General features: G+C 71.1%; 101 protein-coding genes and 2 pseudogenes (1 of these 103 cut by a window edge). 52 read left to right on the top strand and 51 right to left on the bottom strand.

Going from position 1 to position 113,801, the window contains the following annotated elements; translation table 11 throughout:
* Positions 1-94 precede the first annotated feature (94 nt).
* On the top strand, positions 95-1,531 hold the full coding sequence (locus tag ACWY4P_RS18295; RefSeq protein ID WP_456211617.1) for a C40 family peptidase: 1,437 nt from the start codon (positions 95-97) through the stop codon (positions 1,529-1,531).
* 14 nt (positions 1,532-1,545) lie between these two features.
* Here the strand turns inward: ACWY4P_RS18295 and ACWY4P_RS18300 are convergent, their stop codons facing one another.
* The 5 genes from ACWY4P_RS18300 to ACWY4P_RS18320 are packed head-to-tail and all read right to left on the bottom strand — an operon-like array spanning position 1,546 to position 7,535.
* Positions 1,546-2,904: a styrene monooxygenase/indole monooxygenase family protein gene (locus tag ACWY4P_RS18300; RefSeq protein WP_456211618.1), complete on the bottom strand. Its 1,359-nt coding sequence runs from the start codon at positions 2,902-2,904 to the stop codon at positions 1,546-1,548.
* 12 nt (positions 2,905-2,916) lie between these two features.
* Positions 2,917-3,543 carry a GTP-binding protein gene (locus ACWY4P_RS18305; RefSeq protein ID WP_456212962.1) on the bottom strand — a complete coding sequence of 209 codons (627 nt, stop codon included), beginning with the start codon at positions 3,541-3,543 and terminating at the stop codon, positions 2,917-2,919.
* Between the two features lie 7 nt (positions 3,544-3,550).
* On the bottom strand, positions 3,551-3,928 hold the full coding sequence (locus ACWY4P_RS18310) for a DUF742 domain-containing protein (RefSeq protein WP_311728876.1): 378 nt from the start codon (positions 3,926-3,928) through the stop codon (positions 3,551-3,553).
* Complete coding sequence (locus ACWY4P_RS18315) at positions 3,925-4,410, bottom strand: roadblock/LC7 domain-containing protein (RefSeq protein ID WP_456211619.1); 486 nt, start codon at positions 4,408-4,410, stop codon at positions 3,925-3,927. Before ACWY4P_RS18315 ends, ACWY4P_RS18310 begins: the two co-directional genes overlap by 4 nt.
* Complete coding sequence (locus ACWY4P_RS18320; RefSeq protein WP_456211620.1) at positions 4,407-7,535, bottom strand: nitrate- and nitrite sensing domain-containing protein; 3,129 nt, start codon at positions 7,533-7,535, stop codon at positions 4,407-4,409. The genes ACWY4P_RS18315 and ACWY4P_RS18320 overlap by 4 nt, the downstream gene beginning before the upstream one ends.
* Positions 7,536-7,955: 420 nt before the next feature.
* Between ACWY4P_RS18320 and ACWY4P_RS18325 the strand changes: the two genes are divergently transcribed.
* A complete protein-coding gene (locus tag ACWY4P_RS18325) occupies positions 7,956-8,729 on the top strand; it encodes a hypothetical protein (RefSeq protein WP_456211621.1) in 774 nt (257 codons plus the stop codon).
* A gap of 427 nt (positions 8,730-9,156) precedes the next feature.
* On the opposite strand, the gene ACWY4P_RS18330 is transcribed toward ACWY4P_RS18325, so the two are convergent.
* On the bottom strand, positions 9,157-9,639 hold the full coding sequence (locus ACWY4P_RS18330) for a MarR family winged helix-turn-helix transcriptional regulator (protein WP_456211622.1): 483 nt from the start codon (positions 9,637-9,639) through the stop codon (positions 9,157-9,159).
* Between the two features lie 257 nt (positions 9,640-9,896).
* On the opposite strand from ACWY4P_RS18330, the gene ACWY4P_RS18335 reads away from it, so the two are divergent.
* On the top strand, positions 9,897-10,739 hold the full coding sequence (locus ACWY4P_RS18335; RefSeq protein ID WP_456211623.1) for a lysozyme: 843 nt from the start codon (positions 9,897-9,899) through the stop codon (positions 10,737-10,739).
* A gap of 96 nt (positions 10,740-10,835) precedes the next feature.
* On the opposite strand, the gene ACWY4P_RS18340 is transcribed toward ACWY4P_RS18335, so the two are convergent.
* Positions 10,836-11,426: a Uma2 family endonuclease gene (locus tag ACWY4P_RS18340; RefSeq protein ID WP_456211624.1), complete on the bottom strand. Its 591-nt coding sequence runs from the start codon at positions 11,424-11,426 to the stop codon at positions 10,836-10,838.
* Between the two features lie 134 nt (positions 11,427-11,560).
* The gene (gene lon, locus ACWY4P_RS18345) at positions 11,561-14,005 is read right to left on the bottom strand and encodes an endopeptidase La (RefSeq protein WP_456211625.1); all 2,445 of its coding nucleotides are present in this window, start codon (positions 14,003-14,005) and stop codon (positions 11,561-11,563) included.
* A gap of 172 nt (positions 14,006-14,177) precedes the next feature.
* Here lon and ACWY4P_RS18350 point away from each other — a divergent pair, with 172 nt between their 5' ends.
* The 5 genes from ACWY4P_RS18350 to ACWY4P_RS18370 are packed head-to-tail and all read left to right on the top strand — an operon-like array spanning position 14,178 to position 18,849.
* On the top strand, positions 14,178-14,777 hold the full coding sequence (locus ACWY4P_RS18350; protein WP_456211626.1) for an RNA polymerase sigma factor: 600 nt from the start codon (positions 14,178-14,180) through the stop codon (positions 14,775-14,777).
* Positions 14,774-16,117, top strand: coding sequence for a zf-HC2 domain-containing protein (locus tag ACWY4P_RS18355; RefSeq protein ID WP_456211627.1), 1,344 nt, complete (start codon positions 14,774-14,776; stop codon positions 16,115-16,117). Before ACWY4P_RS18350 ends, ACWY4P_RS18355 begins: the two co-directional genes overlap by 4 nt.
* Positions 16,114-16,932, top strand: a complete 819-nt coding sequence (locus ACWY4P_RS18360) for an ATP-binding cassette domain-containing protein (RefSeq protein WP_456211628.1) — start codon at positions 16,114-16,116, stop codon at positions 16,930-16,932. Before ACWY4P_RS18355 ends, ACWY4P_RS18360 begins: the two co-directional genes overlap by 4 nt.
* A gap of 4 nt (positions 16,933-16,936) precedes the next feature.
* On the top strand, positions 16,937-18,235 hold the full coding sequence (locus ACWY4P_RS18365; RefSeq protein WP_456211629.1) for a hypothetical protein: 1,299 nt from the start codon (positions 16,937-16,939) through the stop codon (positions 18,233-18,235).
* The gene (locus ACWY4P_RS18370) at positions 18,232-18,849 is read left to right on the top strand and encodes a hypothetical protein (RefSeq protein ID WP_456211630.1); all 618 of its coding nucleotides are present in this window, start codon (positions 18,232-18,234) and stop codon (positions 18,847-18,849) included. The genes ACWY4P_RS18365 and ACWY4P_RS18370 overlap by 4 nt, the downstream gene beginning before the upstream one ends.
* On the opposite strand, the gene ACWY4P_RS18375 is transcribed toward ACWY4P_RS18370, so the two are convergent.
* Positions 18,801-19,658 carry a rhomboid-like protein gene (locus ACWY4P_RS18375; RefSeq protein ID WP_456211631.1) on the bottom strand — a complete coding sequence of 286 codons (858 nt, stop codon included), beginning with the start codon at positions 19,656-19,658 and terminating at the stop codon, positions 18,801-18,803. The two genes, ACWY4P_RS18370 and ACWY4P_RS18375, sit on opposite strands and share 49 nt — an antisense overlap.
* A gap of 948 nt (positions 19,659-20,606) precedes the next feature.
* Here ACWY4P_RS18375 and ACWY4P_RS18380 point away from each other — a divergent pair.
* The 4 genes from ACWY4P_RS18380 (at position 20,607) to ACWY4P_RS18395 (ending at position 27,652) form a co-directional block, all read left to right on the top strand.
* Positions 20,607-21,377, top strand: coding sequence for a spermidine synthase (locus ACWY4P_RS18380; protein WP_456211632.1), 771 nt, complete (start codon positions 20,607-20,609; stop codon positions 21,375-21,377).
* Between the two features lie 102 nt (positions 21,378-21,479).
* A complete protein-coding gene (locus tag ACWY4P_RS18385) occupies positions 21,480-22,220 on the top strand; it encodes a response regulator transcription factor (protein WP_456211633.1) in 741 nt (246 codons plus the stop codon).
* A complete protein-coding gene (locus tag ACWY4P_RS18390; RefSeq protein ID WP_456211634.1) occupies positions 22,217-23,443 on the top strand; it encodes a sensor histidine kinase in 1,227 nt (408 codons plus the stop codon). The genes ACWY4P_RS18385 and ACWY4P_RS18390 overlap by 4 nt, the downstream gene beginning before the upstream one ends.
* A gap of 357 nt (positions 23,444-23,800) precedes the next feature.
* Positions 23,801-27,652: a multifunctional oxoglutarate decarboxylase/oxoglutarate dehydrogenase thiamine pyrophosphate-binding subunit/dihydrolipoyllysine-residue succinyltransferase subunit gene (locus ACWY4P_RS18395; RefSeq protein ID WP_456211635.1), complete on the top strand. Its 3,852-nt coding sequence runs from the start codon at positions 23,801-23,803 to the stop codon at positions 27,650-27,652.
* Positions 27,653-27,727: 75 nt separating this feature from the next.
* Here the strand turns inward: ACWY4P_RS18395 and fxsT are convergent, their stop codons facing one another.
* The 7 genes from fxsT to ACWY4P_RS18430 all read right to left on the bottom strand — a co-directional run bounded on the left by fxsT (position 27,728) and on the right by ACWY4P_RS18430 (position 37,269).
* Positions 27,728-31,609 carry an FxSxx-COOH system tetratricopeptide repeat protein gene (gene fxsT / locus ACWY4P_RS18400; protein ID WP_456211636.1) on the bottom strand — a complete coding sequence of 1,294 codons (3,882 nt, stop codon included), beginning with the start codon at positions 31,607-31,609 and terminating at the stop codon, positions 27,728-27,730.
* 273 nt (positions 31,610-31,882) lie between these two features.
* A complete protein-coding gene (locus tag ACWY4P_RS18405) occupies positions 31,883-32,020 on the bottom strand; it encodes a hypothetical protein (protein ID WP_456211637.1) in 138 nt (45 codons plus the stop codon).
* 52 nt (positions 32,021-32,072) lie between these two features.
* Complete coding sequence (locus tag ACWY4P_RS18410) at positions 32,073-33,824, bottom strand: ABC-three component system protein (protein WP_456211638.1); 1,752 nt, start codon at positions 33,822-33,824, stop codon at positions 32,073-32,075.
* A complete protein-coding gene (locus tag ACWY4P_RS18415) occupies positions 33,802-34,068 on the bottom strand; it encodes an ABC-three component system middle component 6 (protein WP_456211639.1) in 267 nt (88 codons plus the stop codon). The genes ACWY4P_RS18410 and ACWY4P_RS18415 overlap by 23 nt, the downstream gene beginning before the upstream one ends.
* A complete protein-coding gene (locus ACWY4P_RS18420) occupies positions 34,065-35,003 on the bottom strand; it encodes an ABC-three component system protein (RefSeq protein WP_456211640.1) in 939 nt (312 codons plus the stop codon). Before ACWY4P_RS18420 ends, ACWY4P_RS18415 begins: the two co-directional genes overlap by 4 nt.
* Positions 35,004-35,174: 171 nt before the next feature.
* Positions 35,175-36,662 (bottom strand): MFS transporter, encoded by a 1,488-nt coding sequence (locus ACWY4P_RS18425; RefSeq protein ID WP_456211641.1) that lies wholly within the window; start codon positions 36,660-36,662, stop codon positions 35,175-35,177.
* 76 nt (positions 36,663-36,738) lie between these two features.
* Positions 36,739-37,269: a cupin domain-containing protein gene (locus ACWY4P_RS18430; protein ID WP_456211642.1), complete on the bottom strand. Its 531-nt coding sequence runs from the start codon at positions 37,267-37,269 to the stop codon at positions 36,739-36,741.
* Between the two features lie 278 nt (positions 37,270-37,547).
* Between ACWY4P_RS18430 and ACWY4P_RS18435 the strand changes: the two genes are divergently transcribed.
* Positions 37,548-37,763 (top strand): DUF397 domain-containing protein, encoded by a 216-nt coding sequence (locus ACWY4P_RS18435; protein ID WP_456211643.1) that lies wholly within the window; start codon positions 37,548-37,550, stop codon positions 37,761-37,763.
* An 89-nt stretch (positions 37,764-37,852) separates the two neighbouring features.
* Here the strand turns inward: ACWY4P_RS18435 and ACWY4P_RS18440 are convergent, their stop codons facing one another.
* Positions 37,853-38,992, bottom strand: a complete 1,140-nt coding sequence (locus tag ACWY4P_RS18440) for a methyltransferase domain-containing protein (RefSeq protein ID WP_456211644.1) — start codon at positions 38,990-38,992, stop codon at positions 37,853-37,855.
* A gap of 438 nt (positions 38,993-39,430) precedes the next feature.
* Between ACWY4P_RS18440 and ACWY4P_RS18445 the strand changes: the two genes are divergently transcribed.
* The 5 genes from ACWY4P_RS18445 to ACWY4P_RS18465 all read left to right on the top strand — a co-directional run bounded on the left by ACWY4P_RS18445 (position 39,431) and on the right by ACWY4P_RS18465 (position 44,914).
* The gene (locus tag ACWY4P_RS18445; RefSeq protein WP_456211645.1) at positions 39,431-40,690 is read left to right on the top strand and encodes a helix-turn-helix domain-containing protein; all 1,260 of its coding nucleotides are present in this window, start codon (positions 39,431-39,433) and stop codon (positions 40,688-40,690) included.
* A gap of 90 nt (positions 40,691-40,780) precedes the next feature.
* The gene (locus ACWY4P_RS18450) at positions 40,781-41,191 is read left to right on the top strand and encodes a hypothetical protein (protein WP_456211646.1); all 411 of its coding nucleotides are present in this window, start codon (positions 40,781-40,783) and stop codon (positions 41,189-41,191) included.
* Complete coding sequence (locus ACWY4P_RS18455; protein ID WP_456211647.1) at positions 41,188-43,332, top strand: tetratricopeptide repeat protein; 2,145 nt, start codon at positions 41,188-41,190, stop codon at positions 43,330-43,332. Before ACWY4P_RS18450 ends, ACWY4P_RS18455 begins: the two co-directional genes overlap by 4 nt.
* Positions 43,333-43,705: 373 nt before the next feature.
* Positions 43,706-44,158 carry an Rrf2 family transcriptional regulator gene (locus ACWY4P_RS18460; protein ID WP_456211648.1) on the top strand — a complete coding sequence of 151 codons (453 nt, stop codon included), beginning with the start codon at positions 43,706-43,708 and terminating at the stop codon, positions 44,156-44,158.
* A 6-nt stretch (positions 44,159-44,164) separates the two neighbouring features.
* Positions 44,165-44,914: an SDR family NAD(P)-dependent oxidoreductase gene (locus ACWY4P_RS18465; protein ID WP_456211649.1), complete on the top strand. Its 750-nt coding sequence runs from the start codon at positions 44,165-44,167 to the stop codon at positions 44,912-44,914.
* Positions 44,915-44,983: 69 nt separating this feature from the next.
* On the opposite strand, the pseudogene ACWY4P_RS18470 reads toward ACWY4P_RS18465, so the two are convergent.
* A pseudogene (locus tag ACWY4P_RS18470) lies at positions 44,984-45,412 on the bottom strand (transposase family protein); the annotation flags it as partial.
* Positions 45,413-45,858: 446 nt separating this feature from the next.
* Here ACWY4P_RS18470 and ACWY4P_RS18475 point away from each other — a divergent pair.
* Complete coding sequence (locus tag ACWY4P_RS18475; protein ID WP_456211650.1) at positions 45,859-46,230, top strand: ClpX C4-type zinc finger protein; 372 nt, start codon at positions 45,859-45,861, stop codon at positions 46,228-46,230.
* Between the two features lie 373 nt (positions 46,231-46,603).
* On the opposite strand, the gene ACWY4P_RS18480 is transcribed toward ACWY4P_RS18475, so the two are convergent.
* The 3 genes from ACWY4P_RS18480 to ACWY4P_RS18490 all read right to left on the bottom strand — a co-directional run bounded on the left by ACWY4P_RS18480 (position 46,604) and on the right by ACWY4P_RS18490 (position 48,744).
* On the bottom strand, positions 46,604-47,014 hold the full coding sequence (locus ACWY4P_RS18480) for a RidA family protein (protein ID WP_398530354.1): 411 nt from the start codon (positions 47,012-47,014) through the stop codon (positions 46,604-46,606).
* Between the two features lie 99 nt (positions 47,015-47,113).
* Positions 47,114-47,830 (bottom strand): VOC family protein, encoded by a 717-nt coding sequence (locus ACWY4P_RS18485; protein ID WP_456211651.1) that lies wholly within the window; start codon positions 47,828-47,830, stop codon positions 47,114-47,116.
* Positions 47,831-47,928: 98 nt separating this feature from the next.
* Positions 47,929-48,744 carry a nucleotidyltransferase domain-containing protein gene (locus tag ACWY4P_RS18490; protein ID WP_456211652.1) on the bottom strand — a complete coding sequence of 272 codons (816 nt, stop codon included), beginning with the start codon at positions 48,742-48,744 and terminating at the stop codon, positions 47,929-47,931.
* A 76-nt stretch (positions 48,745-48,820) separates the two neighbouring features.
* On the opposite strand from ACWY4P_RS18490, the gene ACWY4P_RS18495 reads away from it, so the two are divergent.
* Genes ACWY4P_RS18495 through ACWY4P_RS18505 form a run of 3 tightly spaced genes read left to right on the top strand, consistent with a single transcriptional unit; the run spans position 48,821 to position 50,825 of the window.
* Positions 48,821-49,180, top strand: coding sequence for a DUF6204 family protein (locus ACWY4P_RS18495; protein WP_456211653.1), 360 nt, complete (start codon positions 48,821-48,823; stop codon positions 49,178-49,180).
* A complete protein-coding gene (locus ACWY4P_RS18500; protein WP_456211654.1) occupies positions 49,180-49,983 on the top strand; it encodes an NAD-dependent epimerase/dehydratase family protein in 804 nt (267 codons plus the stop codon). Before ACWY4P_RS18495 ends, ACWY4P_RS18500 begins: the two co-directional genes overlap by 1 nt.
* Positions 49,984-50,009: 26 nt before the next feature.
* A complete protein-coding gene (locus ACWY4P_RS18505; RefSeq protein ID WP_456211655.1) occupies positions 50,010-50,825 on the top strand; it encodes an SDR family oxidoreductase in 816 nt (271 codons plus the stop codon).
* A gap of 27 nt (positions 50,826-50,852) precedes the next feature.
* Here ACWY4P_RS18505 and ACWY4P_RS18510 read toward each other — a convergent pair whose 3' ends face one another.
* Entirely contained in the window at positions 50,853-51,320 is a 468-nt protein-coding gene (locus ACWY4P_RS18510; RefSeq protein ID WP_456211656.1) for a Pycsar system effector family protein, read from the bottom strand.
* Positions 51,321-51,553: 233 nt separating this feature from the next.
* Here ACWY4P_RS18510 and ACWY4P_RS18515 point away from each other — a divergent pair, with 233 nt between their 5' ends.
* Positions 51,554-52,165, top strand: a complete 612-nt coding sequence (locus ACWY4P_RS18515; protein WP_456211657.1) for a hypothetical protein — start codon at positions 51,554-51,556, stop codon at positions 52,163-52,165.
* Positions 52,166-52,194: 29 nt separating this feature from the next.
* Here the strand turns inward: ACWY4P_RS18515 and ACWY4P_RS18520 are convergent, their stop codons facing one another.
* Complete coding sequence (locus ACWY4P_RS18520; protein ID WP_456212963.1) at positions 52,195-53,256, bottom strand: methyltransferase domain-containing protein; 1,062 nt, start codon at positions 53,254-53,256, stop codon at positions 52,195-52,197.
* A 182-nt stretch (positions 53,257-53,438) separates the two neighbouring features.
* Here ACWY4P_RS18520 and ACWY4P_RS18525 point away from each other — a divergent pair, with 182 nt between their 5' ends.
* Positions 53,439-53,624, top strand: coding sequence for a DUF6104 family protein (locus ACWY4P_RS18525; protein ID WP_456211658.1), 186 nt, complete (start codon positions 53,439-53,441; stop codon positions 53,622-53,624).
* Between the two features lie 76 nt (positions 53,625-53,700).
* On the opposite strand, the gene ACWY4P_RS18530 is transcribed toward ACWY4P_RS18525, so the two are convergent.
* On the bottom strand, positions 53,701-54,486 hold the full coding sequence (locus ACWY4P_RS18530; protein WP_456211659.1) for a 3-oxoacyl-ACP reductase family protein: 786 nt from the start codon (positions 54,484-54,486) through the stop codon (positions 53,701-53,703).
* A gap of 108 nt (positions 54,487-54,594) precedes the next feature.
* On the opposite strand from ACWY4P_RS18530, the gene ACWY4P_RS18535 reads away from it, so the two are divergent.
* Complete coding sequence (locus ACWY4P_RS18535) at positions 54,595-55,242, top strand: TetR/AcrR family transcriptional regulator (protein ID WP_456211660.1); 648 nt, start codon at positions 54,595-54,597, stop codon at positions 55,240-55,242.
* On the opposite strand, the gene ACWY4P_RS18540 is transcribed toward ACWY4P_RS18535, so the two are convergent.
* The 4 genes from ACWY4P_RS18540 to ACWY4P_RS18555 all read right to left on the bottom strand — a co-directional run bounded on the left by ACWY4P_RS18540 (position 55,227) and on the right by ACWY4P_RS18555 (position 60,385).
* A complete protein-coding gene (locus ACWY4P_RS18540) occupies positions 55,227-57,389 on the bottom strand; it encodes a hypothetical protein (protein WP_456211661.1) in 2,163 nt (720 codons plus the stop codon). The genes ACWY4P_RS18535 and ACWY4P_RS18540 overlap by 16 nt on opposite strands.
* Positions 57,390-57,570: 181 nt before the next feature.
* Entirely contained in the window at positions 57,571-58,815 is a 1,245-nt protein-coding gene (locus ACWY4P_RS18545; RefSeq protein WP_456211662.1) for a hypothetical protein, read from the bottom strand.
* On the bottom strand, positions 58,812-59,627 hold the full coding sequence (locus ACWY4P_RS18550; RefSeq protein WP_456211663.1) for an AfsR/SARP family transcriptional regulator: 816 nt from the start codon (positions 59,625-59,627) through the stop codon (positions 58,812-58,814). The genes ACWY4P_RS18545 and ACWY4P_RS18550 overlap by 4 nt, the downstream gene beginning before the upstream one ends.
* A gap of 23 nt (positions 59,628-59,650) precedes the next feature.
* The gene (locus ACWY4P_RS18555; protein WP_456211664.1) at positions 59,651-60,385 is read right to left on the bottom strand and encodes a TetR/AcrR family transcriptional regulator; all 735 of its coding nucleotides are present in this window, start codon (positions 60,383-60,385) and stop codon (positions 59,651-59,653) included.
* A gap of 138 nt (positions 60,386-60,523) precedes the next feature.
* Between ACWY4P_RS18555 and ACWY4P_RS18560 the strand changes: the two genes are divergently transcribed.
* Positions 60,524-61,144: a malonic semialdehyde reductase gene (locus ACWY4P_RS18560; protein WP_456211665.1), complete on the top strand. Its 621-nt coding sequence runs from the start codon at positions 60,524-60,526 to the stop codon at positions 61,142-61,144.
* Positions 61,145-61,225: 81 nt separating this feature from the next.
* Here ACWY4P_RS18560 and ACWY4P_RS18565 read toward each other — a convergent pair whose 3' ends face one another.
* From ACWY4P_RS18565 to ACWY4P_RS18575, 3 genes are all read right to left on the bottom strand, one after another.
* Positions 61,226-61,624, bottom strand: coding sequence for a nuclear transport factor 2 family protein (locus tag ACWY4P_RS18565; protein WP_456211666.1), 399 nt, complete (start codon positions 61,622-61,624; stop codon positions 61,226-61,228).
* A gap of 88 nt (positions 61,625-61,712) precedes the next feature.
* Entirely contained in the window at positions 61,713-62,666 is a 954-nt protein-coding gene (locus ACWY4P_RS18570) for an NAD-dependent epimerase/dehydratase family protein (RefSeq protein WP_456212964.1), read from the bottom strand.
* Positions 62,667-62,706: 40 nt separating this feature from the next.
* On the bottom strand, positions 62,707-65,511 hold the full coding sequence (locus tag ACWY4P_RS18575; protein ID WP_456211667.1) for an AMP-binding protein: 2,805 nt from the start codon (positions 65,509-65,511) through the stop codon (positions 62,707-62,709).
* Positions 65,512-65,778: 267 nt separating this feature from the next.
* Here ACWY4P_RS18575 and ACWY4P_RS18580 point away from each other — a divergent pair, with 267 nt between their 5' ends.
* The 4 genes from ACWY4P_RS18580 to ACWY4P_RS18595 all read left to right on the top strand — a co-directional run bounded on the left by ACWY4P_RS18580 (position 65,779) and on the right by ACWY4P_RS18595 (position 69,624).
* Complete coding sequence (locus ACWY4P_RS18580) at positions 65,779-66,735, top strand: DUF4097 family beta strand repeat-containing protein (protein ID WP_456211668.1); 957 nt, start codon at positions 65,779-65,781, stop codon at positions 66,733-66,735.
* Positions 66,735-67,838 carry a helix-turn-helix transcriptional regulator gene (locus tag ACWY4P_RS18585; RefSeq protein WP_456211669.1) on the top strand — a complete coding sequence of 368 codons (1,104 nt, stop codon included), beginning with the start codon at positions 66,735-66,737 and terminating at the stop codon, positions 67,836-67,838. The genes ACWY4P_RS18580 and ACWY4P_RS18585 overlap by 1 nt, the downstream gene beginning before the upstream one ends.
* Before the next feature lie 129 nt (positions 67,839-67,967).
* Complete coding sequence (locus tag ACWY4P_RS18590; protein WP_456212965.1) at positions 67,968-68,819, top strand: SCO6745 family protein; 852 nt, start codon at positions 67,968-67,970, stop codon at positions 68,817-68,819.
* Positions 68,820-68,907: 88 nt separating this feature from the next.
* Positions 68,908-69,624 (top strand): antibiotic biosynthesis monooxygenase, encoded by a 717-nt coding sequence (locus tag ACWY4P_RS18595; protein WP_456211670.1) that lies wholly within the window; start codon positions 68,908-68,910, stop codon positions 69,622-69,624.
* Between the two features lie 9 nt (positions 69,625-69,633).
* Here ACWY4P_RS18595 and ACWY4P_RS18600 read toward each other — a convergent pair whose 3' ends face one another.
* Positions 69,634-70,596 carry a zinc-binding dehydrogenase gene (locus ACWY4P_RS18600; protein WP_456211671.1) on the bottom strand — a complete coding sequence of 321 codons (963 nt, stop codon included), beginning with the start codon at positions 70,594-70,596 and terminating at the stop codon, positions 69,634-69,636.
* A 487-nt stretch (positions 70,597-71,083) separates the two neighbouring features.
* Complete coding sequence (locus tag ACWY4P_RS18605; RefSeq protein WP_456211672.1) at positions 71,084-72,316, bottom strand: NAD(P)-dependent malic enzyme; 1,233 nt, start codon at positions 72,314-72,316, stop codon at positions 71,084-71,086.
* 533 nt (positions 72,317-72,849) lie between these two features.
* On the opposite strand from ACWY4P_RS18605, the gene ACWY4P_RS18610 reads away from it, so the two are divergent.
* From ACWY4P_RS18610 to ACWY4P_RS18620, 3 genes are read left to right on the top strand one after another with little or no spacing between them, the layout of a single operon-like run.
* The gene (locus tag ACWY4P_RS18610; RefSeq protein ID WP_456211673.1) at positions 72,850-73,812 is read left to right on the top strand and encodes an ABC transporter substrate-binding protein; all 963 of its coding nucleotides are present in this window, start codon (positions 72,850-72,852) and stop codon (positions 73,810-73,812) included.
* A gap of 45 nt (positions 73,813-73,857) precedes the next feature.
* Positions 73,858-74,808 (top strand): amino acid ABC transporter permease, encoded by a 951-nt coding sequence (locus tag ACWY4P_RS18615; protein WP_456211674.1) that lies wholly within the window; start codon positions 73,858-73,860, stop codon positions 74,806-74,808.
* Between the two features lie 5 nt (positions 74,809-74,813).
* Entirely contained in the window at positions 74,814-75,566 is a 753-nt protein-coding gene (locus ACWY4P_RS18620) for an amino acid ABC transporter ATP-binding protein (protein ID WP_456212966.1), read from the top strand.
* An 84-nt stretch (positions 75,567-75,650) separates the two neighbouring features.
* On the opposite strand, the gene ACWY4P_RS18625 is transcribed toward ACWY4P_RS18620, so the two are convergent.
* A complete protein-coding gene (locus ACWY4P_RS18625) occupies positions 75,651-76,439 on the bottom strand; it encodes a class I SAM-dependent methyltransferase (RefSeq protein WP_456211675.1) in 789 nt (262 codons plus the stop codon).
* Positions 76,440-76,570: 131 nt separating this feature from the next.
* Here ACWY4P_RS18625 and ACWY4P_RS18630 point away from each other — a divergent pair.
* A pseudogene (locus tag ACWY4P_RS18630) lies at positions 76,571-77,029 on the top strand (CGNR zinc finger domain-containing protein); the annotation flags it as partial.
* Between the two features lie 44 nt (positions 77,030-77,073).
* On the opposite strand, the gene sodX reads toward ACWY4P_RS18630, so the two are convergent.
* Positions 77,074-77,577, bottom strand: coding sequence for a nickel-type superoxide dismutase maturation protease (gene sodX, locus ACWY4P_RS18635; RefSeq protein WP_456211676.1), 504 nt, complete (start codon positions 77,575-77,577; stop codon positions 77,074-77,076).
* A 155-nt stretch (positions 77,578-77,732) separates the two neighbouring features.
* On the opposite strand from sodX, the gene sodN reads away from it, so the two are divergent.
* Both sodN and ACWY4P_RS18645 read left to right on the top strand, forming a co-directional pair.
* The gene (sodN, locus tag ACWY4P_RS18640; RefSeq protein ID WP_456211677.1) at positions 77,733-78,128 is read left to right on the top strand and encodes a superoxide dismutase, Ni; all 396 of its coding nucleotides are present in this window, start codon (positions 77,733-77,735) and stop codon (positions 78,126-78,128) included.
* Positions 78,129-78,286: 158 nt separating this feature from the next.
* The gene (locus ACWY4P_RS18645) at positions 78,287-79,267 is read left to right on the top strand and encodes an NADPH:quinone reductase (protein ID WP_456211678.1); all 981 of its coding nucleotides are present in this window, start codon (positions 78,287-78,289) and stop codon (positions 79,265-79,267) included.
* A gap of 154 nt (positions 79,268-79,421) precedes the next feature.
* Here the strand turns inward: ACWY4P_RS18645 and ACWY4P_RS18650 are convergent, their stop codons facing one another.
* Positions 79,422-80,345 (bottom strand): nitroreductase/quinone reductase family protein, encoded by a 924-nt coding sequence (locus ACWY4P_RS18650; protein ID WP_456211679.1) that lies wholly within the window; start codon positions 80,343-80,345, stop codon positions 79,422-79,424.
* A 351-nt stretch (positions 80,346-80,696) separates the two neighbouring features.
* Positions 80,697-82,070 carry a pyridoxal phosphate-dependent decarboxylase family protein gene (locus ACWY4P_RS18655; protein WP_456211680.1) on the bottom strand — a complete coding sequence of 458 codons (1,374 nt, stop codon included), beginning with the start codon at positions 82,068-82,070 and terminating at the stop codon, positions 80,697-80,699.
* 133 nt (positions 82,071-82,203) lie between these two features.
* Here ACWY4P_RS18655 and ACWY4P_RS18660 point away from each other — a divergent pair, with 133 nt between their 5' ends.
* The 3 genes from ACWY4P_RS18660 (at position 82,204) to ACWY4P_RS18670 (ending at position 89,657) form a co-directional block, all read left to right on the top strand.
* The gene (locus ACWY4P_RS18660) at positions 82,204-83,607 is read left to right on the top strand and encodes an aminotransferase-like domain-containing protein (protein ID WP_456211681.1); all 1,404 of its coding nucleotides are present in this window, start codon (positions 82,204-82,206) and stop codon (positions 83,605-83,607) included.
* 154 nt (positions 83,608-83,761) lie between these two features.
* On the top strand, positions 83,762-86,290 hold the full coding sequence (locus ACWY4P_RS18665; RefSeq protein WP_456211682.1) for a SpoIIE family protein phosphatase: 2,529 nt from the start codon (positions 83,762-83,764) through the stop codon (positions 86,288-86,290).
* Positions 86,291-86,441: 151 nt separating this feature from the next.
* A complete protein-coding gene (locus tag ACWY4P_RS18670) occupies positions 86,442-89,657 on the top strand; it encodes an AfsR/SARP family transcriptional regulator (protein WP_456211683.1) in 3,216 nt (1,071 codons plus the stop codon).
* Positions 89,658-90,801: 1,144 nt separating this feature from the next.
* On the opposite strand, the gene ACWY4P_RS18675 is transcribed toward ACWY4P_RS18670, so the two are convergent.
* Positions 90,802-91,236, bottom strand: a complete 435-nt coding sequence (locus tag ACWY4P_RS18675; protein ID WP_456211684.1) for an ATP-binding protein — start codon at positions 91,234-91,236, stop codon at positions 90,802-90,804.
* A gap of 173 nt (positions 91,237-91,409) precedes the next feature.
* Here ACWY4P_RS18675 and ACWY4P_RS18680 point away from each other — a divergent pair, with 173 nt between their 5' ends.
* The gene (locus ACWY4P_RS18680) at positions 91,410-92,297 is read left to right on the top strand and encodes a helix-turn-helix domain-containing protein (protein ID WP_456211685.1); all 888 of its coding nucleotides are present in this window, start codon (positions 91,410-91,412) and stop codon (positions 92,295-92,297) included.
* Positions 92,298-92,365: 68 nt separating this feature from the next.
* Positions 92,366-92,509, top strand: coding sequence for a DUF397 domain-containing protein (locus ACWY4P_RS18685; RefSeq protein WP_456211686.1), 144 nt, complete (start codon positions 92,366-92,368; stop codon positions 92,507-92,509).
* On the opposite strand, the gene ACWY4P_RS18690 is transcribed toward ACWY4P_RS18685, so the two are convergent.
* Entirely contained in the window at positions 92,475-92,978 is a 504-nt protein-coding gene (locus tag ACWY4P_RS18690; RefSeq protein WP_456211687.1) for a MarR family winged helix-turn-helix transcriptional regulator, read from the bottom strand. The genes ACWY4P_RS18685 and ACWY4P_RS18690 overlap by 35 nt on opposite strands.
* A gap of 101 nt (positions 92,979-93,079) precedes the next feature.
* On the opposite strand from ACWY4P_RS18690, the gene ACWY4P_RS18695 reads away from it, so the two are divergent.
* Positions 93,080-94,030 (top strand): quinone oxidoreductase family protein, encoded by a 951-nt coding sequence (locus ACWY4P_RS18695; protein WP_456211688.1) that lies wholly within the window; start codon positions 93,080-93,082, stop codon positions 94,028-94,030.
* Positions 94,031-94,052: 22 nt separating this feature from the next.
* On the opposite strand, the gene ACWY4P_RS18700 is transcribed toward ACWY4P_RS18695, so the two are convergent.
* The gene (locus tag ACWY4P_RS18700; RefSeq protein ID WP_456211689.1) at positions 94,053-95,051 is read right to left on the bottom strand and encodes a LysR family transcriptional regulator; all 999 of its coding nucleotides are present in this window, start codon (positions 95,049-95,051) and stop codon (positions 94,053-94,055) included.
* 277 nt (positions 95,052-95,328) lie between these two features.
* Between ACWY4P_RS18700 and snpA the strand changes: the two genes are divergently transcribed.
* Both snpA and ACWY4P_RS18710 read left to right on the top strand, forming a co-directional pair.
* Positions 95,329-95,991 (top strand): snapalysin, encoded by a 663-nt coding sequence (snpA, locus tag ACWY4P_RS18705; protein WP_456211690.1) that lies wholly within the window; start codon positions 95,329-95,331, stop codon positions 95,989-95,991.
* 157 nt (positions 95,992-96,148) lie between these two features.
* Positions 96,149-96,361 (top strand): hypothetical protein, encoded by a 213-nt coding sequence (locus ACWY4P_RS18710; protein WP_456211691.1) that lies wholly within the window; start codon positions 96,149-96,151, stop codon positions 96,359-96,361.
* Between the two features lie 19 nt (positions 96,362-96,380).
* Here the strand turns inward: ACWY4P_RS18710 and ACWY4P_RS18715 are convergent, their stop codons facing one another.
* The 3 genes from ACWY4P_RS18715 to ACWY4P_RS18725 all read right to left on the bottom strand — a co-directional run bounded on the left by ACWY4P_RS18715 (position 96,381) and on the right by ACWY4P_RS18725 (position 98,740).
* The gene (locus tag ACWY4P_RS18715; RefSeq protein ID WP_456211692.1) at positions 96,381-96,800 is read right to left on the bottom strand and encodes an anti-sigma factor antagonist; all 420 of its coding nucleotides are present in this window, start codon (positions 96,798-96,800) and stop codon (positions 96,381-96,383) included.
* A gap of 228 nt (positions 96,801-97,028) precedes the next feature.
* On the bottom strand, positions 97,029-97,421 hold the full coding sequence (locus ACWY4P_RS18720; protein ID WP_456211693.1) for an STAS domain-containing protein: 393 nt from the start codon (positions 97,419-97,421) through the stop codon (positions 97,029-97,031).
* Between the two features lie 176 nt (positions 97,422-97,597).
* Positions 97,598-98,740, bottom strand: a complete 1,143-nt coding sequence (locus ACWY4P_RS18725) for a DUF2330 domain-containing protein (RefSeq protein ID WP_456212967.1) — start codon at positions 98,738-98,740, stop codon at positions 97,598-97,600.
* A 285-nt stretch (positions 98,741-99,025) separates the two neighbouring features.
* Here ACWY4P_RS18725 and ACWY4P_RS18730 point away from each other — a divergent pair, with 285 nt between their 5' ends.
* Complete coding sequence (locus ACWY4P_RS18730) at positions 99,026-100,000, top strand: beta-ketoacyl-ACP synthase III (protein WP_456211694.1); 975 nt, start codon at positions 99,026-99,028, stop codon at positions 99,998-100,000.
* Positions 100,001-100,061: 61 nt separating this feature from the next.
* Positions 100,062-100,463: a VOC family protein gene (locus tag ACWY4P_RS18735; protein WP_456211695.1), complete on the top strand. Its 402-nt coding sequence runs from the start codon at positions 100,062-100,064 to the stop codon at positions 100,461-100,463.
* A gap of 12 nt (positions 100,464-100,475) precedes the next feature.
* Here the strand turns inward: ACWY4P_RS18735 and ACWY4P_RS18740 are convergent, their stop codons facing one another.
* From ACWY4P_RS18740 to ACWY4P_RS18750, 3 genes are all read right to left on the bottom strand, one after another.
* A complete protein-coding gene (locus ACWY4P_RS18740; RefSeq protein ID WP_456212968.1) occupies positions 100,476-101,267 on the bottom strand; it encodes a DUF6597 domain-containing transcriptional factor in 792 nt (263 codons plus the stop codon).
* 34 nt (positions 101,268-101,301) lie between these two features.
* Positions 101,302-101,526: a hypothetical protein gene (locus ACWY4P_RS18745; protein WP_456211696.1), complete on the bottom strand. Its 225-nt coding sequence runs from the start codon at positions 101,524-101,526 to the stop codon at positions 101,302-101,304.
* 70 nt (positions 101,527-101,596) lie between these two features.
* Positions 101,597-102,508 (bottom strand): glutaminase, encoded by a 912-nt coding sequence (locus ACWY4P_RS18750; RefSeq protein WP_456212969.1) that lies wholly within the window; start codon positions 102,506-102,508, stop codon positions 101,597-101,599.
* A 166-nt stretch (positions 102,509-102,674) separates the two neighbouring features.
* On the opposite strand from ACWY4P_RS18750, the gene ACWY4P_RS18755 reads away from it, so the two are divergent.
* The gene (locus ACWY4P_RS18755) at positions 102,675-103,265 is read left to right on the top strand and encodes an N-acetylmuramoyl-L-alanine amidase (RefSeq protein WP_456211697.1); all 591 of its coding nucleotides are present in this window, start codon (positions 102,675-102,677) and stop codon (positions 103,263-103,265) included.
* Positions 103,266-103,333: 68 nt separating this feature from the next.
* On the opposite strand, the gene ACWY4P_RS18760 is transcribed toward ACWY4P_RS18755, so the two are convergent.
* The gene (locus tag ACWY4P_RS18760; RefSeq protein WP_456211698.1) at positions 103,334-104,938 is read right to left on the bottom strand and encodes a Na+/H+ antiporter; all 1,605 of its coding nucleotides are present in this window, start codon (positions 104,936-104,938) and stop codon (positions 103,334-103,336) included.
* A gap of 44 nt (positions 104,939-104,982) precedes the next feature.
* Between ACWY4P_RS18760 and ACWY4P_RS18765 the strand changes: the two genes are divergently transcribed.
* The 3 genes from ACWY4P_RS18765 (at position 104,983) to ACWY4P_RS18775 (ending at position 106,957) form a co-directional block, all read left to right on the top strand.
* On the top strand, positions 104,983-105,237 hold the full coding sequence (locus ACWY4P_RS18765) for a UBP-type zinc finger domain-containing protein (protein ID WP_456211699.1): 255 nt from the start codon (positions 104,983-104,985) through the stop codon (positions 105,235-105,237).
* A gap of 381 nt (positions 105,238-105,618) precedes the next feature.
* Positions 105,619-106,032 carry an ATP-binding protein gene (locus tag ACWY4P_RS18770; protein WP_089511125.1) on the top strand — a complete coding sequence of 138 codons (414 nt, stop codon included), beginning with the start codon at positions 105,619-105,621 and terminating at the stop codon, positions 106,030-106,032.
* A gap of 40 nt (positions 106,033-106,072) precedes the next feature.
* Positions 106,073-106,957: an RNA polymerase sigma factor SigF gene (locus ACWY4P_RS18775; protein WP_456212970.1), complete on the top strand. Its 885-nt coding sequence runs from the start codon at positions 106,073-106,075 to the stop codon at positions 106,955-106,957.
* A gap of 43 nt (positions 106,958-107,000) precedes the next feature.
* On the opposite strand, the gene ACWY4P_RS18780 is transcribed toward ACWY4P_RS18775, so the two are convergent.
* Complete coding sequence (locus ACWY4P_RS18780; protein ID WP_456211700.1) at positions 107,001-107,558, bottom strand: hypothetical protein; 558 nt, start codon at positions 107,556-107,558, stop codon at positions 107,001-107,003.
* A gap of 84 nt (positions 107,559-107,642) precedes the next feature.
* Here ACWY4P_RS18780 and ACWY4P_RS18785 point away from each other — a divergent pair, with 84 nt between their 5' ends.
* Both ACWY4P_RS18785 and ACWY4P_RS18790 read left to right on the top strand, forming a co-directional pair.
* Complete coding sequence (locus ACWY4P_RS18785; protein ID WP_456211701.1) at positions 107,643-108,611, top strand: diacylglycerol/lipid kinase family protein; 969 nt, start codon at positions 107,643-107,645, stop codon at positions 108,609-108,611.
* 318 nt (positions 108,612-108,929) lie between these two features.
* A complete protein-coding gene (locus ACWY4P_RS18790) occupies positions 108,930-109,187 on the top strand; it encodes a WhiB family transcriptional regulator (RefSeq protein ID WP_003953983.1) in 258 nt (85 codons plus the stop codon).
* Between the two features lie 196 nt (positions 109,188-109,383).
* Here the strand turns inward: ACWY4P_RS18790 and ACWY4P_RS18795 are convergent, their stop codons facing one another.
* From ACWY4P_RS18795 to ACWY4P_RS18805, 3 genes are all read right to left on the bottom strand, one after another.
* A complete protein-coding gene (locus ACWY4P_RS18795; RefSeq protein WP_456212971.1) occupies positions 109,384-110,853 on the bottom strand; it encodes a PAS domain-containing sensor histidine kinase in 1,470 nt (489 codons plus the stop codon).
* A gap of 523 nt (positions 110,854-111,376) precedes the next feature.
* On the bottom strand, positions 111,377-112,447 hold the full coding sequence (locus ACWY4P_RS18800; protein WP_456211702.1) for an SIS domain-containing protein: 1,071 nt from the start codon (positions 112,445-112,447) through the stop codon (positions 111,377-111,379).
* Between the two features lie 65 nt (positions 112,448-112,512).
* Positions 112,513-113,801 carry the 3' portion of a glycoside hydrolase family 3 protein gene (locus ACWY4P_RS18805; protein WP_456211703.1) on the bottom strand. 262 nt of this gene lie beyond the right edge of the window, so 1,289 of the gene's 1,551 nt are visible here — the last part of the coding sequence; its start codon lies off the right edge, out of view; it ends in the stop codon at positions 112,513-112,515.

Here is a 113,801-nt window from a genome sequence, read left to right on the forward strand (position 1 = left end):
CCGTATTGACCCGACTCGCGGACATTCTCCTGAATATACGACTGGTCATGCCACGATCGCCCCGAGGTCGAGTGTCGAGCCCGGAGGTGAGACCGTGTCAGGACGCATCGCGGGATCGGTCTGCGCGGTGGCGCTGACCGCGGTCACCGCGCTGGCCGTACCCGTCCCGTCGGCGCCTGCCGCCCCCGCGCCCGCCGAGCAGTCGGTCGCCGAGCTGCTGACACAGCTCAAGACGCTGTACCGCAAGGCCGAGGAGGCGACCGAGGCGTACAACGCCACCGAGGAGAAGCTGCACAAGCAGCGCGCCAAGACCCGCGCGCTGACCATCGCCCTCGCCCGCACCCGCGCCCACCTCGCCGTCAGCCATGACGAGGCGGGGCGACTGGCCCGCGAGCAGTACCAGGGCCGCACCCAGCTCTCCTCGTACTCCTTCCTGATGGCGCTGCTGTCCCCCAGCCCGGACCAGATCGCCGAGCGGACGCGCGAGCTCGGCCGGGCCGCCGACCGCCAGGCGATCCTGGTCGAGCGGCTGACCAGAGGGGAGGCACACGCGGACAGGCTCGCCGAGCGGAGCCGGGCCGCGCTGAAGAAACAGCTGTCCCTGGCGACCAAGCGGAAGAAACAGCGCGACAAGGTCGAGAAACGCCTCATCGTCATCGAGCGGACCCTGGCCTCGCTGACCTTCCGTCAGCTGCGGGCTCTGGAGGAGCGGGAGCGCCAGGACACCGAGAGGGCGCAGTACGAACTGCTCGCCTCCGGCGCCCTCGACCCGTCGCCGGGGGGCGACGCCGCGAACGACTCCGGGGACATCGACACCAGCGGAGACACCAGCGGGGACACCAGCGGGGACACCAGCGGGGACACCAGCGGAGACATCAGCGGCGAAACCGACCGCGATACCGGCCGCGCCACCGACCGCGCCCCCCGCGGCCGCACCGACCGCGGCAAAGACCCCGTCCCCGAGGCCGAAGGCACCCCGCCGGACAAAGACACCCCGCCGGACACCCCACCCGACCCCGCCGCCCCGGGCCCCGACCCCGAAGAACCCGGCACCGCCCCGGAGCCGGAAGAGGCCGAGAACCCGCCCCCGCGGACCAAGGAGCCCGCCCGCCGGACCGCACCCGGCCACCGCCGCTCGCCCCGCCGCCCCTTCGCCTCCGCGGCGGCCGGGCAGCGGGCGCTGCGGTATGCGCTGAACCAGATCGGCAAGCCGTACGTCTGGGGCGCGGAGGGGCCGGGCTCCTTCGACTGCTCGGGGCTGACCTCCCAGGCATGGGCGCACGCCGGGCGGCCCATCCCGCGCACCAGCCAGGAGCAGTGGCGCCGGCTGCCGCGTGTGAAACTGAGCGAGCTGCGCCCCGGCGACCTGGTGGTCTACTTCAAGGGCGCGTCCCACGTGGCGATCTACGCGGGCAACGGCATGGTGGTGCAGGCCCCGCGTCCGGGCAGCCGGGTCAAGCTGTCCCCGCTCGCCTCCAATCCGCTGCGCGGCGCCGTGCGCCCGAGGGCGGGCGGCGGGACCAAGGGCTGACTCAGCCCACCTGCTCAGCCCACCTGCTCAGCGGCCTCGTCGGCCGTGTCAGCCGTAACCGCCGTATCAGCGGCGACGGCCGAAGCAGCCACATCAGCCGTATCGGTTCCCGCGTCCTCGGCGGACCCCGCTGCTTCCGCCTCCTCCAAGTACGCCGCGGTCTTGTCCGGCTCGTAGAAGAAGTTCTCGAAGTCGGCCGGGTCGTCGAAGCCGTTGGCGAAGCGGTGGGCGACCGCGGGCAGTTGGCCCGCCGCGCCCAGGAGGCGCACTATGTGCTCGGGCGGCGGGGCCAGCATCGCGTTCGTCCACTTGGTCACATGCCGCGCCGTCGCCCAGAACCGCGCGAACGTCCGCCGCATCCAGGCCTCGTCGAAGGGCCGGTCGCCGTGTTCGACGATGCTCGTCAGATACGAGGCGGCGCACTTGGCCGCGGAGTTGGACCCCTGGCCGGTGAGCGGGTCGTTGGTGACCACGACATCGGCCACCCCGAGGACCAGCCCGCCGTCCGGCAGCCGGCCGATCGGGTCGCGGACGGTCGGGGTGTAGCGCCCGGACAGCGTGGCGCCCGCGTCCGTCAGCTCGACCCTGGTGGCCCGCCCGTACTCCCAGGGCGTGAACCACTCCATGAGTTCAAGGGTCAGGGCGAGATGCTCGGAGGGGTCGGTGACGCCCTCGAAGACGTCGGCGGGGCCGCCGGGGATGGCCTCCCAGAACAGGATGTCGGCCCGCCCGGAGGTGGTGAGGGCGGGCATGACGTACAGCTCGCCCACGTCGGGCACCAGATTGCAGCGCACCGCTTCGAGCTCGGGGTGTTCCAGCCGGGGGGCGAGCCCGTGGACGTAGGAGACTGCGAGGGCGCGCTGCGGGGAGGTGTACGGGGAGCGGGCGGCGTCCCGGCCGAAGAGGCAGCCCAGCTCGCCCTTGCCCGCAGCGACCAGCACCAGGTCGTACCGCTCCGCGAAGAACTCCAGGTCGGAGACGGCCGCGCCGTGGATGACCAGCCGGCCGCCGCGCCGCTCGAAGGCATCCATCCAGCCGGCCATCTTCAGCCGCTGGTCGACGGACTGGGCGTAGCCGTCCAGCTCGCCCACCCAGTCGACCAGGCGCGGATGCCCCAGCGGGGTGACGGGGCCGGCGACCGAGACGCCCAGGCCCTGGATGCGCGGGGCCTGCTCCTCCCAGAAGTTGATCTCCTGATCGCGCTCGTGCTGGAGCGCGGTGTGGAACATGCACTGGGTGGACATGACGCGGCCGGTGCGGATCTCATCGGCCGTGCGGTTGGACATCAAGGTGACCTCGTACCCCTGGGTCTGGAGCCCCAGGGCGAGTTGCAGCCCGGACTGGCCGGCCCCGACGATGAGCATCCTGCGCATGGCCGGGCCGGTTCACTCGGGCGAGATGTCCACGGCGAACCTCACCAGGGCGAGCAGCGCGTCGGCCACCGAGACGCGGTTGCGGGCGTCCACGATCACCACGGGCACCTTCGCCGGTACGGAGAGCGCGTCGCGCACGTCCTCCGGCTCGTACCGTGGGGTCCCCTGGAAGTGGTTGACCGCGATGACGTACGGCAGCCCACAGCTGTCGAAGTAGTCCAGCGCCGGGAAGCTGTCCTCCAGCCGCCGCGTGTCGACCATCACCACCGCGCCGATCGCGCCGCGCATCAGGTCGTCCCACATGAACCAGAACCGCTGCTGGCCCGGCGTGCCGAACAGATACAGGACCAGGTCGGAGTCGAGCGTGATCCGGCCGAAGTCCATCGCGACCGTCGTGGTCAGCTTCTGCGGGGTCGCGGCGAGGTCGTCCACGTCCTCGCTGGCCCGCGTCATGAGCGCCTCGGTCTGTAGCGGGGTGATTTCCGAGACCGAGCCGACGAATGTCGTCTTACCGACGCCGAAACCCCCCGCGACGACGATCTTGGTGGCGATGGGCGCCCGTGTACGGTCCTCCTGCCACCCTTGGAGCCCCTCATCGGCCTCCGGTATCTCCGGCACCCACACCGGTGCCGCCGTCATCGTCGTCTCAGAGTCTGCGAAGTCCACTGAGCACCCTTTCGAGCAACGCGCGTTCCGGCTGGCCGGGGCTTCGCCCGGTGCCGTACACGCGGATCTTTCCCTGGTCCGCGAGGTCGCTGAGCAGCACGCGCACCACACCGAGCGGAATCTTGAGCAGCGCGGAGACCTCCGCGACCGAACGCATCCGACGGCAGAGGTCGATGATGGCCCGGATTTCCGGCACCATCCGGGAGGCCGGCCCGCTGAGCGCGGGTTCGACCGCCCCGTCCGGGGTCTCCAGCGTGGCCACGAAGGTCTCGACCAGCAGCACATGGCCGGATCGGGTCCGGCCGCCGGTGAGCGAGTACGGGCGTACGCGGGCGGCCTTGTGGGACGCGGACGTCACTGTGCGGACTCCAGGGACCGGCGCAGCTCGGTACGGAGTTCGGGGGTGAGCACATGCCCGGCCCGGCCGACGAACAGCGCCATGTGGTACGCGACCACGGTCATGTCGCAGTCCGGCGTGGCGTGCACGCCCAGCAGCGAGCCGTCGCTGATCGACATGACGAACAGACTGCCCTGGTCCATCGCGACCATCGTCTGCTTGACGCCCCCGCCGTCCATCAGCTTGGCCGCGCCCAGCGTGAGGCTGCCGAGGCCGGAGACGATGGTGGCCAGGTCGGCGCCCGACCCCTTCGGGCCGTCCTGGGCCGTCGGGTCCGCGGCCGCCGCGGCGTGCCGCGCGTCCGAGGACAGCAGCATCAGACCGTCGGAGGAGACGACGGCGACCGAGCGGACGCCGGGTACCTCCTCGACCAGGTTCGACAGCAGCCAATGCAGATTACGGGCCTCGGAACTCAACCCATACGTACTACTGGGCGCATTCACCTGCGTGCCTCCTCAACCGTGCCACCCTCGTCCTGCGCCCCCGATTGTCCCCGCTGCCGCTCCCCCACCGGGCCGCGACCCGCGAACTCGGCCTCCGCGTCGCGGCGCCCCTCGCGGGCGCCCTTCTGGAAACCGCCGAGCCTGCGCCGCAGTTCCTCGGCGTTCACCGCGCCCGTGCGCTCGAGCGGGTCGCTCTCCGGCAGGGCCACGTTCTTCGGGGTGCGCTTGGGAAGTCCCTTGTCGGTGAGGCGCCGTTCGCGCGCCTCTGGTGCTGCCGCTTCTTTCTCCGGGGCTCGCTGCCCGGGCACCCCGGCCGGCGCCTCGGCCCTGGAGGCCCCGGCCGCCCCGGACAGCTGCCCGTCCGCGGTCCCGGGCCGGGTGTGCTCGGCGGGCTCGGCCAGATACGGCCCGGTGACCGACCGCGTGACGTCCGTGGGCTCGGCCGGTGCCGGACCCTCGGCGGGCCCCCAGGCGTCGGCGCCCACCGGGCGCATGCCGTGGCCGCCGATCGTCTCGCCGCCGCCCCGCTGGACCGGCCGGCGCGGGTCGGGGACCGGCTCGTCCCGGTGCCCGGAGAGCTGGATGGTCCGCTCGGCGGCCTCCACCAGCGGGTCGGGGGCCTGCTTCACCACGCGCCGCGGAAGCATGGGCAGCGTGCCGCCGTCCGACGGGGCCGGGGCCGGGTGGCCGCGCGGCGGGGTCGGGTCGGGGGCCATCTCGACGCCGGGGGCGGCCGACGCGGCGGAATCCGCGGCCCGGGGCCGCCGCTCCGGGGCCGGGCCGTCGGCCGGCGATCCGGCCTGCGGTCCGGCCTGCGGTCCGGCCTGCGATCCGGTCAGCGATCCGGCCGGGGTCCCCGGGGGGTTCGCTCCCGTACGGGCCGGGCCGCCGGAGCCGTCCTCCGCCGCGCCCGGGCGCGGCAGGCCCAGGCGCCCGCCGCGCCGGTGCGAGAGCGTCCGGGGCGACTCCAGGTCGGCGGCGGAGGTCCCGGCGAGGGCCGGACGGGACTGCCCCGGAAGGGTGTTGGAGTTGGCCTCGGCCACCGAGCCCGGGAAGGACGGCAGCGAGGTGCCGCCGTACGAGGACACCGCGGGCGCGGCGGGCGGCAGCCCGGCGCCGGGCGGGCCGGCGGGCAGGATCTTCGTCGGGAGGACCACGACGGCCGCGACCCCGCCCGGCTTCTGCTCGCGCAGCTGCACCCGTACGCCGTGGCGCGCGGCCAGCCGGGTCACCACGTACAGACCGAGCCCCAGCGGGTCCTCGGGCTGCGGGCCCTGGCAGTACTCCGGCACCGGGTCGGACAGCCGGTTGTTGAGCTCGACGAAGCGCTCGGGCGTCATGCCGATGCCCTCGTCCTGGACGGAGAGCATGACCTCGCCGCTCTCCAGCAGCCAGCCGGAGATCTGAACCATGGTGTCCGGCGGCGAGAACGTGGTCGCGTTCTCCAGCAGCTCGGCGATCAGGTGGCTGATGCTGTCCGCCGCGTACCCGGCGACCTGGGCGTGCTGCGGCAGGGCCTGGATCTGCACCCGGTCGTACCGCTCGACCTCGCTGATCGAGGCGCGCAGTACATCCAGCAGCGGCACCGGTCCCGGGTGCGCGGCCTTGTTCTCGGAGCCCGCGATGACCAGCAGGTTCTCGCCGTAGCGGCGCATCCCGGTGGCCAGGTGGTCGAGCTGGAAGAGGGTCTGAAGGCGGTCCGGGTCCTGCTCGCGCTCCTCCATGTCCTCGATGATGGTCAGCTGGCGCTCGATCAGGCCGAGGGTGCGCAGCGCCAGGCTGACGAAGCTGCCGTGGACGCGGGCCCGCAGACCGTCGAGGCGGGTGGCGACCTCGTCCCGCTCGCGGCGCAGCTCGGACCGCTCGTCGGCCAGCCGCCGCCGCTCGTCGACCAGTCGGGCCCGGTCGGCCTCCAGCTTCACGGCGCGCTCGTGCTCGCGCACCGCGGCCTGGTGCATCTGGTTGACGGCCCGTACGGCGTCCGCGAACTCGTCGTCGCGCCCCTTGAAGGCGATCGGCTCCTCGGCCAGCGGGTCGGTGGCCACCCGCCGCGCGCCGAGCCGCAGCGCGGCCAGCGGGCGGGTCATGGAGCGGGCGGCCTGGACGCTCATGCCGATGGCCAGCAGCAGACAGGCGCCGAGGATGCCGATGCCCACCTCGAGGTCGGTGACCTCGTCGTCGCGCAGCTTCTCCAGATGCTCGATCTCGGCGGTGGCGAGCGAGGACTCGACGCCGCGCATCCGGTCGAGCCGGGCGGACAGGCTGGACTCGACGCGCTCGCCGTTGAGGAAGAGGTCGGTGTCGGAGAGCTGGGGCTGGTCGGTGAGGCGGGCGATATAGCGCTCGGCGGCGGTGACCTCGGTGCCGTTGACGGTGCGGGCGAAGCGGTCGCGGGCGGAGGCCGGGGCGAGCTGGTTGAAGTCGGAGAGCGCGGACTGCTCGCGGACGTTGGTGCGCTGGGCCGCCGAGGTGAGCTTGGGCTGGCTGCCGCCCGCGGAGAGCGCGCCGAGCAGCAGCCCACGGGTGGCGGAGGCCTCCTCCGTGGCGCGACCGAGGGGGGCCAGCGCCGCCGCGGAGCCGTCGTCGGTGCCGGCCCGGAGCTTGCGGGCCAGGGTGTCGGCGAGGCCGCCCAGGGCCTGGATGGTCTCGGTGTAGCTCTCGTACACATCCAGCGCCGAGCCGTTTCCGGTCAGCGCCTGCTGCCGGACCTTGGGCAGCGCGTCCAGCAGCCGCCGCACCTCGGCCGGGGTGCCCGGGCCCACCTCCTTGACCTGCCGGTCCACCCGGGCCCGCTGGCTCTCGGAGACACCGGCGCCGGAGGCGGAGTTACGCCCGGCCGCGACGTACTCGATCATGGCGTCGCGCTCGTCGGCGAGGGCGTGGGAGAGGGTCACCGCGCCGCGGTTGGTCTCGGCGAGGTCGACGAGCTTCTGGGCGTCGGTGGTGTCGTCCAGCGCGCTGAGGACGGCCGGGGCCCCGGCCCCGAGAACGGCGAGGGAGACGACGGCGACGGACACGGCCAGCCGATTACGGACCCGTGCGGTGCCGCGTTGCGGCGACGCCTCCTGCTGGCGTGGCTCGCCGACCTGCTCATGGTTGCTGCCCCGAAGCCGCTTCTTCCGCACCGGTGCTCACAATCTTTTCTCGCCCGACCCACTGTGGTTCAGAGGTGACGACGGTTCAACAATTGTGTTTCCCCACCTCTGGTAGGGGTTCCGACCCTTTCAGGGCGACTTCGGGACGGGCATACATCACCCACCCCACCGCCCGAACGAGTGAACCGCATTGCGTAGTTGACCACCAAACTTCGGTCGCGTGCCATACCCTCCTTCAACCTTTCACGGGTTGGAAATCACCTGACCTCCTGGCAGGATGCTCCCCCGCAGATTCCCGTAACCGTCAATTCCGGCCAAAGCGGCAATCCGCCGCGCGCGCCCGCCCAGGCGACCCTCGCCCCCGCCCGGCCTCCGCCCGGCGTGCGCCGAGCCCCGCGGAGGGCTCCGGCGACCCGGGGGGAACGGGCCCCGGTCCGGCAGACTGGCCAGATGCGCATCGAACTCGCCACCACCCCCGGTGATCCCCAAACCCCCAACGAGGACTACGCGTCAGTAGCACTGCCCGCGTCGGGTCAGGGTGGGGCGCTGGTGGTCCTGGACGGAGTGACGCCGCCCGAGGAGGACTACGGCTGCGTCCACGGCGTGCCCTGGTTCACCGCCCGGCTGGGCGGGGCGCTGCTCGAACTGTCCGGATCGCGCCGGGATATGCCACTGGCAGATTGCCTCTCCCGCGCGATCGAACGGACGGCCGAGGCGCACGACCCAGAATGTGACCTTTCTCACGTTAGAACGCCTCAGGCGACGGTCGTCGCGGTGCGGTGGGACGCGGAGCGGGTCGAGCATCTGGTGCTCTCCGACTCCGCGTTGCTGCTCGAGCGGACGGACGGCACGGTCACGCCCGTACTCGACGACCGGATCGACCGGCTGCGCGCCGCGGGGCGGCGGCCGCTGGCCCCGCTGCGCAACGTCGAGGGCGGCTTCTTCACCGCCGCCGCCGACCCGGCGGTCGCGCGGCGGGCCGTGACCGGCGCCTCCCCGCGCGCGGGGATACGGGCGGTGGCGGCGCTCACCGACGGGGCGGCGCGGTGGGTGGAGGTGTTCCGCGAGGGCGACTGGGCCGAGTGCTTCGCCCTGCTGCGGAAGGAGAGCCCACAGGCGCTGATCGACCGGGTGCGGGCGGCGGAGGACGCCGACCCGGACCGCACCGCGTTCCGGCGCGGCAAGGTGCACGACGACGCGGCGGTCGTCTTCGCGGAGTTCTGACGGAGGCCCGGGGCGGGGCGACACGGGGGACGGCGGCTCAGTGGCAGCGGCACAAACCCCGGGCGGCACGGGGCCGGCGACCCGGCGGCCCCTCGGCCGCACCCCGGCGACCCGGCCGGACCCCGGCAGCCCCCGGCAGTTCCCGGCGACCGACCGCACCACCGCACCCCCGCAGCCCCCGGCGACCCGGCCGCACCCCTGGTGGTCCCGGCAGTCCCCGGCGACCCGACCGGGCCCCCGCAGCCTCCACAGCCCCCAGCGGCCCGGCGGCCTCCGGCGACGCGGCCGGACCCCCGCAACCCCCGGCGGTCCCCAGCGGTCCGGCCGCACCCCGGCCGCGCCCCCGCCGCACCCCCGCCGTACCCCGAACGCCACATCCGCGTCGCCGGATCGGCGGGCCTTGCCGATCCTGACGTACATGAGAGGCCTAGTCCTGCGGCGAAGCTGCGCCCTGCCCGGGCTCCTCGGTGACCTGCACGGAGTTCAGCCGGTGCAGCAGCCGGGCGAGTTCGGCCACCTCGCTGCGCTCCCACGCCGCGAGGCGGCGCGCATACCGCGCCCGCCGGGCCCCTCGCACGCGACGGAACCGGGCCCGCCCCTCATCCGTCAACTGCACCAGGAAAGCCCGGCCGTCGGCGGGGTCGGGGGCCCGGGCCACCAGCCCGAGGTCCTCCAGCGCCCGCAGCTGGCGGCTCATCGTCGCCTTGCCGACACCGAAGTAGGCCGCGAGATCCGTGGCCCGCTGCTGTCCGGCGTCTTCCAGCCGCATGAGCAGTCCGTACGCGGCGGATTCCAGCTCCGGGTGGACTTCCCGGGCCAATTCGCCCGAAGAGGCGCGGGCGCGGCGAAGGAAAACCGCCAATTCGCGCTCCAGAGCCAGGAATGCATGGTCTACACCAATTCCGCCCATGGTGCGTCCCTCACCCCCCTCGGGGGGCAATGCCCCGTTGTCGTGCACGTCAGAGCCCTCTCCGGATTTTCACGGCGTGAAATTTTCTTTCAGGCGCGGTCGTCGCCGCAGCTCCGTCAGTATTTCGCAGGATTAGACCAACGGCAGCACCCCGACCCCCTTCCGCGCCGCGTATCTACGCCCGTAGCGTCCTACCTGACATGGCCATTCCAATGACATGTGCACCTCTCCCCACACGAGGCCCTCGGAGGCACGCCATGCCCAAGCACAGACCTGGTACGACCCGGCGCACCCTGACCGCGCTCATCGGCATTCTCGCCGGTCTCCTCGTCATGAGCTTCTCGCTGTCCGGTACGGCTTCGGCCGCGGAGAGCGGGAAGGCCATCCCCCACCCCGAGGACGACTGGGCGGGCTCCCAGATACTCAAGCACGAAGGCGGTTCCACGACCGGCGAAGAGCCGCCCGGGCTGCTCGCCACCGTCGAAGGCGTGGACGTCAGCAGCCACCAGGGCAATGTCGCCTGGTCGACGCTCTGGAGCAGCGGAGTCCGCTTCGCCTACGTCAAGGCGACGGAGGGCACCACCTACACGAACCCGTACTTCGCGCAGCAGTACAACGGATCGTTCAACGTCGGCATGATCCGCGGCTCGTACCACTTCGCGCTGCCGGACAACTCCAGCGGCGCGGCGCAGGCCACGTACTTCGTCAACCACGGTGGTGGCTGGTCGAAGGACGGCAAGACGCTCCCCGGCGCGCTCGACATGGAGTACAACCCCTACGGCGCGACCTGCTACGGCAAGAGCGCGAGCGCGATGGTCAGCTGGATCAAGGACTTCAGCAACACCTACAAGTCGCTCACCGGCCGCGACCCGGTGATCTACACCTCGACCAGCTGGTGGAAGAGCTGCACGGGCAACTCCAGCGCCTTCGGCGCCGTCAACCCGCTGTGGATCCCGCGCTACGGCGACTCCGTCGGTGAACTCCCGGCGGGCTGGGGCTTCCACACCATCTGGCAGTACACCTCGTCGGGCGCGACGGTCGGCGACCACAACAAGTTCAACGGCGCCATCGACCGGGTCCAGGCCCTCGCCAACGGCTGACGCCCGCGCGTCACGCCCTCGGTGCTTCGCCCTCCGCCGTACGGATCCGGCTGTCCGTACGGCGGGGGGCGTCGGCCGTACGGGCCGTCAGGCCGTTCAGTCCCGGGGGAACTCGTCGGTCTTGAGCGTCAGGCCCAGGACGGTGTCGGTCAGGTCGAGTTCACTGCCGAAGTCAACGGTCATTTCGGCCCGGTATTCCCCGTCCTTGGGGTGGGTGAAAAGGCGGCACCTGCCGGTGTACGGATCGGCGATCAGATAGACGGGGACCTCGGCGGTGGCGTAGATCATCTTCTTGGTGCCGTAGTCATTGGCGCCCGTGCGCTTCGAGATCACCTCGGCAACGAACTCCACGTCCTGGTACCGCCAGTGGCCTCTGGAGTCCTTGACCGCGCCCTCGGTGATCAGCGTCACGTCGGTCGCGAAGCCGTTGAGGTAGCCGGGGTAGTCAATCCGCACATCCGACTTGATCCGCTTACGCGGGTATCGTGTCCGCAGCTGTTCGACGATATCCAGGATGATCTCCCAGTGGGTGTCCCGCTGCGGCGACATGAAGATGTTCCCCTCGACAATCTCGACCTTGATTCCCTCGGGGATGGGCATCTTCTCGAGCCACTCGAACATCATGTCCAAGGTGAGCTCGTCGCTGCTGTCGGCCATCTCGATCCTGTCAATCTCCATGACGGTCACCGTGCCGCTCCTCCCCGCCGCGACTCGAATGCACGCGGCCGGTTGGTACAACGATACGCACGGCACCCAGGACACGCGTGGCCCGGAACTCCCGTGCGAACGGGAGCCCCGGGCCACCGCACCGGTGGCGTCCGTCACGCCGCCACCGGGACCTCCGGGGCGGCCGGCGTGGCCGCCGGGGTGAGGGCCAGTTCCAGGACGCGGCGGACGTCCGAGACCGGGTGGACGTCGAGCTTGTCCAGGACCTCGGCGGGGACGTCGTCGAGGTCGGGCTCGTTGCGCTTGGGGATGATCACGGTGGTCACCCCGGCCCGGTGCGCCGCCAGCAGCTTCTGCTTGACGCCGCCGATGGGCAGCACCCGCCCGGTCAGCGAGACCTCGCCGGTCATCGCCACGTCCGGGCGCACCTGGCGGCCGGAGAGCAGCGAGGCCAGGGCCGTGGTCATCGTGATGCCCGCGCTCGGGCCGTCCTTGGGCACCGCGCCCGCCGGAACGTGCAGGTGGATGCCGCGCTCCTTGAGGTCACCGACCGGAAGCTCCAGCTCCGCGCCGTGCGAGCGCAGGAAGGAGAGCGCGATCTGGGCGGACTCCTTCATGACGTCGCCCAGCTGGCCGGTGAGGGTCAGCCCCGCGCCGCCCGTCTCCGGGTCGGCCAGCGACGCCTCGACGAACAGCACGTCGCCGCCCGCGCCGGTGACCGCGAGCCCGGTCGCCACGCCCGGCACGGCGGTGCGCCGCTCGGCCGGGTCCTGGGCGGACTCGGGGGTGTGGTGCGGCCGTCCGATCAGCGGCCGCAGTCCGTCGCCGCCGATCGTGAAGGGCAGCTCCCGCTCGCCCAGCTCGTGCTGGGCCGCCACCTTGCGCAGCAGCCGCGCGATGGACCGCTCCAGGGTGCGTACGCCCGCCTCGCGGGTGTACTCCGCGGCCAGCTTGCGCAGCGCGTCCTCCGCCAGCGTCACCTCGCCCGGCTCCAGGCCGGCCCGCTCCAGCTGGCGGGGCAGCAGGTGGTCACGGGCGATGGTGACCTTCTCGTCCTCGGTGTAGCCGTCCAGGCGCACCAGCTCCATGCGGTCCAGCAGCGCCTCGGGGATGGCCTCCAGGACGTTGGCCGTCGCGAGGAAGACCACGTCGCTCAGGTCGAGTTCGACCTCCAGGTAGTGGTCGCGGAAGGTGTGGTTCTGCGCCGGGTCCAGGACCTCCAGCAGGGCCGCGGCGGGGTCGCCGCGGTAGTCGGAGCCGACCTTGTCGATCTCGTCGAGGAGGACGACCGGGTTCATCGAGCCCGCCTCCTTGACGGCCCGTACGATCCGGCCGGGCAGCGCCCCGACGTACGTACGCCGGTGGCCGCGGATCTCCGCCTCGTCGCGGACGCCGCCGAGCGCGACGCGCACGAACTTCCGCCCCATCGCGCGGGCGACCGACTCGCCCAGCGAGGTCTTGCCGACGCCGGGCGGGCCCACCAGGGCCAGCACCGCGCCGCCGCGGCGGCCGCCGACCACGCCCAGGCCCCGGTCGGCACGGCGCTTGCGCACCGCCAGGTACTCGGTGATCCGCTCCTTGACGTCCTCCAGGCCGGCGTGGTCGGCGTCGAGGACGGCCTTGGCGCCGGCGATGTCGTACGCGTCCTCGGTGCGCTCGTTCCAGGGCAGTTCCAGGACGGTGTCCAGCCAGGTGCGGATCCAGCTGCCCTCGGGGCTCTGGTCGGAGGACCGCTCCAGCTTGTCGACCTCCTTCAGGGCCGCCTCGCGCACGCTCGAAGGCAGGTCGGCGGCCTCCACCCGGGCCCGGTAGTCGTCGGACTCGTCCTCGGGGTCCCCGTTGAGCTCCGCCAGCTCCTTGCGGACCGCCTCCAGCTGCCGCCGCAGCAGGAACTCGCGCTGCTGCTTGTCCACGCCCTCCTGGACGTCCTTGGCGATCGCCTCGGCGACGTCCTGCTCGGCGAGGTGGTCGCTGAGCCAGCTGACGGCCAGCTTCAGACGCGCCACCGGGTCGGCCGTCTCCAGCAGCTCCACGCGCTGCTTGATGGAGAGGAACGGCGAGTAGCCGGAGTTGTCGGCCAGCTGGCCGACGTCGTCGATCTGCTGCACCCGGTCCACGACCTGCCAGGCGCCGCGCTTGCGCAGCCAGCTGGCGGCCAGCGCCTTGTACTCCGTGACCAGTTCGGTGACGGCACCGGGCAGCGGGTCCGGAACGATCTCCTCGACCTGGGTGCCCTCCACCCACAGCGCGGCCCCGGGACCGGTCGTCCCCGCGCCTATGCGCACCCGGCGCACCCCGCGAATGAGCGCGCCCGGGTCGCCGTCGGAGAGCCGGCCCACCTGCTCGACCGTGCCGAGCGTGCCGATGCCCGCGTACGTCCCGTCGATACGCGGCACGAGCAGGACGCGCGGCTTGCCGCCGCCGCTGCCGCTGCCCCTCGACTGGGTGTCGCCACTTGATCGCGCGGCGGCTTGGGCGGCCTCCACCGCGGCTCGTACCTCGGTGTCGGACAGGTCCAGCGGCACCACCATGCCGGGCAGTACCACCTCGTCATCGAGGGGCAGCACGGGCAGGGTGAGCGGTGTGGACGTCGAAGCCATGATCTCCCCTTCGGCAGGCAAGTTGAGCTATGCAGACTCAATGCGCGGAGGCCCGCCGATGTTCCCGACCCCTTGTTCGCTCTGAGCGATCATGCGTCGTGCCATGCGCCAGCGGAACGTGAACCGTCACCCCTTCGGTAAGCGATAGAGGGGCGTGAAACTGTTCCGCCCCATGGGGCCAGACCGGAGCGACGGGGAGTTGCTGCGAGCCGTCGCGCGGGGAGACGCGCAGGCGCTCGCCGCGCTCTACGACCGGCACGCGGGCTGGCTGCACGCGCGCCTCACGCGCCGCTGCCAGGACCCCGAGACCGTACGGGAGGTCCTCCAGGACACCTTCGTCACGGCCTGGCGTACGGCCGGCGCGCACCGCGGCGGTGAGGCGGGCGGCTGGCTGTGGACCATCGCGGCCCGCCGCCTCGTCGACGCCCAGCGCACCGCCGCCCGCGCCGCCCGGGCCCAGGCCGCCCACGCCCGCCACCAGCCGGACCCGGCCCGCGCCACGGCCCCCTCCGCGGAGGAGCGGGCGCTCGACGCGCTGGAGTACGGGGACGTCGGCGCCGCCCTCGACCGCCTCTCCCCCGAACTGCGCGCCGTCCTGCGCGCCACGGTCGTCGACGGCCTCACCACCCGCGAGGCCGCGCAGCTCCTCGGCATCCCCGAAGGCACCGTCAAAACCCGCGCCCAACGCGCCCGAAGAGAACTCCGCGCCGCCCTCACCCAGCGACGCACCACGCTCCCGCACCTCCTGGACGCTCTCGGAGGCACCGTATGAGGCCCCGGCGACTGATGAAGCGCGGCGGCTCCGCCGTCGCCTGGCACGTGACGCCCGCACACGCGGCGTCGTACGCCGACGGCTCGCTGCCGGAGACCGACGCGTGGTCGGTCGAGAAGCACGTCGAGACCTGCACGGCCTGCGCGGAGCGCGTCTCGGTGGCGGTCCGCGCGGGCGCGGCGGCGCCCGCTCTGGCGGACGTCCGCGCGGCGCTCCTGGCCTTCACGGAAGCGGACACCGCCCCGATCCCGGCCCCCGAGCCCGCCCCCGCCGCCTTCGGCGACGCGGGTGCGGCCGCCAACGGCCGCCGGGTAGGCGCGCCCCTGGGCGCCGCCGCGCGGCCGAGCGCCGGGGCGGCGGCCCCGGAACCGGTCGCAGCCCGCCACGACGGGGAAGCCGCCGCGGCGGCCGACCCCGGCCGCCAGGTAGGCGCGCCCGTGAACGGGGCGACGACTGCCGCCCGCACGCCCGCCGACAGCCCGACCGCCGAGGCAGGCGGCGCCGCCGCGCGGCCGAGCGCCGGGGCGGCAGCCCCGGGCCTGGCCGCAACCCGCCACGACGGGGAAGCCGCCCCGCCAAGCGCGAGCGCAGCCGACATCGACCGCCGAGGAGATGCGGCCTTGAGCGGGCACGTAGCCGCCCGCACGCCCGCCGACAGCCCGGCCGCCACGCGGCGCGGCTTCCGGTTCGGCCGCGGGCCCCGGGGGTGGACGGCGTGGGCCGCGGGGCCCGCGGTGCGGGGGCCGTGGCTGGTCGCGCTGCTCGTGACGGGGGTCCTCGCGGCCGGGGCCGCGCGGGCTGCGGGGGTCTCCGGGGTGCGACCACTGCTGCTGGCGCTCGCGCCCGTGTTGCCGTCGGCCGGGGTGGCCGTCTCGTACGGGCGGCACGCCGACCCGATGCACGAGCTCACCGCGTCCACGCCGTCCGGCGGGCTGCGGCTGCTGCTGACCCGCACGGCGGCCGTGCTCGCCGTGTGCGTGCCGCTGCTGACGCTCGTCGGGCTGCTGCTGCCCGCAGCCGCCGGAGCGCCCGCGGCCTCGGTCTGGCTGCTGCCCGGGCTCGCGCTCACGCTCGCCGCGCTCGCCCTCGCCTCGTACGTCGGCTGCCGGATCGCCACCTGTGCGGTCACCGCGGGCTGGCTGCTGGCCGTCGGAGCCCCTGCGCTCCTCGCGGGGCCGGGCCAGGGCGAGCGCGGCTCTCTCGCCGACGCCCTGACCGACTCCCTCACCGCCGTCCTCTCCGGCCCCGCCGCCCAGAGCTGCTGGGCAGCGGCGGCGGCCGTCTGCGCGGGGCTGCTGGCCCTGCGCCGTACCTCCTTCGACCACCTGGAGCGCATTTGAACAGCGCCGGCTCCGCCCATTCCGTCTCCGCCCATGTCCATGTCCATGTCCATGGGGTGACGGTCCGGCACCGCAGGACCATCGCCCTCGACGCCGTCGACCTCGCCTTCGGTACCGGCGTCCACGGCCTGCTCGGCCCCAACGGCGCGGGCAAGACCTCCCTGATCCGCGTCCTCGCGACGGTCGCTCCGCCGACCGCCGGGCGGGTGGAGCTGCTCGGCGGCGATGTCTCGGCGCCCGCGCACCGCACCGCCGTGCGCCGCAGGCTCGGCTATCTGCCGCAGGAGTTCGGCTACTACCCGGGCTTCACGGTGCGCGAGTTCGTCGCCTACATGGCCTGGCTGAAGGAGATGCCGCGCGCCGCCGCCCCCGCCGCGGTCGAGCGCGCCGTGGCACGGGTCGGCCTCGCCGACCGCATCGACGCGAAGGTCCGCACCCTGTCGGGCGGCATGGTGCGGCGCGTCGGCATCGCCCAGGCGATCGTCAACGACCCGGAGCTGCTGCTTCTGGACGAGCCGACAGCCGGTCTCGACCCGGAGCAGCGGGTGGACTTCCGGGCGCTGCTGCGCGAGCTGGGGCGTGACGCGACGGTGATCGTCTCCACCCATCTGGTCGAGGATGTCGCCGCGGCCTGTACAGAGGTCACGGTCATCGGCGCGGGCCGGCCGGCCTACCGCGGCACGCCGCACGCGCTGGCCGCGCTCGGCGCGGAGGCGCAGGCGGACGACTTCGGCGACAACCCGATCGAGCGCGGGTACGCCGTGGCGCTGCGGCGCCACCGGTCCGGCGCGGGCGCCGCCGCCGGGTGGGGGTGACCCGATGAGCCAGACCACCGCCCACCCCCCGCGCGCCGCGCACCCCCTGCTCACCGAGCTCCGCCGCGGCATCGGCCTGCCCGCGGGCGCGGCCATGCTGCCCGTCCTCCTGTTCACCATGTACACCAAGGCCGACGGCTGGCTGACCGGCTGGACGGACACGACCGACATGCTGCGCACGGCCGGGCTGCTGCTCGGCGCGCCACTGGCGGCCGCGGCCGCGTGCTGGCAGGGCGGGCGGGAACGGCGGCGCGGGACTGAAGAGCTGCTGGCCACTGCCGCGCGCTCCCGCCTCCGGCAGATCCTGCTGACCGCGGCGCCCACCGTGGTGTGGCCGGTGGGCGGGTATCTCCTCACGGCTGCCGGGTGCCTGTCGGTGACCTGGCGGTACGCGAGCGGCGGCGGCCCCTACGTCTCGCTGATCGCGGCCGACGCGACGGCGATCGGCTCGATCGCCGTGCTGGGGTTCCTCGTGGGCCGACTCTTGCCGTGGCGGCTGGCCCCGCCCGTGCTGGCCCTCATCGTCTACAACGTCTCCCTCTTCATCGCCATCCAGGACTCCCCCGTCGCCTGGCTCAGCCCCGGCAAGGAGCACGTCTTCTCCTGGGACCGGCCGGTGTGGTGGTTCGGGCCCGTCTCGATGGTCTGGACGGCCGGTCTGACGGCCGCGGCGCTGCTGGCCTACACCGCCCGCCGTCGCGCCCGCGCCCTGGCCCTCGCACCGCTCGCCGCGGCGGCCACCGCGGCCGTCCTGCTCGTGCAGACGGGCAACGGCCTGTGGCGCCCGGACCCGGCGAGCGCCACACTGGTCTGCGACGACGGGGCGCCGCGCGTGTGCGCGACGCGGGTGCACGGCCGGATGCTGCCGGACGCGTCCGCGGCGCTGGCCGGGCTGACGGCGAAGCTGCGCGGCGTGCCGAACGCCCCCACCCGCATCGTCGAGAGCCGCGACGACCGCCGGGTGCGCCGCACCGACGCGCCGCTGTCCGGCTGGGACTCCTACTTCCGGCGCAACCGCATCGCCGAGCCGGAGATGTTCGCGGCCAACGCCGCCCTCGGCGCGACGGCGCCGTCCTGCCCGGGCGTCTCGGACGAGGAGCGCTACAACGACCTCAGCGAGGCCGTCGCCGAATGGCTGGCGCCGATGCCCCGGCCCGAGCGGCCCATCGGCCAGGACGCGCCGGGCTACACCCGCGCGCTGGCGAAGCTGGAGGCCATGCCCGACCGTGAGCGCACGCGCTGGCTCGGCACCTACTTCGCCGCCGCGCGCTCCTGCCACCTGGAGCGGGTGACGGCCCCGTGAACACGAACCTGCTGCTGTACGCCCGCTCGCGCGCCCTGCCCGTGACCTTCGCCATCCTGATCGCCGCCGCGCCCGCCACCACCTGGTTCGCGGACTGGCTCGTCTCGGAGTCCGGCCTCGGGCCACGGGCCCGCCTGCCGGTCGTCATCCTCGCGCCGATGCTGGCCTCGGCCGCGATCGGGGCGAGCCTGTACACCCACAGCGACGAGCTGGACCGGACCGCCGTACGCCCCTGGTGGCCGCGGCGCGCCTGCCAACTGCTGCTGCTCACGGCGGTGGCGGCGGGGCTGCTGGCGATGGCCGTCCTGGGCGAGCCGCAGTTGTACGGGGCGTACGCCATGGCCCGCAACGTCCTGGGCGCCGTGGGGGTCACCGCCCTGGCGGCCGCGCTCATCGGCGCCCGGCTGAGCTGGCTGCCGATGCTGGTGCACACCAGCGCGGTCTACATCAGCGGGCAGACCGAGCCGGGCGGCCCCGGCGCGGTCTGGGCCTGGTCGGTGCAGCCGGGCCCGGAGCCGGCGGCGTGGTGGACGGCGGCGGCGCTGTTCGCCGCGGGCACGGCGCTCTACGCGCTGCGCGGCGCCCGTCCGGAGAGCCCCGGCTCGCGCCGCTGAACGACCCGCCGCACGTACGGCCAGCACAGGACGCCGGTCGCCAGGGCGAGCAGATGGCCCCAGTCGGTGAGCGGATCGGTGAACTCCACCAGGTCCGCGACGAGCGCCAGCGCGATCCCGCCGACCAGCGTCCAGCGCAGCCAGGGCCGCAGCAGCAGCCCGGCGAGCGCGCCGACGCACGCGAGCAGCCCGTAGCTGATGCCGTAGTCGAGCCGGCGCAGCGAGGTGTCGGGCAGGTGCCCGGCGGCGACGGAAGCGGCCACGGGCAGTTCGGTCATCAGCGTCGCCAGGACGTGCCCGAGCAGAAAGACCCCGGCGGTCCGCCACCCGCCCAGCCGCCGCTCCAGCGCGCCGACCACGACGAGGAAGGCGGCGATGTACGGCGTCAGCACCCCGCCCGCGACCCACACCGCGCTGGCGACCAGCACCAGCACCGGCCGATCCGTGAGGTTCGCGGCGTCGGTGCTGGAGCGGACCAGCACGTCGTGCACGAGGTCCGGGTCCGCGAGGCGGGAGAACAGCCCGGTGGCGACCAGGACCAGGGCATAGCAGAAGGTGAACGGCGCCCGCGCCGGCCCGGCCACAACCCGCCCCCGCCCCACCCACACGGCCCGCCCAATCCGGGCAAGGCCAGATGCCCGCCCCGGACGCGCGACCCGTACGCCCCGCACGGCCCGCACGCCCCGCACGGCGCTACTCGCGGGGGCGGCCCTGTCCGCGGCGGGGGCTTCTCCGTCCACCGCGGGAGCGGCCCCGTCCACCGCGGCGGCGCCACGCGCCGCCCGCGCGGCACGGGCCGTAACACCCACGGCGCCTACGGCACCCACCGCGGCGGCCCCGCCGGTGCCTGCCTCGGGCCCCGCGGGCCCAGGGGGCCCTGCGGGCTCGGCGGGCCCAACAGACCCGGCGAACTTGGCAGGCCCGGCAGGCCCGGCAGACCCAGCGAACCCAGCGAACCCAGCGGGCCCAACAGACCCGGCGAACTTGGCAGGCCCGGCAGGCCCGGCAGACCCAGCGAACCCAGCGAACCCAGCGGGCCCAACAGACCCGGCGAACTTGGCAGGCCCGGCAGGCCCGGCAGACCCAGCGGACCCAGCGGACCCGGCAGACGCGGCAGACCCGGCAGACCCGGCAGACGCGGCAGACGCGGCAGACCCAGCAGACCCGACGGGCCCCGCGGCGCCCCCGATCAGCGTCTCCTCCGCGGCCGCGCCGCCGCCGGTCGAGGGCGCGGTGCCCGCCGAGCCCGGTGGGCCGCCGACGGCCGGGGCGGCGGCCCCGGGAGGGCCCTTCGCCGCGGAGACGCGGCCGCGCGGGGCCGGGGAAAGCTGTGGGGTGGCGGCGGCCGGGGCCGCCGGGCCGGAGTGGGCCGCCGGGCCGGAGGGGGAGGCCGCGGCCGCGCGGCGCGCGGTGGTGGTGCGGCAGCGCTTCGGTGGGCGCGCTGCCCGTCGCGGTTCACCGGCCGCGGTACCGGCCGCTCGCGTCTCGCTCACGCCGGGGCTCCTTCCTCTTGCCGCCCCCGCCGCTCTCCTCACCTCTGATCACAACAACGGCCGGGCCCGACTTCATGTCAGCGGCCCCCGGATGTGAACGCCGCCACAGCCGCCCTGGGCGGGCTCGGCCCCGATCGGTAGGTTTGGGCAAGGGCGGGGGCCGGAGAGCCCCGCCGCAGACGCCCCGCCCGAGCAGCCCCAGAGCCCGAGCAGCCCGGAGCCGAGCAGCCCGGAGCCCGAGCACCCCCGGAAGGACCGCGCCCCGTGCACCCGCCGTACGACACCGCCGCCGAACCCGACCGCCCCGTGACCCTCGACCGCCGTGAGGGCCCGTACGGCGAGGTGGTGCTGCGGCGGCGCGGCGGGGGCGGGACGGACAGCCGGACGGGCGACCCCGCCGCCCCGGCCCCCGTCTTCGAGATCATCGCCAACGGGTGCTTTCTGATGGACACCTCCGACGGCCGCTCCGAGCGCCTCCTGATCCGCGCCGCGCTGAACGCGCTGCCCGCCGGCCGGCAGGCGCCCGCGCTGCTGATCGGCGGCCTGGGCGTCGGGTTCTCGCTGGCCGAGGCGGCGGCCGAGCCGCGGTGGGGCCGGATCGTGGTGGTGGAGCGCGAGGAGGCGGTCATCGACTGGCACCGCGGCGGCCCGCTGGGGCGGATCTCCGCGGCCGCGCTCGCCGATCCGCGCACCGAGGTCATCCGGGCCGATCTGGTCTCCCACCTGCACACAGACGTCTCCCACCCGCACACAGGCGCGGCATCCGCGCCCTACGACGCGCTCTGCCTGGACATCGACAACGGCCCGGACTGGACGGTCACCGAGGACAACGACAGCCTCTACTCCCCCGCCGGTCTCGCGGCCTGTCGGGCGCGCCTCTCCCCTGGTGGAGTGCTCGCCGTATGGTCCGCCCAGCCCTCACCCGCCTTCGAGGAAGCTCTCCGGAATGCCGGTTTCACGCGGGTGCGGACCGAAGAGATCAGTGTTGCCCGAGGTGTCCCGGACGTGGTTCACCTCGCGATTCGAGGCGCGTAGCCGAGCCGCGTAGGCTGCCTTTACGCTGCTTGCCAGCGCGCGCGGCCGGGCAATTGACCAGCCGGGAGCCGCGGTTTCACGGAACAAAGCAGGGGCGGGCGCATGGAGCAGACTCACAGCAGCCACAACGGTGCCGCCACGACCACCCCGGGGGCACAGCGCCGGGTCCTGGTCGTCGAGGACGACCCGACCATAGTGGACGCCATCGCGGCCCGGCTGCGCGCCGAGGGGTTCCAGGTGCAGACGGCCGGGGACGGCCCGGCGGCCGTCGATACGGCCCAGGCGTGGCAGCCGGACCTGTTGGTGCTCGACGTGATGCTGCCCGGGTTCGACGGCCTGGAGGTCTGCCGCCGGGTGCAGGCCACGCGCCCGGTGCCGGTGCTGATGCTCACCGCGCGCGACGACGAGACCGACATGCTGGTGGGCCTGGGCGTCGGCGCCGACGACTACATGACCAAGCCGTTCTCCATGCGCGAACTGGCCGCGCGGGTGCATGTGCTGCTCAGACGCGTCGAGCGGGCGACAGCGGCCGCGCACACCCCGCGCAGCGGCATTCTGCGCCTGGGCGAGCTGGAGATCGACCACGCGCAGCGCCGGGTGCGGGTGCGCGGCGCGGATGTGCACCTCACCCCGACCGAGTTCGATCTGCTGGTCTGCCTGGCCAACACGCCGCGCGCGGTGCTCTCCCGGGAGCAGCTGCTCGCGGAGGTCTGGGACTGGGCGGACGCCTCGGGCACCCGGACCGTGGACAGCCACATCAAGGCGTTGCGCCGGAAGATCGGCGCGGAGCGGATCCGTACGGTGCACGGCGTGGGGTACGCCTTGGAGACCCCGACGACATGAGGCCGCCCGGCCGCCGGACGGCCGTCTGGAGCCGCGAGACCTGGCGCGCCGCCTGGCGCGAGACCTGGCGCGCCGCCTGGAGCCGCCAGTGGGACAGGCTGTGGGACCGGCTGTGGGAGGCGCTGAAGCCCTTCGACCCGTACCGGTCGGTGAAGGCCGCGCTCGGCGCGCTGGTCATCGGCTCGGTGATCATCACCACGCTGCTGGTGTTCGCCGCGATGCACTCCGACACCGAGCTGCGCATCATCACCATCTTCTCGATCATCGCCTCGCTGCTGATCACCCAGTTCGTGGCGCACGGCCTGACCGCCCCGCTGGACGAGATGACCGAGGTCACCCAGGCGATGGCGCACGGCGACTACACCCGCCGGGTGAGCGCCGCCCAGCGGGGGGACGAGTTCGGCGCCCTGGCCACCTCCTTCAACCGGATGGCCGCCGACCTGGAGGCGGTGGACACCCAGCGCAAGGAGATGGTCGCGAACGTCTCCCATGAGCTGCGCACCCCGATCGCGGCGCTACGCGCGGTCCTGGAGAACGTCGTGGACGGGGTCTCGGAGGCCGACCCGGAGACGATGCGCGTCGCACTGCGCCAGACCGAGCGGCTGGGCCGGCTGGTCGAGCAGCTGCTCGACCTGTCCCGGCTGGACAAGGGTGTGGTGCCGCTGTACGCGCGGCGCTTCGAGGTCTGGCCGTATCTGGCCGGGATCCTCAAGGAGACCAGCATGGCCAAGGGCGCGTACGCGGATGGCAGCTCGGGCTCGCACGCCCGCAAGGACGTCCATCTCAACCTGGACGTCTTCCCGTCCGATCTGGCCGCGCACGCCGACGTGGAGCGGCTCCACCAGGTCGTCGCGAATCTGATCGACAACGCCGTGAAGCACTCCCCGGCACACGGCCGCGTCACCGTGCGGGCGCGCCGCGGCGAGGGCCCGGAGAGCCTGGAGCTCGAGGTGCTGGACGAGGGCCCGGGCATCCCGGAGGCCGAGCGCCACCGGGTCTTCGAGCGCTTCAACCGGGGCGGCCCGTCCGCTCAGGGCGGAAAGCCGGGGGCGCCGCGCGGGCCGGGGCAGGGCAGCGACGGCGGTACGGGGCTGGGGCTCGCCATCGCGCGGTGGGCGGTGGATCTGCACGGGGGGCGGATAGGCGTGGCCGAGTCCTCCCGGGGCTGCCGGATCAAGGTCAGCCTGCCGGGGACGCACACCAGAGAGCCCAGAGATCTCTGAGGCGCAGACCCTCCGCAGATCTCCAGGGCGACGGATCTCCAGGGCGACAGATCTCTAGGGCGACAGATCTCTAGGGGCGAACCCAGACTCCACAGAGATCAAAATTGACGTAAAGTCGTCAACGAAGGCGCACAGACGTCGAGGGGCGCGCACATCCGAGCGGGTGTGGGCGCATTTCAGCGTTCCCGTCTCGCGCCAGAACCAGCGGTGATTCCCGCCACCTCAGGCCGCGAAACCAGCCGATCAATGTGACTTGCGCGACGATGACCAGTGCGGCCTGCACGTAAGGGTCCGAGAGGCGTAGCCTTTATTCCCGCTGTCCACCACCTTAGGAAGCGGAAGAGGGCGGTTGCCGCCGTGTCGCCACAGTCCCCCAACAGTTCGAGCGTCTCGACCGATCAGCACGACGGTCAGGGGAGTAACCCTGCCGCCGCGTTCGGCCCCAACGAGTGGCTCGTCGACGAGATCTATCAGCAGTACCTCCAGGACCCGAACTCGGTCGACCGAGCCTGGTGGGACTTCTTCGCCGACTACAAGCCGGGGCAGGACACCAGCTCCGCCGTGGCCGAGTCCGCTGCCCCGCCGGGCCCGGCAGCCGCGGGGGCGGCCGGTACCGGTGCCGCCGCGCCGGCCCCGGTGAGCAACGGTGCCGCACCGGCTCCGGTGAAGCCCGCCGCCCCGGCCGCGCCGCCCGCAGCCCAGCAGGCCGCACCGGCTCCGGCCCCGGCGAAGCCCGCGGCTCCGGCCCCGGCCGCCGCCGCTCCGGCCAAGGCCGCGCCCGCGAAGGCCGCACCCGCCAAGGCCGCGCCTGCGAAGGCCGCGGAGCCGGCCGCCGCGGCCGCCGGCCCGGAGTACGTCACGCTGCGCGGCCCCTCCGCCGCCGTCGCGAAGAACATGAACGCCAGCCTCGAGCTGCCGACGGCCACCTCCGTGCGCGCCGTCCCGGTCAAGCTGCTGTTCGACAACCGCATCGTCATCAACAACCACCTCAAGCGCGCCCGTGGCGGCAAGGTGTCCTTCACGCACCTGATCGGCTACGCCATGGTGCAGGCGCTGAAGGCGATGCCCTCGATGAACCACTCGTTCACCGAGAAGGACGGCAAGCCGACCCTGGTCAAGCCCGAGCACGTCAACCTCGGCCTCGCCATCGACCTGGTCAAGCCCAACGGCGACCGCCAGCTCGTCGTCGCGGCGATCAAGAAGGCCGAGACGCTGAACTTCTTCGAGTTCTGGCAGGCCTACGAGGACATCGTCCGCCGCGCCCGCGCGAACAAGCTGACGATGGACGACTTCACCGGCGTCACGGCCTCCCTCACCAACCCGGGCGGCATCGGCACCGTGCACTCCGTGCCGCGGCTGATGCCCGGGCAGGGCGTGATCATCGGCGTCGGCGCCATGGACTACCCGGCCGAGTTCCAGGGCACGTCGCAGGACACCCTGAACAAGCTGGGCGTCTCCAAGGTCATGACGCTGACCAGCACCTATGACCACCGGGTGATCCAGGGCGCCGCCTCCGGCGAGTTCCTGCGGATCATGAGCCAGCTACTGCTCGGCGAGAACGACTTCTACGACGAGATCTTCAAGGCGCTGCGGATCCCGTACGAGCCGGTCCGCTGGCTGCGCGACATCGACGTCTCACACGACGACGACGTCACCAAGGCCGCGCGCGTCTTCGACCTGATCCACTCCTACCGGGTCCGCGGCCACGTCATGGCCGACACCGACCCGCTGGAGTACCGCCAGCGCAAGCACCCCGACCTGGACATCATCGAGCACGGGCTCACCCTGTGGGACCTGGAGCGCGAGTTCGCGGTCGGCGGCTTCGCCAGCAAGACGATGATGAACCTGCGCGACATCCTGGGCGTGCTGCGCGACTCGTACTGCCGCACCACCGGCATCGAGTTCATGCACATCCAGGACCCGAAGCAGCGCAAGTGGATCCAGGACCGCGTGGAGCGCCCGCACGCCAAGCCGGAGCGCGAGGAGCAGCTGCGGATCCTGCGCCGGCTGAACGCGGCCGAGGCGTTCGAGACCTTCCTGCAGACGAAGTACGTCGGCCAGAAGCGCTTCTCGCTGGAGGGCGGCGAGTCCGTCATCCCGCTGCTGGACGCGGTGCTGGACGCGGCCGCCGAGTCGCGCCTGGACGAGGTCGTCATCGGCATGTCCCACCGCGGCCGCCTGAACGTCCTCGCGAACATCGTCGGCAAGTCGTACGCGCAGATCTTCCGCGAGTTCGAGGGCAACCTCGACCCGAAGTCGATGCACGGCTCCGGCGACGTGAAGTACCACCTGGGCGCCGAGGGCACCTTCACCGGCCTGGACGGCGAGCAGATCAAGGTCGCGCTGACCGCCAACCCCTCGCACCTGGAGGCAGTGGACCCGGTCCTGGAGGGCGTCGTCCGCGCCAAGCAGGACATCATCGGCAAGGCCGGCACCGACTTCACCGTCCTGCCCGTCGCCCTGCACGGCGACGCCGCCTTCGCGGGCCAGGGCGTGGTGGCCGAGACCCTGAACATGTCGCAGCTGCGCGGCTACCGCACCGGCGGCACCGTGCACATCGTCATCAACAACCAGGTCGGCTTCACCGCCGCCCCGGCCGCGTCCCGCTCCTCGATGTACGCCACGGACGTCGCGCGCATGATCGAGGCGCCGATCTTCCACGTCAACGGCGACGACCCGGAGGCCGTGGTGCGCGTCGCGCGCCTCGCGTTCGAGTTCCGCCAGGCGTTCAACAAGGACGTGGTGATCGACCTCATCTGCTACCGCCGCCGCGGTCACAACGAGACCGACAACCCCGGCTTCACCCAGCCGCTGATGTACGACCTGATCGACAAGAAGCGCTCGGTGCGCAAGCTCTACACCGAGTCCCTCATCGGTCGCGGCGACATCACCCTGGAAGAGGCCGAGCAGGCGCTTCAGGACTTCCAGGGCCAGCTGGAGAAGGTCTTCACCGAGGTCCGCGACGCCACCTCGCACCCGTCCCCGACCGAGGTCCCCGAGCCTCAGCCGGAGTTCCCGGTGGCGGTCTCCACGGCCGTCAGCCAGGAGGTCGTCAAGCGGATCGCCGAGTCCCAGGTCAACATCCCCGACCGGATCACCGTCCACCCGCGGCTGTACCCGCAGCTCCAGCGGCGCGCGGCGATGATCGAGGACGACACGATCGACTGGGGCATGGGCGAGACCCTCGCCATCGGCTCGCTGCTGATGGAGGGCACCCCCGTCCGCCTGGCCGGTCAGGACTCCCGCCGCGGCACCTTCGGCCAGCGCCACGCGGTGCTGGTGGACCGGGAGACCGGCGAGGACTACACCCCGCTGCTCTACCTCACCGACGACCAGGCCCGCTACAACGTCTACGACTCGCTGCTCAGCGAGTACGCGGCGATGGGCTTCGAGTACGGCTACTCGCTGGCCCGGCCGGACGCGCTGGTCATGTGGGAGGCCCAGTTCGGTGACTTCGTCAACGGCGCGCAGACGATCGTCGACGAGTTCATCTCCTCGGCCGAGCAGAAGTGGGGCCAGACCTCCGGCGTCACGCTGCTGCTCCCGCACGGCTACGAGGGCCAGGGCCCGGACCACTCCTCGGCCCGTATCGAGCGCTTCCTCCAGCTGTGCGGGCAGAACAACATGACGGTCGCCGCGCCGACGCTGCCGTCGAACTACTTCCACCTGCTGCGCTGGCAGGTCCACAACCCGCACCACAAGCCGCTGGTCGTCTTCACCCCGAAGTCGATGCTGCGTCTGAAGGCGGCGGCCTCGAAGACCGAGGAGTTCCTCAACGGCTCCTTCCGCCCGGTCATCGGCGACGAGACGGTCGACCGGGCCGCGGTCCGCAAGGTCGTCTTCACCTCGGGCAAGGTCTACTACGACCTGGCCGCCGAGCGGGACAAGCGCGGTCTGACGGACACGGCCATCATCCGGCTGGAGCGCCTGTACCCGCTGCCGGGTGCAGAGCTCCAGGCCGAGATCGCCAAGTACTCCGGCGTCCAGAAGTTCGTCTGGGCGCAGGAGGAGCCGGCGAACCAGGGTGCGTGGCCGTTCGTCGCGCTCAACCTGATCGACCACCTGGAGCTCTCGGTGGGCGCGGACCTGCCGGCCTCCGAGCGGCTCGTCCGGGTGTCCCGGCCGCACTCCTCCTCCCCGGCGGTGGGGTCGAACAAGCGGCACCAGGCGGAGCAGCAGGCACTGGTCAGCGAGGTCTTCGAGATCTGACGCCGGTAGCTGTCAGCTGTAGCTGTACGGAAGGCCCGGCTCCCGCTCGATGCGGGGGCCGGGCCTTCCGGCTGTTCAGATGGGCAGCGGCTCGAAGTTCCACAGCGGGCGGTTCCGCTGCCAGGCCGCCAGCACCTGGGGGTGCTTCGGCCCCAACTGGGCCTCCAGCGCCCCGATGGCCGCCTGCTTGATCGTCCACGCCTCGTCCCGCCCGCCCTTGATCTCGCCCAGATCGGCAGCGAGCGCGAGCCGCGCCGCCAAAGTCAGCGGATGCCGCTGACCCAGTGTCTGTTCGGCCCGCAGCGCGGCCTCCCGACTCAGCGCACAGGCGTCTGTCCAAGCGCCCAAGCTGTGGCAGGCGGCGGCGGTGTTGACGACGATCCCGAGCGTCCAGGGGTGTTGCTCACCAAGTGCGGCGGTCATATCGGTCAGGGCCTTCTCCAGTACCGACCGCGCGTAATCGGGAACGCCCCGTTTCAGCAACACGAGCCCCTGGTTCGCCGATGCCCCGATGGCATACGGATGCAGGGCGCCCAGGCTCGCCCGATAGGCGTCCGTGACGAAGTCATCGAGCGCTATCGCCTCATCGAGGCGGCCCCTCTGCTTCAGCAGCGCACACGAGTAGTGGGAGGCGGTCAGCAAGGACAGCGGCGCGTCCTCGCCCAACAGCCGCCGCGCGCGGTCCAGCGTCACGGCGAGCATGGCCGTGCCCGATTCCGCCTCACCGCACTTGAGCCGGCACACCGCCAGAGCGCCCTCGGCCGACAACGTGTGCGGGGTCTCGCTCCCCACGGATGCGTTATGCCGCTCGACGCTGCGGGACTGGTGGTCCAGCGCATCCGCGTAGCGGCCCATCAGCAGCAGGTCCCATCCGTAGGCCGTCTCGGAGGCCAGCGTGTCGAGATGGTCGCTCCCCAGGGTCGCTCTCCGGCGCTCCAGGACCAGCTCGTCCACGTCCAGCGCCGACTGGTAATGGCCGAGCGCCCTCAGCGAGGCGGCCAGTTCGGCCCGAGCGCGTAGGTGGTCCGGGCTGTCCTTGGGCGGCGGGGAGAGGTCCGCCTGTCGCTGGCAGAGCTCGTACGCCTCGGCGTAGCGACCCAGGCCCCGCAGGTCGGCAGAGAGCGCGTTCATCGCGGCGGGCGAGCCGGCCTCGTCAGACTCATCCAGGACCCCCCGGTCCAGCCGCTCGGCCCGGGCGTAGTTCCCGGTCGCCCGCAGCAGGGCACCGCAGCGCAGGATGAGCTCCCTGTCCGGAGCGGGCGCATCGGTGACCTTGTCGACGAGGCGCAGGGCCGTCGCGTAATCGCCCCTGAGCGTCAGATACGTCAGACAGTCGAGGCCCAGCTGCCCGCCGGACAGTTCGAGATACGGCACCAGCTCGGCGTAGCGGGGCCAGGTGGCAGGGGCCTCGGGCTGTCCCGGGTGCGCCGCGGCAAGGGCATGACGGATGACCTGGGCGTCCTTGTCCCGGCGGTCCTCCGGCCTCCTTCTGCGCACCGCGTCACAGACGAAGCGGTGCAGCCGCAGCACCTCCGCCTCCCGCCGGACCACGGAGCGCTGCACCAGCCTGGCGACGGTGACCTCGAAGTGGGTGGGGTCCTCCAGCAGCGATGCCACCGCCGGGGAGACCAGCTTCCCCGGAACGGCCCGCAGCAGCGCGAGCGGCACCGGGCCCGGCCCGAAGACCGCGCACAGCTGCAACAGATCGGCCGCCAGCTGTGAGTGCGCCTGCAGCCGCCGGATGAGCTCCTTGTACGCGGAGGCGTACGGCGCCGGGTACGCCGCCCCGGACTTCACGGGCACCGGCCCGCCCTCGCGCAGCCGACGGATGTACTCCTCGGCGGGCATGGTCGAGCCGTGCAGCCAGCCCGCGGTCTGGTCGAGCGGCAGCGGCAGGTCCTCCACGGCGGCGGCGAGCGCGCCGGCCTCCTCGCGGCCCAGCCGTGGGGCGCGGGCCCGTACGAACGCCACGCTCTCGTCGCGGCCGAACGGCGGCACGTCCAGCAGCTCGACGTAATGGTCGGCCCAGCCGCGGTTCTGCGAGGTGATCAGCACATGGCCGCGCCCGCCCGGCAGCAGATCGGCGACGGCCTCCGGGGTGTCGGCCCCGTCGAGCACGAGCAGCCAGCGGTCGGACGGCACGCCCCGGCGCAGATTGTCCAGCGCGGCCCCGGCCCGGGCGGACGCGGAGTACCCCTGAACGTCCTTGCCGAGGTCGGCCAGATGGCCACCCAGCCGCTCCTCCAGCGCCGAGCGCTCATGCGCCGCGGCCCACCACACCACGTCGTACTCGGCGCCGAAGCGATACGCGTACTCGGTGGCCAGCTGGGTCTTGCCAATGCCCGGCAACCCGACGAGCGCGCACACCGCGGCCTCGGCGGGGGCGCTCCGCAGAAAGTCGTTGATCCGTTCCAGGAGCAGGTCCCGGCCGGTGAAACCGGGGTTGCGGCGGGGCACGCCATCCCACAGCTCGGGCGGATCCCCGGGCAGCCTGGACCGCTGCCGACCACCGTTCGCCCTGGCCGGGGCCGCGCTCACCCCGAGCGCGCGCAACAGCCGCCACTCGCACTCCTCCTCGTCGACCCCCAGCAGCCCGACGGCCCCCAGCCGGGCGACAACCACCGGCAGCGGGTGACCACTGACGACGAACGCGGCGATCCGGTCCGCGCGTCGGCGTACGCCCGCGCTCCCCAGCGCCGCCTCCCACTCCTCCCCGGTACGGGCCGAGTCGACGGCGAAGAAGTGCTCGCTCAGCAACAACAGGTGGAAGGCGTCGTCGGTGAGCAGTTCGCTCACCGCGCGGTCCAGATCCAGGGACGGCTCGGCCGCGGGATCCCAGCGCCGGATGGTGACCTCTTCCCGGGCGACGCCGGACGCCTCCAGGCGCTGGGCGACCCAGGCGGCCCAAGGGCGGTTGGGCCCCGCGTATGTCACAGTGACGGGCAGATGACCGGGCAGGCCGCCGGGCGAGCCAGGAGGCGGCGACTGGTGCACGTACACAGCGTCCCCGTGGTTTCCCACCACCACCTGGCCCGAGTCCGGGCCCGAGCCCGAGAACTGACGCGTGTCCGAGAACGGATGCGGGTCCTGGGCCTGGGCCGATGCCGCGCCGGCCGCTCCGCCCCGCATCCGGTCGAGCTCCCACTCCAGCCGCCGGGCCCGCTCCTCCGCGGCGATGGCCTGCTCCTCCGCCAGCCACAGCCGGTGCGCCACAGGGTCCTCGGCCTCGACCTGCTCGGCCGCGGCCTCCTCCCCCGTCTGCAGCTGGTGCTCCAGCTCCTCGCACCGCCGCTCGGCCTCCAGCGCCTGCCGCCGCGCCTGCTCCAGCTCGCCCTGCAGCCGGGCGACCTCCTCCTTCAGCCGGTCCCGTTCACCGCGTAACCGCTCCTGCTCACCCCGCAGCAGCTCCACCTCCGCGCCGCGACCGTCGCGCCCGACCGACATCGACACCGCGAGCTGCCGCTGCTCCAGCTCCATCTCCGCGATCCGCTGTTTCCGCGCCTGCAACGCCTCGGTCAGCGCCTCCGCCCGTACCTCGGCGTGCTGGCGCCGCCGGTCGGCGTCGGCGAGCTGGTCACGCAGGTTCTGCAGCTCCCAACGGGACCTGTTGGTGGCCTGCAACGCCCGCCGTTGCAGACCGTGCACATGGGCGATGACCTCGGACGAGGACGGCCGCCCGGTGGCCTTGGCGGCGTGGGTCAGCAGCGTGTCCACGAACTCGGCCGGGGCGACCACGGTCCCGTTCAGATAGCGCGAGACGGTGCCCGGGTCGCAGTGCACCCGCAGCGCGAACACCCGCAGGGACACCCCGACCGCCCCGAACAGACCCCGCAGCCCCGCCGCCAACTCCGCGCAGGGCGGCTCCACATGCCCGGGTATCGGCTTGAGGTCCCCGACCCGCCCGCCGTCGCCCGCCCACGGCACCAACTCCCCACGGACCTCCTCGTCGTCCTCCACGCACACCCTCCCCCTGTTGCGGCGACCGGCAACGCGTGAGACCTGCCGCAACACCCGGCGCCCCACGCAAGGTGAACGTACCCGGCGAACCGACCGGCCGCACGGAAAGGACCCTCCCCATGCCACCCGCGAACCACCCCACCCCCCGCCCGCTCCTCGCCCTCGCCGCCGCCGCGGTCTCCGGGGCCGTACGCGCCCTGGTGGGCTGGCTGCTGGACCGCACGGTGGACTGAGAGCATCGCTCGGCTCACGCTCTCAGCGGGCGGCGCCCCGTCACATCGGCAGTGAGCCGTACAAGCCCGCGCCCACGGCGGCGAACCCCGCGCCGACCCACTGAGGCCAGCCATGGGTGCGCCGTCCCGCCACATGGACGAGGGCCACGGCGGTCATGGCGATCCACAGGACGGGCATGTCAGCGCGGACCTCGTTCGTGCAGGCCGGGCCGTTCGAAGCCGTATCAGTCCTAGAAGCGGAAGCCGAACAGACCACCGTTGTCGAGATCGTCACTCAGGCGTGGTTCACGCAGGTACGGCGTGGGGTCGAAGTCGCGGCGGACGGCTTTGTCGAGGTCATCGCTGTTCATGGTGGCGATGTATTGCATGCCTTCGTCACGGGTGATGTCGGCGGCCAGGGTGAGGGCGGCCGTGAGTTGCCGGTCGTCGACTCCGTCGAAGAGATGGCTGTCGTGGATGAGGAAATCAGGGCCACGGCCGTGACGATGAGCGAGGACGGCGAGGGTGAGGTCGAAGCAGAAGATGACCATGTTGCCGATGCCACGGCTGTCATCGCTGTGGATATGGGGCCTGATCTGCAAGCTGCTGGGCCCGGCTTCAATCGCGAGATAGGCCTCGCGTCCTTCGCCGTACAGACGCTGCGCGTATTGGGAGAACAACAGCGTCGCCTCCGCGGTCTGCTCAGCCCGCTCGTCCAGGTCGGTGGTGACAGCCTGCTGTAGCTGCAAGCGCTGGGCAGTGATTTGCCGGGCACTGGCTTCCAACGTCTGTGCGGCTTCGTAGCGGTGCCGCAAAGCCTCCAGCGCGGCCTGTTCACGGGCCAGAGCCTGTTGCAGCGCGGTCAACGCCTCCAGCGCACCACCGTCATTGAGAACGCGCAACAACCGGGACTGTTCCTCACCGAGTCGAGCCCGCTCGGTGCGCCGCGCTTCCAGGCGCGCGCTGAGGTCGGTGATCTCCGCGTCGAGAAAGCGCCGACGGTTACGCACCACGGACTGGTGGAAGGTTTGCACCTCCTCGAATCGACGGCGAACCTGGTCGCTGAGGACGACTCCGAGTTCCTGGTAGACGGGTTCCAGGTAATGCACCTCAACGTCGGTGGCTTCGGTGACAGCCTGGCGCAGTTCCTCCAGGTTGCTCTGGTCGATCACATCATCCTGGGTGAGTTGCTTGATACGACGGGCGATGCCGTCCGCCTCTTCCTTGACCCGTTCGTATTCGGGCACCACCTGGAAGTCCGCAATTTGGGCCTGAAGCCGCTCAACCTGCGCCTGCGCCAGGGTGATCTGCCCGCGCAAGTCGGCAGGCGAACCGACGATGCGTCCCCATACCGGATCGTTGATGGCCTTGCGCAACTGTGTGCGCGTGGCCTTGCGGGCGGCGAGCTGCCGGTAGCCGTCGGCCAGCTGCCAGTCCAGCCCCAGCATGTACGCGAGGTTGGTGGTGGCGTCGGCCTCGGCCTGGCGGGAAAAGGTGCGGGTGGCTTCGTTGAAACCATGTGCGGCCACCCGACGGGCCAGGAACGACAGCATCGTCCGGCCGCTGACTCCAGGATGTTCCTCGCGCAGATTGAACAGGTCCCGCTCGATCAGCCGGGTCCATCGCTCGGTACTCAGCTCAACAGGTGCGCCGAGATCGAGCTCGAAGATTCCGCTCTCGTCATGGGCGGTGATATCCGGTGTGATGCGGACCATGCCGGGACGACCGCCGCTACGCCAGACTTGCAGATCGCCGACGCCGGGCCACGTCATCCGCAGGTTGAATGTGATGTTCCGTAAAGCCTTCTTCGTGACCAGCGACCGCTTGTCGGCCCGCGATCCGAGCAGGAAATGGGTCAGCTCGATGAGGCTGGATTTACCGGCGCTGTTGCGGCTGTCGGTATCCGAGGACACGGCCGTGGTGTCCGCCACGACAAGGTTCATTCCCGGGGTGAAGGTCGCGGTCTTGAATCCGGGGTGATCAGCGTTCAAGCGCTGCAGCATCGGCACTCCTCGCTACGAGAACATCCCGGCGCAACTCCACCGCGCCCATGCTGTACAGCACATCAAGAGCCAGTACAAACCAGGCGAACGATACCGGTGCGTAATGCCCATGCTCGGCCCGCCACATCTTCAACCGGGCCCATGCCTGGCTAACCGAGCGCGGCTCGTCCAGCTGAAGCAACACCTGAGCTCCCACGGCCAGCAAGCACCGGTCGGGTGCGATGCCTTTGGTCGGCGTGATCACGCCGACACCCCGATGCCGGAGCCGGCCCATCCGGGTGGAGGCGCCTCGAAGATGTCGCAGCGCTCGAAGAAGTGCGCCAATATCACCCAGGCCGCCCGCTGCACTCGCGGCTGCTGATTGCCGTTGCCGAGTACGTACATCTCCAGCTGCCACAGCACATCTTCGGGCTCGGTCCACTCCTGCCGGACCTGCTGGTAGTACAGCCGGAAGCCCTGCGCCACCTCGTCGTGTTCCATTGCGCGGATACCCCCTTCGTAGAAGGCATCCACGAGGTGGCTGTGGCGCATGCCTCGCACCAGATCCTGCCGGGCATCGCCATGTAACCGGTTGAAATCGAGCTTGCCCGGCTCCACGTCCGGCAACGGCATCAAAGGGTCCGCCGCGACCCGCTGATCCCGCAGGTGCTTCAGCAGGGGCGCCAGATCATCCATGCCCACTCCGTGAATGACCGGCTGGATCGGGATCTGGCAACGAAGTACCTCCTCGGCCACTTCATGGTCGAGGCGCATGAACTCGTACCACAGACGACGCGTGCCCATCTGCTCGAACTTTACGTCCGGATGCTCCGCGTCAGTGCCGGACAGCAGCGTCGCGATCTGGGGATGCATGCCACGCCGGTCATTGTGGACGAATACAAAGGTATCGAACTGTCCGGATCTGTTCTTCAACGCCTTGACCAGGTCCGACGCCAGTTTCCGCTTCACCTCTGCGACGTCCACCGTCTGCGGCGCGTAGCAGGCGTACAGCTTGCGCTCGTACAGCGATAGGCCATCGGCGCCTTGATCACCGAGGTTGCCGTGGGTGCGCACGTCGAGAAAGTCCGAATAACGCGCACACATCAACCGGTGGAAAAAGTCCTCAAACGCCGTCTCACATAACTCAGCCATCAGCTCCAAGAACTTCAGGCGAGCGAACATACGCTGCTCGAACTGCATCGGCCCCCCTTGATCTCCCCGGAGAGACTAGCGCACAGTGATCAACGTGATACAAGAAGTAGGCATCGGAAATGAGACAGTCTCAGATCCGCGACCGCGCCTGTAGGCGACGACGGCGGCGCCCGCCACCCCGTGTGGGTGGCAGGCGCCGTATCTACAACCGCCACCACGTCAGACACGGGCGGCGACGGGCCGGGAGTCGACGACCTCAGTGGCGCGCTCGGCCACCCGCTCGGACACCCGCTCGGACACGGGCCGACGCAGCCCCAGCGCCACCAGAGCAGTGACCGCGATCCCCGCCGCCGCTACGAAGACCGCCGTACGCAACCCGTCCGTGGTGGCCGCGCGCAGCGCCTCGCCCCGCTGCCCGTCGAGGCCCGCGTTGGCGACCGCGACCAGCAGCGCGAGCCCCACCGCGCCGCCGACCTGCTGGCTGGTCGACGCGACGCCCGACGCGATGCCCTGCTCCTCGGCCGCCACCCCGAGGGCGGCGGCCCCGAACATCAGGGTGTAGCCCGCGCCCTGGCCCAGCCCCATGACCACCAGTCCGGGGACGAGGGCGAGGTACGAGGCGTCAACGGACATCGAGACCCCGACCACCACCGTGCCCACCGCGCCGACCACCAGCGCCGCGATCAGCACCGCGCGGATGCCGTACCGCGTCGCCAGGCGGCCGGCGGTCTGCGATCCGACCGCGATCGCGACCATGGGGACCAGGCACGCCAGCCCGGCGGACAGCGCGTCGTAGCCGTGTACGCCCTGGAAGTAGCCGGTCAGGAAGTACATCAGCGTGCCGAACGTACCCATGTACAAGAAGGTGACCACGGTCCCGACACTCAGATTCCGGTTGGCGAACAGCCGCGGCGGCAGCAGCGGATCCGCACTGCGCAGCTCGACCGCGACGAACACGGCCAGCAGCACCGCGCCCGCGGCCGCCGAACCCAGCACGGCCGGTGAGGTCCAGCCCGACTCGGGGCCCTGCACCAACGCGAACACGACAGCGGTGACCGCGACCGTGGAGGTCAGCGCCCCGGCGAGGTCGAAGGAACGGCCGCGGGCGCGCGGGGCGCCGTCCGGGGCTATCAGTACGGACGCGAGGCCGGCCGCCAGGCCCGCGAGCGGCACGTTCACGAAGAACACCGAGGCCCAGCCGAACGCGTCGGTGAGCACACCGCCCAGCAGCGAACCGAGAATCAGACCGCTGCCACCCGCCGTCCCCCACACCGCGAACGCCCGGTTGCGCTCCCGCCCTTCAGGGAAACTCGTCGAGACGAGCGTCAGCGTCGCGGGGAAGAGAAACGCCCCGCCAACCCCTTGTACGGCGCGGGCCGCGACCAGCAGCCCCGGCGTCCCGGCCAGCCCGCCGAGCAGCGACGCGACCGCGTAGAGGCCGAGCCCCAGCGCGAACATCCGGCGCGGCCCGAACAGATCGCTCGCCCGGCCGCCCAGCAGCAGGAAGCCACCGAAGGCGACGGCGTACCCGCTGATGACCCACTGGAGCTCGGCCGCCGAGAAGCCGAGACCGGACCCGATCTCGGGGAGGGCGACGTACACGATGTTGTAGTCGATCGAGATGATCAGCTGGGCGAAGGCCAGAAGGGCGAGGGTGAGGCCGAGCCGCCGGGGTGGCGGGGGCATGGGGGTACTGGTCGAGGGCATGGCAAAGCCTGCTTTCGGCGCGAGGGGAGGGGTGGAGTGGCGGCGGTAGGTGGTGGAGCCGTGGCTCCCGGCCGGCTCAGTTCGCCGTACGGCGCCCGGCGAGCTCGTTCTGCCACACGGGGCTCTCGAAGTAGTGGTTGTCGTACGTCTCGGAGCTCTCGCGAATCTCCCGCACACTCGCCTCGCCGCGGTACACGCGCTCCAACAGCCGGTAGTAGTCGAAGCGGTGCAGCCCCGGCGTGAACACCACCAGCAGCTCCGCGGTGCTGTCCGCCGCCGGCGCGAACGCGTGCGGGACGGTCGGCGGCACGGTCAGGAAGTCGCCCTTGCCGAGGATGTGCACCTCGTCGCCCACCAGGATGCGCATCGTCCCGTCGAGCACGAAGAACATCTCGGTGGCCCTGGTGTGAAAGTGCGCCGGAGCCCCGGGCGACCCCTTCTCAAAGGTCGCCTTGTTCGCGGTGAGCGCCCCACCGGTCACGCCCGCGTCGGCGAGCAGCGTGATCAGGCTGGTGGCACCATCCTGAAGCGTCTCGGCCTGCTTGGCGCGGACGAGGACGGGGGCGGTGGGCTCGGTGGCGGTGGTGGGGGCGTTGCTGCTGCTCATGGTGGCTCCTGGGTGCTGCTTGTGGCGGTTGTCCCCTTGACACCAACAAAGCTAGGTCGCCGAAAGACCCATTGGATGGTTCATTCAGGCGTCGATTCCATGGGTCAATTTGGCGGGCGGTGGCAGCTCCCACCGTCGGCCGACGCCGGGCGCCCGGCGCCCGGCGCCCGGCGCCCGAAGAGGGCATCGACACCAGCCACCTTCACGATGAGAACAGGAGTGCGACAGTCACCCAAATCTGCGAGGCTGATCCGAGCTGTCCTGGAGGTCTGCGACTCATGCCAACCACCCCGGACCTGAGCACGGCTGTGTGGCGCAAGTCCAGCTACAGCAGCACCCAGACAGGGTCATGCGTTGAGGTCGTCGACGGCATACCGGGCATAGTCCCGCTCCGCGACAGCAAGAACCCCGAGGGCCCGGCCCTGGTCTTCGAGTCTGCAACCTGGACCTCGTTCGTGCAGGCCGTCAAGCGCGGGGAGTTCCACGCCGCCTGACCCCTGAACCGCGGGCGACTTTGCAGTGGATACGAGACACGGACCCGCCGTGGCGTCGGCGTGCGTGTCCTGGTCGGGCCACCGCCACTTCAGCCGGGCAGCTCCCACTGATGGCCACGATCCAGGTCCGCGTGCCATGCCACCTGCTGGTCAGCGGTCACCGTGAGCCCGAACTCGTACAGCTCCGGCTGCCCGGCCGCCCGCCACCACTGGTACGCGCCCTCCACCTCGACGAAGAGGTCTCGCGGGCCCCATTGCTGGACGCCTCCGTCGCGTACGTACGCCCACGAGTCGGCCGTGGCGAACCACCACGCGTCGCCCTCCCAGTCGGCATGCACACCGGGAAGCCGGAGGCCCAACGCGAACCGTGCGTGAAAGTTGTCGTCCAGGAACGACAGGTCGAGGTCGGTACGGCTATCGCGGCTCTCGTCCCAGGATTCGGCGGTGTACACGTCCTTGAGCGGGAACTCCGGCCGCCGCTGACCCCGTAGATCCATGAAGGACATCGGGCACCCGAAGTGTCCGCTCGCGGAGCCGCCGTCCTCCGACACCCGCAGGCAGGCCATCCCGTGAGGCTGCAGCGTCGTCTTCCACGGGGTGACGATCAGACCACCAGGCCGGGTCTGTTCCACCCACGCGAACGGAACGCGGTGCAGTGACGCCGTGCACAACACACGGTCGTACGGTGCCCCATCCGCCCAGCCACACTCCCCGTCGCCCGCCACCACCCACGGCAGGTATCCGGCCTCGCCCAGCCGCCGAACGGCTCCCTCTGCCAGCCCCGCATCCACTTCCACCGATACGACGTTCGCCTCCCCGGCCCGCTCGCAGAGCAGCGCGGCGTTGTAGCCGGTGCCGGTGCCGATTTCGAGCACCTTCATGCCGGAACGCACATCGGCGGCGGCAAGCATGGTGAACACCGCGTTCGGGGCGCTGATCGAGCTGGTGGGCAGGACTCCTCGCGCGTCCGCGCCCATTCCGCCGACGCGCCCGTCATCCACTTGCGTGATGAGGGAGTGCAGCGGGTCGTACACCAACGTGGCCCACGTGTCCGGCTCGTCGGCGGCGTGAAGCGGTCGGTAAGCGTCCTCCCGCCAGACCCATACGGTGTCGGGCACGAACGCGTGGCGCGGCACCTTGAGGAAGGTGTCACGCATCCAGGGCTCAGGAAACCCGTCCAGGCCGCCGATGATCTCGGCGGCCTGGACGCGCAGTTCATCGAGGGTCATTTGCGGTGCGTCCCGCCACCCGGCTTCGACACATCCGGGTGCTGACTGTCGCTGTCACTCGGCGACGGCTCCTTCGGCTGGGGGTTCGGGGCTGGTGGCTTTCCATGGCTACCCATCGGCTTTCCTTCCTTTCGTTGGTTCCAGCGCACGACTCAAGGCAGGGTCACCTGCCCGCTGACGGCAGCGCGGGCACTCGCACGGCGGCCAGACAGACGACAGGCTGAATGGATCGCCATAGGCCATGGGCGGGCACGATAATGAGCAGACACTCGTCCGCTTCCCCGTCTCGGGATTGACCTTGTACACCTTGATCGTCATCGCGGACATGAGATGGCGGCTCCGGACTGGTTCGGCTGTCTTGCGTCCGATCCACCTTTTCGAGGGGTAGCCATCGCCGACCAGCCCAGCTCCCTATAGGACCGCCCTATAGTCGAAGCCATGGTGAACCAGTCGGCACCAGAACCGGCACCGAACCTATGGACGCACCCCCGGCTGGCCGCCGCAGCCGCCGACGAGAACTGGCAGCAGCTCTTCCGCGTGTGGCGTCAGCTGACCGGCACCAGCCAGACCCGACTCGGCGCGCTCGTAGGACTGGCACAATCCGACGTCTCCGAGATCGAACGCGGGCGGCGGCGAGTGACCTCTTCGGAGGTGCGGCAACGCATCATCGACGGGTTGGGCGTTCCAGCCGAGCTTCTTACCGGCGCTCCGCGACCGATTCCGACGCCCGTCCCCTCGCTCGGACTAACTTCCCTCGCTCCCGACCCCGATCTGCTCGACCGGCTGACGAAAGTCGTGGCGTCCCCCGCGAGGGTCGACCACGCGACCTTGGACTGGCTCGACCGGCTACTCGCCGAGCATCGCCGGGCAGAGGACGACCTCGGTTCGAGGCCAATCGTCGGCATCATGCGACGGCAGTTGAGCATCGTCGCCGATCTGTACGCAGGCACATCTGGCGTGTTGACGACCCGGGTTGTACGGCTCGCGTCCGAACACGCGCAGTTCCTCGCCTGGATGGCGCAGGACCAGGGCGACTCAGCCGCCGCCCTCGCCTGGTACGACCGCTCCCACGAGTGGGCTCTGGAAGCCGACGAGTCCGATATGGCGGCGACGACTCTCAGCATGAAGGCGCATCTAGCCTGGTCAGCAGGGAACGGCCAACGGTGCGTCCGCCTCGGCCAGGCCGCGCGCAGGGCTTCCCCGGAGGTCTCTCTGGGTGTCCAAGGCATGGCGGCGCAAATGCAGGCCCGTGGCCACGCGTTGGCGGGCCAGGCCGACGCGGCCCATCGACTCCTCGACGAGGCAGAGCGACTCATCTACCGCGCGGCAGAAAGGCCCGAAGACGAGCCACCGTGGATGTATTTCTACGGCGAGAACTGGTTCACGCTGCAACGAGGCATGGCCGAGATGCATCTGCGCCACTGGGACGGCGCTGTCGACTTACTGCGTACGGGAATCAGCGTCCTGCCCGTTCAGTACCGCCGCGACCGCGCCTGGTACGGCGCTTGCTTGGCCCATGCGCTCGCCGCAGCCGGTCACGTCGACTTCGCGGTACAGACCGCAGTCGACTGTGCCGCTGACGCGGCCGATGTCGGACGCCCCCACGCCTGGGACGAACTGCACACCACCGCAGCGCTGCTCCTGCGGCGCGGCGCACCTCAAGCGCGCACCCTGGTCGATGCCTTGCGCGGCTACTGATCCCCTGGGCGGCCCCAGATCCAGTGCGTTTGCCCGGCTCGCTGGCTAGGCTGGGGCGACGGAACAGCGGCTGGTTGGAGGGGCGAGTTCGTGGATCCGGAGATGGTCGCGCTGGCGGGTACGGCGGGAACGACCCTGATCACCATGTTGACAACCGAGGCGTGGCAAAGCGTCAGAGAAGGCTTCGCCTCGTTGTGGCGCCGTGCTCAGCCGGACCGGGCTGACGCAATTTCCGCCGAGCTCGATGCGACGCGCAGCGACCTGCTCACTGCACAGGCCAATGGTGACCTCGACTCTCGCGAGGAGTTGGGCGCCGAGTGGCAGGGACGCGTCCGGCGGCTGCTCGTGGCACACCCCGAGGAGATGGAGGCGTTGCGGACGCTGTTGAACGAACTGGCCCCGCACACGCCCGAAGTTCCATCGGTGACTCAGCACGCCACCGCCTCAGGTCAAGCCCGGGTCTACCAGGCCGGCCGCGACCAGAACTTCGGCCCACGATGACCGGCCGCAATGACGCCTGGGCCGATGGCCAAGGCCGCGTCTATCAAGCCTCCGGTGACCAGCACATCACCGAGCACCACCATCACGCCCCCGAGTGGTCGGGGCCCGACTCCGTACGCCGCCCGGCGGTCGGCCGTGCTCCCGCAGTGCTTCGCGACCGAGTCGGGGAGATGGACCGACTGCGCGCCGCCGTTGAACCTGGCGTCGGCAACCGCGTCTACGTCCTCCACGGCCTGGGCGGATGCGGCAAGACCGCTGTTGCCTACGCGCTCTTCCACCACGCCACTGGCGAGGCGGGTCGACTCGGGCTGTGGGTCAATGCTTCCGACCCCGCCTCTCTGCGGGCCGGGATGCTCGCCGTCGCAGCCGACCGCGGAGCCACCGACGGTGAACTGGTGGGAGCACGCAGCGGACTGCGCCCCGCCGCCGACCTCGTGTGGCACTATCTCGACCACTCCGACGAGCCCTGGCTGCTGGTCCTCGACAATGCCGATACCCCCGCCATCCTCCGCGATGGTGGCTGGCTGCGCACCAGCCCGGTCGGCACCGTCGTCGTCACAACCCGGCAAGCAGCAGCTCACTGGTGGCCTGGTGCCGAACTCCTTCAATTCGGCGTACTTCCACGCGAGGATGCCGCTCTCGTTCTCCGCGACCTTGCGCCACATGCCGGATCGGTCGAAGACGCCGGGGAGGTCGCCGACCGCCTCGGACGGCTGCCCTTGGCACTCACCCTGGCCGGCGGATTCCTTGCCCACCAGGTGATCGACCCATGGACCCTCGCGGACTACAGTCGCCGACTGGACGGCGGCGGCTCCGGTCTCAGCCCCACCGATCCCATCGAGCTCATCGACCAGGGCGCCGCAGCCATCGGCGGTGACTCGCGTCACCTGCTCAGCCACACCTGGCAGCTGTCCCTCGATGCCCTCGCCACCCAAGGCCTGCCCGAAGCGGGCCGCCTTCTGAGCCTCCTCGCTTACTGGTCCAGTGATCCGTTGCCGCTGTCGGTCCTCTCCGGAGTCGAGCTCGAACCGACACTCCCGGCTTTTCGCGTTGAATCAGCCCTGCGCGGACTTCTTGATCACTCCCTGACCGAGCTCGTGTCTGGGGAGATGCGCTGCCTACGCACCCACGGCGTACTCCTCGACAGCGTGGCCCGAACCACGCCCACTGACCAGCGCGAGCAGCTCTCGGCTACGGCCGCCCGCTTACTTCTCTCTGCCTTGCCAGAGGTGCCCGACCGAGGGGCGCAGGAACCCCGCGTGAACCTGCTCGCGCCGCATGTGATCGCACTACTGCGGAGAACAGCGAATTGGGCGCCCAGTCAATCGACGGTGGAAGCGGCGGCAGAGTGTGCTCTTCGGCTCGTCACTGCTGTCCACAGGGCTGGCGACTATGCCTCAGCTCTCAGCTTGGGCAGCGAGGCTGTGGAACTGGTGAATCCACGGCTGAGCGAAGACCATGTGTTGGTTATCAGGTTGCGTCAGCGCGTGGCGCGGGCTCTTTTTCGACTTGGTCGATTCGAGGAGTCCGAGGCCCTGTACCTCAACCTACTGGAAGACTGCGAACGGGCGCTGGGTCCAGAGGCATCAGAAACTCTTGGAACTTGCTTGAAGCTAGCCAGTCCAGTGATCAACCTTGACCGTGAAGCGGATGGCATCGCGCTGATTCGACGCGCAGCAGAGGGATACGCCCAACTATACGGGCCTGCACATCCCTTGACACTTCTTGCGCGGTCATCCCTGCTGGATCAAACCACACAGCCGACCGAGGCCACCGCAGGTTCGACCGTGGTCACGGATTGCCGTCGCGAGCTAGGAGAAGACCACACCATCACGCTGGGCGCGGAGCTCGACTATGCGTGCGCGCTCCATCACGGCGAGCGAAACACTGAGGCGCTACCATACGTCCGCTCGGCCTTTGCGAAGTACGTACAACGCTTTGGCTCTGATTACCCAATCGCATTGAACGCCAGATCAACGCTAAGCATGATTCTGGGCGCACTCGGCCAATACACAGAGGCGATCGAGCACGGGGAAAAACTTGTAGAAGGCCGGACCAGAGCACTCGGCCCGACTCATCCCTGGACACTTTTCGCCAAGGACCTCTTGGAACAATATCGACGCTCCCAAAGAAACGCCTGAGGGCAGCACCCCCCCATTTATCTGCGCCCGAGTCACGCGAACCGTAAGTAGCTTTGTGGCGAATATCAGCCACGGAGCTCTTTCCAACCTGCTGCAGGAGCTTGGCGGTTGGGCTGACAACGTGGTGAAGCCGCGCGGCGTCCTCGTAGTCGAGCGCCCGGCCCCGCCGAGCTGACGGCGCCCGGGCCCTACTCGACTCTCGTTCGTCTCTCTTCCGCGGCCCGCTCCTGACCGCCCATCGGCCGGGCGACGCGCCCTTACGGCGGTTTCCCTTGCTGCTCGGGTCCTCGAAGTCCCCGCTCGCGTCTTCTGTCGGCGACCCTTTGACGGCATCCGATGTAACCATTATGGTTACTTTGAAGGAGGTGGCCTCGTGGCGGGAAACAGCCAGCTCACCGTGGCAGCACACGCTCTGACGTGGATCGAACTGCACCATCGACGCGAGGGTGGAATCGCGACATCCGAGAGGATCGCGGGTAGCGTCAATACCAACCCCGTCGTGATCCGGCGACTGCTTGGCCGGATGCGTGATGCCGGGCTGGTGCACTCTCGACGGGGCGCTGAGGCGGGATGGGTACTCGCCAGACCGCTGGAAGACATGACCCTGCGGGACGTGTACGAGGCGATCGAGCCGGCGCCGCTGTTCGCCGTGCACCGCTCTGACCCCAATCTCGACTGTCCGATCGGTTCCGGTATCCGGCCCGTGATGCGTCTCGCGTACGCGCGGGTCGAGGAAGCCGTTCGCGCCGAGTTGGAGTGCATAACGCTGGCCGATGTGCTCAGGGATATCTTGGCCGGCTCTGATCCCACAGAACTGGAGCATTGATCTGTCATGGGGCAACTTGATGGAAAGACCGCCATCGTAACCGGTGGTAACAGTGGAATCGGATTGGCCAGCGCCAAGCGATTCGCCGCCGAGGGTGCGCATGTGTTCATTTCTGGGCGACGACAGGAGGCACTTGATACTGCACTTTCCGAGATCGGTTCGAACGCCACCGGCGTCCGGGGCGACGTGTCCGATCTCACCGATATCGACCGGCTTTACGCTGCCGTCGCCGACCAGGGACGGCGCGTGGATGTGCTCTTCGCCAACGCCGGCGGTGGCGAATTCTCCACCCTGGAGCATGTCACCGAAGAGCACTTCGACACTATCTTCGGCACCAACGTGAGGGGCATGCTCTTCACCGTCCAAAAGGCGCTTCCCCTACTGAATGACGGAGCCTCAGTGATCCTCACCGGCTCCACCGCGGCGGGTTCCGGTGGCGAAGCGTTCGGCGTCTATGCCGCGTCCAAGGCAGCCATCCGTTCTTTTTCCCGAACCTGGGCCAATGAGCTCAGGCATCGCAAGATCCGTGTCAACACCCTCGTCCCCGGGCCCATCGAAACACCCGGCAACGCCGGCCTCGCCCCCAATCCGGATGAGGCAGCCAAGCTATGGGGCTTCTTCGCGAGCCAGATTCCCCTGGGCCGCATGGGCCGCCCAGATGAGGCAGCCGCCGCGGCGCTCTTCCTCGCCAGCGACCAAAGCAGTTTCGTCACCGGTACCGAGCTCTTCGTCGACGGCGGCCTCAACCAGATCTGACCGCCCGCAGCCTCACCTTTCAGAGGGTTTCCCAGCGGCCCCAGCAGGGGGTGCGGACCGTTCCGCCCACGCCCACAGCAGCCGGCCGAGGGGATCCGTGAGGGCCTGCACGTTCATCCCGTGCCTCTTGCGTTTCCCGGAGCAGAAGGGCCGGTCCGCGGCGATGCGGTCGATCGGCAGGAGGGTGCCGTCGAGGATCACGAACGCCTTCGTCGACGCGGCCTGTATCACGTCGGCCAGGGTGGGCGCGAGGTCGGCCAGGAGTTCGACAGCCTCGGTGACATACCGGTAGGCGGTCGTGGTTCCGATGCCGAATCCGGCTGCGAGCTGGGCATACGTGTGTCCCACCCGCAGGTGGGCGAGTGTGAGCAGGGCCTGGCGGCCGGCGCTCAGGCGCCGCCGGCGGGAGCCGATCGCGCGACGGTGCCGCCGCAGGCGGGTGGACAGGAAGCGCAGGGCAGAAGGGGACACGTCGACGCCCGACGGGTGGACAAGCATGCGAAGCCGCTGGTGGAGACGGTTCTCCTGGTCGAAAACCCATCTCCCGTCCCATATCCACCGCAAACTCATGCGTACCGCTGCTGGGCAGCGAGCCGTGGCGGCGCCGGAGTACAGACGGCCTGCCCCGCCTGAACTCACCAACGACAGAGGCAGTAGGCCCAGTTCCGGAGGTCAAAGGCGGTCACGCGGGGACCCGATCCGGCAGCGCGCGAGAGTTCGACGCGACGCGCAGCGACCTGCTCGCCGCGCAGGTTCTGGTCGCGGCCGGCCTGGTAGACCCGGGATTGGCCGGAGGCGGTGGCGCACTGGGGCGTATGCCCAAAGGCCGGTTCTGACGAGCCCACGTGGGATTGCACGACCCCCGCTGTCAGGCACCTCCTGACACTGTAAGGTCACACCTGACGCCGTCAGGAAGTACCTGACACGGAGGGGAAGGTGATCGGATGTCGCCCGCGGCAAATGAGTCCGTGATCGCGGCGTGCTCGTTCTGTCAGAAGCGGAACACCGAGGTCGGCACGCTCGTGGCCGGACCGGGCGTGTTTATCTGTGACGAGTGCGTGGCTCTCTGCTCGACGGTGATCGAGGGGAAGCCCGCGGAGGGCGGACCGCAACTTGCCCCGTGGGACCAGGTGACGAGCCCCGAGGTGGTGCTGGCGAGTCTGCCGCTGATCGCGGCTGCGGGGGCGCAGGTCGAGCGAAACCTGGCTCAATGGGTGCTCAAGGCGCGTGCGCTGGGAGTGACCTGGGCACGCATCGGGGAGACGCTGGGGATGACCCGCCAGTCCGCGTGGGGGCGTTTCTCTGGCGAGGACTAGGGCGCATATGCCTCTGCTCCACCGCCAGGTGCAGCTTGGCGGTGGAGCCGCCGCATGAGCGGCCGAGTCCGTGGTCGGCCGGTTCGATGGCGACGCCGCCGGGCGGCCGGAGCCGACCTCGCCCGCCTCCTCGTCGGCCTCGATGTACTGGTGCTCCACGCCACCGCACAGCCGCCACAGCGCCCACAGCTCCGTGGGCAGCCCGTACCCCAGGTACTGCCTCAGCTGGGAATCGGCCGTGGCGATCTCCTCTTCCGTCCTGGCGGCAGGAGAGAGGCATAGGAGGTGGGAGCGTGCTCGGCAGGCCAGGCGGTCAGACTCCGCCAGGCGGCTGCGACCAGGTCACAGTCGGCCGCTGGTGTCACTGGGCCCCTCAAGAATCGAGCACCGCGGCGACGGCCTCGATCTCGACGAGCTGGTCCTTATAGCCGAGCACAGTGACACCCATCAAAGTGCTGGGGACGTCATGGTCGGCGAACGAGTCCCGGACCACCTCCCAGGCAGCTACCAGATCCTCCTGCCGGGCCGATGCGACGAGGACCCTTGTGCTGATGACGTCCTGGAGTGACGCGCCGGAGGCCGCGAGAGCGGCCTGCATGTTCTCGACGGCCTTCAACGCCTGACCCGCATAGTCCCCGATCGCTGCCGTCGAGCCGTCGTCGTTCAGTGGACACGCCCCGGCAAGGAAGATCAGGCGGGACTCGGCGGGCGCCGTGGCCGCATAGGCGTACTCGGCGACATCGGACAAGGAGGCGGAGCGGATCAGCGTGATGGCACGAGCCACGTCGTCGGGTCCTTCCCTATCGAGTGTTGAACGCGGACATCCTGCCAGCGGCCCGTTGGAACCAGCCTCCCCTTTTCCGTCGCCCCTGGCGCCTCGGCGCTAGCCCTTCCCCAAGTCGGCCGCGAGGTCCGCCGCGCGAGAGAGCTCGTCCGCCAGTTCCGTCCGCTGCGCTTCGGTGAGCGTGAGGGCGGCGGCCTCGGCGCGATGGGCGTGGGCCGTGGCGGGATCGTCGAGTTGGGATGCGAGGTCGGCGCGCAGGATCAGGGCGCGGTAGTGCTCGGCGGGGCCGGACGGGGCCTCTTTCGCGAGGGCGTGATCGAGGATGCGGGCGGCTTGGGCGGGGTCCCCTTTGGAGATGCCGAGCAGCCAGGCGTTGTGCACCGCGCGGGCGAGGGGCTCCTTCGGCGCGGGTGCGTGCTCGAGGGAGGCGCCGGTGGGCTGGCCGATGCGGAGGCAGTTGCCGCCGGGGTCGGTCATCAGGAACTGCCTCATGCCGTACGAGGTGTCTTTCAGCTGCCCGATGCGCGGGATGCCACGGGTCGGGATGCGGCCGAAGGAGGCCTTGAGCCGGGCCCGGAAGGTCTCGTACAGCTCATCGACCCGATCGGTGGCGATGTAGCAGGTGGACCAGGACTCGGCCGGGACAACCGACTTGTGGCCGAAGAACTGCACCTCGATGTCGTCGCCGTAGCTGAGCGCCGCGTACGGGTTGGGGCGGGTCTGCAGGTGGTCTACAGCGAAGCCGAGGCGCTCGTAGAACTCCACCAGTTCGGGGATCGACGGGCAGGGGAGGATGGGGATCATCTTCTCGACCATGCGCCAGACGGTAGGCCGCGGACTCCAACTAGTCAAACTTGACTAGCTGTCGAGGTCATTGCCGGCAGGCATGCGGCCTGCCCCGGGGGCAACGTCCGCTACCCGCCCACCACCGCCCGCACCTCATCCACCAGCGCACCCGCCCGGGCCACCCGCGCCGCCAACTCCCCCGAGCCACCGCCCAACTCCCCCAGCAGCGACTCCGCCCGCCCGGCGAACCCGGCAGGCGTGTCCGGCATCCCCGCCACCGCCGCCATCGCCCCCTTCTCGTTGAGGCACCAGCGGCGGTGATGGGCGAACAGCGCCTGGACGAGCAGCCCGACGGCCCGGGACAGACACAGCGAGACATGCAGGACATCGCCGCGCGGGGCCGACTTGGCGGCGTTGGACACCAGGAACCCGGCCTCCCACACCACCCCCGTCAGAGCCTCCCGCAACGGCTCCGGATAGTGCCCCGCCTCGCCCCGCAACTCGCCCAGTTCCCCGCCCGGATCGGCCAGCACCCGCCCCATAGCCACCTCACCCACGTAACAAGGCGACCAGAAACCCAGCGGATGCCCGACCTGCGTCCCCACCTCGTACCGCCCGGCGCGGCAGTCCTCCCACACCGCCCGCACCCGATCCACATCCCGCAGGATCCAGTCCACGGCCCGGCCGTCCACATCCAGCCACGCCCCGCCGTTCACCCACGGCCCCCACCCGCCTGGCCCCGCGACCTCCACCGGCCCACCGACCACCTCAACCGCCAACCCCCGCAGCCCCTCCACATCGAGCGCGCCCCGGTAGTACACGCCCAGGTCCCAGTCCGAGTCCGGCGCGTGCTCACCCCGCGCCCGGCTCCCTCCGAGCATCACCCCGACCACGCCCGGCACCTCCGCCAGCCGCGCCGCCATGTCCGCAATCTCGATCGTCATCGGCCCATCCTCCGCTGCCAGGCCGAGGTGGAAAACACGGTGGAGCCACACCGGTCTCGCTGCATAGGCTCGCGGGATGGCCACTCGCACCTTCCGTATCACCGTCCGCGGCGTCTTCGACGGGTTGAGCACCGAGCAGCGGTCCGAACTCCTGGCCCGCGCCGCTGAGCACGACGTGCTACGCGCGGCGTTCACCCCGGAGGGGTACCTCAGCTACGACATCGCCGCTCGGGCCGCCTTCACCTTCCGTTTCCTGGACTCGGGAGAGGCCGAGGAGGACATCCTGACCGCGACCGAGCGCGCCGAGGGCGCGGCGGAGGCATGGCTGACCCAGCGCGGCTACGGCTACAAGAACCTCAGGTCCAGCGCCGAGGACCTCTCCCAGGCGCCCCTGGGCAAGCGGCAGCGCCGCGCCGCCGCCCAGAAGGGGGCGTAGTGGGTCTGGGGACGGTGGCGGTCACGGGCGCGGCGGGAAACATCGGGTCCGTGGTGCGGGAGGCGCTGCGGGGCGAGGCGGAGCGGCTGATTCTGCTGGACCGGGTGGCGCTCCGGCCGGAGGCCGGGAATGAGGAGGTGCGTACCGTCGATCTGCGGGACGCGGCCGCCGTGGAGGCGGCGCTCGCGGGGGCCGACCGTGTGCTTCATCTCGGCGGTGTGCCGGACGAGGCGCCTCTTCCGGCTCTGCTCGAAGCCAATGTGCTCGGCACACACCACGTCCTGGAAGCGGCGCGGCGCACGGGGATCGAGCGGGTGGTACTGGCGAGCAGCAACCGCGCGACGGGCTTCTACCCGGCCGGGCATCGCACCGGGCCGCAGGAGCCGGTACGCCCCGACGGCCTGTACGGGGTGAGCAAAGTGGCCGTCGAGGCTCTGGGGCAGCTGTACGCCGACAAGTTCGGGCTGTCCGTGGTGTGCCTGCGCATCGGCAGTTTCGAGGATGCGCCCACCGAGCCCCGCCATCTGGCGACCTGGCTGAGCCCGCGCGATGCCATCGGCTTCATCCGAGCCGCGCTGACCGCCCCGGCGTCCACTCGTTTCGCCACGGTGTACGCCGTCTCCGCCAACACCCGCCGCTTCTGGGAGCTCCCCGACCCGGCGGTGCTGGACTACGCCCCCGTCGATGACGCGGAACTCCACGCCGGGGACATCCCCGGGTCCGACCGCCCGGCCGACCCCGCCGAACCCCAGGCCGGTCCGTACGCCCTGCCGGAGTTCACCCTCGAACACCTCAGGCCCTGACTGAGATAATTGCCAGGAGTGACGCCATGCCGGAAACACTGAAGACCAGCCATGTCGCGATCGTGACGGGCGCGAATCAGGGCATCGGGGCTGCGACGGCAAGGGCGCTCGCTGCCCGCGGCGTTGCGGTGCTCTGCACCTACCTGCGGCTACGCGACTCCGATCCGACGAACGTGGTGGATCGCTACCACAGCGACCGATCCGTCGACGGTGCGGAGGTGGTGGAAGAAATCCGCCGAGCGGGAGGACGAGCTGAGGCATTCGAAGCGGATCTCAGCGACCCTGGCACCCCTGAGACACTCTTCGACGTCGCCGAGGACCGCTTGGGGCCGGTCGACATCCTGATCAACAACGCGTCAGGGTGGATCCAGGACACCTTCACCCCGGATCCGGCTGACCAATTCGGCCGACCGCTGCGTCCGGTCACCGCGCAGACCTGGTCACGGCAGTTCTCGGTGGATGCGATGGCGCCGGCACTGCTGATCGGCGAGCTGGCCCGTCGTCATCGGGCACGTGGCGCCAACTGGGGGCGGATTGTTGGTCTGACCTCGGGTGGCGACCTCGGCTTTCCGGGAGAGGTGTCCTACGGGGCCGCGAAGGCGGCCCAGACCGACTACACCTTGTCCGCAGCCGTGGAACTGGCCCCGCTCGGCATCACCGCCAACGTCGTGCACCCGCCCGTGACGGACACTGGATGGGTCACGGACGAGGTGCGACAGTTCGTCGCATCAAGCGCCACGCACTTCCATGTTGCCGATCCGGCTGACGTCGCGAAGACCATCGCGTTCCTCACCTCCGACGATGCGGCACTCGTCACCGGCAATGTCATCACCCTTCGCTGAAGGGCCGCGGTGCCGTTCTTCGGGGGCTCAGGTCATCGCGACGAGGACGGCCGCGAGCGTCAGCAGGCCAAGCCCGGCGAGCATGCAGTCAACCGCGACCCGGATGAGGCGGAACTTCCGCGTGGCGAGCTCGGCCATGAACCGTAGGTGATCCACCTGGTAGCCGAATGCCAGGCGCTCGCGCAGACGGTCGTTGCTCAGCCGGACCCAGCTCGTCCAGCCGTCGCCGTCGAGGTTCGGGCGCACCGCGAGCAGCAGGATCACGGTCGCGGCCAGCAGTGCGGCGGCGCCGAGGGCGGCGGCCACGGCGGTCGCAGCGGTCGGGTGGAGGTCCGACGCCATCGAGCCCAGCGCCACAAGTGCGGCCCCTGCCAGGGCCAGTAACAGGCTCGCTTTGGATTCGGAGCGAGCCAGGTCGGCCTGGAGGGAGGCCACCGTCGCGGTGATGCGGTCTTGTGTGGTGTCCGGTCGCGGGTCGGGGGTGGTGGTTGCCATGGGTGGGCCTTCTCCTGTCGCATCGGCCGGTCTGTCGAGCACAGTCTGTTGAGATCTGAGACGCCGCCACCGACCACCCTGTTTCCCGGGCCGCGAGAGTGGCGCAGCTCACATCGGACGCCGTCTCGTCCCGCTGCTCACCGCCATCCCCGGCGACAAGCTGAGCCGCGTCCGCCCTGCCGCTGGGGACACGGCGGTAGCCTCACCATCGCAGCCGTACAGGGGGGCGTCACATGAACACCGGCCAGCACGCGGTCCAGTTCGAACTCACCCACAGGGGCTCCGCCCGGGGCCGTCTCAGGAAGAGGGCCACTCACACCTGGGCCGGGACCGTGCCCGGTTTCGGGCCGGTCGAGCTGGCGTGCCCGGCGGAGGAGGACCTCGCCCGGGACACCGTCGCCGCCTGGGTGTCGGGACACGGGATACCCCCCGTGTCCTTCGCCGGCATCGAGTTCCGCGACCGGCCGCGCCTGGCCAGGATGACGCTGACCGCCGACGGGTGGACGGGCAAGCTGAACCGCCGCCACCTGGCGGTGACGGCGCGCGGGCGGGCGCTGCGGATCGGGGTCGCCGAGCGCTCGTACCGCTACCGGGTGCTCGGCGGCAAGCTCCGGCACGAGCTGCGGCGTGAGGGGGCCGTCATCACGATGTCGCGCTCGGCCTGGCGGCATCCGCGCGCCATCTCGGGGGCCGGGGAAGGCGGCGTCGACGGGCTGGATATCGGGCTGGCGATCCTGTTGGAGGGCGTCTACACGCGCAATCTCTCCTTCGGTGGCGCGCTGTACTCCTGGCCTGGGCGCTTCCTGAGCCGACTGGATCTTCTGGATCTTCTTCCGGATGTCTGAAGCACGGCGGACCGCGTCCAGGGCGCGGACTACGAGGGGAGCCGGGCCGAAGCCGCCTCCCCCACCTCCGCCACCACCACATAGAGCGTCACCGCCGCGAAGAACGGCCCCGCGGCGAGGTGGTCGAGAAACCGCCGGGCCGTCTCCTCGCTGAGGTACCCGGCCGCCGCCGCACGCTCCGCGTTCCGCTGGAAGCCGAGGATCCGGTCGGCCGACTGGACGTCCCGGAAGACGGAGGTGACCGGGACGACCGACGGCACCGCGAAGCCGGCTGCCGTCGCGAGCCGGGGCAGTTGGCGGCCGATGACGGCGTTGCGGACGATCCGGTCGGTGATGTGGCGGGTGTACGCGCGGGAGATCCCGGGGTCGGGGTGGTCGATGGCCAGCGAGTCCCAGTCGGGCTCGCCCATGACCAGCCGCCCGCCCGGCCGCAGCACGCGCCGCGCCTCGGCGAGGACCTGGGCGGGGTCCGTGACGTGCTGGAGGGTGCGGTCGGTGCGGGCGCGGTCGACGCTCGCGTCCGCGAGGGGGAGGGCATGGGCGTCGCCGAGCCGTACGTCCACCGCGGGGAGGTCCGCCGTACGCTCGCGGGCCCGGGCCGCCATCTCGGGGTCGGCGTCGAGGCCGATCACCGTCCCGGACGGGGTGACCGCCCCGGCGAGGGCGGCCAGATCGGTGCCGGGGCCGCAGCCCAGGTCGAGCGCGGTGTGGCCGGGGCGGGCGTCCAGCGCGTCGAGCATGACCTGCTTGTACGAGCGGGCGTGGCCGGTCCCGGCCAGCCGGTCCGGATAGCCGATCCGGTCGGGCACGGCGGCCTCGAACATCCGCTCAGTGACCTCGGCCATGGACCGCACCTCCCGCTCCAGCACCTCGCGCCCCTTGGCCGTGAGCCGCACCGGCCGCTGACGGCCCTTCCCGGCCAGGGACTCGATCAGCTCCTTGGCCTCCAGCCGCGACAGGGCTCCGTAGAGGCTGCCGGGGCCGAGGCGTTCGCCCGACAGCTTCTCGATGGCCGCGTTGATGGCGTAGCCGTGCAGGGGTCCGTTGGCCAGGGTGCAGAGCACCAGCATCTGGGCGTCGTTGGCGCGCATGGGGCCTTCCCCGTCTCCCGCGGCGCGGGCGTGCTTCGTTCCCATGCGCCTCATGCTACGCGATGCGTACTACGCGGCACGTAGTACGCGCCAAAAGAGGGCCCGGGCCGCTCTATCCTGGGCCCGTACGCACCCACCCGTACGCACCCGTACACCCCCTCAACCCGACCCGGAGCACCCCCTTGTACTTCACCGACCGCGGCATCGAGGAGCTGGAGAAGCGGCGCGGCGAGGAGGAGATCACCTTCGAGTGGCTCGCCGAGCAGCTGCGCACGTTCGTGGACCTGAACCCGGACTTCGAGGTCCCGGTGGAACGGCTCGCGACCTGGCTGGCCCGGCTCGACGACGACGAAGAAGACGACGAGTAGCCGAGTAGGCGAGTGGTCGAGGGGTCGCGAGCAGCCGAGCGGTCGCGCCGAGGACGAGCGGCCCCGCCTCGGCGGCTCAGACCGTGTAACCGCCGTCGACGTCGATCGAGGCGCCCGTGATGTACCCGGCATCCGGCCCCGCCAGGTAGGCGACGAGGCCGGCCACCTCGTCGGCCGTGCCGTAGCGGCCCACCGCGAGGTGCGGGAGGGTGGACTCCGCCCACGGCCCGTCGGCCGGATTCATGTCGGTGTCCACCGGGCCGGGCTGGACATTGTTGACGGTGATGCCGCGGGCGCCGACCTCCCGGGCCAGGCCGCGGGTGAAGCCCGCCACCCCGGCCTTGGTCAGCGCGTAGAGGCTGCCGCCGGTGAAGGGGACGCGGTCGGCGTTGACGCTGCCGATCGTGATGACGCGGCCGCCGTCGCCGATGTGGCGCAGCGCCTCCTGGGTGGCGGCGAAGACGGCGCGCAGGTTCACGGCGGCGACGTGGTCGTAGTCCGCGTCGGTCATCTCCTCGATCGGCCGCACGAGGCCCACCCCGGCGTTGTTGACCAGGATGTCCAGCCTCCCGAACCGCTCGACGACCTCGGTGATGGCGGACCGCAACGCCGCGCGGTCCGCGACGTCCGCCTTGATCGCCAGCGCCCGCCCTCCGTCCGCGATCACCTCCTTGACCAGGACCTCCGCGCGATCCCCCGAGGCGTTGTAGGTCACCGCCACCGTGGCGCCCTCTTTGGCGAGCCGGCGCGCGATGCCCGCGCCGATCCCCCGGGAGCCGCCGGTGACGACCGCCACCTTGCCGCTCAATGCCGGCGTGCTCGAAGCCCCAGCTGCCTGTGCTGCCTCTGCTGCCTGTGCCATCGGAACCACTCCCCTAATTCTTGAATGCTCATTCAAGATGTCACGCGCACGGGCACCGCGCAACTGATATCTTGAACGTGCGCTTAAAAAGTCAGGAGGGTCACCGTCATGGCGAAGGGACGACCCCGCGAGTTCGACATCGACGACGCGCTGTCAGCGGCGGTCGCCGTCTTCTGGGCCAAGGGCTACGAGGGCACCACGATGGCGGACCTGTCCGCCGCCACCGGCCTCAAGGCGGGCAGCATCTACGCCGCCTTCGGCTCGAAGGCGGACCTGTTCAAGCGGGTGCTCGACCACTACGCCGACACGGTCTTCTCGTACGGCCCCAAGGCCCTGGAGGCCGGCACCGTCCGCGAGGTCGTCAGCCGGTGGCTCAGGGGCGCGGTCGAGGCCACGACCGGGGCGGCCACCCCGGCCGGGTGCCTCCTCGTCCACGGCGCGCTGGTCACCGGGGACGCCGCGAGCGAGGTGAAGGCCGATGTGTGCACCCGGCGCCAGGCGGGCGAGGTCATGCTGACCGAGCGCTTCGAGCGGGCCCGGTTGTCCGGCGACCTCCCCGCCACCGTCGACCCGAAGGACGTCGCGCGGTACGTGTTCGCCCTCACCGAGGGCATGGCCGTCCAGGCCGCGTACGGCGCCGACCGCGCCGACCTGGAGCGCCTGGCCGACCTGGCCCTCGCCCGGCTGCCGTGGGAAGGCGCCGAGCCCGAGCCCGGAGCCGGGCCGGCCGGGCTCCCGGCTCAGCCGTCCAGGTAGATGAGCGCTTCCGACCGCGCGCTGTCATAACGCTCCTGGCCGGAGCCGATGAGGTGCCTCGACAGCCCGGTCTCGGGGCCGTGGCCGTTCTCCTTGGCCCAGCCCGCGACGAGATGGTTCACCTGCTTCTGGCCGGTGGTGAAGTGATACTCCGTCTCCGCCGACGCCGCCTGCGCCGCCTGGGCGACCTGATCCTCTTTCCAGTCATAGGTGCCCGCGAAAAGAATGCGGTAGACGACGTCCGTGACGAACCCGGTGGCCGGGCCCTTGCCGGCGAGCGAAGCACCGGCACTGGCACCGGCCTGCACCCCACCGGTGACGACGAATTCGGCCGTCTGGGCGTGGTTGGCCCATGAAACGGCATCGTCCTTCTTGTCGCGCGCGATGTCGGAGCTGATCCCGTCGTAGAAGCCGAAGGCGGAGGACGCCCCTTCGATGGCCGAGGCGCGCTCATTGGGGTTGTCGAATTCCGTCTTGGACAGTGTCCCGGCGGCATAGAAGCGCTCGGCGTCGTACATCTCGCCGAACGCCTTACCGTCTTCCGACACGCCACGCATGATGCGGGTGAGGCTCTCCCTGGGGACGGACATATGGGCGTCCTTGGGATCACCCGTGCCGTCGTTCCACACCCCGTCCTTGTCCGCGTACATACCCGTGCGGGTCAGGATCTCATGGGTTTCGGGCGTGTAGTCGACGAGCATGCCGGCCATACTGGCCCGCAGGTTCGGGTGCAGATCGTCCCCGTGCCGGCCTTCGTCCAGGAACTTGATGGTGTCGTGCATGACGCGGGCCTCGGCATCGGTGTGATAGCCGAGCTTGTAATCCGTGCCAGGGACGTTTCCGGTGGCCGCCGCCTCCAGCGCGGGCCCCAGACCCAGGCGGCTGTCAGGGTCGTCCTCGTAGTAGATATCGCCGTCCGGGGTCTGCATCACCACACTGGGCCAGGTACGGTCCCGCAGCAGATACTGCAAGTGATCGTTCTCGCCGTTCGCTCCCGGATCGAGGAATGCCTTGGCGACATCGGGCTGCTTGCCCATGATGCCGAGCAGATCATCGAGCGGGTCAGTGGATTCCAGGCTGTGCCCCGCGCCCTTTTGCCACTTGCTGGTTCCGTCTTTTTTCTCCAGAGCGATGATGTCGTTTCCGACATCGGTCAGGAACTTCTTCCCGTAGTTGTTTCCGTGTGTCATGAGATTGACGAACGACTGGTAGCCGTAAAGGCTCTCCCCCGGACGCCCGAAATTCTCGGCGCCCACCTTGCGCAGCCCCTCCTGCCACTTCTTGTAGAAGGGGTCGGAGGGCGACCTGGTCGCGGTGGCCAGGGAGGTGGCCACGCCTTCCTGGAGGGCGCCGAAGTCCTTCTTGTCGCCGTCCTTGGCAAGGCTGTTGAACTTGTTGTTGAGCTGGATGGTGGCCTTGGGGCCCAGGCCGTCCAGGAACGTCTGGCTGAACGCCTTGTTGTGCTCGTTGTCCCGGAACAGCCGCTGGAACTCGGCCATCTCCTTGTCGCTGAGCTTGCCGTCGGAGTTGAGCTTGGTCGCGAGCTCCTCGGCTTCCTTGCCCTCGACCTTCTCGATGTCGCCTTCCGCCTTGCCGTTGAACCCGTTGGCCGCGCCGTCGACGGGGCTGGGGTCCTCCACCGCCGCCTTGAGCGCGAGCTTCACACCCCGGTCGGCGTCGTCGACCGCCTTGACCGCCGCTTGGATGAGCCGGGTCCACGACGACTCGGCTTCCTGGACCCTCGCCTGGTACCGCACGGCATTCGCCTCGGCGGCACTGACCTTCGAGAAGTCGTAACTCGCGATCCCGGTGTCCGAGACCTTCATACCGGCCTTGACCGCGTCCGCGACCGCCGACTTCACCTTCCCGCGCAGATCCACGAACTGACTGTGCGCGTCCCGCAGGATCGAGGCGATGGCGCGGGCCTCCTTCGGCGCCGCCGTGAACTGAGCGTCGGTCACCTTCATGTTGGGGCCCGCCACCAGCTGCGCCTGGCCGTTCCAGGACCCATCGAGTCCCACCGACTTGACCTGACTGTCGTAGATCTTCTGGACCGCCTCGAACTTCTTGGCGGCCTCGTCCCACCTGGTGGCGGCCGTCTCGAGGAGGGACAGGTTGATGGTCATGACCTGGTGGTACGTGAGCACGAGTTCCCCTTCAGCGGTTCTTCGAGGCGCGAGATGGGGACGGGGACGGCGTGTCGTGCAGGTACGGAGCGAGCGGGACGAACGGCATGATTCCCCCGTGGCCAGTCAGCAAGTGGAACGCCACATTCGGCGATTGCACCTTATGAAGCTAGCAGCGCCACGTACACACCTGGTTCGAAGGTCAGAAGCTTGAGGACGATCTGAGGCGGCCAGAGGCGGCGGCGACCGCGTCGGCGACCTCCTCGACGGTGCGCCCGTCGGTGTCGACGCACAGGTCACCCAGAGAAGCACGCTCCAACGCGGCGGCGTCGGCCGCCGCCGCCTCGGCGATCCGGAGCAGCCGCGCGGTGGGCTGCCCCTTCAACGGGTCGCCCGGCTGCGGCCAGCTGCCGCCCTCTCCGCGGCTCAGGATCCGCCGCGTCAGCTGCTCGCGCCCGGCGTGGAGTCGGCAGAGCGTCACCGTGGCCGGGGCCAGCGCGTGGGTGTACGTCCTGATCGCGGGCTCGTCCCCGACCTGGCCGACCACGGTGAGGCACTGAGCCCCCGCCGCGCGGTACGTCTGCCACAGGGCGGCCAGGTTGCGGGCCTTCACCCGGTGGTTGCCGGGGTCATCGGCCGGGGCGGGGGCGCAGAAGCCGATCTGGTCGAGGTCGATGTACGCCGCCGTGTGCCCGGCGCGCAGGGCGCTCTGGAAGAGCCCGAAGCCGACCGTCGACTTCCCCACCCCGGTCGCCCCGCACAGCCACAGGACCGAGCCGTCGGCGGCGGCCTCCGGGAGACCGTCCTTCCCCGACGCGGAGGAGGGCTCCCGTTCAGGGGCAGTGGGAATGGTGGGAATGGTGGGGGTGGTGGGGGTGGTGGGGGTGGTGGGGGCAGTAGGGGCGGTGAGGTGGGGCCATTCGCCGGTACGCTCCCGCACCCGCCGCGCCACCTCGGTCACCGACAGGCCGCTGGTGTCCACGCACACGTCGGCGACGTCGCTCGCGTCCATGGCCTCGGCGTCCCGCAGCGCGTCCGCCATGACCACGGTCGACCCCGTACGGCCGAGGAACCGCCGCCTCAGCTCGTCATGGCCGACGGACAGTCGGCATACGGTCGGCGCGGCGCCCGGGATCCGGTCGGCGTGGACGCCGTGGGCGGTGTCCACGACACCGGACACGACGACGCACCGCGCGCCCGCCGTCCGGAAGCCGGCCACCACGGCGCCGACGTTCCGCGCCTGCATCAGATGGCGGCCGGGGTCCGACTCCGGTTCGGGATAACACATGCCCAGCTGGTCGACGTCCACATAGCCGGTCTCGACACCGGCCCGCCTGAGCTGGGAGTAGATCTCCCAGCCGACCGTGGTCTTCCCGACTCCCGGCGGGCCGCACAGCCACAGCAGGGGGATCGGATCGCCGCTCACCGCATCGCCCTGGCGGGTCACGCCACCACCGGGCCCCGCCCCGGCGCCCCGGCCTCGTAGTCCAGCCGGGGGTCGGACGCGAGGACCGCCTGCTGGAGGCGCTGGAGCTTCGCCGACGGTTCGAGCCCCAGCTCCTCCGTCATGGCGAGGCGCAGCCGCTGGTAGACCGCGAGGGCGCGGGTGCGCTGGCCGGAGCGGTGGAGGGCGAGCATGTAGTGGCCGTGCATGCCCTCGTGGAAGCGGTGCTCGACGACGAGCGAGGCCAGGTCGCTCAGCGCCTCCTGGTGGCCGCCGAGCCGCAGCCGGGTCTCGATGCCGCGCTCGGTGACCGTGAGCCGGGACTGTTCGAGCCGGGCCACCTCGGCCTGGAGGGGGCGCCCGTGGGGCGCGACGTCGACCAGGGCCGGGCCCTCCCAGATCGACAGCGCCTGCCGGAAGGCCGCGTCGGCGGCCCGCTCGTCGCCGGTCTCCAGCGCGTGTTCGCCCTCGGCGACGAGGTCGCGGTAGCGGTGGACGTCGAGCTGGCCGTAGCGCAGCTCCAGGGCGTAGCCGCCGGGCCTGGTCTGGAGGACGTCCCGGGCGACCGCGGCCGACGGGACGCCGAGCGCCTGGGCGAGCAGCTTGCGCAGGTGCAGGACGTACGTCTGAAGCGTGGTCAGCCCGGTGCGCGGCGGCCGCTCGCCCCACAGCTCGGTCATCAGGGACTGTACGGGCACCATCCGGCCGTCGTTGAGCAGCAGCAGAGACAGGACCTTGCGCGGCTTCATCGCACTGGGCACCGCCGACTGGTCGCCGTGGCGCAGCGTCAGCGGTCCGAGGACGCTCACATGCATGGGTGGTGCCACCTCCTCACACATCACCTGCGGTACGCGCGTACGAACAGGTCGGCGGCCTTCTCGCAGATGGCCGCGGCTTCGTGCCCGGGCAGCGGGCGGGTGCCGTACATCGACTGGTGCAGGCCCTGCTGGACGAGCAGGGCGACGAACTGGCGGGCGACGGTGGCCGGGTCGTCGACGCTCAGCTCGCCGCGCTCGGTGCGGCGGGTGAGCAGGTCGACGAGGTACGTCACGAGCTGCTGGGGCTCGCCGTCCGCGCAGGCCGGGCGCAGCGAGGGATGGCGGGCCACCTCGGAGATGACCAGGCGGCGCAGCGCGGAGGCGCGCTCGTCGAGCAGTACGCGGAGCACGCGGTGGCCGAAGGAGATCAGGGCCGTCTCGGCGTCCGTGGCGCCCCCGGCCTGGCCCTCGGCCTCGCCCCCGTCGGCGTTCGTGGCGGCGTTCCTGGCGGCGTTCCTGTCTGCGTTCCCGTCGGTGGGATGGGGGTCGAGGTCGGGGGTGAAGCGGGCGGCCACCCGCTCCCGTTCGCCCTCGACGGCCGCGAGGAACAGCCGCTGCTTGTCCCCGAAGTGGTTGTAGACGGTCTGCTTGGACACACGGGCCTCGTCGGCTATGACGTCCACGCTCGCCCGGGTGTATCCCTCGCGCAGGAAGACGGCGACGGCCGCCTCCAATATGGCCTGCCGCTTGGCGGGCTGAGGGCCCGCCGGCCGGCCCACGGCGCCGCGTGACCGCGGCGCGCTGTCCGTCCGCAAGGCTCCGTCCTCCTGACTCACCGACTCCGATGCGCTCTTGCCCTCAATGGACTTGCGAGTCTAGCCTTCCATCACTTCACTGGACTAGTCGGTCCAGTCCAATTAATCGCGGTCCACGCCCCATGAGGAGAGAGCTCCATGAGCGCACCGGAGAACAGCGACGCCCTGCGCCACCTCACCCTGGCGCCCGAGGCACAGAACCAGCTGTTCCTGGAGGCCCGTACGGCCAACACGTTCACCGACGAGCCGGTCACGGACGAACAGGTCCGCGCCATCTACGAACTGGTCAAGTACGCGCCGACCTCGATGAACCAGCAGCCGCTGCGCGTGGTCCTGGTGCGCTCGCAGGAGGCCCGCGCCCGCCTCGTGTCCCATATGACGGGGCGCAACCAGGAGAAGACGGGGAAGGCGCCGCTGGTGGCGGTCCTCGCGGCGGACCTGGACTTCCACGAGGAGCTGCCCCGGCTGGTGCCGTTCATGGAGAACCCGCAGGACCTCTTCGCGGAGCCGGGGTTCCGCGAGGCCTCCGCGCGGTTCAACGCCACGCTCCAGGTGGGCTACTTCATCCTGGGCGTGCGCGCGGCGGGGCTGGCCGCCGGGCCGATGATCGGTTTCGACCATGAGGCCGTGTCCAAGGAGTTCTTCGAGGACGGCCGGCACCGGGCGGTGTGCGTCGTCAACATCGGCAATCCGGGGCCCGACGCCTGGATGGGCCGACTGCCGCGCCTGGCGTACGACGAGGTCGTCACGACCGTCTGACCGGGCCGACCCGGCCCCACATACGGACCGCCTGTGCCCCGACGGCGGGGTACAGGCGGTCCTCTCGCGCTGCGGAAGCGGTCAGCTCTCGATCAGCTCATGGAACGCGACGGTGTCGAAGATGTCCTCCATCCTCGTCGCCCTGCCGTCCCGCATCGTCCAGGAGTGGAGGAAGTTCAAGGTCGCGGTGGTGCCGGTGCGCGAGGTCACCTCGCGGGTGCCGAGGACGATGACCCGGTCCCCCTGCTCGATGAACTCCTGCGGGCTGAGCTTCATCCCGCCCAGCACGGTCGGGACATGGGCGAGGAATTCCTTGATCCCCGCATGGCCCAGCTTGGTGCCGCCGAGGCCGTACTTGGCCATCCCGTCCGGGTGGACCCACTCCACGTCCGGGTGCATCCCCGAGAGGATCCCCTCGACGTCGCGGTCGCGGAAGCCCGCGTAGGTCGCACGGATGGCCTCGATGTTCTGTGACGCCACGGTTGTTCGGTTCTCCTCGATGTCTTCTTCGGTGTTTTCTCGGTGTTTTCTCGATGTTTTCTCGGTGTTTTCTCGATGTTTTCTCGGATCAGGCGGCGGGGGCGGCGGGGGTGACCGGGCGCGGCTTGACGTGGTCGGGGTACAGCGCCTCAAGGGTCTGCCGCACCCCCTCGCGCCACGGCACCCGGCACGGGCCGGTGAGCTCCAGGCGCCGCGCGGGGTCGAACTGGTAGGTCTCCCGGGTGACCTCACTGGGCACCAGCTTGGCCTCGACGCCGGTCAGCTCCTCGAGGTAGCGCACGCAGTCCGTCATGCCGACCGGCTCGTCACCGCCCCAGTTGACCAGCGTGACGGGCACGGACGCGGCCGCCCACAGCTTGGGCACCTGGCTGACCAGGTCGTCGGTGTGCAGCAGCGAGCACCAGTTCTGGCCCTCCAGCGGCACCGGTATCGGCTCGCCGGCCAGCATCCGCTTGAAGTAGAGCATCGGCACCCCGCCGTAGCCCCCGGGCCCGTACGCGATGTTGAGCCGGGCGATGGTGGTCGGCAGGTTCAGCACGCTCGCGAAGGCCCGTACGGCGCCCTCGGCGGCGATCTTGCCCACGGGGTAGGGGGGCAGCCAGTCGGCTACCCCGTCGACGGGGTCGTCCTCGGCGTAGGGGTGGTCCAGGGTCTGCCGCTTGTAGAGCGCGCCGGTGGAGACGTACAAGAACGCCTCCGCGCCACGGCAGTGATTCATCAGCCGGCCGCAGGCGACGGAGTTGACCTCGATCGCGGCGTTGAAGTCACCGTCCTCGCCGCGCCGCACCGCCGAGTGGATGACGTGCGTGAAGTCGTCGGGGAGCCCGTCGTACGCGGCGCCGCCGAGGTCGTTCATGTCCCAGTGGTACGTCCTGATCCCGCGGACGTTCAGCTCTTCCTCGACCCCCGGGGAGCCGAACCGGCCCAGGCACCACACCTCGTTGTGCTCGGCCAGCGCCTCGGCCACCGGGCGGCCGACCTGTCCGCTGCCGCCCGTGACCAGGATTTTCTTGCCTTCCAACGTGCTCTTCTCCTCTTGCTCGCGCTGCTCACGCCACTCGTTACCCGTTGTCGCCCAGCGCACGGTCGAGCTCCCTGCGCAGGATGGCCTGGAAGGCCGCGACGTGCTGGGGCCCCATCAGGGTGTAGTGCTCGCCCGGCACGTCGAGATAGCGGTTGGCCTCGGTGGTGTGCTCGTCCCACCTGCGCAGCTCGTGGTCGAGCCAGTCCTCCTTGGTGCCGCGCAGCGGGATGGCGTAGAAGACCGTCATCGACCGGGTGGTGCCGGTGGGCGTGTAGCTGCGGCCGAGGTCGGTGAGGCCATTGGCGAGCTCGGCCCAGGCAGCGAACTTCCGCAGGTCCAGATCGAGCTCGGCGAGCCGGTTGGGCGGGGCGATCTTGAGGAAGTGTGCCAGCTGCTCCTCCTTGGGCAGCCCGCGCAGCTGCCCGGGGAGGTCGAGGGACTGCTTCTTGTTGATCAGATCGAGGAAGAACGCGAGGTTGGTCGCGGTCTCGATGAAGTCCAGCTCATCCATGCGGGACTTGATGTGCGGCGGGAGGTTGAAGCTCCCGACGAAGTCGACGCGCTCGCCCTGGGCCTCCAGCGCCTTGGCGATCTCGAAGGCCACGGCGCCGCCGTACGAATAGCCGGCGACGGCGTACGGGCCGTGGGGCTGGGTGGCGCGGATGGCGTCGACATACGTGCCGACCATCTCCTCGAAGCTCTCGAAGGGCCGCTCGCCCTCGTTGAACCCCCGGGCGCGCAGGGCATAGAAGGGCCGGTCGCCGACGAAGTACTTGGCGAGGTTGACGAAGACCAGGACCTCGCCGACGCCCGGGTGCACACAGAACAGCGGCGTCTTGTCGCCGGCGGCCTGGAGCGGGACCACCGGGTCGTACGGCGCGGCGGCGGCCGAGCCGCCCTCGCCGAGCCGGGCGGCGAGCCGGCGCACCGAGGGGGCGGTGAGCACGGTGATGATCGGCAGGTCCACGACGCCCAGGCGGCGGCCCACCTGGCGCCGCAGCCGCAGGATGTCCAGCGAGGTCCCGCCGAGGTCGAAGAAGCTCGCGGTGACGCTGACCTCGTCCGGGGCCATGTCGAACATCTCGGCGTAGATCTCGGCGAGCACCCGCTCGGTCTCGCCTTCCGGCGCGGTGTATCCGCCGAGCCTGCGGGTGGTCAGCTCGGCGACGCGCGCGATGACGTCGTCGTAGCCGCCGGACTCCAGGCGCGTGCGCATCCGCTGGCGCAGCGTCTTGCCCAGGCTGGTCTTGGGGAACGCCTCCTTGGGCAGCGGCAGGATGAGGGAGGGCCGGAACCCCCAGTGCATCACCACGGTGGAGCGCACGGCGGTGAGCAGCCGGTACAGGCCCGCCTCGTCGTCCTCCGCCACCTCGGGGTTGACCGCGATCACCAGCTGCTCGGTGTCGCTGCCCGGCCGCCGGGTCGGGAAGGCCGCGACATGGCCACCGGCCACGCCGTCGAGCTGCTCCAGCGCGGCCTCCATCTCATGGCTGAAGTAGTTGACGCCGTTGACGATGATGCTGTCCTTGCTGCGCCCGACGAGGGTGAGCCGGCCGTCGTCGATACGGCCCAGGTCGCCGCTGCGGAACCAGCCGTCGGGGGTGAAGGCCTCGCGGGTGGCCTCCTCGTTGTTGTAGTAGCCCGCCGTGATCATCGGGCCGCTGAGCTGCAACTCCCCCACCTCGCCCGCGGGCAGCGCGCGATGCTCGTCGTCGGCCACCCGGATGGTCAGCGCCTTGACGGGCGTGCCGAGGTTGGCGAACTCCTGGTCGGCGTCGGCGGCCGGGAAGTCGCGGTTGTAGATGCTGCCGGCGCAGGTCTCGGTCATGCCGAAGGCGGGCCACAGCGCGGACCGCCGCAGGCCGTACGGAGCGTAGTCGGCGAGGAACGCCTCACCAGTGGCGACGACGTTGGCCTCGCCGCCGCTCACGATGTGGCGCAGCGCGCTCAGGTCAAGTCCCTCCCCGCCCGGCGCCGTCTCCTCGGCATCGGCGAGTTCATGCGCCGCGGAATTGAGCGGGCCCAGGAGGAAATTCGGGGTGAAGGTCATCGTCACCTTGTGGCGGGAGATGATGCGCAGGAACCGCAGCGGCTCCTCAAGGATGACCGAGGCCGGGGTGTGCAATTGGTTCGCCCCCACATAAAGCGGCAGCATATGCGCTTCCAGAAGCGCCGCGACATGGTCGTAGGAAATCCAGTTGAAGGTGGTGTCGGCGGCGGTGAGCTGCTGCTTGTCCGCCTTCCCGGCCATGGATGCCAGAAGGTTTCCATGGGAGAGCATCACGGCTTTGGAATTTCCGGTGGAGCCGGAGGTCAGCACCAGCAGGGCGAGGTCTTCCGGCGCGGCCCGGTGGATGTCCGGCGCGGGCGCACCGCCGCCGAGCCCTTCCACGGGCGCCACGGCGAGCCCCGGCACATCGGGCAGCTCGGCGCGCATCGCCTCGGTGGTGACCAGCAGCGGGCGGTCGAGCAGCCGGTCGACATGGGCGAGTTGCGCGGCCCAGCGGGCGGGGTCGCCCGGTACCGGCGCCATGGGGCAGGGGACGAATCCGCCCAGCAGACAGGCCCAGAAAACGGCGAGGAATTCCCGCTGGTCAGCCAGCAGCAGCGCGACCTTGTCGCCCGGCTTCAGCCCACGGGACCGCAGGCCGGTGAGCAATCGGAGCGCGGAATCGAGAAGCTCCGAATACGGCTGGGGTATGGATTCGCCCTCCGCGCCGTCGGGCAAGTAACCTACCCCCGAATAGGGGTACTCCACCGCTGCTCTGACCAGCAGTTGGGCCACAGAACGCAGTTCCTTAGCGTCTTCGGGCGTCGAGTATTTCAAGGACTGTGTCGGCATGACCCATTTGACCCTTCCCCCCCGATTCCGAGGCCCTGAAGGTAACAGCCTCGAACATACGCACTCCATGACTCTCCAGCGAGGCTCTAGCGGCGCTCTAGCGAGTCCCGGCCAGCCCGCCACCCCACCCCTGGCGCGCCCGACTCGCCGCTTGACTCTGCGAATCCGCGATATATCGTGTCTAGCAGGAGACGCGATATGTTGCGTCGCGTCTGCCGCGGGGTCCGGTCAGGGTCCCGTCAGCGTCCAGCCCAGGGGAGGCCAGGGATGTCAGCCCGGTCGAAGTGGTCGTTGACCGAACCGCAGAAGCTCACCTTCGACGACCCCGTGTCCACCCTCCAGGTGCGCGTCGTGGGCGGCACCGTCAACGTCGTCGGGACCGACACCGGCCCCGCCCGCCTGGAGCTCGCCGAGATCGACGGCCCGCCGCTGACCGTCACCCACGAGGACGGCACGCTGAGGGTCGGATACGACGACGTCCCGTGGAAGGGCTGGCTCAAGTGGCTCGACCACAAGGGCTGGAACCGCACCGTCCATCTCACCCTCGCCGTGCCCACCGGCACCAGCGCCTCGGTCGGCGCGGTCGGCGCCGGAGCCGTCGTCTCCGGGCTCACCGGCCGCACCGACGTGCACGGCGTCTCCGGCGACATCACCCTGCTCGGGCTGAACGGCCCGGTCCGCGCCGACACCGTCTCGGGGCGGGTCGAGGTCCAGGCCGTCACGGGCCGGCTGCGCTTCAGCTCCGTCAACGGCGACCTGACCGTCATCGAGGGCTCGGGCGAGTCCGTCCGCGCGGACACCGTCAGCGGCGACATCGTCCTCGACCTCGCCCCCGCCACCACCCCCAACGGCGCGGACATCGCCCTCAACACCGTGTCCGGCGAGATCGCGATCCGGCTGCCGCACCCCGCCGACGCCAAGGTCGAGGCGCACACCGCGAGCGGCGCCGTCTCCAACGCCTTCGAGGATCTGCGGGTCACCGGCCAGTGGGGGGCCAAGAAGATCTCCGGCCGACTCGGCGCGGGCAACGGCAGGCTCAAGGCCACCACCGTCTCGGGTGCGATAGCGCTGCTGCGCCGCGCGCCCACCGAGGATGACGCGCCAGAGGACTCGCCCACGGACTCACCCACGGGCTCACCCACGGGCTCACCCACGGACGCGCCGACGCCCCCGTCACCCGGCCCGGCACAAGGCCCTGACCGCCCCGAAGGAAAGGTCCTCTGATGCCCCCCGTATTCGCCCACGGCCGACTGCGGCTCTACCTCCTCAAACTGCTCGACGAGGCACCGCGCCACGGCTACGAGGTCATCCGCCTGCTGGAGGAGCGCTTCCAGGGCCTGTACGCGCCCTCCGCCGGCACCGTGTACCCGCGCCTGGCCAAGCTGGAGGCCGAGGGTCTGGTCACCCACACCACCGAGGGCGGCCGCAAGGTCTACTCCATCACCGACGCCGGCCGCGCCGAACTGGCCGACCGGGGCGGCGAGCTGGCCGACCTGGAGGTCGAGATCCGCGAGTCCGTCGCCGAGCTCGCCGCCGAGATCCGGGAGGACGTACGCGGCTCCGCCAGCGATCTGCGGCGCGAGATGCGGGAGGCGGCGCAGCGGGCCCGTACCTCCGGCAACGGCTCCGCCGGCCCGGGCGGCTCCGGCAGGAAGCCGGGGTCGTGGGAGGGCCCGTGGGGGGACAAGGAGGCGTGGCGGCTGGCGAAGGAGGAGATGCGGCGCGCCAAGGAGGAGTGGAAGGAGCAGGCGCGCCGGGCCAAGGAGGAGAGCCGCCGCGCCCGGCAGGACGCCCAGCGCGCCCGGCAGCAGGCGAAGGACGCCCAGGACTTCGCGCGCGAGGAGGTCCAGCGGATGGCCCGGCGGCTACAGGAGCAGACGCAGGAGCACCTGAGGACGGGCGACTGGCAGCGCGCGGTGCGGGAGGGGCTGGCCGAGGTGTCGCGCGGCATGAGCCGTATCTCGTGGCAGGGCACCGGGGCGGCGGAGCGGGGGGAGCCGGGCGGACCGGCCGAGCCGGGCATCGTCGTCGAACACGCGGAGGCGGCGGACGCGCCGGAGGCGGCGGAGGCGGCGGAGGCGGCGGGGGCGGCGGAAGCGCCGGAGGCGGCGGCCGGGCACGAGCCGGAGTGGGCCAGGGACTTCACTCCGTCCGGCGACCCCGCCCGCGACCTGGACCGGCTCCTGGACCGCTTCCGCGACGACATCCGCGACACGGCCCGCGACCACGGCGTGAGCGCCGCCCACGCGGCCGAGGCCCGGCGGCGGCTCGCGGCGACCGCGGACCAGATCACGGCGCTGCTGCGGGGGCGGCGGGCGAAGGGATAGGCCCTCATCCTCCCCATGCGCTGGCTATTCTTCGCCCTCGGCTTCTCCCCGCTTCCACCCGCCCTCGCCCGAGTCTCATCCGAAGAGGTAAGAGTGACGCAGCCGCAGTACCAAGCCCTCGCCCGCCGCATGTGGCACCAGCTGGAGCCGGTGCACGCAAGCCTCTACTTCGCCCGGCAGGCGTTCGAGGAGGCCGCGGCGCTCGGCTACGACGTCGAGTCCCGCTGGCCCAGCTACTTCGCCTGGCGGGCCGCCCCGCTGGGCGCGGTCGGCCCCGAGCTGGTGGCGGCCACGTTCTACAGCTTCAGCCCGCGCACGACAGCCGAGTACGTCCCCGCCATCTGGTCGACGGCCGCCCCGGACAAGGTGGTGGAGGCGCGGCTGCGCGCGGTCGACCGTACGTTCCGCGCGCTGCTCGGCGACCGGATCGGCGGGCAGGACATCGCCGAGGCCGCGGCCCTGGCCAAGGAGGCGGCCGAGGCGGCGCCCCTGGCCGCCCGCCCGATCGCCGCCGCCAACCGCGACCTCGGCTGGTCCGACGAGCCGCACCTCGCCCTGTGGCAGGCCACCACCGTGCTGCGTGAGCACCGCGGGGACGGCCACCTGGCCGCGCTGCTCACCGCCGGTCTCGACCCGTGCGAGGCGCTGGTGTCCTTCGCGGGGGTCGGCGCCGCCCCGAAGACCAACTTCGACGGCCGTGGCTGGACCGCGGAGGAGTGGAGCGCCGCGGCCGGCCGGCTGGCCGAGCGCGGCTGGCTCGACGCCGAGGGGAACGCCACCGAGCGCGGCCGTCAGGGCCGCGACGCGATCGAGCGGCTGACGGACGAGCTGGCCGCGGCGCCCTGGCGCGCGCTGGGCGCCGAGCGGGCCGAGCGCCTGACGGAACTGGTGCATCCGCTGCTCGCGGCGGTGTTCGAGGCGGGCATGCTGCCCATGCAGAGCACGCTGGGCATCGCCTCGGTCCAGGTCGCGTACGCGTAGCGAACAGGCTTGACCTCAACCTCCGTTGAGGTATCAGGATCGCGGACGGAGGCGAAGCAGCCCCCGTCCGCGACCCGAAGGAGCCCCCATGCCCGGCGTCCCCAACCCCCTCCCCGACCTCACGCGCCCCGACGTCGGCGCCGCCCTGTTCTCCACCTGGAGCGTCGGCACGCCCGAACGGCAGCGGGCGACGGTGGACGCCATCGCCGCCGCCTGGGACACCCGCCCCTGGCCGACCCCGGATCTGCTCTCGCAGAACGTCTATGTGGGAACGGACGGCGACACGCTGATGCACCACGCCCAGTGGGCGAACGAGGAGGCGTACCACGCCTTCGTCCGGGCCCACCGCCAGAAGCGGGTCGACCAGATCGACGCCGCCGTGCCGGGGATCAAGCGGAACGGGATCGCCCGCTACCAGCGGTACCGCGGCTTCGACACCCGGACCGAGGGCGATCCGCGAGTGCCCGGGTGCATCGCCGTCATCCAGCTGGACTTCGACGACCCGGACCCGGACCTGCGGCGGAAGTGGGTCGACCTGGTCATCGAGGCCCTGGAGACCGACCCCGCCCCGAGCCCCGGCCTCATCTCCGCCGACTTCCACCTGATCGTCGATGGCGATCGCCATCTGGCCACCGACCGCGCCGTGGCGCTCAACTACGCCCAGTGGACCAGCGAGGAGGCGTACGACGCGGCCATCGCCGCCGACGATCCGACCCCCGAGTGGGAGCGGGTCCGTCACTTCCCGGGATTCCAGGGCAGCACGATCAAGCGCTACCGCTTCGAGCGGAGCTTCGTACGGCCGTGAAGCAAGCCCTTAGACCGTCAGGACGACCTTGCCGAAGAGCTCCCCGGTCGCCATCTTCTCGAACCCCTCGCGCGCCCGGTCCAGCGGCAGCACCGAGTCGATGACCGGCCGCACCCCGCGCGCCGCGCAGAAGCTCAGCAGGTCCTCCAGCTCCTCCTTGCTGCCCATGGTGGAGCCGACGACCTTCAGCTCCAGGAAGAAGATCCGGTTGAGCTCCGCGGACTTGGGGCTGGGCCCGCTGGTCGCGCCCGAGATGACCAGTGTGCCGCCGGGCTTGAGCGACTTGACCGAGTGCGACCAGGTCGCCGCCCCCACGGTCTCGATCACCGCGTCCACGCGCCGCGGCAGCCGCTCCCCCGGCTCGTACGCGCCCTCGGCCCCCAGGTCGACCGCGCGCTTGCGCTTGGCCTCGTCCCGGCTGGTGGCCAGGACCCGCAGCCCGGCCGCCGCGCCCAGCACGATCGCCGCGGTGGCCACGCCGCCGCCCGCGCCCTGGACCAGGACGCTGTCGCCGGGGCGCACGCCCGCGTTGGTGAAGAGCATGCGGTAGGCGGTCAGCCAGGCCGTCGGCAGGCAGGCGGCCTCCTCGAAGGAGAGCTCCTTGGGTTTGGGCAGCAGATTCCAGGTGGGGACGGCGACCTTCTCCGCGAAGGTGCCCTGGTAGCGCTCGGTGAGGATGGAGCGGGGCTCGCGGGGGCCGACGCCGTGCCCGCTCTGGCCGATGACCGAGTGGATGACGACCTCGTTGCCGTCCTCGTCGATCCCGGCCGCGTCACAGCCGAGGATCATCGGGAGCGACTCCTCGCCGAGGCCGACTCCGCGCAGCGACCACAGGTCGTGGTGGTTGAGCGAGGCGGCCTTGACGGTGACGGTCGACCATCCGGGTCGCGCCTCGGGATCGGGGCGCTCGCCCAGTTCGAGGCCGTTCAGCGGCTGGTCACGGTCGATACGTGCGGCGTAGGCAGCGAACATGATCCCGACGATAGGCGCGGCGGCCGGGCGGCGGAACCACGCCGCGGTGTGACACGCGCCGCGCGGCCGCGCGAGGGTCGTACGACCGGGCCTGCGGCCGTCGAGTTCGGCCGCGGCGGCCCCGCGCCGGCGGGCGCCCCGTGGCGCAGGCCCCCGCGCCGCCCCTCGCTGCGGCCGCCACGCGCCGGGCGCCACGGCGGCGGCCCCGGTCCGCACCACCGCGCGCGACGGCCGGGCGCCGTCAGCGACCAGGCCGAGGGCGCCCCGGCCGGCCATGGGGCCGGCGGGGCAGTCAACCGGCCGAGGGCCGCGCGCGAGCGGCGCGGGCCCACCGCCGACACCGTAGGGCGCGGGCGGGCGCCCAGCGCTTTGCGTCGGGCGAGTGGCGGGGCCGTAGGCACCCGGGAGGGGGCCGACGACGGCCGGGCCGCCGCCTCGCGTGGAGGCGGCGGCCCGGCCGTCGTCTACGACGCAAGCCCCGCGGGACTCAGCGGCGCGCCACGCCCTCCGCGCGCGCCGCCGCCGCGACGGCCGCGGTCACGGCCGGGGCGACCCGCTCGTCGAACGGCGAGGGGATGACCTTGTCGGCGCTCAGCTCGTCGGCCACCACGGCGGCCAGCGCCTCGGCGGCGGCGAGCTTCATGCCCTCGGTGATCCGGGAGGCCCGGACCTGGAGCGCGCCGGCGAAGATGCCCGGGAAGGCCAGCACGTTGTTGATCTGGTTCGGGAAGTCGCTGCGGCCGGTGGCGACGACGGCGGCGTACTTGTGGGCGATGTCCGGGTGGATCTCCGGGGTCGGGTTGGCCATCGCGAAGACGAAGCAGCCGGGCGCCATCTTCGCGACCGCCTGCTCGGGGACCGTGCCGCCGCTGACCCCGATGAAGACGTCCGCGCCGTCCAGCGCGGCCTCCATGGGACCGGCCAGCCCGGCCTTGTTGGTGAAGCCGGCCAGCTCCCGCTTGACGTCGGTGAGGTCCTCGCGGTCCTGGGACACGATGCCCTTGCGGTCGCAGACCGCGACATCGCCGATCCCCGCCTCGACGAGGATCCTGGCGATGGCGACCCCGGCGGCGCCCGCGCCGGAGATGACGGCGCGCAGCTGGCCGAGGGAGCGGTCGGTCAGCTTGGCCGCGTTGCGCAGGGCGGCGAGGGTGACGACGGCCGTGCCGTGCTGGTCGTCGTGGAAGATCGGGATGTCGACGCGCTCCTGGAGCTTGCGCTCGATCTCGAAGCAGCGCGGGGCGGAGATGTCCTCCAGGTTCACGCCGCCGAAGGAGGGTGCGAGCCGGGCAACGGTCTCCACGATCTCGTCCACCTCCCGGCAGTCGAGGGCGATCGGCACCGCGTCGACGCCGCCGAACTGCTTGAAGAGGATGGCCTTGCCCTCCATCACGGGCAGGGAGGCCTCCGGGCCGATGTCGCCGAGCCCGAGCACCGCGCTGCCGTCCGTGACGACCGCGACGACCTGAGACTTCCAGGTGTATTCATGGACCAATTCCGGCTTTTCGGCGATGGCGCTGCAGACCTTCGCGACGCCCGGCGTATAGGCGAGGGACAGGTCTTCCTTGTTGCGCACCGGCACTGTCGCCTCGACGGCCATTTTGCCGCCCCGGTGGAGCGCGAAAGCCGGATCGAAGGGCTCTCCGTCCGTGACGCCCTCCGCGTCTCCGGCGCTTCCGTTCGTGCTGTCGCTGCGAGGATTCGCGATCTCCGCTGCCACTATGTGACCCCTTTGTCGTATTTCTATTGAGGGTAGCCGCCCCTGGTTGGGGAGCGGGCGGGCACCGCGTCCGGGTCCCACTGGGCAGATATCCGCCGCTTGGCACCAGATACGAACGCCGGGCGCGCCGCACACGCGCCCTGAGCCCCGGGTGAGGGGTGTAACCGTCCGTTCTACCGGAAGGACTCTTCCGGGGACGAGCGATTTCCTGCCGCGGCCGTGTGTGTGGCGTTCGATTACCTCGCGTTACCCGCGAAAGCGATTGAATCACCCTTGAACGTCCAATACTCGAGACGTTTCCCTATGTGATGAAACGTGATAAACGTCTCGTTCCGGTCATTGGCCGCGGTCCTCCGGCCTGGCGTTTCCGCCCCTGTGCACCACGGGGGTCGCCCGTTACCCGATTTTGACATGGCTGGACGTCTGATCGAGCCGGTCCGGTGGCAAGATGCCCCAATCACACACGGTCGCGACACCCACAAACGTGTTCCGGCCCAGCCGGACACCCCTCTCACCCCGCAGGAGGAACGAGCATGACCGCCAGCATCACGCGCCGACGGAGCCGACGGACCGGCATGAAGTCCAAGACGGCCGCCGCCGGTGCGATAGCGGTCACCGGTGCCCTGCTCCTGACGGGCTGCGGCGACCAGCGGGACAAGACGAACACCACCAGAGGTGCCACCACAGCGCCGCTCTTCAGCATGCTGCCGAAGAAGATCCAGAGCGCGGGTGTGATCAAGGTCGGCTCGGACATCAACTACCCGCCGGTGGAGTTCAAGAAGGACGGCCAGGTCATCGGCCTGGACCCGGACCTCGCCGCCGCGATGGGCAAGGTGCTCGGCGTGAAGTTCCAGTTCAACAACGCCGGGTTCGACACCCTGCTGACCGGCTTGCGCGCCAAGCGGTACGACATCGCCATGTCGGCCATGACCGACAACAAGGGCCGCCAGGACGGCGTCAACCCCGACACCGGCAAGACGGTCGGTGAGGGCGTCGACTTCGTCGACTACTTCACCGCCGGCGTGTCGATCTACACCAGGAAGGGCGACGACCAGGGGATCAAGACCTGGGACGACCTGTGCGGCAAGAAGATCGTCGTCCAGCGCGCCACCGTCTCGCACGACCTCGCGAAGGCCCAGTCCAAGACCTGCCAGGAGAAGAAGAAGGGCAAGATCGCGATCGAGGCGTTCGGCAACGACACCGAGGCCCAGACCCGGCTGCGTGGCGGCGGGGGCGACGCCGGCGCCAGCGACTTCCCGGTCGCCGCCTACGCCGTGAAGACCTCGGGCGGCGGCAACGACTTCGAGCTCGTCGGCGAGCAGGTGGAGGCGGCCCCGTACGGGATCGCCGTCGCCAAGGGGAACACCGAGCTGCGCGATGCGCTCCGGCAGGCGCTCGCCTTCATCATCGCGAACGGCGAATACGACAAGATCATCGCCAAGTGGGGCGTCAAGGACGGCGCGGTCCTCAAGGCCATCGTCAACGGCGGCAAGTGATCCGGCCTCCCCTCGCTCACGCGCTCCCGCTGAAAGGCTTTTTCCGTGACTGTTGAGATCGACAAGGTGGGTCCGCAAGACGCCCCGCCTCCCCCACCCGCGCCGGAAACCATCCGGGCCATCCCGGTGCGCCACTTCGGGCGCTGGGTCGCCGCGGTCGTCGTCATCGCCCTTCTGGCGTCGATCGTGTACGCCTTTTCCCAAGGGAAGGTGAACTGGGGCTCCATCCCGGACAACTTCTTCAACGACCGGATCCTCACCGGTGTCGGCAAGACCGCCTGGATCACCATCGCCGCCATGGCGCTCGGCGTGGTCCTCGGCATCATCCTCGCGGTGATGCGGCTGTCCAAGAACCCGGTGACCGCCTCCATCGCCTGGGGCTACATCTGGTTCTTCCGCGGCACCCCGGTCTATGTGCAGCTGCTGCTCTGGTTCAACCTGGGGCTGATCTTCGACTACATCAACCTCGGTCCGATCTACCAGGACGAGTGGTCGGACTTCATGACCCCGTTCCTGGCCGCCCTGCTCGGGCTCGGCCTGAACGAGGCCGCGTACATGGCGGAGATCTGCCGCGCGGGCATCCAGGCGGTCGACGAGGGCCAGACCGAGGCGGCCCACGCGCTGGGCATGAGCCACGCCAAGACGCTGCGCCGGATCGTGCTGCCGCAGGCGATGCGGGTGATCGTGCCGCCGACCGGCAACGAGTTCATCAACATGCTCAAGACCACCTCGCTGGTCATCGCCGTGCAGTACTTCGACCTGCTGCAGGCCGCGCAGGAGATCGGCCAGACCTCCGGCGCCGCCGCTGAGATGCTGTTCCTGGCCGCCGCCTGGTATCTCATCCTCACCTCCGTCCTGAGCGTGGGCCAGTACTACCTGGAGCGGTACTACGCCCGCGGCTCGAGCCGGAGCCTGCCCCCGACCCCGCTGCAGCGGATCCGGGTCAATCTGTTCTCCTTCTCCAACCGCTCCGCAGGAGGTGTGGGCACGTCATGACCGCCATGGTGAAGGCCGAGGGCGTGCACAAGTCCTTCGGCCCCGTACAGGTCCTCAAGGGCATCGACCTGGAGGTCGCGCCCCGCGAGGTCTTCTGTCTGATCGGCCCGTCCGGCTCCGGCAAGTCCACCTTCCTGCGCTGCATCAACCACCTGGAGAAGATCAACTCCGGGCGGCTGTACGTGGACGGCGAGCTGGTCGGCTACCGGCAGAAGGGCGACAAGCTCTACGAGCTCAAGGACCGCGAGGTCGCCGGGAAGCGCCGGGACATCGGCATGGTCTTCCAGCGCTTCAACCTCTTCCCGCACATGACGGCGGTGGAGAACGTCATGGAGGCGCCGGTCCAGGTCAAGCGCGAGGCGAAGGCGGTCGCGCGGGAGCGCGCGCTGAGGCTGCTGGACCGGGTGGGACTCTCCGACAAGGCGGGCAACTACCCCTCACAGCTCTCCGGCGGCCAGCAGCAGCGCGTGGCCATCGCGCGGGCGCTGGCCATGGAGCCGAAGCTGATGCTCTTCGACGAGCCCACCTCGGCGCTCGACCCCGAGCTGGTCGGCGATGTGCTGGACGTCATGCGCGGGCTGGCGGAGGACGGCATGACCATGGTCGTGGTGACCCACGAGATGGGCTTCGCCCGGGAGGTCGGGGACTCGATCGTGTTCATGGACGACGGGGTGGTCGTGGAGTCGGGGCACCCGCGCGAGGTGCTCACCAATCCGCGGCACGAGCGGACGAAGTCGTTCCTGTCCAAGGTTCTCTAGGGTTCTCCAGAGCTGTTCGGCAGTGCACGGGCAAGACGGGCGGTACGGGCCGGATCCGGCCCGTACCGCCCGTATGCGCTCCAGCTACTTCAGCCCGAGCACCATCGCGTCCGAGGGGGAGCACCACACGGCCCGCGCCTCGCCGAAGCCCACCTCGCGCAGCGTGTCCGCGTGCCAGCCGACGGGCTGGAACGCCTCGGCCACGCCGTTCGCGTGGTCGGGCCCGTCGGCCGGGTTACCGAAGATCTTGAACCGCTCGGCGACGGGCGCGCCGAGCACCGCGTCCGCGGCCGCCGCCTGCCACCACTCCACCCAGTCCTGCGTGCCCTCGGCCCTGGCCCGCTCCTGCCGAGCGCGGTCGAACGCGCGCACCGCCGCGTCGATCCGTGGTGTGCCCTCCCCCGGCATATGGTCGGCGTTGAGGAACACCCCGCCGTCCCGCACCACCCCGGCCAGCTGCCCGTACAGCGTGCGCAGCGCGTCGCTGTCCAGCCAGTGCAGCGCGGTGGCGGTGAGCACCGCGTCGTACGAGCGGTGCGGCAGCCCGGCCGCCCACTCGGGATCGCGCAGATCCGCCGTGATGAACCGGGCCCGGTCGTCCGCCGCGAAGTGGCCGCGCGCGATGGTCAGCAGCGCCGGGTCCAGGTCCACGCCCGTGCTGGTCGCGCGGGGAAATCTGCGCAGCACCCGGTCGGTGATGCTGCCCGTGCCGCAGGCCAGGTCCAGAATCCGCGGCTCCGGGCCGACCAGCGCCTCCACCGCGTCCAGCATCACCCGGAACCGCTCCTCGCGGTCGGGGAGGTACCACTCCTGCTGTCGATCCCAGCTCTGCTGCCACGCCCGCCAGTCCGGCGCGGCGACTGTGTCCACCATCGCACTCTCCCCGTCATCTCCGACGTCACACTCGCGACGTAATACCCTCGTAGCTAGATCAGCCATTACCGACCTTAGACCCGCCCTCGTAAGGACCACAAGTGGAATTGGCTTATTACTCGGATCTCGCCGTGCGCCTGGTCAACAGCGAGGAGCCCGCACGCGGCACCGACACCCTCACCTCGGTCGAGTCCGTGCGCGAGCTCTTCGGGGCGAGCCAGCAGGCGGCGCGGCGCGCCACCGACGCCGATGTCACCCGGCTGAGGTCGGTGCGCGCCCGGCTGCGCGCCGTCTTCGAGGCGGCGGCGAGCGGGGACGAGGTGCTGGCCGTGGACCTGCTGAACGCGCTGCTGATCGAGTTCCCGGTCAGCCCGCAGATCTCCGGGCACGAGTACCGGGACGAGGACGGCCGCCCCGAGTGGCATATGCACATCGCCGACTACGCGGCCAACGCGAGCGCCGGCTATGCCGCGACCGCCTCCATGGGGCTCGCCTTCCACCTCACCGAGCTGGGCGTCGACCGCCTCGGCATCTGTGAGGCATCACCCTGTCGCAACGCATATCTCGACACATCGACAAATCGATCCCGACGCTACTGCTCCGACCGCTGCGCCACCCGCGCCAACGTCGCCGCCTACCGCGCCCGCAAGCGCCTGGACGCCGAGCGCTCCGACAGCGCCCCGCGCCAGCCGAGCAGCGACCGCGCAGACCGTGGTGGCCGTACCGGCCGCACCGCGGACACCGCCCACGACAGCATCCCGGTCACCGACCGCTGACCCGACCCCGCGCCCGGCAGGGGCCGCAGCCGCACCCAGACCCTGGCCACCACCAGGTCGTCCGGCACGACGCCGAACTCCCGGCTGTCGTTCTCCACGTACGGGTTGTCCCCCATGACCCACCAGCCGCCGTCGCGCCGCTCCACCGCGCGCTTGACGATCAGCAGGTCCTGGCGGAACGGATGCCGCAGCACCACCACGTCACCCGCGCGGACGGCCGCCCCGTACCGGACGACCAACTGGTCGCCGGGGTTCAGCGTCGGCACCATGGACGGGTTGTACACCTCGGCGAGCCCGATCCGCAGCAGCCCACCGCGCTCGCGGTCCTGCTCCTGCCCGCGATCCTGCAGCTGCTCTCGCATCACGGCTCCTCCGGTCACTCTCCACATTCAGCATCCCAGCCAACCCAGGCTGCCACTGGACTTTTGACCTAAGCCCCCCGGGGCACCCGAGAAAAGCCTTCCCCCACGGAGTAATCTCGCACCTGAGAAGACGATCACTAAGGAAGGACCGCAGCATGCTCTCCCGCCTGTTCGCCCCGAAGGTCAAGGTCAGCGCGCACTGCGACCTGCCCTGCGGTGTGTACGACCCGGCCCAGGCCCGTATCGAGGCCGAGTCCGTCAAGGCCGTCCAGGAGAAGTACCAGGCCAACGAGGACCCGCACTTCCGGGCTCGCGCCACCGTCATCAAGGAGCAGCGCGCGGAGCTCGCCAAGCACCACATCTCGGTGCTGTGGAGCGACTACTTCAAGCCGCCGCACTTCGAGAAGTACCCGGACCTGCACCAGCTGGTCAACGACGCACTCAAGGCCCTCAGCGCCGCCAAGGCCTCCACGGACCCGGCCACGGGCCAGAAGGCACTGGACTACATCGCCCAGATCGACAAGATCTTCTGGGAGACCAAGAAGGCCTGATCCCGCATCACGCCCTCCCTGTCCGCACCCGGCCCGCAGGCCGCCGAGCACGGCGTCCCTCCCGGACCGGGTGCGGTGGGCGTCGCGCGGCGCGCCGACCCGGGTACGGGAGCCGCTCGAAGAACCCGCGAGCCGACAGGCAACGGAGGTATCCGCCCGTGCTTGCGTCCTGGTACGACGAACAGGGCCCCGCCGCCGACGTTCTGCGCTTCGGAGAGCTGCCCGACCCCCGGCCCGGCCCCGGCGAGGTCCGCGTCCGCGTCACCGTCTCGGGCGTGAATCCCGGCGACACCAAAAAGCGGCGCGGCTGGCTCGGCTCGTCGATGCCCTTTCCGCGGGTGATCCCGCACAGCGACGGCGCCGGGGTCATCGACGCCGTGGGTGACGGGGTCGACGCGCGCCGGGTCGGACAGCGGGTGTGGGTGCACGGCGCCCAGTCCTACCGGCCCTTCGGCACCGCCGCCCAATACACCGCCGTACCCGCTGACCTGGCCGTCCCGCTGCCCGACCACCTGAGCGACGAACTCGGCGCGAGCCTCGGCATCCCCGGGATCACCGCCCACCGCACCGTCTTCGCCGACGGCCCGGTCGACGGCAGGCTCGTGCTCGTACACGGCGTCCTCGGCGGGGTCGGCTCCCTGGCCGCACAGCTCGCCCGCTGGGGCGGAGCCACCGTTCTCGCCACCGTCCGCCGCGGCGGCGACCTCAACCGCGTCGATCCGGCCGTGGTCTCCCACGCCGTGGCCCTGGACTCGGACGACCCCGCCGCGGCGATCCGCGCGTACGCGCCCCAGGGCGTGGACCGGATCATCGAGGTGGCCCTGTCCGACAATGCCGACCTCGACAACGCCGTGGCCGCCAACGAAGCGGTGATCGCCGCGTACGCCACCCGCGCCGACCGCACCGGCATCCCGTTCTGGCCCCTGCTGTTCAACAACGTCACCCTGCGGCTGCTCGGCAGCGACGACTTCCCCGCCGCGGCCAAGCGCCAGGCCGCCCGCGACCTCACCGCCGCGGCCGCGGTCGGCGCCCTCAGCGTCGGCATCGGCGACAGCTACCCGCTGGAAGACATCGCCGGGGCCCACGACCGCGTAGACGCCGGCGGCCGCGGCCGCGTCCTGGCCACCATCCCCGACTGACTGATGACAGGCGTCATCGCCTGTCGCTGCGCCCGTCTTTTGGCCTACGACTCGATCCTGGGCCGCTTCCCCGGTGAGATCACCGCGCCGCTCTACCGCCCCCGGCCGCAGGCCGCCAGGCACAGCGGTCCGCGGCCAGGGGACGGGGCCGTGCTCACCCGTTATCGGTCGGCGGTTTCGGCGGGGTCGGGGGGAAGGGTATCTGCGCCAGGACGGGGAGCAGCCACTGCTCCTCGTCGTCGAGGTGCCGGGTCAGCTCCTCGGTCAGCTGGTCCAGCCCGGCCCGGAAGCGTACGGGGTCGGCGGTGGCGATGTCGGCCAGCAGGGTGAGGAGTTGTTCCTTGAGCCGCGTCAACGTGCGGTGTTGGTCGCCGAGGCGGTCGAGGGGCTCGCGCAGGTCGGGGTGGTGGGTCGCGAGGGCGGGGAAGACGGCGGTGTCCTCGCCGGTGTGGTGATGCGTCAGGGCCTCGCAGAAGGCGAGGCAGTGCTGTCGGATCTGCAGGCCGAGCCCCGGCGCCGGCGGTTCGCCGGGTCCGTGGTGGGCGGCCCGCGCGGCGAGGTGGGCGTCGGCCTCGTCGCGTATGTGGCGCAACTGCCCGCGCAGCCAGGTGTGGATCTCCAGGACCTTGTCGGCGAGGTTCCTGATCTCGCGGGGCGCCTCGGCTGTGTGGTCGGGACGTTCCAGCGTCACGACCGGCAGCGTGCGGGTGGTGCGGCCCTGGTAGTCGCCGTAGCCGGGCGCCACCCGCACGGCCTGCTCGAACAGCCTGTCCCGCCGCTCCCCCTCGGCGGGGACCGCGATCGCTTCGAACGCCTCGGTGCCCAGCTCCACCCGCACCACGGGATGGGCCAGGATGTTGTGGTACCAGGCGGGATGGCGATGCGCGCCGAGGTTGGACGCGATGACGAGCGGCAGGTCGCCGACGCGGACGTAGCCGAGCGGCACGGTGTGCGCCTCGCCCGACTTCGCTCCGGTGGTGGTGAGCAGGAGGAGGTCGCCGCCCTCGAAGGGGCCACCGACCTTTCCTCCGTTGGCTCGGAACTCCTCGATGATCTGCTGATTGAAGGAATTGGGCATAAGGTGTCAAATCTCCGGAAAGGTGCGTGTTCCGCGGTCGATGACCGCGGTGATGGTCGACGACGGTGAGGCGCGCGACCCTCGTCCGAAGATCCGGAGGTCCGAAGATCCGGAGGTCCGGAGATCTGGACGTCGGTGTGCTCAGTCGGCTGAGCGGAAGTGACGGATGAGGGACGACACGCCGAGGCGCTCAGATCAGACGCACAGCGCGGAGTAGGCGCTCATGACGTGGTCCCTTCGTGATGGTGCTCGCCCAGCTGCCGGCCTGCCCACTGCTCATTGGCCGACGCCACGTGGCACCGCGCGCCATTACAGCCGGGCGATCTTCCCCCTGTCAACACGGGAGATCGGTCAGACGTGCTCCCCGAGACGCGCGGCGATGCGGCGTACATCGGCCTCGGTGGTGCGCCAGTTGCTGAAGGCGGCCCGTAGCGCGGGGACGCCCGTGTAGACGGTCGGGGTGAGGAAGACCTCGTCGGCCAGCGACTCGGCGAAGGCGGCGAGCCGTTCGAGGGTGGGGTCCTCGGCCAGGGTGAAGCAGACGACGTTCAGCCGGACGGGGGCGAGGAGCCGCAGCCCCGGGGTGGCGTCGACGGCCTCGCCCAGGGCGTACGCGCAGTCCGTGCAGCGCTCGACGATGTCGCGGTGCCCGTCCCGCCCGTAGGCCCGCAGCGTGAACCAGGCGGCGAGGGCGCGCAGGCGGCGGGAGTTCTCGGGGGTGAGGTGGACGAGGTCGGGGGTGCCGCCGAGCGGGCCGAGGTAGGCGGCCGCGTTCTGGAAGACGCGGGCTTGCAGGGCGCGGCGGCGGGTGAACTGGACGGCGCTGTCGTACGGCACGTTCAGCCACTTGTGCAGATCCACGCAGACCGAGTCGGCCGCGTCCAGGCCGGCCACGAGGTGCGCATGGCGTGGGGAGAGCGCGGCGAAGGCGCCGAAGGCGGCGTCCACGTGCAGCCAGAAGTCGTGGCGCTCCTTCAGGGCGGCGACGGCGCGCAGGTCGTCAAAGTCGACGGTGTTGACCGTGCCGGCGTTGGCGACGACCACGCACGGGCCGTCGGCCCGGGCCAGCGCCTCCTCCAGCGCGGCCGGGTCGACCGCTTCCCGCCCGGGCAGGGTCCCCACCGGGACCAGGGCGCCTCGGCCCAGGCCGAGCACGGACAGGGCCTTGGCGATGCTGGAGTGCGGACTGCCGGACAGCACCCGCACCGGTCCCAGGGCCGCCGCTCCGGCTTCGGCGACCGAGACGCCCCGGCGCTCCCCCAGCCACTCGCGGGCGATGGCCAGGCCGACCGTGTTGGACATGGTGGCTCCGCTGACGAACGCGCCCTCGTGGGCCGAGCCGAGGTCGAACAGCTCACGCAGCCACCCGACCGTCTGGCGCTCCAGCCGCTGCCCGGCGTCGTCCAGCGACGAGTTCGAGTTCTGGTCCATGGTCGCGGTCAGCCAGTCCCCGGCCAGCGCGGCCGGGGTGCTGCCGCCGGTGACGAACCCGAGGTAGCGCGGCCCGGCGCTCGCCCCGAAGGCCGGCTCCCATCGTTCGGCGAACTCCTCGAGCGCGCCCCGCAGTCCGGCCCCCTCCGCGGGGAGCGGGACGGGCTCGGGCGGCCGTACGGAGGGGATGACCGGCCGCTCCTCCAGCCCGTCGAGAAAGCCCGTGGCCAGCAGCCGGGTGGCCTCCAGGGCGTCGGGCAGGTCGGCCAGGTCGTGGGCGAGTCGGGGGTGCATCGTCGGCTCCGTCCTCAGTCTCGTCGGGGGGTCGGGCCGACCCTAGGCATGCGAGCGATCAAGAGGCCTGGTCCAATCGTGGAAAACTGGACCAGTGTGGGCACAGGGCATCCGGACAGGAGGGGGCAGCCGGATGGTTGAGGGCGGCCCGTCGGCACAGGGCGGGCGTACCGGCACTGAGCAGCAGCTGGTCAGGGTGTTGGGCGAGTGGCGCAGGCCCGGCACCCCCCTGGTCGCCGCGCTGGCCGACGCCGTACGGGAGGCGGTGCTGGACGGACGGCTGCGCACCGGCAGCACGCTGCCCGCCGAACGCCGCCTCGCCACCGCGCTCGGCGTCAGCCGCGGCACCCTGACCGCCGCGCTGACGACGCTGCGGAACGGCGGGTGGGTCCACACCCGGCACGGCAGCGCGAGCACCGTACGGCTGCCTCCCGCGGCCGCCGCCCGCATCGCGCCCCTTTCCGCGACCGGGGAGGCGGGCGTCATGGACCTGCGTCAGGCCGTGCCCGCCGCGCCCCGCGAGGCGTATCAGGCGGCCATGCTCCGGGCCGCCGAGCGCGCGGCCCCCGTGCTGGCCCAGGACGGGGAACCGGGTCCGGGCCTGCCCGAGCTGCGGTCGCTGATCGCCCGCCGCCACACGGACGAGGGGCTGCCCACCCGGCCCGAGCAGATCCTGGTCACCTCGGGCGCCCGCGCCGCCCTCGCGCTGCTCGCCGCGAATCTGCGCCCGCGCGTCGCGGCCGTCGAGATCCCCACTTACTTCGGCGCCCTCCCCTTGCTGCGCGGGGCCGGGGCGCGCCTGACCGGCTGCCGGGTCACCGGCGACGGCTGGGACCTCGACCAGCTCGACGACGCCTTCCGCGCCGCGCGCGGCGGACTGGCCTACCTGGTGCCCGACTTCCAGAACCCGACCGGCGCGCTCATGACCCCCCGTACCCGCCGGGCCGTCGCCGAGTCGGCCGCGCGGCACCGGGTCACGGTCGTGGCGGACGAGACAATGCGCGACCTCGACCTGCGCGAGGGCACCGAGAGCCGGGCGCCGCTGCCCCGGATCCGCCACGCCCTGCTGATCGGCTCGGCCGCCAAGACCGTATGGGGCGGTCTGCGCGTCGGCTGGCTCCGGGGGCCGGCCGGGCTGATCGGCGAGCTGTGCCGCGACCCGCTGTGCCCGCCACTGTCCGCGTCGCCGATGCAGCAGCTCGTGGCCGCCGAGCTGCTGGCCGACCCGATGCCGGTGCTGCTTCGGCGCCGGTCGGAACTGCGGCGGCAGCGCGATCACCTGGCCGGGCTGCTGGCCGGGGACGACCGCTGGACCTTCACCGTGCCGCCCGGCGGGCTCGCCCTGTGGCTGCGGCTGGCCGGCGCGCGGGCCGACGCGGTGGCGGAGCGGGCCCGTGCGCTGGGGGTGGAGGTCTCGCCCGGCCCGGGCTTCGCAGCCGACCGCACCCTCGCCCACTATCTGCGGCTGCCCTACACCCCGCCAGCCTCCGCGCTCGACCGCGTCGCGGCCGTCCTGGACGCGGCGTACGGGCCCTGACGGCTGCGTACGGCCTGGCGGCTGCTGACGAAGGTTCTGCGGCGCACCCCCGGTTGATGTTGGGACGGATGTGCACGACGCTGGATCTGCGCGCCCTTGTGACCTCCCCCTCGGAGGCCGCGGCCAGGCGCGGTGAAAGTGGGACAGATCGACGATGACGGGCCACGAGAGTGCCCTTCCCTTTGGCGACGGGCTCGGCGACCGGCGGGGCGACTCGTTCGACGAGGCGGCCACGGCCAGGGCCACGGTCAGCGCTGACGCCGTCGTGACCAGCTGGAACGAGGGCGCCCGGCGGCTGCTCGGCCACCTTCCCGCGGAGGTGGTGGGGCGGAGCGCCGCCGCGCTGCTCGCCGAGGAGGTCTCCCCCGCCGACGTACGGACGGTGGCGGCCCTCCCCCGCTGGAGCGGAACGCTGACCCTGCGCCACCGCGACGGCCACCCCGTACGCGTCCGGCTGCTGGCCCACCGCGGCAAGCCGGCCGATGACGGGCCGGGCGACTGGCTGCTGGTCGCGCCGCTCCCGGACCCCGACGGCGGCACCGAGGACGCCGGGGAGGCCAGGGCCGTCGAGGAGGCGGAGGACGACGCCCTGCTGGTGCTGGCGTCCCAGCAGGCCCCCTGCGCGGTGGCGGTCTACGACAACATGCTGCGGCTACGCAAGATCAACGATCAGATGGCCCAGGTCATCGGCCTGCCCGAGGACGAGATCCGCGGCCTGCGGCTGTCGGAGATCGGCGGGAAGCTGGAGAGCGAAGAGCTCGAACGGCACATGGCCGAGGTGGTGCGCACCGGCGAGCGGCGCGATGTGGAGACGTTCCGCCGCATAGGCGCCGAGGCCCACGCACACGCCTGGTCCGCCCGCCTCGCCCCGCTCAGGACGGCGGACGGCGAGATGCGCGGCGTCTGTCTGGCCGCCCACGACATCACCGAGCAGTACCTCGCCCGGCAGCGGCTGCTGCTGCTCAGCGAGTCCAGCGTGCGCATCGGCACCACGCTCGACGTCACCCGGACCGCGCAGGAGCTGGCCGACGTCGGCGTCACGGGCCTGGCCGACTTCGTCAGCGTCGACCTGCTGGAGCGGCTCGACCAGAACGAGGGGGTCGAGGGGTTCGTCGAGCCGCCGCCCGGCCCGCTCGCCGGCCCGGTGGTGCTGCGCCGGATCGCCCATCAGTCCGTCCTCCCCGGTGCCCCGGAGGCCGTGGTGAAGCTGGGGCAGGTGGGCACCTATCCGGAGTACTCCCCACAGTCCGAGTCCCTGGCGGTGGGCCGTCCCCGCCTCCTCCGCTCGACCGACGCCGCCATCAGGCGCTGGGCGGCCGAGAGCCCCGCCCTCGCCGCCATGCTGCGCGCCTACGGCCTCCACTCGTTCATGTCGGTGCCCATCCGGGCCCGTGGGGTCACCCTCGGGGTGGCCTTCTTCTCCCGCCACACCCGGCCCGATCCGTTCACCCACGACGACGTGCTGCTCGCGGAGGAGATCACCGCCAGGGCCGCCGTCTGCCTGGACAACGCGCGCCGCTTCACCCGGGAGCGCGACACCGCCCTGGCGCTCCAGCGCAGCCTGCTGCCCCAGACTCTGCCCAGGCCCACCGCGCTGGACGTCGCCTTCCGCTACCAGCCCGCCGGGCCGTACGCCGGGGTGGGCGGCGACTGGTTCGATGTGATCCCGCTGTCGGGGGCGCGGGTCGCGCTGGTCGTCGGCGACGTGGTCGGCCACGGCATCCAGGCCTCGGCCACGATGGGGCGGCTGCGCACGGCGGTCCGCACACTGGCCGACGTCGACCTGCAGCCCGACGAACTGCTCACCCACCTCGACGACCTCGTCATCCGCCTGTCCGCCGAGGGCGGCGCGACCACGCCCACCGGGGACGTCGCGCCCGCCGAGGACATCACACCCACCGGGGACGTCGGGGCCACCTGCCTGTACGCGGTCTACGACCCGGTCGCCCGCTGCTGCTCGCTCGCCCGCGCGGGCCATCCGCCGCCGGTCCTGGTGGCCCCCGACGGCACGGTGAGCCCCGTCCAGGTGCCGGCCGGGCCGCCGCTGGGCGTCGGCGGACTGCCCTTCGAATCGGTCGAGTTCGACATGCCCGAGGACGCGGTGCTCGCCCTCTACACCGATGGCCTGATCGGTGGCCGGGGCCGCGACCTCGACGAAGGGCTCACCGCCCTCACCGACGCGCTGGCCCACCTCGCCCCCTCCCTGGACGCGGGGTGCGACAGCGTGCTGCGCGCGCTGCTCCCCGAGCACGGCGCCTCCGACGACGTCGCCCTCCTCCTGGCCCGCACCCGCGGTCTGGACGCGTCGCGCGTGGCGACCTGGGACGTGCCCGACGACCCGGCCCTCGTGGCCCGCGCCCGCCGGGATGTGACGGACCAGCTGATGGCCTGGGGGCTCGACGAGGCCGTCTTCACCACCGAGTTGGTCGTCAGCGAGCTGGTCACCAACGCCATGCGGCACGCCACCGCGCCCATCCAACTGCGCCTGATCTACGACCACACGCTGATCTGCGAGGTCTCCGACAGCAGCAACACCGCCCCGCACCTGCGCCGCGCCCGCGTCTTCGACGAGGGCGGCCGCGGGCTGCTGCTGGTTGCCCAGCTCAGCCTGCGCTGGGGCAGCCGGCACTCGGCCACCGGGAAGACGATCTGGGCGGAGCAGGCGCTGCCGGCGTCCGGGTGACGGCAGCCCACGGGGCCGCGGTCACCGGGCGGGAGCCCGCGCTGATGGCCTCGCTCCCCGCCCGCCCCAAAGGCCGTCTGGTGACCAAAGTTGTCCCGATGTCATGCTGCTTTTCAAGGGGCGATGCGGACCGGCGATAAGGGGAGCGCTGGTGGACTTCGAGATCTCGATCCTTGGGCCCGTCGAACTGCGCGCGGAGGGCCGCCGCGACCCGCTCGGATCCGCCAAGATCGCCCTGATGCTCGCCGCCCTGGCCCTCGAGGCGGGCAAGCCGGTCGCGCTGGACACCCTGATCGACCACCTGTGGGACGGCGATCCGCCCGGCAAACCACGGGCGAGCCTGCACTCCTGCGCGGCCAAGATCCGCCGACGGCTGCCTCCGCCAGACGGGCCGGGCAGCCCGTCGCTGCTCATCCAGCGAGCCCACACCTATACCCTCGACGTGGACCCGGACACCGTCGACTGGCACCGCTTCGGCCGGCTGGCCGCCCAGGCCCGCTCACTGTCCGACAGCGGCGACGACGCGCAGGCCTTGGCGCTGCTGCAGCAGGCGGAGGCGCTGTGGCGGGGCGAGCCGCTGGCCGGTCTCGGCGGCCTGTGGGCGGAGAACGCCCGCGCGACCCTGGCCGAGGGCCGCCTGGCCGCGACCCTGACCCGGATCGGCATCGAGTTCCGCCGAGGGCGCTTCGTGGATCTGGTGGGCGAGCTTTCGGCGCTCGTCGCCCGGCACCCCACCGACGAGACGCTCATCCGCCATCTGATGGTGGCCAGTTACAGCAGCGGTCGGCAGGCGGACGCGCTACGCACGTACGACCTCGCGCGGCGCCGCCTCTCGGAGGAGCTGGGTGCCGACCCGGGCGAGGCGCTGACCCACACCCACCGGCTCATCCTGAACCGGGCGCCGGTGAGCGAACTCCTCACCGGCCACACGCCGACCGCCACCGCAACAGCGACCGCAGCCGCCACCGTCGCCACCGCCCCGAACAACCTGCCGGGCCACGGCGAACTCGTCGGCCGGGAAGAGGAGATGCGTACCCTGCAGGCCGCCCTCCAGTCGCCGACGGGCGGCGGCGCGGTGATCGCACTCCAAACGATCACGGGCATGGGCGGCGTCGGGAAGAGCCTGCTGGCTCTGCACGCCGCGCGCCGCCTCGCCCGGCGCTTCCCCGACGGCTCGCTCCATCTCGACCTCCAGGCACACGCCGCCGGCCAGCGCCCCCTCACCCCGCAGGCCGCCCTCACCAGCCTGCTGCGCTACCTCGGCGTCCCCGCCACCGCCATCCCGCACGACCTGGACGAGCTGACGTCCCTGTGGCGCACCATGCTGACCTCCCGCCGCGCCGTGATCATCCTCGACGACGCGGCCGACCCCGAGCAGGTGCGCCCGCTGCTCCCCGGCAGCTCCTCCTCCCTGATCATCATCACCAGCCGCCGCCGTCTGGTCGGCCTGCCCGGTGTCCGCCCGCTCTTCCTGGACGTCTTACCGACCGACGACGCGGCCGCCCTCTTCCGGCGGCTGGTGGGGCCCGAACGCAGCCAGGACGCGAACGACGTGGCGAATCTTGTCCGGCTGTGCGGCCAATTACCACTCGCGATAGAACTCGCCGCGGGCCGGATGATCTCCCGCCCCACCTGGACCACCGCTCACCTCATTCAACGGCTGTCCCGCGGCCACGGCCGGCTCAGCGAATTCCGCGACGTATACACCGATATCGCCCGCGCGTTCGAGATGTCGTACAACACGCTGACGACCGATCAGCAAACCGTCTTCCGCCTCCTCGGCCTCCACCTCGGCCCCGAATTCGGCCCCCACTCCGCCGCGGCACTCACCGGTCTGCCCCTGGAAGAGACCGAGCGCATCATCGAATCCCTGCTCGACGCACACCTGCTGCAAGAACCCGCACCCGACCGCTACCGTTTCCATGATCTTCTGGGCGAATACGCCCTCACCCTCGCGGCCACCGAGGACACAGAAGAAGAGCGCGAGCAGGCGATCCAACGGCTCATCGATTTCCACCTCAACGCCTCGGCCCAAGCCGACCGCATGATCTACCCCCGCCGCGCCCGCCTCGACCTCCACCTCGCCCCCTCCCCCTGCCCCCTCCCCGCCTGGCCCGACGCCCAGGACGCCAAACACTGGCTCACCGCCGAACGCACCGCCCTCGTCGCCGCCGAACGCCACGCCCGCACCCACCACCACCCCACCCAGGCCGCCCAATTCGCCCACGTCCTGGCCGGTTTCCTGGACGCCGAGGGCTACTGGGCCGAGGCCCAACGCATGCACGAGCACGCGGCGGCCCACTGGCGCACCTCGGGAGACACCCGCGCGGAGGCCCGCGCGCTGATCGACCTGAGCGCCGTGCACTCCCACGCCGGCCGCTACGGCCAGGCCGACGAGGCTGGGCAGCGAGCCCTCGAACTGGCCCGGGCGACGGGCGACACAGAGGGAGAGGAGGAAGCCCTCAACAGCCTCGGCACCCTCCAATGGCACCTCGGAAAACTGGAGGGGGCCCTTGCGGTCCATGAAGAGTTACTGGAACTCCGCAGGCGAACCAATGACTCCTGGAAAGTGGCCCGCTCCCAGATGATGGTGGGCATAACTTTGCTCTATCTCGGCAGGCATGCGGAATCCCTCGACGCGTTCCAAAACGCTCTTTCCGCGTTCCAGACTTTGAGTGACCGCAGGGGCGAGTCCATCACATTGAACAATCTCGCGGAGTTATATCTCCACACCGACGACGTGGATTCCGCCCGCAGCGCGCTGGAGAAGTCGCTCGAGATCTCCCGGGCCATCGGGAGCAGGTCCGATCAGGCGAAAATCATGGCCACTCTCGGCAGCACGCTGAATTCCTCCCCCGAGAAGGTTGATTCCGCTCTCGACCTCCAGCGGGATGCCCTCTTCACCTTTCGTCGCCTGGGGGACAGACGGAGTGAATGCGCGACCCTCGCGGGGATTGGAGAAGCGCTCCACACCGCGGGGCGATTACATGAGGCCGCGGCCCACTACACCAGCTCCCTAGAACTGGCCAGGACCATCGGCGCAGCGCTGGAAGAAGCCCGAGCCCTGCGCTCGCTCGGCACGGTGGAGCGGCGACTGGGCCACGACAGGTCCGCCGCCGACCATCTCAACGCTTCCATCACACTCGCCCGCAGGCTCCACGCCGTCGAGGAAGAAGCGCGAGCCTGCGACGCACTGGCGGAACTCCACGCCAAAAACGGACAATTGCAACATGCAGAAGAACTGTGGCGACACTCCCTACATCTATTCGAAAACTTGAACGCATCGCGCTTTGCGGCACCCGTCAGGGAAAAGATTCATGCGATTAACCGATCGAACCCGAGCGGGTCGACCCGTGGGCGCAACTGAGACCCTCAGCGCCTCGATTACCCCTCAAGGGTGAGTCATGACTAGAGTAGTTGCCGTTGCCGAAATAACGTTCCGGCAACGCTCAGTCACGACCTTTTGAAAGCGAACATGACAATAACCCTGCTTGTGCTGGGGGCTGCCCTCCACGCACCTTCGGCGGCACCCTCCATGGACGTGAAGCCGCCTGTCGTCTCGGTTTCAACCATTGCCACGTCGAGTGACGGAAACCCATGGGGGCCGACAATATGCATCCCCTATCTGCAAAAAGCGTGAGCAGATAGGGGGCACGGGCCCGCCGGCCCCGCATCCGCTGCCGAGAAAAGCGACACTCCCGGGTCAGGAACGCCCAGCGTTCCTGACCCGGTTCGGTGTGTGCGCACCCTCGGGAGATCCGCCGGTCAAGAGGGGCACCCCGACACCCCCTACAAGAATCACTTGCTCACCATCAAACGTTTCTTGCAGCCGATCCCCCTCCGGAGCCCAGGCTCCTGCCGGTCATGCTGACAGCCGCCGATGTCCTCTCCTCCCGCGATTGCTTTGGCGGTGCGGCGGAGCTTCGCGGACGAGGACAGCCCCGTGTGCGTTGGCGGGGCCGTCCTGTCTGCCGGGGTTACTGACGGCCACAGCCGTCGCCATCACCGCAGTCGCCGCCCGAGGGGGTGAGGGCACATCGGTTTCGGGCATGGTGTCGCCGTCGTCCGGGTCATGTCGAAAGACGGCCTTGTGGTCTGTCAGCCGCATCGGGATACCCACGGCGGCAGCCGCTGACGCCACTCTCTTCTGTGCTGTCGGCACGGGGGATCTCCTCGCACCGTCGTACACGTGCACCCGTTCCAGTTGGGCTCGACCTGCCGGGGCTCCGGTCCAGCCGGCACGGGGGTCTCGGGGAGGAGCGTTCAGGGCCCTCGAACACTGACTCCGCGCTTGCGGGCGTCGACGCCGAGCGTGCGTTGGTGCGGTGTGCCGGTCATGCGGCTGACTGGTCGGACCTTCGCGAACGGGACTTCCCACTCACGCCCGCCGCCGACGGGACGGATGAAGACCGTCCGGCCGACGACCGCGCCTCTCTCCATGTTCCGCACTGGCCGTGTACGGAGCGGCGGCACGGGCACTGATCACGTCGGCCATTGGGGCGCTGGAAGGGTCATGAGCCAGCGCCGCCCACCTGGAACCACACCGCCTTTCCAGGTCCGGGTCCGTGGTGGCAGACGCCCCACTCGGCGGCGCAGCTTTCGATGAGGAACAAGCCTCGGCCGTTTTCCGTGTCCGTCTCGGCCTGGGTGAGGGTGCGTGGTGAAGGCATGCCGGGGGCGTCATCGCTGACAAGGACCCGGAGCGTGCCGAGGGCGCCCCACTCGGCGTAGAGGGTGACGGGTGCCGCGCAATCGCTGCGCAGGCAGGCGGTGACGGCGTTGGTGACGGCCTCCGAGGTGAGGAGAAGGGCGGTGTCGGCGAGATCGGGGCGATTGGCGGTACGCACGGCGGTGCGCACTGCTTCGCGGGCGGTGCGGACCCAGGTGGGATCAGGCGGGAAGACGAGGGAGAAGTCGGCACGGGGGTGCTCGGGGCTCATGGGCATGTTGCCTCCTTCGGCCAATGGCCGGATGGCGCCCGCCGGTTGGGCGACTGGTCCCTGACGGTAGGGTCGGTGGTTTAGCTAGCGCAACTTAATCGCAGGAATTAACCCTCCCGAGTGGACCCATCACCCCAGAGGCAGGCAGACTGCGCGTGATCCACGAAGGGAGTCGCGCGATGGGGTTGCGTGCCAACCCGACCCAACGGCAACGACGGCTGGGCGAAGAGCTACGGAAGCTGCGCGAGGCGAGTGGGTTGTCCGCGACGGAAGCGGGTGCCCACGTGGGGCTGGGGCGAGCGCACATGAGTCACATCGAGACGGGCCGAACGGCCATCCCGGAGGAGAAACTACGGGCGCTCGCAAACGTATACGGTTGCACAAGCCATCCCTTGATTGATGGGCTGTGCGAGATAGGCCGTGCCACAGGCCGGGGATGGTGGTCGACCTACAAGGAAACCCATGATGGCCGAGCCTTTGACCTTGCGGAGTTGGAGGCGGGCGCTGCGGCACACCGTTCGTTCCAGTGGATGTACGTGCCTGGTCTGCTCCAGACCCCGGACTACATGCGTTACCTCTTTCAGGGAAGTCAGCCCGACAGACCCGACGTCGTGGACAGCGCTGTCGAGTTCCGACAGCGTCGGCAGCAAGCGCTGGTCGACGGATCGCAGCACTTCCATGCGGTCGTCCATGAAGCCGCTCTGCTCATGCAGTTCGTGCCCGTTCACGTCATGCGTCGTCAGATCGAACATCTGGTCAAGACGGCCGAACTCCCTCATGTGCGCATTCAACTGCTGCCGTTCCAGGCGGACGTCAACGCGGCCGCTACCCCAGGCGCTCCTTTCAGCATCTTGGACAGCCGGGTACCAGAGCTGAGCACCGTATACGTAGAGCATCCGGTCTCATCCGTCTTCCTCGGCGACCGGGAGCACCTTGCCCAGTACAACACCGCCTTCGAACACCTCAGCGCGGTAGCGCTGTCACCGATTGCCAGTAGGGGCGGACACGAGTGCTATACGGAGAGAGACTCACTCCAGCTCATCCAGCACTTGCTGTACGTACTGTGAAAGGGAACCCGTTCATGCCTTCGTGGCGGAAGTCAAGCTTCAGCAGCGGTCAAGTCAGCAGCGAGTGTGTGGAGGTCGCAGCGTCGCCGCACAACCTCATACTCCTGCGCGAGAGCGACGCCCCGACCACTGTCATCACCACCGCCCCGGCCCGGTGGGCCACCTTCATACGAGGCGTCAAGCACGGCGACTTCGACCGGCTCCCCCAGTAGCCGATCCGGCCCGAGCAGCGCCTTCGGCCTGAGGGGTCTGCTGGACGAGCACCGTGGTGGCGCGCTCCAGGAGGCCGCACAGCGCGGCGTGCTCGTCCGGGGTGAAGGCGTCGGTGAGGGCGCGTTCGAGCACGATCACCTCCCCGTAGGCGCGCTCGAGCACCTCATGACCCTGATCGGTCAAGGAGGCGAGCAGCACCTTGGCATGCACGGATGACGGCCGGCGGGTAATGAGCTGCTTTCTTTGCAGGCCGGTCAGGACAGAGGCCATGGTCTGCTGGGTAACCCCGGCGGCGCGGGCGAGTTGCGCGCCGGACATGCCCTCCTGCCGCGACAGCGCGAGCAGGACGGTGTACTGCGTCATGGTGAGGCCGTAGCCGCGCAGGACCGCCTCGTGATGGGCCATCAGGGCCTGTTCGGTGCGGCGGATGCGCGTGCACAGGTACTCCTCGGCCGGGATCTCGGTCACGTCGCCCTCCATCTTTCACAGAACCCTTGGTTGACTCAGGTAGCTGATACTCGTAGCGTCTCCTGTATCAGGATACTGATTCACCTCAGGGAGCAGTGACCATGAAGGCTGTCGTCCTGGACACCGACGACCGATTCCGCCTCACCGACATCGACGAGCCCACTCCCGGACCCGGCGAGGTCGCGATCCGCGTTCAGTACGCGGGAATCCAGTGGGGTGATGTCCTGGTGCGCGGCGGCCACTTCCCCGTGCCGCGACCGTTCGTGCCCGGTTTCGAAGCGGCCGGACACATCATCGCCCTCGGCGAAGGCGTCGACGAAGACCGCCTCGGGCAGCAGGTGACGGCGCTGACCAGCGGCGGTGCCTACGCCGAGGTGGTGGTGGCGCCCGCCGCGCTCAGCTTCGACACCTTCGGCGTGGACCTGCGGACCGCCGCCGGGTGCGGCTGGGCCGCCCCCACCGCCTATGACCTGATCAACACCGTTGGCCGGGTGTGTCCCGGCGAGAGCGTCCTCATCCATGCGGCGGCCGGCGGCGTCGGCAGCCTCGCCGCCCAGGTCGCCAGGACCGCCGGCGCCGGCCGTATCGTCGGCGTCGTCAAAGACGCCCGACGCGCCGCTTACGCGGCCCGATTCGGCTACGACCAACTGATCACGCGTGGGGAGTTCACCGACGCCCCCGCCCAGGAGCTGTTCGACGTGATCCTGGATCCCGTCGGCGGGCCGATACGCGAGACCAACCTGCGGCGCCTCGCGCCGCACGGCCGGCTGGTGATCTACGGCAACCTCGCCACGTTCGACCCCGTCGCACTCAGCGCCAACGATCTGCTGATGAGCGGCAAGTCCGCGCTGACCTACAACAGCAACCTGCTCAGCCAGACCCACCCCGACCGCCTGGCCGAAAGCGCCCGAGAGGCCCTGCAGTTGGCAGCCGCCGGGCGAATCCGTCCGGATGTCACCGCCGAGTACGAGATGGCCGACCTCGGCGAGGCCGTACAGCACCTGGCCGATGGAGCCACCCACGGCAAGAGCATCCTCCGCATCGCCGCCTGAGCCGGACGAGGACTTCCACGCCTCACGCCGAGGCCTCACGGGCCGAGGGCGGGACGGGGCACATGCCGTCGCGGGTGCGCAGCAGGGGGTTGTCATTGCGCAGCAGCCACTGCCGGTACACCGCGCTCGCCCAGGCCGCCTCCAGGTAGGAGTCCCTGAGGTCGTGGAAGAGCGCGTCCGCGTTGGGCGGATCGGTGGCGCGGGAGGCCAGGGAGAGGCGGAGGGTGAGGGGGTCGTCGCGGAGGGGGCGGATGGTGAGGCCTGGGCGGGGGGTGGCGGTGGGGCGGCAGGGGGTGATGAGTTCGCCGGAGGCGACCAGGTCGGCAGCGGTGGGGTAGTCGCCGTAGACGACGCGGGGTCTTCGGCCCGCCGCGGCGAAGGCGCGGCGGAGAGTGGCTTCTTGGCCGTCCAGGGCGGGGTCGACCATCCACTGGTCGGCGGCGAGGTCCGTGAGGGGGACGACGGGGCGGGCGGTGGCCGGGTGAGTGGCGGGGAGGGCGACGAACTGGGGCTCGCGGGCGACGAGGACGCGTCGCCGTACGCCGGCGGGAACGCGCGGCGGGGCGCCCTCGGCCTCGTGGACGAAGGCGGCGTCCAGTTGGCTCTCGGCGACCATCCGCAGCAGCGAGTCGGCCCAGACGTCTATGTGGATGGTGGTGTCCGCGTCGGGGAAGCGGGCGCGGAGTCGGCGCAGCCATCCCGCCACGGCCTGGCTGCCCGTGCTGCCGACGCGCAGCCGGGTGCCGGCGGCCGGGCCGGCCTCCTGTTTGGCCTCGGCGACCAGGGCGTTCATTTCGGCCACGATCGGCCGGGCCCGGCACAGCACGGAACGCCCGAGCGGGGTCGGCCGGCTGCCGGTGAGTTCGCGCGAGAACAGCGGGCCGCCGATGGCGTTCTCGATGCGTCTGAGTTGGGTCGTCAACGAGGGCTGGCTCATGCCCAGCTGCCGTGCGGCCTTCCGTAAGCTGCCGGCGTCGGCGATGGCGCACAGTGCGCGAAGGTGCCTGACCTCGAGCTCCACGGCGTGAGCATAACGGGGCGTCAGGACGTCACACCAGACACTCAATGCCCACGAACACCACATCCCGGGCGGCCAATTGGCGCCAGGAGGACGGCCGGAACGGCCGGGAACATGGCCTCGCGCGGGGGCTATGTGATGGTGCTATCGCCTGTTGGTATCTCCGCGCAGCGCCGGATCTGACCAAGACTTCGGGGCACCAAGCGTTCATCCCACGGCCTCGGCCCGCCACCCCACACCACGGCGGCCGGGACCTGACGGACGATGAGGAGCCCCCCACATGAGATTCTCCACGTCGGCGCTCGTGGCCACTCTGGGCCTCGGCCTGGCCTCGACCCTGTCCGCCGTACCCGCCTCCGCCGCCGCACCCGACAGCGGTGTCGTCGGCCACACCGCCAAGTCCGCCTACGTCGCGAGCGGCGAGAGCCGCGGCGACACCGACGCCTTCCTCCAGGCCGTGATCAAGTCGGTGCTGGCCAAGCGGGGCGTGGTGCCCGGCACGCAGGCCGTCACCGTCACCTACAGCACCAGCAAGGCCCCGAGCTTCAAGTCCGTGATAGCGCGCTCCACCCAGATCTGGAACTCCTCGGTGAGCAATGTGCAGCTGAAGGAAGGCAGCAACGCCGACTTCGAGTACCGCGAGGGCAACGACCCGAGCGGCTCGTACGCGAGCACGGACGGCCACGGCAACGGCTACATATTCCTGGACTTCGCGCAGAACCAGCAGTACGACTCCACCCGTGTCACCGCGCACGAGACCGGCCATGTGCTCGGGCTGCCGGACCACTACTCGGGTCCGTGCAGCGAGCTGATGTCGGGTGGCGGGCCAGGCACGTCCTGCAAGAACTCACAGCCCAACGCGGCCGAGAAGAGCAGGGTGAACCAGCTGTGGGCGAACGGCCTGGCCGGCCTCAGCAAGACGCTCGAGGTGAGCGCCCGATAGGGCCACCACCACCAGCACCTCGCACCGCACCCGGCACCCGCTCCACGCCGGGTGCGGTCCGCTGTCCGCCGGGAGTACGGTAAAGGCACCGAGAGCATTTCGCACATACCGGCCGGATTCCCCCAGGACTGGGGTCCGGCCGCGGAGAGTGAGCACCATGGAGACCATCGTCACCGTGGCCGTGATCGCCGCGCTGATCACCGTCGGCGTGGTGGTGATCCACCGGCTCAACGCCCAGCACGGCAATCGGGTCTCCGCTCTCCGCTACGGCGACACCCCGCCCGGACAACGCCCCCTGCGGCACCATCGCGTCCTCGGCCGCCGGCGGCCGGGCCACCGCGTCGGCCCCGGCCGGAACCGGCGGGCCTGAGCCGCGGCGGTCATCGCTGTCAGTCCTCCCGCAGGGCGTCGGCCAGCGTCGCCACCGGGCACAGTACGTCGAGCAGCCCGCCCACCCGCAGCGTGCGCAGGATCAGGGGGTTGTCGCAGACCACCCGCAGCCGGCCGCCGCGGTCCCGCACCCGGCGGTAGGCGCGGCACAGCAGCTCCAGCCCCGAGCAGTCGAAGAAGCACGTCGGGGTCAGGTCGATGACGACGGCGGGCGCGGGCGGGAAGGTGGCCCGGTCCAGTTCCAGGCCGACGCAGTCCCGGCCGACGATGTCGATCTCGCCGTGGAGCTCCACGACCGTGTACCCGCCGACGCCGTACGCGCAGGCGCGGGGCGCCGCACTCCGGTCCGCACGTAAGCGCTCGGGGGTGAGCGCGGCAGGCGGAGGCGCCTCCCGACGGGGAGCGCCTTGCTGCGTCATCGCGAAATCACCTCGGAACGGCACACTGCCCCCTTTCACCATCGATAGGGTCCCGGAAGCGGGCAGAGTCTGCATTGGGACGGATACCACTCGGGGTCCTGGGTGACGTGCCGAGAGCGTAGAGGGGTGACCGCCGGTTACGGAGGTAGGCACCCCATATTTCCTGGAGTAAATACGCTCGTACGAGTGAATTTCTGTTCTTACTATTGACACTTGGCCGGATGCGCTTCAGGCGATGGCGCCGTTGTTCCCTCCGGCGCTCACCTCCCCGGACCGCACGACCGCCAGGGCCAGGTCGTCCACGACCTCGAAGGCGTCCTCGAGCCGGACCATCCGCAGCAGCCGGGTGAACCGCGGGTCGACGATCACCAGCCGCAGCCGCCCGCCGCGCTCCAGCACGCGGTTGCGCAGCCGGCACAGCAAGGACACCCCGGCACAGTCCAGGAAGGTCACCATCCGCAGGTCCAGGACCAGGTCCGGACGCGCCGCGCGGGCGAGGGAGTCGAGCCGGGCGGAGATCCTCGCCGCGGCGAAGATGTCCAGCTCGCCGGTGATCTCAGCCACCGTGACGCCATCGAGCACACGCACACGGACGCCGAATGCGGGCCGATCGTCAAACATGAGAGCCCCCTTGGGGTGAGGGAGGCGCGACGCCGTCAGTACATGACATACCCATCTATCCGCTCACCAGTCAACGAACGAGCGGGCAAGTGTCGTTGGCGTATTTACGGTGGCCGCGTGAACAATACCCCGCGACCCGGCCGCCGACCCGGCCGGCGGCCGCGCCCAGCAGGCCTTCAGGCTCCCGACGGCAAGCTGTCCCGAACGACCCGGCGCCGGACCGCCATCAGCGCCGTGAGCGCGGCCGCCACCACGGCCAGGAGGCCGCCTCCCACGGCCGGCAGCCACGCGGGGACGCCGCCAATGGTCAACAGCTTGTGGTCGTAAGTGACGCGCTGATAGGTGCCGTCCGTCTCGGCGCGCCGGAACTCATGGTCCGCGTTGATGAGTTCCGGCCGCGGAAACGACTGCTGGAAGCCCGTCAGGAACATCCGCCTCCCCGCCAGCTCCGCCAGGTCCCCCAGCGGCGCCTGCCCCGGGGTGAACCACCCGGCGTAAGTCATCCGCGGTGCCCCGCCCCCGATGTCGCCGCGCGGCTCCATGCGATGCGGCGCCAGTACGTACAGCTCAAGGTTCTGCGGCGTCTTCGCCAGCCGCGACAGCCGCATCGGATAGACCAGACGGGCCGAGTCGAAGGTGAGCCGCAGCGGGTCGAGCGTCCCACCGAGTACGGCCTTGCCGCCCTCGCCCCTGCCGTCGGCCGCCGCGGGCGCCAGGCGCACCGCGACGTACTCCCACTTGGCGCGCACATACGGCTTGAGCCCCTCCGCCAGCCGGTCCGGCAGCTGGAAGCCGTGCTCCTCCAGCCAGTCGCGCAGCGCGCCCGGGTCGGTCGCGGTGAGCCGGGCGACGTCGAACGGGCCGAGCCGCTCACGGCTGACGACGCCCACGCGCGGGGGCGCGGCCGACGGGGCGCCGTCCGGGGCCCCGCCCGCGTACTCGATCTTGCGGCCTTCGAAGGGCCAGTCGCCCGTCCTCGGCCAGAAGTAGTGACGCGTCCGGTGGACCGGCGCGGTGAGCGCACGCACCTCGTCGAACAGGGCGCGGTCCCCGAGCCGGACCGTCGCCCGGTGCGGCACCGGCATGATCCACGCCGCCTCGCGGGCGTCGCCGCCCACCGTCAGGCTCATGACGATCTCCTCGGTGCGGCCGTCCCAGCGCACCACCGACGCCTCCCGCGCCACCGCCACGGTGGTGTTCCGGCCGGGCACCAGCCCCCCGCAGCCGCAGGCGTACGCCGGCCATACCAGCGATCCGAGCTGGAGCGACACCAGTGCCAGCACCACCACCCAGGTCCGCCGCCACACCGGCCATGACATCCGTCCCCCGACGTACCGCACTCCGCACTCCCCCGTACCGCATGCCATCGTTCTCAACGCCCGCCTCACCGGCGGACACGACTTCAGACGGGGCCCCGAGGGATCCGGTTCCTCGGCTGGAAAGGCCGAAAGCTCCAGATCTCGGGGCGTAAGATTGGCAGGTACCGGCGTGCGCGAACCCCGTGCGCCCCCATAAGACTGGAGGGCGATAAGCCCGACCGGCTGCCACCTCCCCCGCACGCCGGGGCCACGGCCGGATGAACACCCGCGCGAAGGGGCAGCAAGATGACGGGGTCACGCATAGCGGCCGTCGGCCACTACCAGCCCGCGAGGGTGCTCACCAACGACGACCTGGCGGCCATCGTCGACACCAGCGACGAATGGATCCGCACCCGGGTCGGGATCCGCACCCGGCACATCGCCCGCGCGGACGAGACGGTGGACGAGATGGCCGCCGCGGCGGCCGGCAAGGCCCTCGCCACGAGCGGGCTCACGCCCGCCGACATCGACCTCGTGGTCGTCGCCACGTCCACGGCGATCGACCGCAGCCCCAACATGGCGGCCCGCGTCGCCGCCCGGCTCGGCCTCGGCTCCCCCGCCACCCTGGACATCAATGTGGTGTGCGCCGGCTTCACCCACGCCCTGGCCACCGCCGACCACACCATCCGGGCCGGGGCGGCCACCGCCGCCCTGGTCATCGGGGCCGACAAGTTCACCGAGGCGGCCGACTGGACCGACCGCTCGACCTGCGTGCTGCTCGGCGACGGGGCCGGCGCGGCCGTCGTGGTGCCCGAGCAGCGGACAGACAGGGCAGACGGCGCGGGCGCCGACGGCGTCCCGGGGATCGGGCCGGTGGTCTGGGGCTCGGTGCCCGAGATGGGCCACGCCGTACGCATCGAGGGCTCCCCACCCCGCTTCTCGCAGGAGGGCCAGGCCGTCTACCGCTGGGCCACCACCCAGCTGCCGCCCATCGCGCGCGAGGTGTGCGCACGGGCCGGGATCACCCCCGAGGAGCTGGCCGGGGTGGTGCTGCACCAGGCGAACCTGCGGATCATCGAGCCCGTCGCGCGCAAGCTCGGCGCGACGAACGCGGTCATCGCGCGCGATGTCGTGGAGTCCGGCAACACCTCGGCGGCCAGCGTGCCGCTCGCGCTGTCCAAGCTGGTCGAGCGGAGAGAGGTCGCTCCGGGGCGACCGGTGCTGCTCTTCGGCTTCGGCGGCAATCTGTCGTACGCGGGGCAGGTCATCCGCTGCCCCTGAGCGTGATGGCGCGTCCGATTCGTTCAAGACCGGCGGCCGCCCGCGTGCCTACGCTGCCGGCATGACACCAAGATTCGACGCGATCGGCCTGGTCGTGACCGACCTGGCCGCCTCACTCGCCTTCTACCGACGCCTCGGTCTCGACATCCCCGCCGACGCCGACACCCAGCCGCACGTCGAGGCGACCCTGCCGGGCGGGCTGCGCCTGATGTGGGACCCCGTCGAGACCGTCCGCTCCTTCGACCCGGACTGGACGCCGTCGACGGGCGGGTCGGAGCGCATCGGGCTGGCCTTCGCGTGCGACAGCCCGGCGGATGTGGACAAGACCTACGCCGAGCTCGTCCAGTCGGGCGTGCGCGGGTACAAGGAGCCGTGGGACGCGTTCTGGGGGCACCGCTACGCGACCGTCCTCGACCCGGACGGCAACGGCGTCGACCTGTTCGCGCCCCTGGCCGCCGACTGACCGGGGGCGCGGCTACGCGGGCGGCTCGGGCGCCAGCAGCCGGCCCAGCGGCACCCCGGTCAGCGTCCTGACCTCGCGGGCGAGGTGGGCCTGGTCGGCGTATCCGGTGACGGCCGCGACCTCGGCGAAGGCCGTTCCCGCCCGCGCCGCGTCCAGCGCGCGGTTCAGCCGCAGGACCCGGGCCAGCGTCTTGGGGCCGTAGCCGAACGCCGCGAGCGACCGCCGGTACAGCTGCCGCTCCCCGAGGCCCACCGCCGCGGCGACCTCCGCGACGGTCCGGCCGCCGGAGAGCCCCGCGACGACCGCGCCGCACGCCGGATCGGGCGGCTCCGCACGACGCAGCCGGTCCAGCGCCACGGCCCCCAGGAGGCGACCGGCCCCGCGCGGGACCGTACCGTCGCCCGTACCGTCCGGGGTCGCGCAGCCCGGGTCCGTACCGTCCGGGCCAGTACCGTCCGGTCCCGGGCCGCCGCGGCCCACCTCCTCCGCCAGCCGCTCGGCGAGCCGCCGCACCTCGGCGTCCGGCCACAGCGCCGCCAACGGCACCCGCTGATCCCGCAGCTCGTACGCGGGCACACCGAGCACGGCGGGCCCGGCGCCGGGGGCGAACCGCAGACCGACCCAGTGGGTGCCCGGCGAGCCCTGGGCGAGGTGGGCCCGGGTGTCGGGCCCGGCCACGAACAGCTCCCCGCCCGGGGCGGCCGGGTCGCCATAGCTCCAGATCACATCGGTGCAGCCGTCCGGCAGCACCCGCTGCGGCCCGGCCCCGGCGGTACGGAACCACACCACCGCGCGGCCGCCCAACGGCCCCGATCCCCACTCCTGGTACAGCACCTCGTCAGGGAACCTCGCGCAGATACATCGCGCCACAGGAATGGCAGAAGGGCACCGAGTCGTCCGTCGCCCAGACCTCCGCCGACTGCGTCTCCGCGTCCGAGGCCAGCTCGCGCCCGCACATCGCGGTCGTGCCGTTGGCGCGGACCATGTGCCAGATCTTGACCGGCGCGCCGGCCACCCGCCCCGAGCTGCCTTCCTCGTATTCGGCGCGCATCTCGTGTTGCATGCGTACACCTCCTGCTCTCTCCATGGTCCCGCCCGCGCCGGCCGAACGCCACTAGGGCCCGTCACAGCCCTTAGAACACGGACCAGCCGGTCAGCGTCGTGAAGTGGTCGAGCGCCGCCATCCCGGCCACCGAGTTGCCCCGCGCGTCGAGCCCGGGGCTCCAGACGCACAGCGTGCAGCGGCCCGGTATCACCGCGACGATGCCGCCGCCGACGCCGCTCTTGCCGGGCAGGCCGACGCGGTAGGCGAAGTCGCCCGCCGCGTCGTACGTACCGCAGGTGAGCATGACCGCGTTGATCCGCTTCGCCTGGCGCGGCGACAGCAGCCGGGACCCGTCCGCGCGCAGCCCGTGCCGGGCCAGGAAGCCGCCCGCGACGGCCAGGTCGCGGCAGCTGATCTCGATCGAGCACTGCCAGAAGTAGTGCTCGAGGACGGTGGGGACGGGGTTGTCGAGGTTGCCGTAGCTCGCCATGAAGTGCGCGAGGGCGGCGTTGCGGTCGCCGTGCTCGGACTCGGAGGCGGCGACGGCCTGGTCGAAGGCGAGGTCGGGGTTGCCGCTCTCGGCGCGCAGGAACTCCAGCATGGTGGTGCTGGCGTCGCCGGTCAGGGTCTGCAGCCGGTCCGTGACGACCAGGGCGCCGGCGTTGATGAACGGATTGCGCGGGATGCCGTTCTCGTACTCCAGCTGCACCAGGGAGTTGAAGGGGTTGCCGGACGGCTCCCGGCCGACCCGCTGCCAGATCCGCTCGCCGTCCTGTTCGAGGACGAGCGCGAGGCTGAACGCTTTGGAGATGCTCTGTACGGAGAAGGGGACCGCCCAGTCGCCGACCCCGGTCACCGTGCCGTCCACGTCCGCGACGGCGATGCCGAACCGGCGCGGGTCCACCGAGGCCAGCGCCGGGATGTACTGGGCCACCTCGCCCCCGCCGATCTGTGGCGCGACGTGGGCCGCGACCTCCTCCAGAATTGCCTGGTAGTCCATGGTGCCGTGCATCTCCTGCGCATCGTCGAGCGGCTCGGAACGCACGATAACCGGAGTGCCTCACATCGCTTGCCCCAGGACTCATCACCGAGTGTTTTCATGGGTATGCAGAGGGTGACAGTCGGGCCGCGAGGGGCGGCCCCGCACGACGCGAACGGAGGCGGCCATGGCCTCACCCATGTCCGCAGGGGACTTTTTGGCGGCTCTGGAGCGAGAGGGCCTGCGTGTGGTGCAGGTCGGCGACTGGCGGCACCACAACAGAAACCACAAGGGGCCCTGGGGCGAGGTGCACGGCGTAATGATCCACCACACGGTCACCTCGGGCACCGACCTGACCGTACGGATCTGCCGGGACGGCTTCGACTCGCTGCCCGGCCCGCTGTGCCATGGCGTGATCGCCAAGGACGGCGGGGTGCACCTGGTCGGCTACGGCCGCGCCAACCACGCGGGGCTCGGCGACGACGAGGTGTTGCGCGCGGTGATCGCCGAGAAGGCCCTGCCTCCGGACAACGAGGCGAACACCGACGGCAATCGCCACTTCTACGGCTTCGAGTGCGAAAACCTCGGCGACGGGAAGGACCCGTGGCCCGAGGCGCAACTGGAGGCGATCGAGCGGGCCGCGGCGGCGATCTGCCGCCATCACAGCTGGACCGAGCGCTCGGTGATCGGCCATCTCGAATGGCAGCCGGGCAAGACGGACCCGCGCGGCTTCACCATGGCCTCGATGCGCGCGCGCATCCGCGACCGGCTGAAGTGACGACCGGCTGAGGTGACCGGCTGAGGTGACCGGCTGAGGTGATCAGAGCGAGCACGGGCGGCCGTCGGCTAGCCGTCCGCGCTCTCCTCCCGGTAGGCCGCCGCCTCCTCCAGGTCCAGCCTGCGCAGCAGCGTCCGCAGCATCTCGTCGTCGATCCGCCGGGCGTCGCGGAGCTCCACGAACACCGCGCGCTCGGCGCCGATCACCTCGCGGGCCAGTCTGCGGTAGGTGTCGTCGGCCGACTCCCCCGTCACCTCGTTCACCGCCCCGAGCCGCTCCCACACCGCGTTGCGGCGCCGCTCCAGCACCGCGCGGAGCCGGTCGGCGAGCGGCTGCGGCAGGGCGTTGCGCTCGTCGGCGAGGAGTTCGCCGAGGCGGCGCTCGGCGGCCCGGGACGCCTCGTTCTGCGCCTGCGCCTCGGCCAGGGTCTGGGCCTGGGCGTCACGGCCGGGCAGCGGAAGCAGGCGGATCAGCGTGGGCAGGGTGAGCCCTTGGATGACGAGGGTGCCGATGACGGTCGTGAAGGTCAGGAAGAGGATGAGGTTGCGAGCCGGGAAGGGGTGTCCGCCGTGCACGGTCATCGGGATCGAGAAGGCGATGGCCAGCGAGACCACCCCGCGCATCCCGGCCCAGCCGACGACGACCGGCGCGGTCCAGTCGGTTTCCGGCTCCCGCTCGCGGGTCCGGCGGAACAGCGCCCGGGGCACGAAGGTCGCGGGGAAGACCCAGAGGAAGCGTGCGCACACGACCGCGAGGAAGAGCATGGCCGCGTACCAGGCCGCCTCGCCGGCCCCGTACTCGCCCAGGCCCCGCAGCACGACCGGCAGCTGGAGCCCGATCAGCGCGAACACCGCGGACTCCAGTACGAAGGCGATCATCCTCCACACCGCCGTCTCCTGGAGTCTGGTGGCGAAGTCCACCTGCCAGGAGTGGTGCCCGAGGTAGAGGGCGACCACGACGACCGCGAGCACGCCCGAGGCGTGGACCTGTTCGGCCGCCAGGTACGCGACGAAGGGGATGAGCAGCGAGAGGGTGTTCTGGAGCAGCGGATCGCGCAGCCGGGTGCGCAGCCAGTGCAGCGGCACCATCAGGATCAGCCCAACCCCGACGCCGCCGACGGCCGCGAGGGCGAATTCCCGCAGGCCCCCCTGCCAGGTGGCGCTCTCGCCCACCGCCGCGGCCAGCGCCACCTTGTAGGCGGTGATGGCCGTGGCGTCGTTGACCAGGGACTCGCCCTGAAGGACGGTGGTCAGGCGGGACGGCAGGCCGACCCGCCGGGCGATGGCCGTCGCGGCCACCGCGTCCGGCGGGGCGATCACCGCGCCCAGGACGAGCGCGGCGGTCAGCGGCAGGCCCGGCACCAGCAGATAGGCGATCCAGCCGACCGCGAGGGTCGCGAAGAGCACATATCCGATCGACAGCAGGGCGATGGGACGGATGTTGGCGCGCAGGTCCAGATACGAACTCTCGAGCGCCGCCGTGTGCAGCAGGGGCGGCAGCACGAGGGGCAGCACGATATGCGGGTCGAGCGTGTACTCGGGCACCCCGGGCACATACGAGGCGATGAGCCCGACGGCGACCAGCAGCAGCGGGGCGGGCACTGGTGTGCGGCGGGCCGCGCCCGCGACGGCCGCGCTGCCCGCGACCAGCACCAACAGTGGAAATACGTCCATGAACCAGCCCGTCCCGATAGTCTCGTCGGTTTAGTCTGGCAATCATGAACGAGTGTCCGCATGTTCCCGGGCCGCCGGTGCCCGAGCCGAGGTACGACACCTGTCCCGAGTGCCTGACCGTGGAGAGCCACCCGGTGCAGTTGCGGCTGTGTCTGTCCTGCGGGCATGTGGGCTGTTGCGACTCATCGCCGTTCCAGCACGCGACCGAGCACTACAAGGAGACCGGACACCCCGTAATGCGCAGTTTCGAGCCCGGCGAGAGCTGGCGCTGGTGCTATGTGGACCACATGATCCTCTAAGGACTGCCGCATCGCCGGTGCGGCCCGCTAGCCTTCACTCATGATCCGAACAGCGACGCCTTCAGCGGGGAGAGGGACGGAAAGGAGCTTGTCACCAGCGGTTCTTTCAACGAAGCGACATCTCTTTCGAATTGAGACCGCAGACCTCTAGCCACTGTGCGTACTCATGTGCTTACTATGAGTGATATCGAGGACCTTCGGGTCGGCGTTCACCCATGACGGGGGCCGTGCTTCGTCCGGGCGACACCGAGCCGCAGATCGCGATAGCGTCGCAGCCGAACCGCGTGCCGCGCCGGTCCGTTTCCCCCTCCACCATAAGGGCTCACGACCGGCGCTCCAATCAGCTCAGCTCAATCAGCTTGTGTCACCTTGGAGGTGAGGGTGTCCCAGATCGCAGGCGAGCCCGGGACCCAGGACTTCGTAGAAGTCCGGTTGCCCGCTGAGGGTGCCTACCTGTCGGTGCTGCGGACGGCCACGGCCGGCCTCGCAGCCCGCTTGGACTTCACCCTCGACGAGATCGAGGATCTGCGCATCGCCGTCGACGAGGCGTGCGCGATCCTACTGCAGCAAGCCGTGCCTGGCAGTGTGCTGAGCTGCGTCTTCCGCCTGATCGACGACGCACTGCAGGTGACCGTCTCGGCTCCGACCACCGACGGGCGCGCCCCCGAGCGCGACACCTTCGCCTGGACAGTGCTCTCCGCGCTCGCAGGCAAGGTCGACTCGACCGTGGCCGAGGACCGCACGGTCAGTATCAGCCTGTACAAGGAGCGCGGCGCCGGCCCCGGACAGCCGTGACGGAAAGGGGGGCTCCGTGAGCACCGCATCATCGCGGGGAGTGCGTACCCCGGCCATCCCGCACCCGCCGGCCCAGCCGCATCCCGCGGACCCGGAAGCGGCAGGAGACCGACCAGAGCGGGCGGACCACATGGATCAGCATCAGCACGAGCGGCACGAGAAGCCCGATCCGCATGACCGCAGCGGAGCGCGGGCGCTCTTCGTCGAGCTGCGCCGGCTTCCGGAGGGCTCCACGGAGCGCGCCGAGCTGCGCAACAACCTCGTGCGGATGCATCTGCCGCTGGTGGAGCATCTGGCGCGGCGCTTCCGCAACCGCGGTGAGCCGCTGGACGACCTCACCCAGGTCGCCACCATCGGGTTGATCAAGTCCGTGGACCGGTTCGACCCGGACCGCGGTGTGGAGTTCTCGACGTACGCGACCCCCACGGTCGTCGGCGAGATCAAGCGGCACTTCCGCGACAAGGGCTGGGCGGTGCGGGTGCCGCGCCGGCTGCAGGAGCTGCGGCTCTCGCTGACCACGGCCACCGCCGAGCTCTCCCAGCGGCACGGCCGCGCCCCCACGGTTCACGAGCTGGCCGAGCAGCTGAGCATCTCCGAGGAGGAGGTGCTGGAGGGCCTGGAGTCGGCCAACGCGTACAGCACGCTGTCCCTGGACGTGCCGGACACGGACGACGAGTCCCCGGCGGTCGCGGACACGCTCGGCGCGGAGGACGAGGCGCTGGAGGGCGTCGAGTACCGCGAGTCGCTGAAGCCGCTGCTGGAGGATCTGCCGCCGCGCGAGAAGAAGATCCTGTTGCTGCGCTTTTTCGGCAATATGACCCAGTCGCAGATCGCGCAGGAGGTCGGCATCTCGCAGATGCATGTCTCGCGGCTGCTGGCCCGCACCCTCGCGCAGCTGCGGGAGCGGTTGCTGGTGGAGGAATAAAGAGGAGTAGGGGAGCAAAGGGGAGTAAAAGGGCTGAGAGGGATCAGGCGTCGCGCGGGCCGATGCCCAGGGCCTCCGTCGCCGTCGGGTTGATCAGCAGTGCCAGGACGGCGAGAGCCGCGACGGCGGTGACCACCCCGACGGCGATCAGCCCGCCGCCGTTCTGCACCAGCGTCCAGGCCACGGGCAGCGCCATGAGCTGAGTGATCATCGCGGGCCCGCGGCTCCACCGTCGGCGCAGCCACAGCCCGCGCGCCGCGGCCAGCGGCAGTACGGCCAGCGCCAGCACGGTCACGCCGAGCATCTCGGCCTGCTTCGGGCTCTCCGGATCCCCGGTCAGTCCCATGATCAGTACGTACACCCCCATACCGACCAGCACCAGGGCCTCGGCGGCGGCCAGCACCGCGGCGGCCGTGATCCGGGTCGGGCGGGGGCCGGACGGGGCCGCGTCGGCGGGGGCGGCCTTGGTTCCCCCGGACTCCTTGGCCTGGGCGGCCGGCTCGGCCGTCCTCGCCTGAGGAGTCTTCGGCGCCGTCGGAGTCGGCTTCGCCGTCTTCGCGGGCCTGGCCTTCTTGGCGGTGGCGGACTTCTTACTGCTCACCCCAGCAGCGTAGCCGCCACCCGCGCGGGCCGGGGCCAGGCCACAGTTGTGGTCGGTTCCCGGTCAGTGGGTAGGCTGCTTTGCATGCGCGCGCTCATCGTGGTCAATCCGGCAGCAACCACCACCAGTGCCCGCACCCGCGACGTCCTGATCCACGCGCTCGCCAGCGACCTGAAGCTGGACGTGGCGACCACGGAGTACCGGGGGCACGCCCGCGACCTGGCCCGGCGGGCCGCGGAGGGGGGCACACACGAGCTGGTCGTCGCCCTCGGGGGTGATGGCACGGTCAACGAGGTGGTCAACGGGCTACTGCACCACGGCCCCGATCCGGACGCACTGCCCCGGCTGGCCGTCGTCCCCGGCGGTTCCACCAATGTCTTCGCCCGCGCCCTCGGCCTGCCCAATGACGCCGTGGAGGCGACCGGCGCCCTGCTGGACGCGCTGCGGGACGGCACCGAGCGCACCGTGGGCCTCGGGCTCGCGGCGGGCACGCCGGGCACCCCGGACGAGTCGGTGCCGGCCCGTTGGTTCACCTTCTGCGCGGGCTTCGGCTTCGACGCGGGCGTGATCGGGCGGGTCGAACAACAGCGCGAACGCGGCAGGCGCTCGACACACGCGCTCTATATACGCCAGGTGATGCGGCAGTTCCTCGGCGATCCGCACCGCCGCGAGGGGACCATCACCCTCAAGCGGCCGGGCGCGGACCCGGTCGAGCGGCTCGTGGTATCCATCGTCTGCAACACCGTCCCGTGGACGTATCTGGGCAACCGCCCGATCTACGCCCTGCCGGACGCGTCCTTCGACACCGCGCTTGACGTGCTCGGACTCTCCAAGCTGTCCACCTCGGCGGCCACCCGTTACGTGACCCAGCTGCTGACCTCCAGCCCCGATCGGGGGCCCCGCGGCAAGCACGCCGTCTCCCTGCACGACCTGACGGACTTCACCTTGCAATCGCAGGCGCCACTGCCGTTTCAGATGGACGGTGACCACCTGGGACTGCGTACGAGCGTGACGTTCACAGGCGTACGCCGTGCACTGCGTGTGATTGTGTGAGTGAGACCGCAAAAAGTCCTTCCAGTCGAACGTTTAGCCTGGCTTCCACCCCTCGGAAGTAGGGCTGTGACAGAGCCGACACCAAGGAATCAAAAAAAACTTTCCGGAAGGGGTTGTATCCGCCGCCGAGGTTTGCGAATCTCTTCTTGGCGATCGGGACGGCCTCCAGAAGGCCCCCTTGAGAGTCCGAATCCCCTTCCTCAGTCCACGGGACCGCACCAGCCCCAACTGGTTGACGTCCCTACCCTTGTCGGGGGGTTCGTGAAAGCGTTCACATTCACAAGCAACCTTTCCGCAACACGAGGAGATGGAGCAGCCATGGACTGGCGTCACAACGCCGTTTGCCGCGAGGAAGACCCCGAGTTGTTCTTCCCCATCGGCAACACCGGTCCTGCGCTGCTGCAGATCGAGGAAGCCAAGGCCGTCTGCCGCCGCTGCCCCGTCATGGAGCAGTGCCTGCAGTGGGCGCTTGAGTCCGGCCAGGACTCCGGCGTCTGGGGTGGACTCAGCGAGGACGAGCGCCGCGCCATGAAGCGCCGTGCCGCTCGCAACCGGGCACGCAACGCCAGCGCCTGACGCCCACACCCCGTGGCCCCCGAGCCGCAGCGCGCAGTAACCCCGATGCGCACAGCAACGTGAGCCTTGAGCCCCGGACCATTCCCGGTCCGGGGCTCAGCGCTGTGCTCACTATGTGAGCGGTGTGCTCAAGGTCTCACACGGTCGCACGCGGTCGTGAGCGGTCTCACGCGGGGACCGGCCCGGTCGGGCCGGGTCAGTGCTTTTCCGCCCGTACCGGAATATCCAGGACGACTCGGGTGCCGCGCTCGGGCGCGGGCACCATGTCGAACGTCCCGCCCAGCTCTCCCTCCACCAGCGTGCGGACGATCTGCAGGCCGAGGTTGCCCGCCCGCTGCGGGTCGAACCCCTCCGGCAGCCCGCGCCCGTCGTCCTCGACGGTGACCAGCAGCCGCGCGTCCGCGCCGGTGCCGCCGCGCACCGCCGCCACCTCGACCGTGCCCAGCTCCCCCGGCCCGAAGCCGTGTTCCAGCGCGTTCTGCAGCACCTCGGTCAGCACCATGGACAGCGGGGTGGCGACCTCGGCCTCGAGGATGCCGAAGCGGCCGGTGCGGTGGCCGGTGACCTTGCCCGGGGATATCTCGGCCACCATGGCCAGGACCCGGTCGGCGATCTCGTCGAACTCGACCCGCTCGTCCAGGTTCTGGGACAGCGTCTCATGCACGATCGCGATCGAGCCGACCCTGCGCACCGCCTCGTTGAGCGCCTCCTTCCCCTGGTCGGAGTCCATCCGGCGGGCCTGGAGGCGCAGCAGGGCAGCCACGGTCTGGAGGTTGTTCTTCACCCGGTGATGGATCTCCCGGATGGTGGCGTCCTTGGTGATCAACTCACGCTCGCGGCGGCGCAGCTCGGTGACGTCCCGGAGCAGGACGAGCGAACCGATGTGGGTGCCCTTGGGCTTGAGCGGGATGGCCCGCAGCTGGATGACCCCCTCGTCGCCCTCCACCTCGAACTCGCGCGGCGCCCAGCCGCTCGCCAGCTTGACCAGCGCCTCGTCCACCGGCCCGCGTACGGGGGCGAGTTCGGCGGTGGTCTGGCCGAGGTGGTGGCCGACCAGGTCGGCGGCCAGGCCGAGGCGGTGGTAGGCGGACAGGGCGTTGGGGCTGGCGTACTGCACGACGCCCTCCGCGTCGAGCCGGATCAGCCCGTCGCCCGCGCGGGGCGAGGCGTCCATGTCGACCTGCTGCTCAGGGAAGGGAAACGATCCTGCGGCGATCATCTGCGCGAGGTCGGAGGCGCTCTGGAGGTAGGTGAGCTCGAGCCGGCTGGGCGTCCGTACGGTCAGCAGATTGGTGTTCCGGGCGATCACCCCGAGCACCCGGCCCTCGCGGCGGACCGGAATGGACTCGACCCGGACCGGGACCTCCTCCCGCCACTCGGGGTCGCCCTCCCGGACGATCCGGCCCTCGTCGAGGGCGGCGTCGAGCATCGGGCGGCGGCCGCGCGGGGCTAGATGGCCGACCATGTCGTCCTGGTAGGAGGTGGGCCCGGTGTTGGGGCGCATCTGCGCCACCGACACATAGCGGGTGCCGTCGCGGGTGGGGACCCACAGGACGAGATCGGCGAAGGAGAGGTCGGAGAGCAGCTGCCACTCCGATACCAGCAGGTGGAGCCACTCGAGGTCGGAGTCGCTGAGCGCGGTGTGCTGGCGTACGAGGTCGTTCATGGAGGGCACGTTGTGAGCCTACCCGCACGTGCGTTTCGGCCTTTCCGCGCAGAGCCGTGGACAGGCGCGACTGGTCTAGTCCAGAATGAGCGCACTGCGATCTTCCGCCCTCCCCGCACAGGAGGGTGGATCGAGGCCCACGGGGCGCTCTGCCCTGACTGCTCCGGGGGCCTCAGATCGGCCGGCTGCGGCCGATACAACTCCGGGCTGCGGTGCCGGGCGGGTTGAGGGTCCCGCCCTGGCGCCGCGGCCCGCGGGTGCTTTGCCCCTCCCCCTCTGATGGCCGGTCTCCGACCGGCAGCACCCTCCTCGCTGTCCCCCAAGAGAAGGCTCCCGCGCTTCGCGGGGAAGCGCGGGAGCCGGTGGGGGGTGGCGGTCCGTATGCGGTGACCTCAGCGGGTTTCGGTCACCTTCGCCAGCGCGCGCGGCGCGACCAAGCCCTGATGGCCGCCCTCGCATTGCTCGGCCCCAGGGGGCCTCCCAAGCTTCGGGCAGCCGGCCGGTCTCCGACCGGCGCCGTCGCTCACCTCGTCTCGGTCACCTTCGCCAGCGCGCGCGGCGCGTCGGGGTCCTGGCCGCGGGCGATGGTCACCTCGTATGCGAGCAGCTGAAGCGGCAGGATCTCCAGGATCGGCTGGACCTCCTCGGCCACTCCGTCCGTGGGCAGCGCGAAGCCCGCCGAGGCCTGGTCGACCTCGGCCTGGGCGCCGATGACGACCAGGTCCGCTCCGCGGCCGCGGAGCCGTTCCAGGACCGGTCGCAGCGCCTGGCCGCCCTTGCCCTCGGTGACGATCGCGATCACCGGCGAGATGTTGTCGACCATGGCGAGCGGGCCGTGCAGCAGGTCGGCGCCGGAGTAGGACAGCGCCGGGATGTAGCTGGTCTCCATCAGCTTCAGCGCGGCCTCCTTGGCCGTGGGGTAGCCGTAGCCGCGGGAGGTGATGACCATGCGCTCGGCGAAGCGGTAGCGGCCGGCGAGCTGCTTGACCTCGTCCTTGCGGTCCAGGATCTGCTGGGCCAGCTCGGGGAGAACCTTGGCGGCCGCGCCGTCGCCGCCGCGCAGGCCCTCGACGAAGAGGTAGAGGGCGAGCAGTTCGGCGGTGTAGGTCTTGGTCGCGGGGAGCGCGTTCTCCGGGCCGGCCAGCACGTCGATGTGGAACTCGGAGACGGCGGCCAGCGGGGAGCCGGGGTTGTTGGTGACCGCGAGGGTGATCGCGCCGGCCTCGCGGGCGGCCTCGGTGGAGGCGACGAGGTCCGGGGAGCCCCCGGACTGGCTGACCGTGATCACCAGTACGTCGGTCAGGTCCTGCTCGGCCCCGTACGCGGTGGTGGTGGACATGGAGGTGAGGCCGCACGGCTTGCCCAGCAGGACCTCGAGCAGATACTTCGCGTACAGCGCCGCGTTGTCGGATGTGCCCCGCGCGGTGAGGAGTACGAAGCGCGGGTTGCGCGCGGCGATGCGCTCGGCGATCTCACGGATGCGGGGCGCGCCCTCGTCGAGGATCCGACGCAGCACCGCGGGCTGCTCGGCCATCTCCCCGGACATGATCCGGCCCGGCTGGTCGCTGTGCTGGGCCGGAGTCGTGGCGGACATGCTGGGTGCCTCCAGTTGGCTGTGCTGTGCTGGGCCCGTGGTGCGGGCCCAGCTGGGCGGTGGCGTCATCCCCCGGCCACGCCGCCGGTGATGACCTCCGCGGCGGCCAGCCCACAGACCCGGGCGGCGCCGTGAGTCGCGATGTGCAGCGCCCCGGTCGGCGGCGCCTGGGGCACGCCCATCTCGACGACGACCGTGTCCGGCCGGGCGGCGAGCAGGGTGTCCAGGGCATCGGCCATCCAGGGGTGGCGGTGGACATCGCGTACCACTGCGACGATCCTACGATCCGCCGCCTCGCCGAGTACATTTGCGATCAATGCGGGCGCGCCCCCGGCGTCCTCCGCGTCTCGCTGGCCGTAGGTGGCGGTCCCGGTGCCGGGCAGCAGCCGGGCCAGTTCGGCGGCGACGCCCCAGGGTGTCTCGTCGCCGACGGCGATGTTGGCCACGGGGGTGAAGGCGGCGACGAACGCGGGGCCGGCGGGCGGCTCGTACGGCCGCTCGCCCGGGGTGATCCGCAGCGCCCGGCGGGCGGCGCGCAGGCCTGCGTCGGGGGCGGGCGCGATTCCCTCCGCCGCGCCCGGGCCGCCGGCGTGTCGCGCCCAGTCGCCCAGGGCGCGCACCCGGGCCGCGGCGTCGGCGAGCCGCGCCTCGGGCAGCTCCCCCGCCCGTACCGCGGCCACCAGCGCGTCGCGCAGCCGCACCACGGTGTCCTCGTCGGAGAGCCCGCCGCCGACGCAGATCGCGTCGGCGCCCGCGGCGATGGCGAGCGCGCTGCCGCGTTCGATGCCGTACGCGGCGGAGATGGCCCGCATCTCCATGCCGTCGGTGACGATGAGCCCTTCGAAGCCGAGGCCGCCCTCGCCGACGGGGGCGCGCAGCAGGCCGTGCAGCGCGGCCGGGCTGAGGGTGGCGGGCAGGGTCGGGTCGAGCACGGGCACCAGGATGTGCGCGCTCATCACGGCCTTGGTGCCGGCGGCCACGGCGGCCCGGAAGGGGATCAGCTCGCGGGCGGTGAGGGTGTCGAGGTCGGCGTCGATGCGCGGCAGGGCGTGGTGGGAGTCGACGGCGGTGTCGCCGTGCCCGGGGAAGTGCTTGGTGCAGGCGGCGACCCCGGCGCCCTGGAGACCCCGGATGTACGCGGCGGTGTGGCGGGCCACGAGCTGCGGGTCGGCGCCGAAGGCGCGTACGCCGATGACCGGGTTGTCGGGGTTGGAGTTGACGTCGGCGGACGGCGCCCAGTCGAGGTTGACTCCGCACCCGGCGAGCCGGCGGCCCATCTCGCGGGCCACGGCCTGGGTCAGGACGGTGTCGTCGACGGCGCCGAGCGCCAGGTTGCCGGGGAAGGAGGAACCGG

Source organism: Streptomyces sp. LZ34, from assembly GCF_053890475.1.

Coding starts and splice junctions, on each gene's coding strand:
- lon (WP_456211625.1), bottom strand. CDS start 14,005: ATGGCTTCGACGTCCACACCGCTCACCCTGCCCGTGCTGCCCCTCGAT.
- ACWY4P_RS18490 (WP_456211652.1), bottom strand. CDS start 48,744: ATGACGATCGAGATTGCGGACATGGCGGCGCGGCTGGCGGAGGTGCCG.
- ACWY4P_RS18550 (WP_456211663.1), bottom strand. CDS start 59,627: ATGCATGTGAGCGTCCTCGGACCGCTGACGCTGCGCCACGGCGACCAG.
- ACWY4P_RS18300 (WP_456211618.1), bottom strand. CDS start 2,904: ATGCGCAGGATGCTCATCGTCGGGGCCGGCCAGTCCGGGCTGCAACTC.
- ACWY4P_RS18710 (WP_456211691.1), top strand. CDS start 96,149: ATGGAGACCATCGTCACCGTGGCCGTGATCGCCGCGCTGATCACCGTC.
- ACWY4P_RS18760 (WP_456211698.1), bottom strand. CDS start 104,938: ATGGACGTATTTCCACTGTTGGTGCTGGTCGCGGGCAGCGCGGCCGTC.
- ACWY4P_RS18330 (WP_456211622.1), bottom strand. CDS start 9,639: ATGGGCGGAATTGGTGTAGACCATGCATTCCTGGCTCTGGAGCGCGAA.
- ACWY4P_RS18730 (WP_456211694.1), top strand. CDS start 99,026: ATGACGGGGTCACGCATAGCGGCCGTCGGCCACTACCAGCCCGCGAGG.
- ACWY4P_RS18475 (WP_456211650.1), top strand. CDS start 45,859: ATGTCGCCCGCGGCAAATGAGTCCGTGATCGCGGCGTGCTCGTTCTGT.
- ACWY4P_RS18305 (WP_456212962.1), bottom strand. CDS start 3,543: ATGACGGCGGCACCGGTGTGGGTGCCGGAGATACCGGAGGCCGATGAG.
- ACWY4P_RS18715 (WP_456211692.1), bottom strand. CDS start 96,800: ATGACGCAGCAAGGCGCTCCCCGTCGGGAGGCGCCTCCGCCTGCCGCG.
- ACWY4P_RS18580 (WP_456211668.1), top strand. CDS start 65,779: ATGTCAGCCCGGTCGAAGTGGTCGTTGACCGAACCGCAGAAGCTCACC.
- ACWY4P_RS18325 (WP_456211621.1), top strand. CDS start 7,956: ATGCGCATCGAACTCGCCACCACCCCCGGTGATCCCCAAACCCCCAAC.
- ACWY4P_RS18600 (WP_456211671.1), bottom strand. CDS start 70,596: ATGTTCGCTGCCTACGCCGCACGTATCGACCGTGACCAGCCGCTGAAC.
- ACWY4P_RS18485 (WP_456211651.1), bottom strand. CDS start 47,830: ATGGTCGAGAAGATGATCCCCATCCTCCCCTGCCCGTCGATCCCCGAA.
- ACWY4P_RS18650 (WP_456211679.1), bottom strand. CDS start 80,345: ATGCCCAATTCCTTCAATCAGCAGATCATCGAGGAGTTCCGAGCCAAC.
- ACWY4P_RS18445 (WP_456211645.1), top strand. CDS start 39,431: ATGGTGAACCAGTCGGCACCAGAACCGGCACCGAACCTATGGACGCAC.
- ACWY4P_RS18535 (WP_456211660.1), top strand. CDS start 54,595: ATGGCGAAGGGACGACCCCGCGAGTTCGACATCGACGACGCGCTGTCA.
- ACWY4P_RS18530 (WP_456211659.1), bottom strand. CDS start 54,486: ATGGCACAGGCAGCAGAGGCAGCACAGGCAGCTGGGGCTTCGAGCACG.
- ACWY4P_RS18365 (WP_456211629.1), top strand. CDS start 16,937: ATGAGCCAGACCACCGCCCACCCCCCGCGCGCCGCGCACCCCCTGCTC.
- ACWY4P_RS18335 (WP_456211623.1), top strand. CDS start 9,897: ATGCCCAAGCACAGACCTGGTACGACCCGGCGCACCCTGACCGCGCTC.
- ACWY4P_RS18560 (WP_456211665.1), top strand. CDS start 60,524: ATGAGCGCACCGGAGAACAGCGACGCCCTGCGCCACCTCACCCTGGCG.
- ACWY4P_RS18620 (WP_456212966.1), top strand. CDS start 74,814: ATGGTGAAGGCCGAGGGCGTGCACAAGTCCTTCGGCCCCGTACAGGTC.
- ACWY4P_RS18665 (WP_456211682.1), top strand. CDS start 83,762: ATGACGGGCCACGAGAGTGCCCTTCCCTTTGGCGACGGGCTCGGCGAC.
- ACWY4P_RS18750 (WP_456212969.1), bottom strand. CDS start 102,508: ATGGACTACCAGGCAATTCTGGAGGAGGTCGCGGCCCACGTCGCGCCA.
- ACWY4P_RS18590 (WP_456212965.1), top strand. CDS start 67,968: ATGTGGCACCAGCTGGAGCCGGTGCACGCAAGCCTCTACTTCGCCCGG.
- ACWY4P_RS18405 (WP_456211637.1), bottom strand. CDS start 32,020: ATGCCCGTCCTGTGGATCGCCATGACCGCCGTGGCCCTCGTCCATGTG.
- ACWY4P_RS18410 (WP_456211638.1), bottom strand. CDS start 33,824: ATGCTGCAGCGCTTGAACGCTGATCACCCCGGATTCAAGACCGCGACC.
- ACWY4P_RS18420 (WP_456211640.1), bottom strand. CDS start 35,003: ATGCAGTTCGAGCAGCGTATGTTCGCTCGCCTGAAGTTCTTGGAGCTG.
- ACWY4P_RS18510 (WP_456211656.1), bottom strand. CDS start 51,320: ATGGCAACCACCACCCCCGACCCGCGACCGGACACCACACAAGACCGC.
- ACWY4P_RS18520 (WP_456212963.1), bottom strand. CDS start 53,256: ATGCGCGCCAACGACGCCCAGATGCTGGTGCTCTGCACCCTGGCCAAC.
- ACWY4P_RS18745 (WP_456211696.1), bottom strand. CDS start 101,526: ATGCAACACGAGATGCGCGCCGAATACGAGGAAGGCAGCTCGGGGCGG.
- ACWY4P_RS18385 (WP_456211633.1), top strand. CDS start 21,480: ATGGAGCAGACTCACAGCAGCCACAACGGTGCCGCCACGACCACCCCG.
- ACWY4P_RS18625 (WP_456211675.1), bottom strand. CDS start 76,439: ATGGTGGACACAGTCGCCGCGCCGGACTGGCGGGCGTGGCAGCAGAGC.
- ACWY4P_RS18585 (WP_456211669.1), top strand. CDS start 66,735: ATGCCCCCCGTATTCGCCCACGGCCGACTGCGGCTCTACCTCCTCAAA.
- ACWY4P_RS18515 (WP_456211657.1), top strand. CDS start 51,554: ATGAACACCGGCCAGCACGCGGTCCAGTTCGAACTCACCCACAGGGGC.
- ACWY4P_RS18800 (WP_456211702.1), bottom strand. CDS start 112,447: ATGTCCGCCACGACTCCGGCCCAGCACAGCGACCAGCCGGGCCGGATC.
- ACWY4P_RS18575 (WP_456211667.1), bottom strand. CDS start 65,511: ATGCCGACACAGTCCTTGAAATACTCGACGCCCGAAGACGCTAAGGAA.
- ACWY4P_RS18660 (WP_456211681.1), top strand. CDS start 82,204: ATGGTTGAGGGCGGCCCGTCGGCACAGGGCGGGCGTACCGGCACTGAG.
- ACWY4P_RS18455 (WP_456211647.1), top strand. CDS start 41,188: ATGACCGGCCGCAATGACGCCTGGGCCGATGGCCAAGGCCGCGTCTAT.
- ACWY4P_RS18765 (WP_456211699.1), top strand. CDS start 104,983: ATGAACGAGTGTCCGCATGTTCCCGGGCCGCCGGTGCCCGAGCCGAGG.
- ACWY4P_RS18390 (WP_456211634.1), top strand. CDS start 22,217: ATGAGGCCGCCCGGCCGCCGGACGGCCGTCTGGAGCCGCGAGACCTGG.
- ACWY4P_RS18425 (WP_456211641.1), bottom strand. CDS start 36,662: ATGCCCTCGACCAGTACCCCCATGCCCCCGCCACCCCGGCGGCTCGGC.
- ACWY4P_RS18440 (WP_456211644.1), bottom strand. CDS start 38,992: ATGACCCTCGATGAACTGCGCGTCCAGGCCGCCGAGATCATCGGCGGC.
- ACWY4P_RS18680 (WP_456211685.1), top strand. CDS start 91,410: ATGGGGTTGCGTGCCAACCCGACCCAACGGCAACGACGGCTGGGCGAA.
- ACWY4P_RS18735 (WP_456211695.1), top strand. CDS start 100,062: ATGACACCAAGATTCGACGCGATCGGCCTGGTCGTGACCGACCTGGCC.
- ACWY4P_RS18350 (WP_456211626.1), top strand. CDS start 14,178: ATGGGGCCAGACCGGAGCGACGGGGAGTTGCTGCGAGCCGTCGCGCGG.
- ACWY4P_RS18610 (WP_456211673.1), top strand. CDS start 72,850: ATGACCGCCAGCATCACGCGCCGACGGAGCCGACGGACCGGCATGAAG.
- ACWY4P_RS18495 (WP_456211653.1), top strand. CDS start 48,821: ATGGCCACTCGCACCTTCCGTATCACCGTCCGCGGCGTCTTCGACGGG.
- ACWY4P_RS18505 (WP_456211655.1), top strand. CDS start 50,010: ATGCCGGAAACACTGAAGACCAGCCATGTCGCGATCGTGACGGGCGCG.
- ACWY4P_RS18725 (WP_456212967.1), bottom strand. CDS start 98,740: ATGTCATGGCCGGTGTGGCGGCGGACCTGGGTGGTGGTGCTGGCACTG.
- ACWY4P_RS18595 (WP_456211670.1), top strand. CDS start 68,908: ATGCCCGGCGTCCCCAACCCCCTCCCCGACCTCACGCGCCCCGACGTC.
- ACWY4P_RS18655 (WP_456211680.1), bottom strand. CDS start 82,070: ATGCACCCCCGACTCGCCCACGACCTGGCCGACCTGCCCGACGCCCTG.
- ACWY4P_RS18720 (WP_456211693.1), bottom strand. CDS start 97,421: ATGTTTGACGATCGGCCCGCATTCGGCGTCCGTGTGCGTGTGCTCGAT.
- ACWY4P_RS18435 (WP_456211643.1), top strand. CDS start 37,548: ATGCCAACCACCCCGGACCTGAGCACGGCTGTGTGGCGCAAGTCCAGC.
- ACWY4P_RS18785 (WP_456211701.1), top strand. CDS start 107,643: ATGCGCGCGCTCATCGTGGTCAATCCGGCAGCAACCACCACCAGTGCC.
- ACWY4P_RS18355 (WP_456211627.1), top strand. CDS start 14,774: ATGAGGCCCCGGCGACTGATGAAGCGCGGCGGCTCCGCCGTCGCCTGG.
- snpA (WP_456211690.1), top strand. CDS start 95,329: ATGAGATTCTCCACGTCGGCGCTCGTGGCCACTCTGGGCCTCGGCCTG.
- ACWY4P_RS18755 (WP_456211697.1), top strand. CDS start 102,675: ATGGCCTCACCCATGTCCGCAGGGGACTTTTTGGCGGCTCTGGAGCGA.
- ACWY4P_RS18795 (WP_456212971.1), bottom strand. CDS start 110,853: ATGAACGACCTCGTACGCCAGCACACCGCGCTCAGCGACTCCGACCTC.
- ACWY4P_RS18465 (WP_456211649.1), top strand. CDS start 44,165: ATGGGGCAACTTGATGGAAAGACCGCCATCGTAACCGGTGGTAACAGT.
- ACWY4P_RS18790 (WP_003953983.1), top strand. CDS start 108,930: ATGGACTGGCGTCACAACGCCGTTTGCCGCGAGGAAGACCCCGAGTTG.
- ACWY4P_RS18675 (WP_456211684.1), bottom strand. CDS start 91,236: ATGCCCATGAGCCCCGAGCACCCCCGTGCCGACTTCTCCCTCGTCTTC.
- ACWY4P_RS18430 (WP_456211642.1), bottom strand. CDS start 37,269: ATGAGCAGCAGCAACGCCCCCACCACCGCCACCGAGCCCACCGCCCCC.
- sodN (WP_456211677.1), top strand. CDS start 77,733: ATGCTCTCCCGCCTGTTCGCCCCGAAGGTCAAGGTCAGCGCGCACTGC.
- sodX (WP_456211676.1), bottom strand. CDS start 77,577: ATGCGAGAGCAGCTGCAGGATCGCGGGCAGGAGCAGGACCGCGAGCGC.
- ACWY4P_RS18695 (WP_456211688.1), top strand. CDS start 93,080: ATGAAGGCTGTCGTCCTGGACACCGACGACCGATTCCGCCTCACCGAC.